We start from the raw sequence: 111,758 nt of genomic DNA on the forward strand, positions 1-111,758 counted from the left end.
TCGTCATCATCGAGAAATATGTTCATCACTCCCCCTTATCTGGTACAGGTGGCAAAGGCTTAGCAAGTATTTGCCAGTGGGTTACCATGTCACCATGTACGTCAATCGCCTCATAGAAGCTATCGAAGTCATGGTGCTCAACTGAGTTATGCCAGCCATTGAATAGCAGTGGTTCGCCATCCTCTGAATAACATCCCTTGCCATTCAAATATGTCGCGATAAAGACATACTGCTTTTGGTCGTGGGCGCGAGTGCATGCAACCCAAAAGTCATCCTCATTTCCTCGCCCGATGTTCGGCACTCCGTCTGACACGCTGATCCAGCCCGATACCGGAATTACGGCAACGGGTGGTGTGGGCGCTAAAGCCAAAGCATCACCCCACTTTATCAGCATATCCTCCCCAGCAAACGTCATAGCTGCCATCATGTCAGAGGTCGGCACCTTCTGCACCATCAGCCAACCATCGGGTACCGACATGGGATTTCCCGTATCGCCCACAGCATCAGCCACGTAAAACTGCATTAGCGGACTTAGCACTGCTATCGGTAATACCGAGGGCAGATATTGTGCGTACTTCGACGGTCCTAGCTCGCCACAACCCTCAAATGGCGCGCACATGCTTTGCTGCTGGCATACGCGCATTGTCTTGCGGCAGATTAGATCGCTCATTTCGCCTCCTGAGTAGCGAGAATTCCGTGATGCTTTTCGACAGCGGCAGTGAGTGCGCAGTCCCAATCATCGCCATCCCAGCCGTCACATGGACTGATAGACGCTCGAATTGTCATTATCTGCGCTTCACTCAATGGCACCGGACGAACTGGCTGTGCTGGCGCTGGCGGGGCATATTCGTACACATCAAATACCGCTTTAGCAAATTCTAAGGCTATGTGTGCCGCACGCTTCTGATCGTGGGTGGCTGTCTGGGATACCCATATGCCCTCTAGCTCTTCCAGCCACCACTGACCTCTCGCGTAATCGGACACCGGGTAGGGCGCTTGCGGCTGCGCTGGCGGGGAGGTGAATAGTTCGCGTACCTCACATCCTTGTTCTAGCGCCATATCGCGCTGATCAGCGTGCATGCTGCGCCATACCCCTGGCTGGTTCGGATAGCTGTACTGGTACATTACAGGCTCCCCTTGCGGCTGGCTGAGTGCTGCATGGCGTTGCCAGCCCTCCCATTGATGCTGCATCACTCCGTGTATGTAGTCTTTGTCGCCATACGACCTTTTCATATAGAAAGGATGCTCGTAACCAAGCGGCATCAGGTCTGCTTCCATCGCACTCTCAAATTCCTTGCGCTCCTGCTCGATATTCATCATGCCGATTCCTCTACTGCCTTTAATACCTCTTTATGCAACATGCTTACCAGCCCAAATGCAGCGACACTAGAAGACAACTTTGTCCAGTCGGTGGTGACAGTCCCGTCTTTTCTTAGGCATACAATTAGCGCCGCATCAATATCGTCTGACTCATTTAATGCGTTAGAGAATAGAGACTTCGGCGTTCCTCTTTGCTGAAATTTCAATAACTTAGCGCTCATGCCAGCTCCCCTGCGGCAAGTCTGCGCACCAGAATCTCGTAAGTCGGCACGCCATTCACGGAGACGATCACCGGATTTTTCTGCATGTTGACGTGCTCAATGACCGCGCCTATCGCCTCATTCGTGACGTCGGTCTTGTTTGCGCTCCACATCCTTCCGCCCTTTAAAAGGGTGCCAGCAAAAATACTTCCACTCAGTGGTGATGTTCCTATGCGAATATTCTTTGGCACGCTCATTCCCCCTTACGCCAAACAGTTTTAGCCGATGATTCGCCGGTGTTGGGGTCGTACGTATGCGCAGAAACGCTAATCGTCCCATCGTCGGAATTTCGTATGGCTAAGTGAAGACTTTCATACCCATGAGATTGTCTGAGTAGGTTGATATTGTGATACGACACGATCAGCGGTAGCGGCTCGGGGAGGGTGTGGACATCCAAATCTTTGCATGGACAAGGGCCCTCCTGCCCACCGCGAGTAAAACTTACTGGAATGTTGCGCCCTACAATCCAAGCAACGAGCGGATACATTACGTCAAGGCCCGAATCAAACAACTTAACAATTTTTTTATCTCCACTGCGTTGCCGTGAAATGTCGGCCGTAATATCGAATGTCATGATTTTCCTTTGGTTGATTCAATGCCGCGCTGAACACCGGCTGATCGAACGTCTTTTTCAAACTGGCTTGCGGCACGGCATGAACTGAAAATGATCTTTACGCTCTGATCACCGGCCCGCTTCATTTCGCATGCTTCGCGGAACACTGGCAGCTTCCTTGCCTCTGCAAGCTGCGCCTCAAGTTGCTCGATGTGGGCGATCATTGCCAGCACTGCGAGCGGATTGGTGGCGGCGATGTAGGCAGCGTTCTTTTCCTCGATCAGCACCAGCGGGGTTAAAGGGCCATTCTTTTCTGTCCCAAGTCCCACTGAGTTAGCCACAATCGGGTATTGCCGCCCCAATTGCGGGTGATACCAACTTGTGTTGATTAGCAACTCTTTGTGGAAGCCACCCAGGTAGTGCGGGTGCGCGTTGGCGCGAACTTCCCACGGTCCTGTGGTTGCCGCCTCTGCCAGCGCCTTGAGTGCGGCGATGTCCTGCTTCTGTTCGGTGGTCATGCTAGAAATTCCGCGCCAAACATAGATTCCAGCCACTCAGCAACTGTTTCTACCGGCTCGGCGTAATGCGCAGAAAGCACGCGGATAACTTCTTCGGCTGTCGGGCGGAATGGCGGTGGCGCAATCTTCTTGATGAAGTTGATGCCAGCAGTTTCCGATACCAGGGGCATGCGCTCCGGCTCCGGCACAATTACAACCTCAACCGGTACCGGTGTAGCCAACGCCGCCTTCTGCGCATCCAGATCAGCACGCTCCACACGCAGCGCCTCGGTGGCGGCATCGATTTTGGCTTGGGCATCCCGCTGCTCCTGCGCACGCTTTGCATCGACTTTCAACTGCGCATCGATCATTTGGTCGCGTTCCACCTCAACCAGATCCCGGCGCTTTTGCTCGGCGTCTGCCGCGGCGATCTGGTCGCGCTTAAATTGGGCTTGCTGTTCTGCTAGTTCTGCCTGTTGCTTCTTGAGTAGCACGGCGGCGGCATCTTTTTCTTGCTGAATACGCACCTCCTCAGCCTCTTTCGCGCCACGGTACATTCCCGTGATTGCGTCCATAGCATCGCCTACTGCGCGGGCGGCGTCAGGCTTAAACTTAGCAAAGCGCTCTTCGGTGAATTGGATCTGATCGAGCAATTCAATAGCGTCCCACATCGAACTGGACGATTTGCCTACCATGGTCAGCGTTACATTGCGGATCGCCTGAATATCAGCTTGAATCCCATCAATCCGTGCACGCTCGGCGGCGATCAGCGCATCCTTGCGGGCTTGTTCGGCAGCGTCGAACGTGTCACGCAAACCGAGAACGCGGGCTTCTTCTGGCTCTACAATGGCGACCAGACGCTTTTCTTCCGCAATTACAGCCTTACCGAACGCCGTAGCGTCGTCACGTGCCAACTTCCCGGCCTTGGTAATACCGGTACGCGCATTGCGCAGGGTCATGCCAACTCGGTGCGCCTGTTCGCGTCCATCGGCGTTCTCGACGGATACGATGTCCGCTGATTGTGCGACCAAGGCGATAAGGTCTTTTTCGTGTTCGGCGGTGCCAAGTGCTACGGCGGCGCGTTGTGGGAGGGTGAGTGCGGTTGTCATATCAATCCTTAAAATGGAATTCCATCATGCTCAACTTCGAGTATTGGCTCTGGCGCAAATGTCATGCGTCGGTGAACATCACGAGTCATCGATACGTCATCGCAGCAGTACTGAGCAACTTGGTCAATGCGGCCTGAGTTGACGTAATCCCATACCATTGAGCCATCAATATCACCCTTACCAGATAGCCCAAGCGCCTTCGCAAGGCTATCGAGTTTGATGCGATCCTTCGTGCCAGCCCATCGAGTCATCGTGTCGTAGACTGCGTTATCCCAAGGACGCGCGGCAAATGGAATATGTCGGGATGGAGTCACGCCCAAGATGACTGCGCGCTGAAAGATAAATCTAAGATCGAAGTCGATAACGTTATGACCGATGAATGTTGGGCGAACATTTGGATGCTTAGCGCATTCGTCATCGATGAGGCCAAACAACTGCGTCAACACGTAAGCCTCATTTTCAAGCCAGTGAGCGCCAGCACATAAGGCTATCGGGGTAGCATCATCAACAGCCACACCAATGACGCAGATATGTCCGCGAGAGCCATCAAACGATGTTCTGCGCCATGCATCCTCAACTGCGGCAGGCTTCTTTTCTGCGTTCCACAGGTCTATAGAATCTGACTTGGTTATGTTGCCTGGTGGCGCAATGGTGGCGGCGATAGCTTCCTTTACTGCAGGGTCTTGCGCCGGGCATGTTTCGATGTCGATTACGATTTTCATGTTATCTGCGCGGCTGGTTAGGCCGCTCTCCGTGTTAAATAGTTGTCAAATTAGAATGGAATATCGTCGCCCATGTCGGACCGCATCGGCGCTTGTCGCTGCACTGGCGGTGATGCCGGGCGCTGTGCTGGCACGGTCTGCGGCTCGCGCTGCTGCGATAATTCGCCCTTGCTGCCTAGCATCTGCATACTGTCGGCAATGATCTCGGTGGTGTACCGCTCAACGCCATCCTTGTCCTGGTACTTGCGCGTCTGCAAGCGGCCTTCTATGTAAATCTGCGAGCCTTTTTTCAGATACTGACCGGAGATTTCAGCCAACTTGCGATAGAACGTGACCCGATGCCACTCAACCTGCTCCTTCTTTTCACCGGTGCTCTTATCCTTCCAGCTTTCGGTCGTTGCCACCGCGATATTAGTGACCGCTTCGCCGTTCGGCATATAGCGCATTTCAGGATCCCGGCCGAGATTGCCGATGATGATCACTTTGTTGACTGAGGACATTAAATTACCCCTTGCGGTGTGAGTTGTTCTTTGCGCTGATCTTTTGCAGCGGTGAATTGATCGGTCATTTCCGGATTGCCGGAAGCGAAGTTATGCGCCTTGACGAATGCTGATTTCAGGCTTGCCAGCGAGTCAGCGGCATCGATTGACGCGATGTAGTCAGCGAACTTCATCGGCTCGGTACCGGTTTCCAGCCATGCCGAAAGTTCCTTGCCAGTAGCTTCGCCGATCTTGAAGAAGCGGCCATCAAACAAGCTGGTCCGGTCTTTACTGGCACTAGCGATGTGATTCATGTCAACATCGAGCATCACCGTGAATTCGTATTCCATGCCTTCGCGCTGCACTGGCGCCATGCCAACCTTTTTAGGCTGCTGCTTACCTTTGTCGTTGGTTTCCAGCACGTATTCCTGCTTGGCACGCATCGTTGCGATGATGTGGCACGGGCTTTTCAGCATCGCATCGACCAGGCTGTTATGCTCCGGTGTGATGGTGCGCCACGCAGCAAAACTGTTTGTGCCGCGATCAGCCATCTTTCCTTGCTTATCTAGCAATCCTCCGTCACCAGCCCATGCATGGGAGAGCGAATCAATGATGACGGTCGAGTAACCGGCTTCTTCGAACGCTTTGATCGCCTGGGTGTACTTCGATACCGAGTACGGCGCTTCGATTCCGATAATGTCGTACTCGCCAAGATGCGCATACAGGTCGCCACTGCCATGCTCGGTGTCAATCAGTCCAACCTTACCGCCCAGCCCGAACGCCAACAGCAATGCGCTGTACGTCTTGCCTGCACCGCTCGGTGCTGCGATTCCCAACCGCAATTTTGCTTTCTTGCGCTCTGCTTTTCTGATTTCCATTTGGTATCTCTGTAATGTTTCGATTGTCGTTGTCGATTAAAAAACCTTCGCTTCTTGCCTCTGCTTCCTGCTGCTCAAAAACGTGTCGTCCCATTCGGCTCATTTCGCCCTCTCCTTAAATTCTTTCTTGCAAGCCATTTCATACGCGGCCCGAGCATTGTCCGGCCAGCCTGTTGCATCGCAAATCCGCGCCACCTGCGTATCAGTTGACTCAGATACCGGTGCGGCATAGTCGCCAGCGTCGTCTGCCAGTGCATACCCTGCTGCCACTGCCGCGATGAGTAGAACTGGTGCAAATGCCCTGCGAGCGTGGAAAATGATGCTGTGAAGGGCGGTCATTTAGCGCGCTCCTTTAGCATTGCGTCGGCAATAACGCAGGACCTTGCAGCGATATACGACGGGCTGCTGTCTGGGTTAAATGTTGCCAACGCCTTGGCTGCAAAATAGTCCCGAATAGTCATGTCGGTGCTATGCAAAAGCATTTTCTCTACCAGAAATGCGCTACCACCAGTTGCGGCGCTCATAGCCCACCTCGCGCATATCCATGACGAACGCCGCCACACTCACATTTGAAAACGCCGCGAAGACTGATTTTCATAGTCGTACCGCGTGCATTCATAGTCCGATTGGTTATGGTCACATCGTTGACCCATACCCATTTATGCTTTTTCCCTAAGGTGCAGACTGGAGATTTCACGCTGGCACCTCAGACATCTCAATGCATTGCAACTCAGCGATCCGATCTTTGATTTTGGCAACGCCGATGTGATACTCATCAGCCATCGTGTCGAGATTCTTTTCTAGCGCAGCAATTTCCGATGCAACAGGGTTAAAGTCGGCAGGAATTTCGTACTCAAATTCATGCGGACCGATCAGTACGTAGCCACAGTTAGTCATGTCATCGTTACCAAATACGGCATGCGTTACCGTATCGGTATATTTGCAGCGCTTGTGGTGAATAAAACATTGGATTTTGATTTGGTAGGTCATTTCCATCTCCTTTAAAATTATTGTCGCGAACGAGTTAGTCCGAAGAATCGACGGTGTCAACAAGGCCGCATTTTTTGCAGGTATATTTCGTCAGGCAGTTACCGACATTTTCTTCCGTAGAATCGTGTTGGCATCCAAACTTGAAGACGCTTACTTTCCCGCCCAAGTAGTCACCAATCATTGCGAATCCACCATCTTTGGGCATGAAGAACATGCGCGCATCGCCGATAGTCGTTCTCGACCATGCCAAGGCGAGAGGGGTATAGTGGAAAAAGTTGGACTTTGCAAATTCCTCATGCGAAATCTCGGCCCAGCCAAGCGGCAGGGTATCGCAGCCGTAGCGATGCTTTGGATGTGGGATCGATTCTATTTCCCCGCCCCAGTACTTTTTAATAGCCTGATCGCTAGTGAGTTGCTTAGCTGTTCCGATGACTTCGAATAACATTTCCATCTCCTTTAAATTAGTTGTTGGCGATAGCTCCAACCGCTTTCTGATGCCAGCCGTTTGCGGCTTCCGATTGCCAAATCGGTTATATTTACTCGACCAACAGAGCACACTTCGCGGAACATCACCAACAAGAGAGCCGACTAACAGGGCGCGGTGCCGTATGTACGGCTTTGGCTCTGACCTATAATCTCGACCAAATGCAGCTAGTCGGCTCACTTCTTGGCTCTCGGACTCCCACCGAGACTGCGCAATTCCAATTCCGTGCGCTGGTAAACCGTGGCAGCCAGCCATTCGATTACACTGATTTACTACTCTTGCACTGCCAATGCCCCGACTAGCAGGGCTTGGGTGGGACTGTGGGGCGACGGAGAACCGATAACCGTCTAATCTATTTCAGCCGTGGCTGCGGTTTTTTGGTTAATTGGTATGTCGCAATCGCTGCATGATCGAGAAGCCGTTGACGATAACGTTGCGATAGCCTTGTCGCTGATGGCGCGCATGTTGTCGTGTGCTGCTGTGTGGGCGCTTAACACCTTTGCTGACTGACTTCACGATTCGGCGACCTATGATGTTCTGCATATCGCGGGTCATTGATCCGGCCACACCTGCCATAGCCGCCATGGATAATTTCAATTCCTTAATCATTTCGTTATTCCTTGTGGTGGTAAATCAATCCGGGTTATTGAGCTTGAAATCGTCGTATGCCGCATCGGCTTTGATGATGCGTTCAGCGTTAATGATTAGCGTTTGCGACTCAAGAATCTCTTGCTTGCTTGGGTCGCTTAGCATTGCCTTCATTAACTTGACTAGCTCCGGAAACATCTGCACCTTCAACATCTCATTGATGTTCCGCGTGCGCTCTAATGTGTCCTTTTCAGTCATGCTGCCGCCATAAGCTCAAGGAGCTTTTCGGCCTGAATTTTGTAGGCTTTCTGTCTTGCATCAGCAGCAGCATCAGCAGCAGCAGCATAAGCAGCAGCAGCATCAGCAGCATCAGCAGCAGCAGCATCAGCAGCAGCATCAGCAGCAGCATCAGCAGCATCAGCAGCAGCAGCATCAGCAGCAGCATCAGCAGCAGCAGCAGCAGCAACAGCATAAGCAGCATAAGCAGCAGCATAAGCAGCACAAGCAGCACCAGCATAAGCAGCAGCATAAGCATAAGTAGCAGTATCAGCAGCAGCATCAGCAGCAGCATAAGCAGCATAAGCAGCATCAGCATAAGCACGCGCCAAGCTATGCGCTTCACGGAATTGCTCGACCGTGCCGCCGATCTGGTAGAGCTCAGCTATGCGCTCAATCACTACCTTAGACTGATCAGTTTTCGCATGACGGATGACGCCACTATCAGGATCAACCAACAGCCATATTGCAAACTTAGACCAAACGGTCGATAGGTCGGAGCCCGGCTTGATCGCATTGAAGAATTTACCTGGCCATGCAGCGCGATCTCCCTTCGGCATTCCTTCGAACATACAATCTTCGAGTCGTGCCAGAACTTGCGGAATACCGAACAAGGGTTCGTAAGAGGCGTGATTATCTGTTTTATGGTTTGTTCTGTGCAAGTTGTTGTACGATCGAATTGAGCATCCAACACCACATCCAACCCAAACACCACTACCCTCCCTGCCATACGTGCCAGAGACGATCTGATCAGCCACTCGGTGCTTCTCAACCTCGATCAGCAGATTGTTTTTCAACTCTTGGCTGCCGTTGAATGCTTGCATCGCTATCTCCTGTGTGTTTGCTTGTTCGATGATGTTCTGCATCCGGTCGTGCATCTGCTTTTCGGTCATGTCAGCGGCTTAATAGGCAATAATTCAGGGCAAAAGGCAGCGTGCATCGCCGTAAGCCACTGCTCGGACCATTCCAGCGCGAGTTTTGAGAATTGATTTGTCTCCGGCGTATCACCCTCGTTAATTCCCATGAAAAAACGCTCGGCTGGCCTGTTGTAATTTCTGCTAATCGGCGCTCTCAGTGGAAGCGTCGGGTCTCTCGCGTCGTCAAGTGTTCCAACTAAGCAAGAGCAAATTCCAGTGTATGCAGAGCCATCAACACTGCCAGATTTAAGGGCTAAAATAAGCGAGGGAACCTCACTAGGCGCGCCGGACAAAACAGCCCATATGTCATCGCGGATTGGCGTCAGGTTGCTGCCACTCAGGTTGCTGCCACGCAGGTCGCTGTCACGCAGGTTGCTGCCACTCAGGTTAGCCTGCGCATTGATCGCCATTGCCAGCGTGATCTTCATCGTGTTTTCTTCGCACTCATGCGAGAACAAAACAGTGCCATTCCAGCGATGCTTAATTTCGATTTTCATTTTCTCTCCTTTGGCTATCACTTCATTCCCCTTGATTTTGGTATCGGTATTCCTCGCGCCGCTCCTGCTTGTCCTCGGCGTCTTCTTCATCGGAGGGTAAGTAGCGGTCGTGCGAGTCTTGTTGTGAGTTATCGGGAATTCCCCGCTCCGTGTTTGCTTGTTCGATGTAGCTATATTACTAAACGGTAATTTAAAAGTCAATACCGTTTGGTAATATATTCGAGTATAATTCTTCCATCGCACAAATAACTTGATGCGATACCGGAGACGCGGACCAAATCTCGCTGCGTCGTAAAGTCCAGATCAGATGGAGCCAGGTGGGAAAAACTTTTGCAGGAAGCGAGCTGACGTTATCAGCCGATCTACTCGTCGGGGACTCACCGGCAGGGGTAGATGGATAGGCGTACTGTGGGATAGGTCTGAGATACGCACAAGGGTGGCGAAGTTAGCGCCCTAGACCGAACGGCTGACGAATCACAAAACTGCGGAAGGAATGCGTTGTGAAAAGGTTCAGTCTTAGGATGGCTGAATTTTTCAGCTCCAGGAATACTCTTTAAAACCACTTCATAGGTCTTGACCTTGACCTTAAAGAACAGAACTACGGAGTTAATAATAAGGTAATTGAAGAAAGTTAATATTTCACATAATAAATATAATATCTACGAGGAAATAAATGGATATCCATACTTATCTAAATAGAAAGTACGGAATTACTGGCGCAAAAGGCCTGTTGGCATGTGAGGCAAAGATATTCGGAATTCCGTACCCGCTGAAACCTCATTGGATCGGACTCCACGGCGATACTGAGATAACGCCGGATATGGAAAGCCGCCTTCGTTTGGCGCTTCGCAGGCATGGCAAGGGATCGGCAATAAAGGGGTTAGAAGCCCTTGGCGCGGAATCGGATTCCAGTACACCCGGCGGCAAATTGGAAGACGAGGTGGCAGCATTGCGGGCCCAATTGCATATTGCGCGCAGTGTGGTGGAAAAGTTGTTTGTGGCGCTGGGTCGGGTTGAGGCGGTGATGCAGGCCAATACCTGACGCCATGTCGGCTGGCGGCTTAGTGCATGTAGTAATAAAAAACACACCAGTAATGCTTCAAGCCTCCAATGATCGTATCGGTTCGCATAAGCTCAGTGCGATCAATGCTACTTGAACTGCGTCGGTCTAATACCGAGATAGAAAATTCCCCGTCGCTCATGTTGGTTATTGACTGAAAATCTAGGAGGGATTTAGGAAGTGAGCATTTCCAATTGTCCTTATCGACAAAATCCAGTGCGCCGAATTTCTCTGGCCGCGGAATCCCACGCCACTTTGTGGAGATAAGGCAAGATCCAGAGAAGGGGTTCGTTTTCACTGTTAATTCTTGGGCTATTCCTTGCCTTATGCAGTCCATGGGAGGCTCTATCGAATTCTCTACGCACCCCAGCTCATCGCCGCTAAAATTTATTGATGGGGATCGCGGGTAAAGTACAACAGCAAGCACTATCACCGCTACCAGGACAACTCCGCCGAAATCTGAATCACTCATAGCGGCTCAATAAGAACATTTGCTCTCGCAATACTGGTGCACGTAATGCTGCCCCGGCTGGGCGCAGTTGCTAACGCAGGTGTAATCAATGCGGCGTGGAGGCGGCGAGTATTGTGGAGCACGGTTCTGCTGTTGCTCTGGCTCTGGATATGCCATGGCACACCCTTGATAACACTGACCATCGCCCGGCGTGCAGGATTGTAGGCACTGCTGCTTTTGCTGGCGCTGCTGGCCCTCTCTCATTCCTGACGCAAAAGCCCCAGCACCGCCAGCGGCATTCCCGAAATTAACCGCCTGAGAAGATTGTGTATAAATAAGCAAGATACAGGCAAGTGCAATTATCTTTTTCATTATTTCCCTTGTGAAATAAGTAACATTTTTATTTTAATTTTGCAACGAAACTCGATTACACTGTACGTATATACAGTACTCGGGATAGGGTAATTATGTCTTTGGCTTAACTTTTCTTATATTTCCGAAGCGGAATGCAAATTCCCCTGGCTCGCATCGAGACATAATATTCTCAAGTAGGTCCGCTATTGGGTACTCGGACAGCGGATCAAAACTAGATTGAAGCCGATAGGACACCTCAGAATTTAAAGACCGCATGTTCTTATCTGCGGCGGAATCAAGTCTTTCTTTGATCCCATCGGGAATGCGAATATATAAAGGATTGCTTCGCTTGATATTTTTTGTCATAACTACAAATTGTAGACATGACGACCGATGCCTTACAGTAACCAAGTGCAGAGATTGTTAGAAAATAACTACAAATTGTTAAACTTTTTCCCCGCAAACAATTTATAGTATTGACATGCAAGACTTTTCCAATGTCTTTTTCTCGAATGAAACAATAGCAAAGCAATGGAACAAGATGGCGACGCGTAAACAACACATAGAAATGCTTTTATTGGCAGTTGACGCTATGGATGACGAGGAGGTGGAATCATTTGTAATGGGCGCACAGCAAGTTGTAAGGCACCGTAAGGTTGCGACGAAAGAGGACAGAAAAAAGCCATCACTTAGACTTATTGTCGGCGGTGATCCCTTGATTATTGGAAATCTGGACGCTACCCGGAACCATGCCTCGGGCCATATTTAAAACTATTAATTTATTTTTTGGGCTTAGTTTAGAAAAACAATTAAGCAAATCAACGGCATCATCAAGATCACTGCCAATCCTTGACTCGGACGGCAATTCCATTTCCGCGCTATCAAGCCACCCATCCGGCAAGCCGCATTTCTTCTCTATTTTCCTGGCCTTCTTTTCACCGAAGGATTTCTCCTTCAAAAGTCCCGATACCTCGCTCTGGCTTTCCTCAGTCGCGGCAATAAACGCCGCCTGAGTCGCGTACTTTTCTGCTATCAGTTGGGCAAGTCGTACTCGCCGAATATTTGGATTAGTCATTTTATGATTGTCCTTGCCAATTACCGATTAGTAAATTACCAAACAGTGTTGACTATGCCATTACCATTTGGTAATATTAGTCATGGAAAAATTACTCAAGCACCTAAACAGCCTCTCTAAAGTTGGTCGAATCCAGTTTGCAACCGCATGTGGAACGACCGAAGGCTACCTCCGGAAGGCCGTCAGCATCGGCCAAAGACTCAACCCCGAGCTATGTATAAACATAGAGCGCGAAAGCCGTGGTGAGGTTCGTTGCGAATCACTTCTTCCCGATGTTGACTGGGGCTATTTACGCCGCACTTCAAAAAATCCCGCCACTCCACCAACTTGACGCACCGAAATAAATTTACGCATCACTGCCATCGCTTTGATGGTTTTATTTTAGTCAACTCAATGAATCAATGCGAATCAAATATGAATAACGACATTGCGTTAATTAAGCCGATTGAAATGCAGGAATTAGATGTTCGGGTAGTGGCCCTCCAAAAGGATTTCACCGCCGTCCTTTCATTTTGCCAGCAACTTTCGGGTCTTGAGGATAAGGAAATGTGTGGGGAGGGCCGTGTTTTTACTTGCACATCAACGTTGTCTCGGGTCAGAAACAAATCGAAGGCATGCAATTTTCCTCAAGATAATTTGCTCATGCTGATGGACATATGCGGCAACGAAGCGCCGCTTATTTGGCTCGCAGATCGCCGTGGATACAAGCTCGTTCCCAAAGAGACCAAATGGGAGCGTATCGCCAATGAGGAACGTACTCAGAGATTGGCGATAGAGAACGAATTGTGGGCGCTGCGTAAATCGATCAATGGCCGGAGAGCGTTTTGACCCGGACAGAAAAAAGCCCGACATCGCTAGAACGATTCGGGCCACGTAAATCACCTGAGGAATCAAGTATGGAACTGATTATAGCAAATCCCCGCAACCCGGTAACGAAAGATGCTTCCGGCCAGTTGGTCACCACTTCATTGGCGATTGCTGATGGCACATTGGATGACTAAATGAGCATCAACATCAACCCGTCATCACTGGCTAAATACCGTGAGAGTACGGCAAACGGTAAGCCGAATGTCTCGTTAGTTCCAAAGGTAGCGCCTTGTGGCCATCGGGCATTTGCGAAACATTTGATTCAGTACAGCATGTGCTTGAAATGTTGGGATAAGAGATGAAGAAGCATTTCGTAATTCGCCATGGCCAAAAAGGTAACCGCCTCTATATTTGCCAGCACATCATGGATGGCGCGGAAGGCGATGTCGTCAAGATCACACCGCCAACCCGCACGCTTGAGCAGAACAGCAAGCTCTGGCCCATGCTCGCCGACGTGTCGAAGCAAGTCAACTGGCACGGCAATAAGCTGACCGGCGATGAATGGAAAGACGTTTTCACTGCAGCTATTGAAAAGCAGAAAGTAGTTCCCGGTATCGATGGCGGTTTCGTTGTATGTGGCGCGAAGACAAGTCAATACAGTAAGCCCAAGTTTGCTGAAATGATTGAATTAATTTATGCATTTGGCGCTCAGCAAAGCGTTGTCTGGTCAGATCCAGCGGAACGGGCGGCATGAATGGCCTGGTCAATCAGCAACGCAATGGTGAAGGATTACGAGAGCTCGCGCTATTCGCTGGCGCCGGTGGCGGAATCCTCGGAGGCCATCTGCTTGGATGGCGAACCGTCTGCGCCGTCGAATACAACGCCTACGCCAGATCAGTATTACTGGCCCGACAAAACGACGGAACACTCTCGCCTTTCCCGGTTTGGGATGACGTGCGAACTTTTGACGGAAAGCCATGGCGCGGCCGTGTTGACGTGGTTTCTGGGGGCTTTCCCTGCCAGGACATCAGCGCTGCTGGAAAAGGCGCTGGACTCGAAGGAGAGCGTAGCGGCCTCTGGTCAGAATTTGCAAGGATCATTCGCGAGGTACAGCCACGAAGAGTCTTTGTGGAAAACAGCCCAATGCTCACTTCTCGGGGACTTGGAAAAGTTCTCGGAGACTTGGCCGAGATGGGGTTCGATGCGAAATGGGGAGTGCTGGGCCCTGGAGGCTTCGGGGCAGTTCATCGGCGCGAAAGGATATGGATACTTGCCGACGCCGAGTGGGACCAGCAATCACGGGAAGAATCATGTTTCAGGAAGATTGGACGAATGGGGTGGAAGCACGAATCCATGGCGACGTACGGAAATTGGGAAAGTTCATTGCGCGAGCTTCGAGGAATGGATGATGTCGTGGCCCGTTCTGTGGACCGCACTGACGCCATTAGAAACGGGCAAGTTCCATTTGTGGCAGCAACAGCATGGAGAGTTTTAGCATGATCAACTCCACTTTCAAGCGCAACGATTCGGGCGTATTGCGGACGGCGAAGCCAAAGCCAAGTAAGCCGACACTGGCACTCAAGCCGAAGACGCGCAAGTGCAAAGTCTGCCGGACGCCGTTCATCATTTTTAACTCGATGACCAATGTCAAATGGTGTTCGCCAGAGTGCGGACTTGCTTTATCGCAGCGGATTATCGCCAAGGGCGTATCGAAGCAAAAGGGTATCGAACGCAAGGATATTACCGTTCGCCGGAATGCCATCAAGCCTATGGCAAAGCGCCTGTCCGAGACGCAGACGGTGATTAATCGGTACGTCCGACTACGTGACCACTTCCTGCCGTGCGTGAGCTGTGACAAGCCAGCGTCATGGAATGGCCAGTGGCACGCATCACACTACAAATCGACCGGATCGAATTCTGCGCTTCGGTTCAACCTTTGGAACATCCATAAATCCTGCTCCGTTTGCAATAACTACCTGTCGGGGAATATCGGGGAGTACATCCCGGAACTTGCCTTTCGAGTAGGGAAAGATCGCCTGATCTGGCTGAATAACCACCCGCGCTCACGCACTTACACGCCCGAGTATCTGGACCGAATGAAGCGCATTTTCAGCAAAAAGTGCAGTCGCCTAATGAAGCTGATAGACGGCCTAGTAGTTGGGATGGTCGATGAACTGGACTACCAGCAGCCAATTAACCGAATCGAATACGCAGGGAAGAAATCATGACAAAAGAAATTCTAAGTTTGGATCTAGACAGTATTGCTATCGGCGGCGGCACACAAGCACGGGTTGAAATCAATCAATCGGCTGTGGCGGAATACGCTGAATTTATCCTGGCGGACGGGGAATTGCCCCCGGTGATCGTATTTGAGGATGGCGTACAAATTTGGCTTGCTGACGGATTCCATCGGTATCACGCTCACCGCAAGGCGCAGCAGACGCATATCCAGTGCGAAGTCCGATCAGGTACGCAGCGGGACGCGCAACTGTTTGCGGCGGGGGCTAATGCTTCCCACGGTCTGCGTCGTACCAATGACGATAAGCGCAAGTCTGTGATGATGCTACTCAGTGACGCAGAATGGTCGGCATGGAGCCAAGAAAAGATCGCAAAAGAGTGTGGCGTTTCGACTGGCTTCGTTTCAAAGCTGATAAATGATCCATCTCTTCACCGTGAAGAGATGGGCAAGTCGGCAACTCGAACCGTAGAGCGCAATGGAAAAACATACGAGCAGAATACAGCCAATATCGGCGCGAAACAAAAATCAACCGGCTTAAATCCAATCCCGTCAGTTTTTGATCCGGTTCCATTCCCTGTTACGCCCGCCGATGAAGCCCTAATAGGGGATTCTGACGAGCCGACCGCCAGCCTTGCCGACGCCTACGACGAAATGACTATCAAGCATGACCTGCTGGAAAAAGAGGTCATGCGGCTCAACGCGATATGTGAATCAGATGACAAGTTAGCGGCTTCGATGGCTGAACTCACCAAGCAGACAGCGCTAGTCGTCTACATGAAACAGCAAGCCGACTCCAAGCAAGGCGAGTACAAGGCCCGCGCTGATGCAGTCACGTACTGGAAAGGCCAAGCCGAAAAAGAGAAGAAGCGTGCCGACCGCGCTGAAAAAGAAGTGGCGAGGTTGACGAAATGACGCCCAATTACGCATCAGCTAAATTCCCCGAACCGCGCCCGTTTCAAGCAACCGCCCGCGAGAAGTTACGCGCAGGGTTCGTTGCTGGTCATCGCTGCCAGATGGTCATGTCGCCTACCGGATCGGGAAAGACGATCCTTGCCATGTTTCTGATTCATGAATCTTTGCTTCGTGGTAAGCGCGTTATCTTTGTGGCTGACCGCAAGACCCTGATTAACCAGACTTCGGAAGTTGCCGACTCGTTGGGCCTGATTTCGCATGGGGTCCTGATGTCCAATCACTGGCGATGCAACCCGAGTCTGCCATTCCAGATCGCCAGTGCACAGACACTTGCGCGCCGGAATTGGCCCGATGCCGACCTGATTATCATCGATGAGGCGCATACCCAGTTGAAGGCGTGGACAGAGCATATCCCGACCTGCCGCGCCGCCGTCATTGGCCTGAGTGCCACACCGTTCAGTAACGGGCTAGGCAAGCTGTTCAGCAACTTAATCAACGCCACCACCATGCACGAGTTGACCGAATCCGGCGTGCTGGTGCCAATGCGCGTCATGTCCTGCACCAAAGTGAACATGCACGGCGCGGCGACGGCGGGCGGCGAATGGACTGACAAGGCTGCAGAGGAACGCGGTATGGAAATCGTCGGCGATGTCGTGCATGAGTGGATCAAGCACGCCGAGAACCGTAAAACAATCGTGTTCGGCTCAACCATTGCGCACGTACAGGGCATGGTCGCTGAGTTCAATAACGCCGGAATCATGGCTGCGGCATTCACTGCCGATACCACGGAAGCCGAGCGGAAGGAAATACTGGCCGACTTCAAGGCGCCCGATTCCATCCTGCGTGTTCTGGTATCGGTTGAGGCACTTGCAAAAGGGTTCGATCAAAAGGACGTGAGCTGCGTAGCGGACTGCCGCCCCTTGCGCAAGTCTCTATCGACCGCAATCCAGATGTGGGGCCGCGGCCTCCGATCATCGCCTGAGACCGGCAAGACCGACCTCCTACTTTTGGACTTCTCCGGCAATATCGTCAGATTTTCCGAGGACTACGAAACTATCTACCACGACGGCCTAGACGCTCTCGACATGGGCGAAAAACTCGACAAGACGATCCGCAAGGACGAGGACGAAGAGGTCGACCACGCCGCTAACTGCCCTAAATGCCAGTACGTGCCATTTCGAAAGCGTTGCATATCGTGCGGGTTCGAGATTGTGCGCGTCAACATGGTCGAGCATGAAGCTGGCGTCATGACGGAATTTAAAGTGGGCAAAAAGACTGTTGGTGACAAGCTCTCGGTGTGGGAGCAAGCAGTGACTTTGTGCCGAGGTCAGGGCAATCAATCCAGCGCCAAGGGACGGGCCGCGCACCTCTACAAGTCCATCACCGGCGTATTTCCACGCAACTTGCCGGACTTCGACGTAACGCGAAACGTCCCGGTTAGCCGCGAGGTTTTAAACAAGGCCAAGAGCAACAGCATTGCTTATCGATCACAGGTGAAATCATGACCATGCAAAAAGCAGAATCGGCAGTCTCCTTCATTCCGCCGCATGACCGGGATGTCTGGATCAAGATCGGCATGGCGCTGAAGAATGAATTCGGCGAGGACGGATTCGAGCCTTGGAGCCAGTGGAGTCAAGGCGCTGAGTCATACAACGAGCGATCAGCCAAAGCCGTTTGGCGCAGCATCAGCGCAGCGGGCAAGATTGGTATCGGCACCCTGTTCAGGGAGGCAGCAGGCCACGGATGGCGGGATAGCGGCGAGCAACGTGGACCGCTGACAGCTGACGAGATCGCGGCCAAGCATCGGGCAAGCTTGGCGCGTGACCAGGCGACGATTGCCGAGGACGCCCGCAAGCATCGCGGCTATCAAAAAGCTGCCATCGAATCACAAAAGGTCATTGATTCCTGCCGACTGGAAACGCATTACTACCTCAATTCCAAAGGGCTGCCTGACGCAATCGGACTGGTTTTGGGTCACGATCTTATTGTGCCAATGCGCAACCCGGTAACGAATCAGCTAATGGGCATCCAAACAATCTCGTGGATACCAGAGGATCGCCGGTGGGAAAAGAAGATGGCATTCGGTATGCGCTCCAAGGGCTCGGTGCTTCGGCTTGGCCCGCCAAAGGCCGCAGAAACGTTTTTATGTGAAGGGTACGCCACAGGCTTGACCCTTGAAATGGCCCTTCGCAGGCTCCGATTAAGTGCCTCTGTGCTGATCTGTTTCAGTGATTCGAATCTTGCCCACGTCGCAACCGGCATCGAGGGCAGGGCATTTGTCAGCGCCGATAACGACATCAAAGGAGTGGGGGAGCGTGCCGCCAAGCAGACGGAGTTTCCCTATTTTATGTCACCGGTGGTCGGCAATGATGCTAACGACGATCACGCGAAATTCGGCCTGATGGCGGTATGCAAGCAAATTATGGACGTGCGCCGATGAATTTGTGTTCGTTCTGCGAGGCGAACGCAGGGCGGATCAACGCAAACCGCGAATGCTGCCAGCTCCGGGATTTAGCGCAGTCACCACGGCATACGCAGGCGGCATACGGAGCATCACTAACCGAATCAGCACGGGTCGCACTCAGGCCAAAACTGGTAGAAGAAATTAAACGTTTGAAACTTTTGAAGTTAAACCAAGGGGATGAAAAATGAGTGAATTTAAAGAAAATATTGATGTAGTCGTGGCTTACACCAAGCAGTTTATCGATGCCGCCGCGCCAATCGCAAAGCAAGGTTACGAAATCGGGTTGATGACCATCCGTATCGATGCGTTACGAGTGCTTATTCCATCTCTCGTGGTATTAGTTTTTGTATTGCTAGCTTTCCGAAAGATCAGAATTGATTATTCTGCCGCGAAAATCCTTGCCAATTTGCCCGACCAGAGAAGCCACATGCGCCACCCGTCTGATCACATGGCAGGTGATGGGATTCCTTATTTGATTGTTGGATTCGTCTCGATCGTGATTGCATTCCCCGCGGTAACAGCGATTCTGAACATTTGGATATGGGCAAAGCTATTCGCCCCGCAGCTTTGGCTAGCGCATCAAGCAATCGAAAAGTTGATCAAATAATGCCAACCAACAAACCAGACTTCTGCCCCGAAGATGTCGCTACCCACATACGCAACAATCCCGGAATCCGTTACATCGGCCACGACATCGCCAAGTCATTCCGCGTGAAATCATCCGATATGCGCATGATGCTTTCCGAGCTGGCCGAAGCGGGCAAGATTAGCGTATCCGGCCACGGCAAAAGCAGAGTGTATTTCGTGCGTAGCCCCGCCGAGATACGCGCATCCCAAGGCTTAAATGAGCGCCCATTGCTGACGGTCAAGCCGTATAACCCGAGCGGCGTAGCGTACCAAATAATGCTGGGCCGGGTTGCCGAGGCGCGCGCCATTCCATCGCTTCACTTTGAGAGAAAATAATGACGATATTCGATTTCATGCACGCGCACATGGTTGTGGGCCCAATCCTTTTTTTATTCATCTCGCTGCTTATATCCCTCGCAGTACGTAGGGCAATGCGTAATTTCGTCGTGATGATATGCGGCTGGCCGCCAGAGCATTTAGACGCTGATGGTCGGCACGGGGAGGATTACTGATGGCCGGTAACCGTAAGCCCCGCAAGGGGTATTGCCCAAAGCGCCAGCAGATGCCGATCACGATCCGGCACTCGGGCAGCGACGAAAAAGCGCTGATGTTCGATGCCCACACCGAGCTATTAAAGATGCGTGAAGGGGTGGCGACACCGGAATCGTGGCACGTCCTGACCTGTCGGCTCAATATCGGCAACACGCTGGCACACTGGAATTTCAACGATACCGCCCGCGATGTGATGGATACCGGACTAGAGGCACTAAGGCAGGTCTACGCCCGCATGGAACGCACGGACAAGTGGGGATGTAGCGCCGATGAACTCGCATCGATCAGCGCTGCACTGGTGCTAACGGATGATATTCAGATGGCCAGTACGCGACGGGAATTGCGCAACGCCATCGACCATGTTTATAAGGTGGCAGGCATTGAAAATAGCGCCGCGTGAAGTAGACCTGCTGCACTTGCACCTGCTCCGGCAGGGCAAGGAGCGCAGCAAGGTCGTTGAATCGAAAGACGTAAAAATGTTTTCATTGTATGATATGATCGGCGCACATAAAGAGAAAAATGATAGATATGAAAGATAATAGCGGCGCTGTAAAAATAATGTTGGTCTTATTTGTACCCAAGGAAATGCCGACGGAATGGGCGCACGCTGAGATGCAAAAAAATGGTTTTTCGATAACCCGACCGATTATTGCTGCGTGTGGCATCGGCGAGGACAATGCCCCGAGTAACGATATGTGGCTGATGCAGGAAATTGAATCTGGCCGTAATTAATCAGTGATTAGCAAAGGGTAAAAATGGCGCGGGAAATTACTGCTTATGTATCGGATGATGGAGCGATTCACACTAGCTTGTATGACGCGGAGTTTAGCGACTACACGAGTTTGATTTCAGGGAGCGTGAAAGAGTTTCTTTCCGACGGAGATCGCAAATCGGAAGGCGGGCAGTCAACAATTGCGATCAACACAATCTGCAAGTGGGAAGAATGGAAATTCAAACGCTACGGAATTGCTGCGAGCATGTTTGCGCCGCCATCTCGTGCGTCAGTTCCTAAAATCGCCTTACGCTTGGAAGAAAAACCCAAGGTTTTAGAACCAGAAAAGAACTTCGGTCCAGAAGTGGTACGGAAACCCGCCTACAAAAAACATATTGCAGTCATTGGGTTGCTCGGAGCTCAGTGCAATAAAGTTGAAAAAGAGTTTCTTAATGAATTTAAATTTACATTCATTGACGCGGATCACGCTTTAAAAATAGAGGGATTAAAATTAGCTCACAAAATTGTTGTGATGAAAAAATTTGTTCCTCACGCAATTACAGACAAAATTCATGCAATGAAAATGGAGCCTCTACTAATACGTGGCGGTGTAACAGAGTTAATTGACGCGCTCACAAATATTTATATTTCGACGAAGTAAGTAAATAACAAAACTTTAAAAGGAGATACTCAGATGCGATATTAATTTCCGGGAGATGCAATGTCGTTTGTCGATAAGTATGTGTCAAGTTTAAATTCTCATAATCTCATGGACGACGAGCGCCACCACGCAACTGAGGCGCTGGCAGCATCAGCATTTGCAGATAGCTCGGTTGACGGAATTGGATCACTTCTTGCTCGTGTGAAGTACGCAGACGGGACCATTAATAAACTATTTGAAGGCAATAACGGCAACTTGGCGCAGCTGCTGCGCATCTGGACCAAAATTGTTATTGAAAAAGGTCAGGCACGGCAATGGCTCAAAGCGAATACTGCTTGGGATATGCAGGCAGCATTCACTTTGTACCATCGGGTGGCGGAATCATCACTCGCAATTTGGCTCAATGGCGGCACAGGCGATCAGGCCGGTGGGCTGGAAAAGATGCGTACACTGGAAATGGTCAACGAACTTGAGGACATGATGCAGTCGCATAGTGCGCGGGCGGCTGGAATGTTGGGGTATTCGAGATGATGAAAAAATTGGATAGCCTGACATTCAGCCAAGAGGTTATTTTTGGCGCTCTGATCGTGATATTTGTTGCGGTCGTTTCCTCCCTTATCTTTCATCAGATGAATCAAAGAGCAATGGCATCAGCATATCGAGGTGAGTGTGTTCGCGTTGGGAATACAGTCGAGCTCTGCCGTGCGGCGGCAATCAAATACATGGCGGCACGATGAGCGATAAATCGATTACCGTAAAAGAAGCCCTTGCAGTGACCATCAAGGAAATGCAAGCACTGACTGCTGATGAGCTGCGCGCAGAATTGAATCTGCATCGGAATGGCTGCATTGCTGCCGCGCTCCGCGATGCCAGTTTGCGTCTGTCAGCTTATCAGGAACCGAAATGAGCGATAAAGGGGCTAGCGTGGATATTCACCAGGAGCGAGCGAAGTTTGAGGCGTGGGCGAAATCAATCAATTATGGTAATCATCTTGAGCGTTTCTTTGTGGGTGGCGGCGATTATATTCAATATCAAGTGGCGAAGTGGTGGCAGTCCTGGCAGGAAAGAGCGGTCCAGAGCGCCCGTGCCATCGAAGCCGAACACGGGATCATTGGTAAGGAGGCCGAGGGATGAGCACATGTGCATGCATGGACACTTGGGATGACTGAGGCAATTGACGCCGTTAAATATTCTCCCCGATAGTACATCTTTACTGTACAATCGCGTACATCACTACTTCTTGCACTCGTAATGATCGCTGAAATGAGCGGCACCGATAGCAAGGATTCGCGTAGGTCCAGCAGATGATGGATTGTCGCGGCAAAAAATTGAGTCAAGTAGGTCACCTAGCACCATTGTCTAGGGAGTGAACAGAATCAGCAGAAGGCCACCTACGGGTGGCTTTTTTGCGTTATGCGGTCCACGATTCAAGTTTTGCGCAGAGTGCGGCGCAGGCTAGCCCTAGCATTTTCGGTATGCGCGTGTGATCGTTGATGTAGTTCGCATACGTAGCGCGAGACACGCCCAGCGCATCCGCTGCGCTGTCGTATGTGAACTGCATAGCTGATTGCCAAGCGCGCAGATCGTCTGATGTCATTTACTCGTCCAAAGCTGCAAGGTATTCAGCTTTCTGATCTTTGTATTCTGAAAACAAAAGCGCAGAAACTTCGTCAGCATATGCGCGATCCGCGCGAAGTGCATTGAGCGGAGCGATGAAATCTTTATCATCGATCACCCTCACTTCGAGCGCTGCATCTGCAAGTTCAATCATGTCAGATGCGGACAGATCACTTTTCAGTAAAGCGCGGTCGAAAAAATCATGACCATCATCGTGTGTTGTTGTGAGTTGTGCGGCTAATTGCTGTGCTGTGATTGTCATTTTATTGCTCCGTTGGTTGATTTCCTAAACTGCTTTCGCAGTTTCGGCCCGTATCACCCGGCCTCATCAGTAGGTTAGGCGCTAACAATCCGCATGCCTTGCGCGGACCCGCCGAATTTTACGACTTTGTTGATTCTGAGTTGTGCAGCTTCTTCGGATGCAAACAGCGCTGCTTTGTCGATAGTATTGCAAAAGAACCATCCAGCATCATCGTATTCGTAATAACAGGCTTCGCTATAACAAGCATCTTCCATTGATTGAATATCAGTAGATATGATTGCAAATTTTGCGTTTGTCATTTTATTCTCCGGTGATTGTCGGTGTTTGCTAAGCCGATGAATAGATAATAGTCTAATAATTAGACTATGCATAGTTTTATTTAATTTATTTTTAAAATAAGTTTCAGTAGCTAAGCGGCGCACTGAATGTGCAAAGAATTCTCAACGTCGAAAGGAAGGTGATCCATCTACCACGACAATACTATCTCCTGCGCCGCTAACCCGGCGCTTCGCCCGACTGGGGATTCTCGGTCGGGCATTTTTATTGCAGAACCGCGACCACGTAGCCACACGATGACAATGATCTGCTGCGACTGCAAGCAAGAGTACCGGATCCCGATCATTCCCATGGTGCGACGCCAACGCTTTGACCCGTGCGACACATGCAAGTCACACCAGGCTGCGCAAGAGGCGGCAGACGTGAAGGCGGAATAGATCATGGGATACCCCACCGTCAAGTGCAAATGCCCTGTATGCGGCAAGGCTTACATGGGCGAGTACGGACGGACAGTAAAGCGCAGGCGGTCAGATAGCCGTGATCCATGTTGCTCTCTCGCATGTGAGCAGGAACGCCGCCACAAAGCATCACGCGATCTTAAGTGGGCCAAGACAGTCAGCAAATACAAGTCAATCGCCTAATATATGGCAAGCAGTCAACGGACTATAAATTTATGGACATCGCTAAGCGCCCACGCGGACTCGTTCCCGGCTCGATGGAATGGCTCAGAGAAATGGAAGGGCCAAGGCTATTGACGCGTCTAGTGGAGGAAATCCACGCATCACCAGCCGGAGAAATGACCCCGACCGCCGCACGATGCGCAGGCATGCTACTACCGATCATTTATCCGACGCTGAGTGCAGTCCACCACACAGTAGAGACCACGCTCAGCAAGGAAAGCACGGAAGACCTGCAAGCTCGCTTCGCTAAGATCATGTCAGAGCAGCGGACGCTAGAGGCAAGTCAACCCCTCACGGTGGATTTCACCGAGATACCTGTATCAGTACCAATGGAGAGAGATCATGACAACGCCGAATTATCGCCCATCAAATGTGGCCTATCCGATTGATGAAGCGACTAGAAAAATCCCCGATTGCGGCCAGCTTATCGCAATGGAAAATGAAATCAAAGTCACCTATGGTGTAGCGCGAGTATTTGACACTGAAGAGGAAATGGTAGACGCCATCATCCGCGGACTATGACTGACATGCAAAAGGTAAAGTCAAGCATGATCGAGTCAATAGGCCACGACGGATCAAAACTGACAGTGAAGTTCAAGCGCGGCGGCACGTACTCATACGACGGCGTACCAAAGGCCACATTCGATAAGCTACTGGAATCCGATTCCACAGGGGAGTATCTACATGACCACATCATCGGCAAGTACAAGCATGCCGCAGCCAAGTGAATTAATGTTCTTGCACCCATCAGCAGCAATAGACTTGATGGAGCCAACAGAAGCAGATCCAACAGACGGGCCATTATTGCAGGGCTATCTTATACGCCCCGAGGTATCAGCAGCCACTATCTGCGGCATGCTATTAAAGCACAGCCTCTACCTCCGGACCCGCCCAGAACACCGAGCAATAAGCTACCACGCCTCCTGATGGCTATCACAGCACCCAGCGCACTAAGCAGCGTACTGAGCAGAGGGATAGCGAACGACGGACCGGTAAGCAAGGGCGGTATAGGCGTTAAGCCCGTAAGCTGTAGCGTAAAGAGGCCAGCACCCGTAACGGTAGTCAGCAAGCCACCAATCACCAAGGCAGCTCAGACGCCTGTAGCCCCAAGCAGGATAGTGGCTAAGCCCATACCGGATAAGCCGGAGAGCGATATCGATAGGACGATAACGGAACAGAATCAAACAGTTACAGTGGCTACGGACAGTGGAGCGCAACGGAAGATAGGGGAAGATAGCGGAATGGTAGAGGGCGGAGTGAGGGATATGGGGGCTACGGTTGCCACCCAGCGCCTACACACTCAGCCCAAACGTCCGAAGCCGGTAACGGACAGTGGTAACGGACAAGTTGCAGTGGTAACGGACAAACTGGTAACGGACAATCGCGACGCGAACAAGCAGCGCACTTACCGTAACGTCCACGCTGACGAGATCAGAGAGCGTGACCGGCTACGGAAAGCAGCTAAGCGCGCTAAGCCTCCCGAATAGCAATGATCGATGCCCTGCTGATGTTGTACTGGCGTGCCATGGCACTGACTGTTGATCCTGATGCGAGTGATTCGCGGATGGTCTGGCGCTGTGCTGCCGTGGTTTTAAGTGGCCTGCCGAATACAACACCTTGATCTCTTGCTCGCTTAATCCCGGATTGAGTCCTCTCAATTAATAGATCGCGCTCAAACTCTGCAACGGCATTGATCACTTGCATGGTCATCTTCCCAGCTGGAGAGGTTAGATCGACGCCACCTAATGCTAAGCAGTGCACACGAATGCCGGACCTCTCCAATTGCTCAACAGTGGCGCGTACATCCATGGCGTTACGACCTAGACGGTCCAGCTTGGTAACGATCAGCACATCATCACGCTCTAGTCGCAGTAGCAGACCGGCAAAGCCTGGGCGCTCAGACGCAGTGATAGACCCACTGATGTTCTCGCAGATGGCGCGGTGAGGCTCCACAACGAATCCCGATCTGGATATTTCCTGCACTTGGTTCTCGGTAGTCTGGTCAGTGGTTGAGACGCGGCAATAAGCGAATGTGCGTGACATATGAGCCTTTGTGTAATGTAAGTGAGACTACACTTTATAACATGTTGGATTACATTGCAATACTAACTTCCTAACATCAACCCCGGTCTGTTGGCAGGGGTGCGGTTACTAACACTGTTCATACATACAGCATTGCACATGTTTATATCCGATGAGCAATGCATGCATGAATTAATTAAATGTAGGAAATATTCTTCTGTGAAACTCGGGGCCACCCCTCTCCCCGAAATTTCTCTGTACACCCTCCCATTCACCGATCTGCCAAAACGTTAATTGTTCATTGAGGCAATCCATGTACACAGAAACACTATGGCACTCCGATGACCGGCGATCCCTATTCATCACGCGCCGCTACCCCGAATTAATACGCGAGGACAGCGACCAGTTCGATTCCTACGCGAAGGCCATAGCAGCGGTCACGTTCGGCGTTCACATTCCCTATAGCTCAGAGTACTCATATCGACGCTACGAGTCACCACGGTACAAGGAGACGCGCGCATGGGTCTTTGAATGCGAGCCTAACTCGGGGACCGGGCCAGCCGAAAGCGATTAACGAATAGTCGCGCTACACGGATTTACCAAAACGCTTTACCACGCCCGCTTAGCCGGGCTTTTTTTATGGGGAATCACATGGCACTACAAGACGTAATCGCGCAAGACCAGATCGATGTGCAGTCAGCGCAAGCGACATTGGATGTTGCAAACGCAAAGCTATCGGCGGATCAGGCATTGCTTGACGCAGCGGCTCCGCATCTGTCGGTACTGGCTGAACTTGAAATCGAAGTTACCAAGTTATCGGGCGAATTGCAATCCGGTTTCTCGATCCTGATTGCCAAAGCACGGTCCCTGTTTTAACCCACCCAAAGGAAGTTTCACATGATGAAGCAAAAAGTAACACACGCGAACAAAGACATCAAAAAAGCCAAGCCGACGGTTACCCCGAAAACGATCAAGCCGACTGATGGCGTATCGAAGCGCGCTGGCGTTGGCGGTCCAAAGTTGAAAAAAGGTAAGTCGCTGTAACCAAGGAATAAACGATGACCACGGATTTACTGACCGAAGCGGCGCAGATTCTCAAAGAACTTGAGAGCCGGAAGAAGCGCAATAGCATCGATCAGTATTTTCCTGAGTCCGGTTTATTGCGGCGCGAGTTGTACAAGAAACACATGGAGTTTTTCGCAGCAGGAAAGGATCACTCCGAACGTTGCGCTTTGTGTGCCAACCGAATAGGAAAAACCACGACCATGGGCGGCTATGAAGTCGCCTTGCACATGACGGGGCAATACCCCGACTGGTGGCCGGGCCGTCGCTTTGACCGTCCTACCCAATGGTGGATCGGTGGCGATACCACAACCACTGTGCGCGACATTTTGCAATTAACACTGCTTGGTCCCGTTGGCGACTTTGGTACTGGCTTGATACGCGGCGATCTGCTGATCGATACCACGAACAAGCGCGGCTTGGCAGATGCGGTCGAGAACTTCTATGTCCGGCATAAATCGGGCGGCAAGTCGTTCGGGCAATTCAAGTCTTACGACCAGGAGCGCGTCGCTTGGCAGGGTACGGCGAAAGATGGCGTTTGGCTGGACGAAGAGCCGCCGATGCCGATCTATTCCGAAGCGAACATGCGGACGATGACGACGGGCGGAATGATGCTCAGTACCTATACCCCGGTTGAGGGCATGGGCGAGGTCACGCAATCGTTTCTTGATGTGGACAAGCCTGAAGATAAATTTCTCCTGCTGGCCGGATGGGACGACGTTCCGCATCTGACCGACGAGATGAAAAAGCGCTACATGCTTTCCGTCCCGATCCATGAGCGCGAAGCACGAACCACCGGGATCCCGACTATCGGATCCGGCAAGATTTACTCGGTCAAGACTGATGACCTCCTATGCGACCCCTTCAAGTTGCCGGAACACTGGCCGAAGGGTTACGCGATTGATGTTGGATGGAACAAGACCGCGGCATTGTGGGGCGCTCTGGACCGTGACAGCGACACCCTCTATCTGTACTCCGAACATTACATGGGCGAAGCATCGCCAGCCGCGCATTCCTCCGCAGTTAAAGGGCGCGGCGAAATGATGGGCTTTATTGACCCGGCATCGCGTGGACGCTCTCAGCACGACGGATCGCAATTACTCCAAATGTACCGCAACGAAGGACTGACGCTTTTACTGGCAGATAACGCCGTGGAAGCCGGGATATTCGACGTCTACCAGCGAATGATTTCAGGGCGTATCCGGATTTTCCGAAGCCTGATGAATCTCCAAAAAGAGCTTCCGATGTACCGCCGGGACGCCCACGGAAAGATCGTTAAACAGAATGACCATTTGCTGGACACGCTCCGCTACTTGGTGCGCGCTATCCCGCAACTCGGTTACGCCATTTCAAGCAATCAAGGAAATCATGCCACCACTTCCGGGGGCGTGACCTATCGCACATCACGACCGCAGAAAGCATACCGATAAGTGGATAAAGACGAAGACACGCCGGTTGCCAATAAGGCCGCCGATGACGTAATGAAAAATTACGCTACCGATAAATCCTTACAGGAAAAGCTCGGCAAGATTTACGAGCAGATTACCGCGGGCTTCAAAGAAGAGAAAGCCACTCAGTCAAAGAATATTGACGAGTACTGGGATATTTACAATTGCGAGTTGGGCGACCATCAGCAATACAGCGGCGACGCAACGGTATTCGAGCCGATTGTTCACGACGCAATAGAAGCCCGTAGGAAGCGCTTTACCGGTATGACCTTCCCGAATGTCGGCAGTAACATTGAAGTCGTCTCTGAGCAGGGTGATACGCCTCAGGCGACCCTCTCCATCTTGCAGCAGTACGTCAAGAAGACGAATCTACGCGCCATCGTCTCGACGCTATTCCTTAATGGTGATGTTGAGGGCCAATGGTCCATCATGCCGGATTGGAAGCGCAAAGAGCGCACCATCACGATGAAGGTAGCGAAAGATGACGGGATGGACGACTACCCCGACGTTGAAGAGCAAACGATTGTCGATGAAGGCCCGGAAGTTACCGTTATCGCCGCGCAAGATTTATGGGTATTCCCCTCTACTGTTTCCGACATTCAAGATGCTGAAATCGTTTGCGTAGCTCTACGCCTGACCGATGACGCAATTGAGGAAAAAGTCGATGAAGGCGTTTTCCTGAAATCAGCAGTCAAGAAGTTGCAAAAGGACGCGGGCGAAGATCAGGTTAAGTGGGCTGAAAAAGCCCGTAGTGGTGAGGCAGGCATCAAGATCAAAGCCGGTCAAAAGTTCGCGCTGGTCTACATGGCGTTTGCGAAACTAAAATTGAATGGCAAGAAGTGTCCGGCCATTATTTATTTCGGCGGATCAAACAACGTTCTCGGCGTCATCAAGAACCCGTACTGGTCGCAAAAAATCCCCGTTATCTCCGAATCTGTCAATAAAGTGGCTGGTTCATTCTGGGGCAAGTCAATGGTAGCGCCGGTCGCTGGCCTGCAATACCAGTTGAACGACATTTCGAACATGGGTCAGGACTCGGCCATGTACACGTTAATGCCGATCGTCCTGACGGACCCGCTCAAGAATCCGCGTTACAGTTCGATGATCATGGCAATGGCCGCGGTCTGGGAAACCAATCCGAACGATACCAAGATTCTCGAATTCCCCCCGCTTTATCAGCACGCGCTCACGCTTCGCAATTCGATCAAGTCTCAGATCATGGAGACGATGGAAGTCAATGAAACGATGCTCGGCAAGGCTCCGGCAGGTCGCAAGAATGCCGCGGCAGTCGGGCAGCAGGGTGCCGAGGCCATGGCAACCATCGGCGATCACGTCAAGCGGTTCGAGCAAGGCGTTATGAATCTCCTTTTGGAATGGTTCTACGAGCTCGACATGCAGTTCCGCGAAGACGACTTGACCATCATCGAAGAAGGCGAGCACGGCATTAAGGCCACGCTGGAAAAGATTCCGCCGCAGCAGATCGGGAAACGCTACTGGTTTAAGTGGCTTGGCGCGGACAAGGCAATCGGCGCTCAGAACGTGCAGCAGATGATCGGCTTTGCCAACGTCTTGCGCGGCATGGGTCCGCAGGTTCTCAATGGTCGCCGTCTTGATTTAGGTCCACTGGTTGACTTTGCCAGTTCGGCTATTTTCGGCCCGACGATGGCGCAAAACATCTTGATCGATGAGCGCCATAAATTGTCGGTACCGCCCGAGGTCGAAAATGAAATGCTCTTGAATAATCTTCCCGTTGAGCCGTCACCGATGGACAACGACACGGAACACATTCAAGCGCACCAGAACGCGGCGCAGCAAACAGGTGACCCGACAGGTGTATTCCGCAATCACATCGTGTCGCATACCAAAGCCATTCAAGCAAAGATGGTGCAGCAACAACCCAAAGGCAATCCGGGCATACCAGGACAAGGCGGTCAACCCGGCGTTGCCGGTATGCCGCGTCAAGGGGCGATGCCAGCAGGTCCTCGCAATGGTGCGCAACAACCTCCCGGCGCAATTTCCCAAGACAGTATGCAAGACGGTCAAGCAGGTATGCGCGGTTAAACAGTTTGGCGGTTGGGTAAGTCGGGGGTAACTTACCTCGGATTGCTTCCGTAGTCGCCGCCGATTCAAATAAAAGGAAGCAATGGATATTATTTCAAGTTCTTCATTTTCGCAGGCAAACGGAATCGCTCGTCGGTTCAAGGACATGGGGGACGGTACGTATGCCGAAGTCACCGCCATGGCGTCAAGCAACCCGTCAGCAATCCTCGCTGGTCAGCAAGTGGGAACGGCAGCGGCAGTATCTCTGCCGGCCAACCCAATAGTAAATGGCATCGTCATCACGGCGCTGCCAGCCAACACCGGAACTATTTATGTGGGTCCGGCTGGCGTAACGGCAGCTAATGGATACCCACTCGTAGCAGGCCAGTCAATCAGCTACGGCGTCACGAACGCCAGCGCAATTTTCATTATCGGCGCGGTCGGTAGCGTCGCATGGACGGGGAACTAACATGATTCCATCAATTCCACCAAGCGCGCCGGCTGTACCTTTTGCGGGCGGTACAACATGCGAAAGCCTTGGGGCATCTTCTAATGCTACCGCGTCAGTCAACTTAGCCTCTATACAGGCAGCATTGAGTCGCACCGGCGTAGTTACTTTAACTACGCCGGGCACATACTACATAAACGGGACACTCCTGGCACCAAGCGATACTGATTTCAGGCTTGGCGCGGGTGTAGTTATACGTAGAACGCAAGGTGTCAACGCATCCATGCTGCGTAATACCAATGCGAACTCTGCGCCTTTTAACATCACAAGTCTGACATCCAGTATCGATGGATCGAACGGCTACCTAGCGAGTGTCACTACCGGCACGCCACATAATATGGCCGTCGGCAGCTATACGTTCGTAGCAGGCGCGCAGCCTAATGACTATAACGGTATCTGGAAAGTATTGTCCGTTGCAGACAGCATGCATATGACGCTTGGTATGTCCTATTATAACGGCACGCCGCAAGTCTCTAACTTGACCTCGCCAGCGACGATTAATACCGGCACTAGCGGTGCGAATATTATAGGGGTAACCACTACCCTTAATAGCGGAAATATCGTGTTAGGGAGTGGTACTACATTCGGTTGGGTCTTAGGCCAAGCTTGTACCTGCACGGGCTTTGCAGGGCCGCAGACTATAACTGCTGTTGGCGCTAATGGCGCTCTTACCTTGTCAGGTAAGGCCACCGCAAACAGTACGGCAGCGGTCTTTCAAACCAATCAGTACGCCTATACCTCGATTGTTGGGATGGCGGCTGACGTTAATATCGCCGTGCAGGGGGGCACTTGGTACCAAGACTTTCAACTGGCAGATGGGTCGGGGTTCTACGCCGCTGGTGTCAATGGGCTGACCGGTAATAATACCTGCGCTATACTTCTAAACCGTGTGCGGCACTTGCTGGTCCGCGATATTTTATTTGATAACTGCTATGACGGCCTAGTTCCGATGTCGGCGTATGACGCAGTTATCTCTAATATTAATTCTGTAAATACCGGCTCTACTGTGCAGTTTATGTCAGGAGGGAGAAACATCACTTGTTACGCTATCGGCGGGCAAACACATGATGTTACCGTATCCTTCTTAGTAGGTAACTGGTACACCTGGGCTGGCACGAATTTCGAGTACCTGACGGACGTAGAGGCGCTCACTATTCGTGATGTAAATTGTCAAAACGCGTTATATGCCGTTCAGTTGTCAGGTCAAGCAGGGGTAAAGTTCAGGGAAGTAACCCTCGACGGTATCACTGGTACTGCGGCGGAAGGCTCGGGGTTAATCAACGTGTACGATGATCCTGCGATTGGCGCAGGAACCTATATCGAAGGACTAAAGATCAGCAGGGTACGAACAGACGGGGCATTCCCTTGGAGTTCTGCGATGATTTTTACAGGAAATGCCTTTTTAGGCGTTAAACCTACCATACGCGGGCTGTCTATAACTGACTGTGATCTGTTTGTACCAGATAGCGCAGTATCTAGCCTAGCCTTTGCAATAACATTTAATGGGGCTATAAATATCCCGTCAATGACGATAGCGAATACACGATTTACGGGGCGCGCCGTCGGTCTCAGTAACAGTGCTATCAACCTCGGTGTAAATCTAATAGGTACAGGTTTACGCCTCTCTAATGTTGAATTTAGCCAAGTCGCAAACTGTGTAGTCGGTGGCTTTGCTTCTACTGCTGCATCCTACCAGTACAGCAATATTCATATGTCTGGCTGCGGTGCACTTCATTACGGAATGCCAAACGGATCGGGTAATATCTATATTGGACTGAACAGCATTCATGTAGAAAACGTACAAAATAAACTTCTATATAGTTTCGGTAATACATCAAATGGCTATATCTATGTCGGTGGGGTTAATTTTGCTGCAAATATGGGCGGGGGTTGGTTAGACTCAAGTATCACTAATAACTCAAATTGGACGGCTTTCTGGTCTAACCCCCACAGAAATCCTTATAGTATTGCGGGAGCAGGCCCATCTCCAGATGTACGAAATGGTTCAGTACAAGCGCACGTCATCGCTGCCGCGACATCAATGGGCAACATACTGGGAGGCGGCTACCCCGGGTCAGGACTCTATGCTGGCGGAGGCTACTACCCAATGACGTTGATACTGACTGCTGATTCAAGCGGCACACTTGCGTGGACGTTCCAGGGAAACTATGCTCTGTCTGCTAACGTAGGACAAGTTGGACAGGTTCTCACACCGGGCGCGGCGAATGCGGGAAAAACTATGACGCTTCAGTTCATCTACCAAGGTGGAGTGAATGGGAAGTGGGCGCAGACAAACGTGGGGGCTTGGAACTAAGCTAATCAACAATCCCGCACTAGGCGGGATTTCATCAAGCCTCGCCACCACAAGTCGCGGGGCTTTTTAATGACCAAAGGATTTTCATGTCGTCTATTCAGTCTCAAATGCCGGTCAAGTATCAAGATTCGGTAACCCGCCCCGCCGACGCCGCACCCGCGACAATCGATTTATTCAACATCATCGGATTAATCGACGCGACCCTGCCGAACTTTACGTTGAGCGAACTGGGCATGGTTGCCAGCGCAAGCCAGTCGCTGGCTTTATCGGCTGATTTCCAGGTTCACGTCATCGATTCCGCCGATCCAGATGCAATTGTCAGGCTGCCTGATGCGGTTGCCGGAATCACGCACATCGTCATCAATGCCGATCCGAAGAATGAAATATCGGTCCATGGCGCTGATGGTGAGTTCATCAATGGCGCATCAGGATCAGTCGAGCAGCTGGCTGGTATCGCCGCAATTTATCACTGTCCGATGGTTGGTCATTGGTTCCGGATTCAAGGCAGTTAAAAGTTTTACGTAGCACCGCAGTATCGGGAACCTTCGGGTTCCTTTTTTTTCGCCCCCGATTAGCACACGTCAATGTGCCACATACGATCCCTGCACGTTATGCAGAACAACCGATCTGTCCACGTAATGGACTCAAGAGGAATGAAAATGGAAAACGAAGATATTGAAGCATTGAATGCAGGGCTGAATGAAAACAGCGAGCCTAATGATCCTTACGCCGATCAGAACGATGAACCAGAAGCGGACGAGCCGGAAGAAATTCCCGCAGAACCCGATGCCGGACATTCTGAGGACGAAGACGATCCTGACCCACGACCATTAACACGGGGTCAAGCGCGTATGCAAACTCTCGCCAATGAACGGGCGATTGAAAAGACGCAACGTGAAGCCGCAGAGCAGCGTGAGCGACTTTTACAAGGACAACTTGACGAACTTCGCCGGGGCCAGCAACGCCCGCCAGAAGACGACAACTTGGACCCGATGGAAAAGTGGCAGCGCGATGCAAATCTGCAAATCCAGCGTAGTCAGTTCAACAGTCAAGACATGTTGGACCAGACCAAATTCTTGCTTGCCGTATCAAAAAATCCTTCGCTATCCACCTTTGCAGACTCCGTTGAAAAACGCCTGCAAGAAGTGCGCTCAAAAGGCGGCAACCCTTCCCGCGATCAAGTCTTAACCCTTCTCATGGGCGAACAGGCAAGAGCGCGGATGGACGCCGCACCAGCAATCAAAAGCGCCGCCGCAGCGCGTGTGAAAGCAGCCACTGGCAAGCCTCTTGGCACTAAGTCGAATGTGGCACCAAGCAAACCTGACAGTTCGGAGTTTGACCGACTGAAGGGACTCAAATTATAAGCCACCAGATCGGTGGCTTTTTTATTGGAAAAATGAAAAATGGCATCAGTCAATAAGTCTGCAAGTTTCGCATCAGACATAAGTAACTACATCCAGAAGAAGACCCTTCCTCTGGCCCAGCGTCAATTAGTTGCCTTCCAGTTCGGCACCCCGTTGATGCTTCCAAAGAATCGCGGCACCACTTACACGGCCACCCGCTATTCGCGCATCAACCTTCCCGCCGCCGCTCTCTCCGAAGGCGTCCCATCGGTCGGCGAGATCATCCCGATCTCCCAAGTATCGGCGACCGCGCAGCAATGGGGCGATTCGGTCTACATCACTGATGTGGACATGCTGACCATTGAGCATGACCTGTTCAAAGAGGCCATGCGTCTGACTGCATTGCAACTGGCCGAAACGCTGGAACGCAATACACAAAACGCGCTGATGTCCGGCACAAACATCGGCTTTGCCAACGGTAAGGCCACTCGCGCCAGCCTGTTAAGCACCGACGTATTGGGCGTGACGGAAATCAACAAGGCGGTCGGTTCGTTGAACACCGTTGGCGCTCCGAAGTTTGGCGCACGCGACTTTGAAGACGACAAACTGGAACTGGATACTGTCCGTGGCGGTGGCAAGAACAAGCCGCATTACGTCGCAGTTATTCACCCGTTGGTTGAGCAAGATTTGCGCTCGAACGCAACGATGGCAACCGCCTGGTCGTATAGCGATCTGGAAGTTCTGTACAACATGGAAGTCGGTGTTTGGGGCGGCGTTCGCTTCACCTCCACCAACATGACCCCATGGTATCAGGGCGCAGCAGCCATCACCGGCACCAGCTCCGGTACCGGTACTTTCACAGCAGCCAACTATCAGTTGTTTGTGACCGAGACCGATCCAGTGTTTGGCTATGAGCGGATCATTCACCAGTCGTCCGGCAATATCGCAATGACCTTGAATCAAGGCCTGTCGGTCACGCTGCCGACCGCCACCGTTTCGGGTTACACCTACAACTGCTATCTGTCAGCAGCCGCAGGTACTACCCCGAACACGCTGGCATTGTGCGCCTCTGGTCCAACGACCGGTTCGTTCACCGGCTACGCAACCCAATTGGCAGCGGGCACAACCGTCTTGCTGACCGGTCCGGGCCCAACCGTTGCATCGCTACAAGCAAGCGCAACGCCATCACTGATTGCACCGTTGCCACCAGCAACCGGCGTGACAGTGTACCCAACGTTCTTCATCGCAAAAGGTGCTTACGGTCAGGTCACGCTTGACAGTGCGCATTTCGAGTACCTGAAGGATGCCGACAAGTCCGACGTTCACAACCAGTTGCGCGTCATTTCGTGGAAGATTTTCTACGGCACCATGATTCTGAATCAGGCGTTTTTCCTGCGCTTCGAATCTGGTTCGAACTACGCCAACGTTATCACCACTGGCGCATTCAACTAATCCTAGTTAGCTAGGCACACAAAGGAGGGTCTTAACCGACTCTCCTTTTTTCATTTCCGAGGGGAAAAGTTTGGACAACAAAACACTGTCTTTGAAAGACAAAAACCACAAGCCGGACGCGGTCGATCATGTGGTCGATCAATCTGCCGACATGGCCGAATTAGCAGCATTCCGCGAAGACAAAATTGCGCGAGAAAAAGCTGAAGTAGCACGCATCGAGGCGGAAACCAAAGCCGCCACCAGCGTCACCATGAATTTGCCTCCCGCAGCAGGCAAGGGCATCACCTTGGGCGGTCGGATGTACGTCCACGGCCACACCTACAACGTCACCAATGACATTAAGTGGGCGCTTGAAGAGCAGCAAAACCGCTGTTGGGCGCATGAGAGTTCTCTCAAAGAATCAGAGAACAAAGGTCGCAAACAACGTCGTGCTTACGTGTCTTAATTGGAGATTAGAAAAATGAATAACGAAAAAACTGTAAAACCGGGCTACATGTTTCAAACATCAATGCAAATCGGCGGTGAAATCGCGCTGACTGTCAGCGGCAACTTTGCAGCAGGCTCGACCACTGACGAAATGGTCATTGAAATGGACAAGGTTCTTGCTGCACTCGAAAAGCAGAACGTCCGTCGCATGAAGTTGCCAGCCGTCCGTCGCACCCTGCAAGATCAACGTGACGCTCTGGTCACGAACAAGTCGCAACTGGAAAAGATGCGTGCTGACGAAGCTGGCCGTAAGCTATCGACCGCTGAAAAAGTGGCGATTGAAAGCTGCATGACGCGTATCGAAACGCTGGGCGATATGGTCGCTAAAGGCGCTGCCATCATCGTTGATCTGGAAAAAGAAGCCGCGTAATGATGAATTGCGCTCAGATTATCAGTCTGGCTTGTTCGATAGCCAAAGTCCCCGGCATGACACAACAGGCGGGGCAATTTATGAATGCGCGTCTGGTGCAGATTGCACTGGAACAGGACTTGGACATCATCCGTCGCACGACCACCATTCAAATGGTGATCGGCGTATCGGCATACAACCTTCCCGTCAATTATTTACGCGCTCGGGAGGCGTTTTATAGCCAAAGCGGCCAGATTTATGTTTTGAGCGCACGCAGCATGGATGACTACGACCAGTTATTCAAAGGTCCGGGGCAATTTGAATACCCGTACCTTTTCGCAACCGATCTGGGCGCATCGCCGCCCACGATCAACCTGTATCCCACGCCGTCTATTTCCGCAACCCTGACCGTCCGGTATATGGACAACCTGGTGGAAATCGCCACGCCGGAAACATCGGTCGTCATCCCATGGTTTCAAGATCAACTTCTACTTGTCAAGATGGTGGCAGAAGACCTGATGGACATTTCGGACGACACCCGCGCCAATGATTTTGCCGTAAAGAACGACGACAAGATGCGCCGGATGTTGCAAATGGCGAACGATAAAGAAGACCGCGTTATCACGATCAAGAAAGACCCGGCCACGTTCCGCGCCGCACGCGCAGTCCGACCGACCAAACTACAGGGCGACTAATGGCTATTCGTAACTCACAACCCGGTAGCTTCATTCCTACCGGGCTGACGGATGCTATCGACCAAGATTCTTCATTTGCAGGTGCTTGCCAATCACTATCGAATCTGGTCTTTGACCGGCAGAACCGGGGCGCAGTAGTCGCGCGTCCCGGCGTGACAGCAGCAACGGCATTCCCCGGCTTCACATCCCCCGGTGTTATCTCGGTCATGATTGACGTCGGCTCGCGCATCTACGGAATGATCGCTACAGGTCGCAATGCTGCCTATGACGAGCCATTTTGCTATGACACGGTATCTGGCCTGTTCGTCACGATCAGCGACGTACTATCAACCAATGTGCCGACCACACCACCAAGCACCGGTGCATGGTTGCCGCCAACGATGGATGTTATCGGGACCAAGATCATTGTCACGCATCAGGGATTTTCTGGCGCAAACTTCTTTGGCTGGTTCGATATATCTGGCTTTACCTCTGCGCCGACCGTTACGACTACTTCGGGCAGCAAGACATTAACCGCAGTCAGTACGACTACCGGTGCATCGGCGGGCATGGCTGTCACTGGCGCAGGCATACCGGCTGGCAGTTATATCGTGTCAACCACCGCCAACACCATCACGCTCAATCAGGCGGCTACAGCAAGCGCCACGGTCGCAGCAGCGGTCACAGGCGGATCATTTGCAGCGCCTATGTGGTGCGCAGGCAATACGACCGTGAATGCCTTGCCATCGATTCCACTATGGGTCGTCCAATTCTTCGGGCGGGCTTATTTCGGCTGCAAAAATGCGATTGTTTTCACTGACACGCTGTCAGCGACCACGATCAGCAATACGAATTTCACCAGCGCATTGACGCTTGGCGACACGACTAGCACGACGGGTGCAGCAGGATTGCCATTCAACAATGGATCGTCCGGTATCCTGCAATCCCTGATCGTGTTCAAGGCGAACGCGATATATCAGGTGGTGGGCGATGTCACCGGTACCGGTACTACCGCGCTATCACTCAACACGATTTCGCAGAACGTGGGCTGCATCATGCCCCGGACCGCGCAGCCGACCATGTACGGCGTTCTGTTCATTGGCTCAGACGGACCGCGGCTCATTAACACCTCTGGCGCGCTCCAATATCTGACCAGCGAGCAATCTGGTACGCCTGACATCGTTATCCCGTTTTCGAATGCGACAACACCATCAAGGGCATGCGCCGCATACAACAATGGCGTTTATCGGGTCGCACTCGATACCGTCTATCGGAATTTGACCAATTCGTTTGCGTCGTTTCAAGCCGCGGACTTCTGGTATGACTTTCTCGTTAATCGGTGGAATGGCGCGCACTCGTTTCAGTATCACTGCGTAGTTCCGGTTGGCGCTAGCTTCTATCTGTCCTCAAATACAAGCCCGGGCATCCTGTTCATAAGCCCGGTTGTAGGCTCGCCCAATTCGGCATATTTGGACAACTCGGTGACCTATACCTGCACGCTGCTATCGGCCACCATGCCGGACGTAGCGCCAATGAGTCAAAAGGCCATCGTGGAATCGACGGTTGAATTGTCGGGCGTTTCGTCGCAGGCGTCGTATGTCATCACGGCATACAACGACCAATACAGCCAACTATCCGTCAATACCGTAGTGCTGGGCGCAGGCGTCATCAAGTGGGGCGCGGTCAAGTGGGGGCAGTCTGCATGGGCATCGTCCTATATCGGCACCCACCCGTATTCAATCCCCTGGTCGAATCCGATTGTCTTCAAAAAGCTGATTTATTCAATCACCGCACCCGCCGCGCAAAGCGTATCGATCCGGGAAACCGCATTTCGCTATCAAGTCCTTGGGTACACAAACGGATGAAATTAACAGTCACGTTTAACGGCTTCATGCGTAACAAGATAGTCCGTCTGGAAGAATCAATTCGCGGTCTTCCTCAAGTCGAATTACCTGTTACACACCACTTCTCAAAAGGGCTTTACGCCCGTGAGCTATTCATTCCAAAGGGTAGTGTTCTGGTGGGGAAGATCCACAAAGAGCAAAACCTAAACATCATTTCAAGCGGCGACATATCGGTTCTTACCGACGATGGCGTGATGCGCCTAACAGCGCCATCAACCATCGTTTCTCCGCCCGGCACAAAGCGCGTCGGATACGCCCACGAAGACACGGTATGGATCACGATCCACGCGACCGAAGAAACCGATCTGGAAAAGATTGAACGGCAAGTAATTGCGCAGACATTTCAAGAGTTTCTTGACTACACAAAATCATTAAAATTGGAAGGCTGAATATGGCATGGGTCAATGTAGCAGGCGCAGCAGTCGGCGTTATTGGCAGTTCGGTACTTGGTGGCGGGTCATCGGGTGGCAGTTCGGGCGGTAGCTCAAACGCCTATATCCCGACCAATCAAGCGGGAATGGATCAGAACTTCCAGACCAACTACAACGCTTACGGAAGCACCTTAAACAATCTGCAAGGCCAAACAGCACCGGCGGCGCAGCAAACGTTTCAAGGCCAATACAATAACCCGTATGCCGGTCAGATGATGGCAGGCGCGAATCAATCGGGTCAGGCTTACGGTCAGCAGGCACTGGCAGCGGGCCAGCAGTCAGCGCAATCTTATGGCGCGGCCAATGCAATTTATCAGCAGGCATTCGATCCACAGCAAGCGCTCTACAACCAGCAATCGCAGCAACTTAACGATAGCACCAACGCGGCACAATATGCGCGTGGAGTGAGTATGACGCCCTATGGTGCGTCGGTATCGGCGAATGCCATGGGTAACTTTCAGAACAATTGGCAGAATCAACAATTGTCGCGGGAGGCGCAGGGTATTGGTGCGATGAATAACGCCAATCAGGCGGGTGCATCGCTTGGCGCTGATTCGGCAAGCATGTACGGTCAATCTGGGCAAGTTCCTTACGGTGCGCAGAATAGCATTTTCACCGATCAAAATTCAGCTATTCAAAATCTGTACGGGAACTATCAGCCTTATATGCAGGGCAATGATCAACTTCAATCCAACGCGCTCACTTACATGAATGGCGGTTCGGCAGCACAAAATCAGGCATTCAAGCAAAACCAGATTGGGCAACAAAATCTATCCAATACCATTGCTTCGGCGGGGCAGGCCGGTATGCAGGCGATGAATGCGTGGAACGGTAGCGGCAATAGTTTCAGCAATGGATGGAATTCCAATGTCACCAATGCTACGCCATCAGGATCGACTTCTTATGGCGATGGAAGCGGGTCCGGCATGAATGCCACTGATTATGGGCTGAATAAATATAACGGATATGCCGACGGCAGCGGAGGAGGAAGGTAATGAATCTGATTAATGGATTGGGTGCTATCGGATCGTTCGCCCAAGGAACGCGTGATTACGAACTTTACGACCGGAAAAAGCAGGCTGACGCGCAAAGCTATGCGATCAATCAGATGGCCTTTCAACAGGCGCAGAAGAAGAATCAGGATCAGATCGGAATTGACGGTGGATACCTTGACATTAACTCGTCTGAATTCCAGGATTGGATTGCAAAAAATGGGATACCCAAGCCGCCTGTAAGGCCACAAGACCCAATCCCACCTTCGACGGGCGATGCATCTACCGCCGCTATTGCAACGGCCCCGCAGCCCCAGCCAGCGCAGGCGCAATTTCAGCCGCCCCAAGGCCATCAGAATAATCAATTGATGGACGGACTGAAAATGCGCGCTGACAAGTTGCAAACTATTCAAGACCCGCGTGAGCGTCAGTCTTTTATCAATTCCGTGTTCGGCAACATTAACGCCATTCCGAACCCGCAGCAGCGCAATCAAATGGGGCAGATGTGGAACAACGTCGCCATGCAATCGCAGCAAGCGCCGCAGGGTCAAGGTCAGCCGATGCAGGGTCAAGGTCAGCCCGCGCCAATCGCGCCTTATCAGTCGATGGCAAATGCAGGCCAAGCAGCAGTACCCGACCAGGCGCAAATCGCCGCGCCGCCGAAGATGAATCTTGATGAGGCAGTTAAATTCTTGAGAAGCAAAGGCAAGGATGACAGTCAAATAGTCGCTATTCTGGACAAGAATACAGCTCGGCTCTCTGCGGAGGGGCAGCAGCGGCTAGCTGTGATTAAAGAGCAAGAGTTGAGTGACTATCACAAGGGAGTAAATCGCATTAAGGAAGAAAAATTAGCCCAAGATGCGCCTCTCACTAAAGCTAAAACCGATAACTATATCGGCCTCACGGATGACCGGCCACTTAGGACGAAGGCGATACAAGATAACGTAAGCGCTAGGGCATCGGCGGGCGGCAGTAGGCTGTCAGAGGCCCAAAATGAGGCTCTGTTTGGGGTAAATGGAGCGGTAGCGCAGGGAAAGATAGACCCAAACCGCATCAACAGCAGGACAGATAGGATGTTTGCGGATGCCTTTATCAAAAACCCTAATGCTGACTTTGCCAAGATTTCAGCGGACATCAACTTAAGCAGAAATCCCGGCTTCCGTCAAAAGGCAATGACCGCCGAAGTACTGCCTGAGATCATGCAAAATATGGTTGATTCAGGCAAGAAAATAGGATTTAGCGACATAAAAACCATTGGAAAAATGCAGGCATGGGTTAAGGGAGAGACAAACGACCCTGACATGACCGAATACATGGTTCAGCGGAATGACGCGCTAATGACCATAGCGGGCGTAATGCGTGGCGCAGGAATGACCGACATGGCCCATCACGCAGAAACGGAAGTGTCATCTCCAACAATGTCACCTGCTGCGCTGGATGCTTGGATGAAGGGTCAAATGAAATCTCTTGAGCCGCGACTGAAACTAAATCGTGAAATCATTAAAAACAAGCCGTCACAAGGGGCTGATGCATCCAGCGCGCCTAAATCGACATCGGGTACTGCCTCGACAATTGTGCTTTCTAGCGCATCAGAACTTCAAGCCGCAATCAAGTCAGGCAAGTTAAAAAAAGGCGATACGTTCAATGATCCAAACGGCAATCCTCATACGGTGAACTAATGGCAGATTATGACTTCGGAAGTTTAGCTACTGCGGCGAAGAAAGATACCCCTACCAAGGGCTATGATTTTGGCGGATTGGCGTCACCAGTAAAGTCGGTTGGTGAAAATTTTCAGCCCAAAAAAACAGGTGGTCTTGCCGACCAAATCCCTACCGGCGGATACCCCAAGGCACCGGAACCAAATCAAGAAAAAGCCGGTGAGTATGATCGGATGATAGATGCCGCAAGCGCTGGCATGATGGCGGTTCCAATTGTCGGTGGAGCGGCTGGACTTGCCTTAAAGGGGATGGGTAAGGCTCCAATGATCGCCGAAGGTATCGGTAAATATACTAGACCGATACTCGAAAGCGCAATTCCACTTACGGGCCGCGCTTTAGCTGGACTTGGCATTTCTGGCGCTGCCGCTGGCGTCGGCGGGGAGTTGGCGCGGTCCTCCGCTGAAAAATCAGGGGCAAGTAAGGACGTGCAAAACCTTGCTGAAATGGGCGGCGGCATGGCGCCGGGCGCAATTGGCCTTGGTGCTCGGGAGCTGGTTAGAGGCGGAAAAAATGCCATGGCCAATAGCATGAAATCCATCTTTGACCGACCATTTGCCAGAGAGGGTGCTGAGCTATCAAAAAGCACAGGGATACGCCTGACGCCGGGGCAGGAGTCCGGACATCAAGGAATTTCTCTTGGCGAGAACTCGGCGCGGCAATCCTTTGTCACGTCCGATAAGGTGCTGAAAGCCGATCAAGAGCAGGCGCAGCAGGCCATTGCTGCCGTTAAAAAGATCGCAGATGGTATTAGCGCGCAAGATTTAAGTAAAGCGGGGATCGGTGAGCGACTGCAAACTGCCATGAATAATGCAGTAGAAAATATCGCCAAAGTCAGGAAATCAACGGGCGATAAGGACTACGCTGAGGTACGCGCCCTTGCCAATGGAAAGCCGGTTATCCCCTATAACAATGTGACCAAGGAATTACAGGCGATCATTGAGGAAAATACAGGCGTCGTATCGGCCGACGCAAGGAAAATAGTTTCGCAGGCAAAGAGTCAGCTTGCCGAAATGATGGAAACGCAAGAGCCTAGCAAAATACTAAATGCAAACGGCAAGATTCCGCCGCCGCCAAAGCCCCTCCCAAAAGTTGATGATGTTGAAACGGCGCGCCGAAACAGAAGCTCATGGAGTAAAGCCGCTCGCGGGCAAGGAGATATTTTTACCGATGTCAGCCCTGATGCAAACCGGGTCGTTGCGTCACGTCTGGCGCGCGCCATTGGAAAGGATTTCGAGGAAGCATCAAGCGCAAAAACGCCATTTGCTGATGCGCTGAAAAAAGCCAATAAGAATTATGCCGACTACTCCGACTCAATCACGTACGTCAATAATTCTTCACTCGGTAAATTATTGGGCATTGAGACTACCGACGCCGGGGTTACTGGCGCTATCAGCAATACAATCTCCGGCGAGAAGGTCGCACAACGATTCCTGGCGATGCAGCCAAGTGAGGCCAAGACCGTTGCAAACATTCTGAAACAACACGCGCCAGATGTTTTGCAGGAATCGAAGTCGTATATCGTGCGCGATGCTCTTAAAAAAGGCTTGGACGTACCGATCAGCAAAGGCGCTAATGCGATTCCGCTGAGCTATAACAAGGTCATTAAGGGGCTTCCCGACAATGAATATTTGGAGGCGGTCGGCTTCACCCATAAAGAGGTTCTGGAAATAAACAATGTATCGAAAGCCATGCAGCGCAGTGGCGACAGGTCAGGCATGAACTTTTCCGGAACTGCGCCAATGAATCACTTTATTGAAATGCTTGGGACTCTTACGGGCGGAACTAAAAAGATACTGAGTACCGCCGCTCAAGTCACCGTATTGAACAAGATCGCTTCAGCCATGACCAAAAAGGAGGGCAGAGAAGCATTAATGACGATTGCAAAATTCGACCCGAGAAAACAGGCAAGTAGGGAAATTACCAAGGCGGTCACCATCATCAACGCAGAGAATACGGATAACAAATGAATATTTTGCTTATTGATGTTGGTGGAAATTTTCTCGACTTGGCACTGAAATGCAAAAATGCCGGACATGCCGTTAAATGGTTTTTAGCTCCCGACAAGAGCGGCAAGCGCCTGCCTATCGGTGATGGGCTGGGGATTGAGCGAATCTACGACTGGAAAAAGTGGATGCGATGGGGGGAGGTCATTATTACTTCCGACAATACCCGTTACATCGCCATGCTGGAGCCGTACCGGAAATATGGGTATCCGATCTTCGGTTGCAACATGGCCGGGGCTGAAATGGAATTGGATCGCAGCGTCGGACAAAAGGTTTTCAAGGATCACGGCGTGCAGATCATGGATTACAAGACATTCCATGATTACGATTCCGCCGAAGCCTTTGTAAAAAAGACGATGAAGAGGTACGTCAGCAAGCCATCTGCTGACGTGGACAAGGCATTGAGCTATGTTTCTAAGTCGCCCGCCGATATGATCGCCATGCTGCGCAGATGGAAGAAGATAGGTCGGGCCAAGGCTCCGTTCATCTTGCAAGAATTCCGTCCAGGCATTGAGCTTGCCGTAGGTGGTTGGATCGGACCGAAGGGATTCAGCGGCGCGCTCAATATCAACATCGAAAACAAGAAGTTTTTGAACGGCGACTTGGGTTGCAATACTGGCGAGCAAGGGACCACCATCATCCCTATCAAGACGGATAAGCTCGCCAAAGAGGTTCTGTTCCCGTGCACCGAACACCTGATGAAGATCGGCTATGTCGGCTATGTTGACGTGGCGGTCATTATCGACAAGGACGGAGCTTGGCCGCTGGAGTGGACCATGCGCTATGGCTACCCGCACTCGCAAATTATTTCCACGCTGAACAAGGGCGACCCTGTTACATGGATTGCCGACCTGATGCATGGGTATGACTCGCTGGAATTGACGCAGCAGGTCGTCAGTGGCGTGGTTGTCACCATGGGAGACTTTCCCTATAACAACATACCTCGGGAGCAGTTGTGCGGCGTGCCGATCTATTGCGATACCTCGGACGAGAATTTGCACCCTTGCGAGATTATGGCGGGGACCGCGCCGACTATGGCTGGCAATAAGGTGGTGGACTTGCCTTGCTGGACATCGGCGGGTAATTATTTATTTGTCGCCACCGGTGTCGCCCCTACCATTTCTGGTTCGCTGAAGCGCGCCTACGAAACCATAGAAAAGGTGGAGGTGCCAAATTCCATTGGCTACCGCACGGATATTACCGCCAAGTTCAAAAAGCAACTTCCAGAGTTGCAGAAAATGGGCTATGCCACAGGACTGACCTACTAACCGCTCCGGCGGTTTTTTTACGCCCAAAGGAAAATAAATGACAGCAATTGTAAGTCTTCCGCTGACGAATCAACTCACGAACGGCACGACGAATGACGCTTCGCAGGTCATGGCCGACCTGAATCAGATCGCCAATAACGTCAATTCATACGCCGCGCCGCTCGACTCGCCGACGTTCATCAACACACCGCGGGCGCCAACTCAGGCATCTGGCGATAGCACTACCTTGCTGGCGACCACAGCCTTTGTCATTGGGCAAGCTGGTACAGCCTTACCAACTATGGATGGAGCGGCAGCGGTCGGATCCAGCAATCTATACGCCCATCAAGATCACGTACATCCAAGCGATACTTCGCGTCAGGCTGCGCTTGGCTATGCACCCGTTAATCGCGCGGGAGATTTAGTTAGCGGCACTCTTACCGTAGCTATAGATGGTCAAGTTGGCTATACAACTGCCGCACTAAGGGCTGTAACAGCTAGTCCATCGGCTGGAAATGCGATTGTCTCACTAACGACTTCTGGCGATGAGGGAGTTTCAATCACAAAGGTTCGTGGCGCTATCGGGCTATCAATTTTCAATGGATCAAATGCTCTTGACCCCTTATCTGTTGCGCAAGCATCTCTATCCACTCACGCGCTAACACTTGGGCAGGCTAATTCCCTTTACGTAACTCCTGCGCAAATTATCGCGTCAGGTTCCATTGGCTCATACGCTATCAGCTCAAATTACTCCGGCGCGCCCGGACTATCTGGAACGTGGCAGTCCAGAGGTTACGCATACGATTACGGCTCTGGCACCGATGGTAATCCCTATACAGAACACACACTTTTTCAGAGGATTGCCTAATGAGTGATTTCACTTACTCGGACGTTAAAAGTCCGGTGCAGATTTCAGCAGGCATTTCTTGCTGGGTCAAGTTCAATGCGTTCTCTGGCTACGTTCAATTTCTGGCGACGTCGAACGATCCTGAGTTACACGGACAGCAAATTTACAGCGAGTGTATAGCTGGGAAGTGGGGCGCTATATTACTCCCGACCGATGCGCAACTTCTAGCCGCTGCACAGTCCACGCAGATTGCTTTGCTGTCAACGGCCTGCCAAACGGCAATTACCGCTGGCTTTACCTCGTCGGCACTCGGGACCGCTTATACGTACCCGTCCAAGCCGACCGATCAGGCCAATTTGAGCGCTTCAGTGGTTTCGTCCTTGATCCCAGGGAATGCTTCTGGCTGGACGACGCCGCTTTGGTGCGTGAGCGCGGGCGCGTGGGCGATGGTCCCGCATACCGCTACGCAGACACAGGTGGTGGGGCAGGATTGTAAGGTGGTGGTGCTTGCGTTCATGGCTAAAAATCTCACGCTCGCCGGGCAGGTGATGGCCGCAACGACCGTGGCAGCAGTTAAGTCCGTCGTTTGGTAATTTTTATTTAATCAATTTACAAGGTGGAAAAATGTCTTTACTGACCGAATTAAATGATGCCGTAGCGAGCATGAGAGTCACATCTTCCGCTCAATCTGGCGTGCAATCCCTAATAGTTAATCGGTACTATGGCGCATATGCGGCAGACCCTCTTACGCGACCCGATGGCACGCCAAGGCAAGTTTCAGATCGGTATTTCAACACGACCTCTGGTGCCGAAAAAACTTTCAATGGCACGATTTGGTATATCCCCAATATTGACTCAGCTGCACTTGCAACACAGGGAGGGTCGGCTTTGGTTGGGCATATCGCTGCCGGAAATGGCGCGCAATCGCGGACGGTGATGGCCAAGCTAAGGGAGATCGTCAGTATTGCGGACTACCCGGGCGGAGTCGGTGACGGGTCTACAGATTCGTACCCCGCCTACCTACTAGCACAGGCAGCAGTAGGCACTGGCACAATAAGATTCACTGGTCAGGCTGGTACGGTGTATTTTTTTGCGTCCTATCCAAATGCAGCCGACGTGCTGAATGGACCGCTCTTAGATGTAGACCCCGGCGTAATTATCCGTATCCCGCAAGCTCAAGGATTGGATGCCACATACGGCAATGGGTCAATCCGGGTCACTCGCACAACGAGATTCCATCAGTCGATCAAGGATGTGACTTTTTATGTTTCGCCGCAAACTTCCTCCTATGTGGGAGAGAAATTGCAATGGCCTATCGCCGCCAACGCCGACCGCACGACCGTAAAGGCTGTTGACTGTACAGTAGGGGTTTCCCCTCTAAAACTGAACTGGGACGGCGGGGGCGACGCCTTCGTAACCGATACCTTCGTGGCGTCCGCCGCCGCCAGCTATTCCTGCGGCACGGCGATGGACGGTTACATACATCTCGGGATAGCTCCGCTACTACCAGGAGACGTATTAAGCGCAAGTTTTTCCGCTTTTAACAACACTAATACCACGCTGTTTGTGGTGGTTCAATGCGATGGCGGTTATTACGGTGTCTACGGGAACAACGCTACCGGGTACTTGACGCAGTTCTATAAGCTCACCGGCATAGCTCGTCCAGCCCCGGTAACGCTGACGCCAGAATCCTTGCAGCACGCTAGCTACTTCCCGCTAGCGTCGGTAATGTCGATCAAGGTGCGCGACCTACGCCACTTCTCAATCTGCCTTAATGGGGTGTCCGCAGTTGACGTGGAAACCGCCAGCAATATCGTCAGCGCAGGTTTCGGTAATTACACGACGACTGGGGCCGGGCTGACCGTGCAGGATGTGATGAAAATCCAGAATACTCCGATAGTCCAGGGGGTTACCGGGTTGACGCTCGCCGTATTCGGAGATTCAATTACCGCTGGATCCGGTGTGCAGCACATTTACGGGTCGTGGCCCGAGCAACTGAAATGCATTTTTGATGGCGCTTGCGGAGTGCGAATTAAGAACGTGCTTAATTACGCTGTATCTGGCGCGACGTCCAGCACGCAACTACCTCTCTGTACCGCTGGAAATATCGCTGGGGCGCAGTACGTAATGTTTTTAGTGGGTACAAATGACATCCAAGGGGCTGGGTCGGTAGCGACCTATCTCGCCAACATGGGGGCTATGATTGACACCTGCGTGACCGCAGGGGCGAGGGTAATTGTAGGTATCCCGCCGATGTTTTACAGCATGGCTGCGGCAAGTGGGCGCGGCAATAACACAACAAACTTCGGCATCGGGTCGCCCTACCGCTCAGGCATCATGCGTCTTTGCGCCACTAAAGGCGTGAAGATGGTAGATACCATGGGGGGGCTCGGGAATATCCTAGCGACGTACTTGGACACGACGTTCGCTCTAGACTCAATGGTGTATGACAACGTGCATCCCACGATGTTTGGGCGCTTGCTACTGGCGCAGCTATTCGGTAACGCGCTCCTAGGGGACCTCGCAAGCGTCAACCTTATTGCGGAGAACGGCACGCTTTTACCAACTGCCAGCCTAGCAGCCGGGGCGTTGTTTACCACGGACCCCGCCACTTTCAACGTTGATACGAAAACGGGGGAAATCAGTGTATTCGGGGTGGTTGACCTACCGGCATCGGTCGCGGACGGTACGACTATATACACGTTGCCTACAAAACTGAGGCCGCGTGCAACACTGCGATTCGCTTGCTTAAACAGCACCTTCGGCACGTCTTACCTTGTGATCGCGCCGACCGGGGTGGTACAGGTGTATAAGTCGCCTGCCGCCGGCGGCTACGTATCGATGCAAATGGCGTACAACAAGCAATAGGCTCAAACGTAAAGAAGTTGTCCTCTGTTTTACTCGATTTAACCCTTTCAACTTCGGCTTTTGTGGGCAACACGAAATTCATCACGACCACCTTCGGGTGGCTTTTTCATTTCCGGAGAAAAAATGCTTCCTAGGCTCAAAATGTTCTTTATCTGGCTGCTATGCCTCGTCGTCACGCCGATCATGATTATTGCCATGTTGGCGCAGACGTTATTTGGCTCGATTCTACGCGCAAAGAGCATGGCGGTATCGCTGGACGAATGCGGAAATTGCCTGTTCGGCGGCGATCCGCAAGAAACAATTAGTCGGCGCACTGGGATGGCGCTCATCGCGGGTAAGCGATGGGCCAAGATCGCCGCGCCTTTCATCGACCTTCTGTTCGGAAAAGGCCACTGCCTAGCCAATGCCGCCGCAACTCCACTTTCTAATAACCAAGGTAAATAAATGGAACAGGTGAAACATATGATGGATGGTATTTCAGTTATGGCGGTACTCACGAGCTTTTCAAACATCTTTCCGGCTGTGCTGTCGGTTCTGTCGGCTTGTTTGGCAATCGTGTGGTACTGGATTCGCATCACGGAATATCTCAAAAGCAAAAAGGTGATTTCTGATGACAAAATTCGCTGACGCCTTTACTGCTCTAATTGGAAACGAGGGCAAATATTCGAACAATCCTGCCGACCCTGGCGGCGAGACAATGTGGGGGGTCACTAAGCGGGTGGCAGTCGCCAATGGCTACACCGGCAACATGCGCGACCTGACACTTGATGTCGCTCAGACTATCGCCAAAACGCAATACTGGGACAAATACCGATGTGATGAATTCGACGCGCATATCGGCTTTCAGGTATTTGATGCAGCATATAACGGCGGCCATCCGGCGCAATGGCTGCAGCAGGCGTGCGGCGCTGTCGTGGATGGCGCAATCGGACCCGGCACCATTGCTGCGGTATGCGCTGCGGATCCGATGAAAGTTGTAATGCGCTTCGACGCGTACCGACTGCAATATTTGGCCTCGCTCAAGATGCCAACATTTGCCGATGGTTGGATGAATCGGATTGCTAATAATCTCCTGATTGGCGCGCAATGATCGGCATACCCGAACTGGTAGTCAGCACCGGCATAATCATTTTTATTATTTTCGCCGGGATGGAAATTTACACGCACACAGGTGCAAACGACAAAATAGAGGATGAAGATGAGTGACTGGCAAAGTACGTTATCGGTTATTGAGCGGCTGGCCCCGACTATTGGCACGGTCTTGGGCGGTCCATTGGTCGGCGGTGGTATATCGGCGCTTGAAGGCGTATTCGGGCTAACCCCGGCACCAGCTGCCGCAACCAGTGATCGGCAATCAGCCATTGCAGCGGCAATTAGCGGGGCCACACCCGATCAATTGCTTGCGCTCAAGACGGCAGATCAAAATTACGCGGTCGCAATGTCCGGGCTTGGATTTAAGGATAAGGAGACTTTGGCGGCTTTAGTCGTGCAAGATACGGTCAGCGCACGAACGATGCAGTCGGATACTAAGTCGTACATGCCGCCTTTGTTCACGATATTTGTGACCATCGGCTTTTTCGGCATGTTGCTGTTGCTGATGTTCGTCAATGTTCCCGAGGCAAATAAAGCGATCCTTTATGGCTTCACCGGAACGCTCGGGACCGTTTGGGGGGCGTCGGCACACTTCTGGTTTGGCGATACGCAGGCTAGCGCGCGGACCACTGAATTGTTGGCGCAATCTACGCCGCCAATTTAGAAGGGGCAGCGCAGGAATTCATCCGGGCGAATGGGATGGCGAAGTAGTTTTGCGGAGCAAGCCTGTTTTTGCGGAGCAGACAAAGAAAAAGGAGTTACAGACATTTGCCAGTAACTCCTTGATTTTACTACGTTTTCTTCTGGTGCCGAGAGCCGGAATCGAACCGGCACGCCTTACAGCGCGGGATTTTGAGTCCCGTGCGTCTACCTATTCCGCCATCTCGGCAACGCGTGCAGCATTATGGCGTATTTGATTGGTTCGATCAATAGCTTCGCGTCTAAATATGTCTTTTATTTGACAGTGCGTTGCAGAGATGTGCCGGACACGCTGATATTGCGTTAAGGCCGTTGCTCTAGCGCTCGCCTTTGGACCCGACGTAAATAAAATAGCAGGCTGAAGGCAACTAACGCAATGCTGGCGCTGTTACCCATCCAGAAACCCGATGCGCCATGTAATGAGGGTGGACTGATGCCGTATGGATTCAGCCCAAGAATGTAACCAGATACCAGCCCGACGCCCCATAACGATACTGCGTAAATAATCGTAGGGATTATCGCGACTTTGTAGGCACGTAAAACGAACGCGGTGCTGCATTGTATGGCGTCGAACAATTGGTAAAATCCGATAAATATAAAAAGCGGCATGGCCGCGGCAATGATAGTTTCATTCGGTGTGTAAGCTCTAATGATAGTCGCGCGCGACAGCCAGATTATTACGCCAAGGCTGGCCGAGCAAAGTGCTGCCAGCCGGATGCCGGAATAGCCGACCTGCTGGGCCTGATCGAGTTGCTTTGCGCCGATGGATTGCGCCACCAGAATGCCGGTGGCGATCGCGATGGACAACGGCAGCATGTACAGAACGGTAGCGAAATTGGCAGTGATTTGATGACCTGCAACAGCGGTCTCGCCAAGTCGCGCAATAAAAATCGCCATGAAGGTGAAAGCCGTTACTTCAATAAAATAACTCAGTCCGGTTGGAATGCCTAATTTTAATAAGGCACGTTGCGCCTTCCAGTGCGGTGTCACGAAACCGCTATGAAACAACGCGAACTGTTTATAAAAATTATTGTAGCGCAAAATCGTCCAGCCTATTAATAGCATAAGCCACGCAATAAGCGTGGTGGCGATGGCGCAGCCAGGACCACCCAACGCGGGTATGCCAAATCCACCGAAAATAAATAGCGCGTTCAAGGGGAATTTAAGCATCACACCGACGAGTTTGATCGCCATGACCATCTTAGGCCGCGCGACCGCGGTATTCAACGCCGAATAGACATTGAAGCCGAGCGTCGCCGGTAGCGCTAGCGCGAGAATCTGCAAATATAAAATGGCTTTGGCGCTGAGTAACGGCGACGCCTGGGCGATGGATAGAAACGGTTGTGGAAACAGCAGTACGATGCTGCCTAGCAGCGATAGAATCAGCGCCAGCCAGGTGCCTTGCTTAACTTGATAGCCGATTTCTGCCATCCGTTTGCCACCATATAATTGGCCGATAATGGGCGAAAGGGCTTGTAAGACGCCACTCAGGCCGACAAAAACGCTGACATAAATTGCGCCGCCCAACGCCAGTGCGGCGAGATCGGTGGCTGAATAACGTGAGGTCATGGCGGTGTCGATAACGCCATTTAGTACGAGTGCCAATTGCCCAACCAAAATGGGCCACGCAAGTTTAATAATGCGGACCGTATTGGATCGACTTAGGCGAGGTTTAGCTTCGTGAAGAAATGAAGGTGTAATAGTTGGCTCGGAAGTTAGTGGTTACTATGTTTGACTGCGGCATAGACGTTCGATAGGACGAAATCACAGGCTGGATTTCCGAAGCGCGCTGGACTAGTTGTCAACGCGCTGATACAGGCGGAACCGCTCATCCCGATCAGAAGGGCGGCGACCGCTCCAGAGCAATTTCCAGCGCCCACTAAATGCATGTTTAATGGCCGCGTCGTCAAATTTAAGGCTATTGTTGTCCTGAAAAAGCAAAATATTGCAACGTTCCTGGCTTAGTTGTGAAAACGGAATATTGCCGAAGTAAGCAAAGGAAGCACGTTGTGCTGGCCCGACATTGGTATCGACACATTCACTGGTCGAGGGTAAATGTGCGTTGATTTGTGCCGCGACACCAGCATAACTTTTGCCGTAATTAATCCATGGCAGCCATAGCGTCATTAATAGCAGCCAACACAATACGACACCACCCGACGATAACACGACCGCACGCCAGAGTACCGCCGGTCGCCGTGACAAGCGCCAGTTGACTAACATTATCCAGCAGGCCGAACCGAGGATCGCAATAACCACCGCGGTCAGGTTGAAGCCTGGCTTGAAGCCCGGTGCCAGCTTATAGGCGTTTTTGGCGATCTGCGCGGGCCAGCCGGTTTCTTTGGCAAGCCATCCAATCCATATGAACGCAGCACATGTGCTGAGTGTCATCACGGAAAACCAGTCAACCGCATTGATGGCGCCACGTTTCATGGTGGGCAAGCCAAAAGCGGCCAGAATGACCAGGGGCGGCAAGAGCGGTAATAGCACCCCTTCGTCTGGTCGGGGCATCAGCAGAATCATGACAGTAAGGCTGATAAAAATGGCTAAAGGCAGCGCAATGTGCAGCGTTTTGCGTTGTTGGCGCCACGCATAGACCGCCCAGCCCGCAAACGGCCACGCTGGCCATGCAAACCAAATGCCGTATTTAAAATAATAAGCAGCCGCATGTAACGAAGGCCAGCCAAATTGGCGTAGATGCTGGTTACTCCAAAAGGTGAAACTATGGCTTTCCGGTAACAGACAATAACCAGCAAGAAACCATGCGCCGCTGATAATGACGGCTGCAGGTAAAGTTACTAAAAGCAGATGTTTAACGAGCGATTTTTGCCGAAAAATGGCTAAAAAGCTCAGCCCGATGAAGACGGTGACCGGTACCCCAAATCCACGCGTGAGCGTGAGTAAACCCAGCGTCATGCCAAGTAATGCTGCGCTGCGGACGCTATCCGTGGTCGGCGCAGGGGCGCTGGTTCCTTGTGCGATGGTGCGAGAATCAAACAAGCGTATGGCGAGATAGATGGCATAAGCCACCAGTGACATCTGCAAGCTTTTCGCGGTCGTTTCATGGCTATGCAGCAGCAAGCCAAGGCAGCCGAGATAGATCAGAAAAGCGCCGTCTGCAAGCGTTCGCCCAAAATCTTTTGGCTCCGGTTGACCACCAAACGCCAACCGCAACGGTTGGGCTTCGGTGCGGCGGCCCAGTAGGTACGTTGCGTACCACACCGAAAGTGAGCCAATTAAAAAGAAAATGATTGTCGATAGTCTTGCCGCCAGCGGATCGCCTAATAGCCAGCCGAATACCTTGATGCAGATCGCGCCGATCCAGAAGGTCAGTGGGCTTTCGCCCGGCAGGGGTAACCCTGCTATTTGGGGTGCTAGCCAGGTGTCGAGTCCGCCGTGCGCCATAGTCCACATGATGCCGAAACTGGATGCGTCATCATTTTTCCACGGATCGCGCCCGATCAGGCCGGGCAAAATGTAGAGTAGGCCAAGCGCCCACAGTCCCCAGCGCGGTAATGCGCTGGTAGCGGAAGCGGGAAGGCGGACTGGCTTCATCACGATGTGCTTTTATGAAAAATTGAAGTGGGAGGTATTGTGCCGCAAAAATCGCGCATGGCACAGAATAATAGATTCGGAACAGCGGTAATCATAGCGGCTGGTCTGAAGCGTGGTTACTGGCTAAAGGGGTAGGGATTGACTACGGATTGATTTCAAATACCTCCGCAGGTAGCACCGAGGCCCAAACTGGTGCCTAAACTCAGAGGCAAAATGAAATACAAAGCGCGTCAAACGCCATTAAGTCTTCTAAACCCGTGCAGAGTGCGCTGATGCCATCGTAGAGGAATAAGTTGACTTCAGGCTTCCTGACGATGAAAAAATGTCAGCTTACTTCAGGGCCAGGCAATTATTATAGACAATTAAAAAAAGGCAGCCATGGCTGCCTTTCTTGGAAACATCGACTGGACTGATAAATTAGCCTGCAGCGACTGATGTTTTCGATCCAACAGTACCAAATTTCTTACGGAATTTGTCAACGCGACCAGCTGTATCAACGATTTTATGTTGACCAGTATAGAACGGGTGCGATTCCGACGAAACTTCAATCTTTACCAAAGGATAGTCTTTACCTTCGAAGTTTGCCATTTCGCGCGTCTGGATAGTCGAACGTGTGACGAATTTGAAATCGCAAGACATGTCCTGGAACAAAACTTCGCGGTAATTTGGGTGAATGCTGTCTTTCATAATTGCCTCTGAAAATTAGGTAGCCAATCGTCACTTCGTCGGTCGCCATGCTTCTTGACCCGATTGTCGATCACTTGCCAAGGTGGAAAACACGCGATTATACAGTAATAGCCGAATAAAACGCCGATTTTGTGATGCCCGTCAATGAACGGGCTGAATGACAAACAACAGTAGCCGCACCCTTATGCAACGGACGAAGAACGGAACCCGCCATCCCAGTCGACGATTTGTTCTGGTGCGCGCCAAACTAGCAAACCGTAGCCAAGGGCAGCAGCAACGATAATGGTGACTGACTGGCTGGTAGACGGCGAGTTGACATAAATCCTTTGTGACCGAAGGTAGAACATCCGTCTCAGCGCTTATTTATCAACTTTGGACCTATGCATCCCATCGGGAGGCTATCGTTACACGCTTTCCGTAAGGGATGTGGGTACCGACCGTAAATTGCTTTGTTTCCAGTACAAGCAGTCACTTCATCTCCTGTCACACTGCGGTGATGGCTGGAAAGTATAAAGGTCTGCGATGCTGAGGCATGGCAGACCTTTTTGATGCGACGCTATGAGAGGAGTCGCAATAGATGCGTTGCGTTAGTTGCCGCGACGCATCATGTCAAAAAATTCAAGATTGGTTTTAGTTGATTTGATCTTGTCCAGAATGAACTCCATCGCTTCGATTTCATCCATGCTGTATAGCAACTTACGCAAGACCCAAATTTTTTGCAGTTGATCGGGTTTGATCAGCAGTTCTTCTCTACGCGTGCCGGATTTGTTCAGATTGATCGCAGGATAGACGCGCTTTTCTGCCAGACGACGTTCCAGATGGACCTCCATATTACCGGTACCCTTGAACTCTTCGTAAATCACGTCATCCATGCGGCTACCAGTTTCGATCAACGCGGTGGCGATGATCGTCAGCGAACCACCTTCTTCAATATTACGTGCAGCGCCGAAGAAACGTTTTGGACGTTGCAGCGCATTGGCATCCACACCACCGGTCAGAACCTTGCCAGAAGCAGGGATCACGGTATTGTAGGCACGCGCCAGACGGGTGATAGAATCCAGCAGAATCACCACGTCTTTTTTCATTTCCACCAGACGTTTGGCCTTTTCCAGTACCATTTCAGCAACCTGAACGTGGCGTGTAGCAGGCTCGTCGAACGTTGAGGCCACGACTTCACCGCGCACTGAGCGCTGCATTTCGGTGACTTCTTCAGGGCGCTCGTCAATCAGCAAGACGATCATCACTGTGTCGGGATGGTTGGTCGTAATCGCATGCGCAATGTGTTGCAACATGACCGATTTACCGGATTTAGGCGACGCCACCAGCAAACCGCGTTGACCTTTACCGATCGGCGCGATCATATCGATGATGCGGCCGGTAATGTTCTCTTCACCGCGCATGTCGCGCTCTAGCGGAAGTGGTTTGTTAGGATGCAGTGGTGTCAGGTTTTCAAACAGAATGCGGTGTTTCGATGCTTCTGGTGATTCGCCGTTGACCTTGTCAACCTTGACCAGTGCAAAATAGCGTTCGCCATCTTTTGGCGTGCGTACTTCGCCTTCGATTGAATCCCCGGTGTGTAGATTAAAGCGGCGGATTTGTGACGGCGAAATGTAAATGTCGTCGGTGGACGCCATGTAACTGGCATCGGGCGAGCGCAGGAAGCCAAAGCCGTCAGGCAGGACTTCAAGGGCGCCATCGCCGAAAATTTGTTCTCCTGATTTCGCGCGTTTTTTCAGAATGGCGAACATCAGTTCTTGTTTGCGCAAGCGCGCGGCGTTATCGATGTCTAAGCCGATTGCCATTTCGAGCAGTGCTGAGACGTGTAGCGCCTTTAATTCGGATAAATGCATAGTATATGAGTATCCCGGGGTGGGAATTGTCTGGTGGGGGAGGGGACTTCGTGGTGTGAGTAGTATCTTACTTGTACCGTGTCTCTGAATTTATAAGCGGCGATGCAGGCGCACCACCGCTTCCTGTCAACAGTTTACATCAAATATTGCTATCGATGAAGGATGTTAGCTGACCTTTTGTTAAAGCACCGACTTTTTGGGCTGCAGAAACGCCGTTTTTGAACAAAATCAACGTCGGAATGCCGCGTATGCCAAACTTGGCAGGAACCGCCTGGTTTGCATCCACATCCATTTTAGCGATCAGAATTTTGCCATCGTATTCTTTGGCGACTTCTTCAAGAATTGGTGCAATCATCTTGCATGGACCACACCACTCTGCCCAAAAGTCGACCAAAACGGGTTTGTCTGATTTAAGTACATCTGCTTCAAAGGATGCGTCGGTAATATGTTTAATGTTTTCGCTCATGGTTTCCTCAAGAAGAGGGAAAAAAGAATTAATGTGCCAAGACAACTTATCCGCTCACCTGGGTGGCTGTCCGCGTCGGTCCCCTATACTAATGAATAAGTGGGGACGGCGTGCGAGATTTCAAGTTTTGCGGGTGTGATAAGAGGTATTGCGGCGGGATGTTCATCAAATAATAACCCATTTTGATAAAAAGAGGACAGTGTGATTTTTGTTTTTGCTTATTATTTGCCTATTTCCCGCACATTATTTACTTTTGCGGGTCGCTGGTTGGCATAAACTGCATTCCAGTTGTTGTCAAAAGCGCTTTGCTGCGGATTAATTGCAGTGGCTGGCTTTATCCAATCCTTTATTTTGTGAGTTTCATGCTGCATACGTCTCTTTTGCAAACTTCATTCCACGCGTCATCGTTGCAGTCGTTGACCATCCGGCCTTCACCCGCGTTTTGGCCGGAGGTAGCGCAAGCTTTGTCGAGCGCCTGCATTGAAGGCGGCGCTGACAGCCGCACTTACAGCGGTCGCGATCTATCACGTTGGCGCGTGCTGGTGCCAGCATTTGGACATGCGCGTTTGCTAAAAACAGCGCTGGGCGCTATGTTGCCGGGCGCGTTCATACCGCCGCGCATTAATACTTTGGCGGCGTTACTGCAAACCTTGCCGCCAGCGCTAAATGCGCCTGCTGTAAGTTCTGCCAGTGAACGATTGATGCGATTGTATGCAGAGTTGCGCCAGCATGCATGGCTGAAAAAAATATTTAGTGCTCGCCGGAATACCGACTTGCTGCCATTGGCACAGACGCTGTTAGCGCTGTCGGACGAATTAACGCAGGCGTTGCTGCCGTCCATTCGGGAGATGGCGCTTCAGGAACCGTCGCTTCGGGAGGCAGGCGATATTGCGCAGCGCTGGCAAGCAGCGCTGGAGCAATTGACACCGAGTTCGCGCCAGTTGCTCTCGGACGAGACCCAACTGGTATGGTCCATCTGGAAAAGCCAACTGGATGGCGACGATGGCTTGGCCATGCGTTTCGATCAAATGCTGCAATTTGCCGAACAGGCCGATTCACCACTGGCCTGGATAAGTTCGGTAGAACCTGAGCCAATGGAGCGTGCTTTTCTGGCGGCCTACGCCCGACGTCAGCCGGTGCTGCAGATTAGCCTGGACTGGGGCGCTGATGCCGTCGCGTCGGCATATGCGACCGCGTGGCCAGAGTTGATCGCGGCGTGTAACGACCTCGCTGAGAGTAAAGCGCCGGTCCACTTTGACGACTTATTTGCGTCAGCAGAATTCAACGTACGTTTGCCAGCCGGTATCGCCCTTTGTGCAGCGCAAAGCATAGAGGACGAAGCAGTCCAAGGCGCGCAGACGATACTCGACTGGTTGCATGCCGGTAAAAATCAGTTGGCGATTGTGGCGCAGGATCGTGTCGTGGCGCGTCGGATCAGGGCATTGCTGGAGCGCGCGCAGGTGCACGTCTCGGACGAGACCGGCTGGAAGTTGTCGACCACACGTGCAGCGTCTGCCATCGCGGCCTGGTTTGATGTAGTGACGCAGCGCGGCGAAACGACGGCGTTGCTGGATTTTTTGAAATCGCCTTTCGTACTGGCCGATTTACCGGATAAATCAGCGCACGTCATGGCTATTGAAATCGCCTTGCGACGTGCCAACGTGCTGGGTGAATGGAACAGCGTTATTTACGCATTGGCGGATAACCCGCCAGCCCAACAAATCGTCTCATTACTCGCGCAACAAGCCGCCATTTATGCCGGTCGTAAAACGCTGCGAGGTTGGATTAACGCCGCGACCGCATTGCAAGCGCTCGGCATGGAGCATGCATTAAACGCCGATCCAGCAGGTGAGCAGGTTTTGCAGATGCTGCAAAATATTGCGAGCGAACCGAGCGAGCAAGTGGAAGGCATTGCGCAGAGCAGCAGCGCCGACGTACTGTTTTCGTTTCCAGAATGGCGCGCGCTGGTTAATCTGCAAATGGACGAGACCAGCTTTATCAGCGCTGCCCCCGACCGGCGGGTAGTCATGCTGCCACTCAATGGCGCACGTTTGCGTCATTTTGATGCGGTATTGTTGGTGGGTGCCGACAGCAGTCATTTGCCATCGCAACCGCAAGAAACGCTATTCTTCGCCAATACCGTGCGCCGTGAGCTGGATCTGGCCACGCGTGAGAGTCGCCAGCGTCAGCAGATGCGGGACCTGGCCGAATTACTGGCGATGAGTCCGACGGTGGTGTTGTCATGGCAGGCGCATCAGGACGGCGAACCAAACCCGGTTAGTCCGTGGATCGAGCGGCTTGAATTGACGCTTGCGCGTTCCGGTGCAGCGGCATTGCCGCGCCATCGTGCGCTGATTACCGAGCGTAGTTTGCAGCCCATGCCGTCCGCGATGCCGGCGCCGATAGCCAGCACGTTGCGGCCCGATCGTCTTTCCGCCAGCGGTTATAACAGCTTTGTGGCATGTCCCTACCAATTTTTCGCTACCCGTATGTTGCGGCTCACGACGCTGGATGAGTTATCGGATTTGCCCGAAAAGCGCGATTACGGTGGCTGGTTGCATCAGATACTGGAAACCTATCACAACACGGTACGAGATCAGGCGGTCCGTAATGATCCGGTTGAACGGGTCGCGTTACTGGCCGACATCTCAAAACAGTTATTCGACAAGGTTATCGCCAAAAATGCAGCCGCGCTTGGCTATTATGCACGCTGGCAAAAGGTCATCTCGGCCTATGTGACGTGGGCCTGCGAACGTGAAGTCAACGGTTGGAATTTTGTATTGGGTGAGCAGGCTTATGAGAAAATTCTGCCGTTGAATACCGGAGTGATTACGCTACATGGCAGGGTGGACAGAATAGATGAAAACGCAGCCGGTGAACGTGCCGTGCTGGATTACAAATCCAATAGCGTAGCGGTGCTTAACAAAAAATTGAAAGACCATGAAGATCATCAATTGGCTTTTTATGGCTTGCTATCGGATGTTTCTGTAGACGCCGCGCTTTACGTGGCGCTGGAAACTACCAAAGAAAAAATCGGCGATGTAGCGGCTCAGGATTATGCGCAGGCGCAAGAAAAACTCGAAGCGCATATTAAAGGCACCATGCAAGCCATTTCCGATAGTGCGCCGTTGCCCGCCAACGGCATTGAGTCGATATGCCAATATTGTGACGTGCGCGGTTTGTGTCGTAAGGGAGCATGGTAATGCGTGTAAAAGATCACCTGCACTCGGCAGATCAAACGGTGCCTATAAACATCGCGGGCGAGACAACGCCCCATCCGTATCGGATGAACGGTGCGCCAGTTGCGTCGCAAGCCTTCATCAACGCTGCTTGCGATCCGCAGCATTCTGTGGTGGTGGAAGCGTGCGCTGGCAGCGGTAAAACCTGGCTGTTGGTCGGGCGGATGCTGCGTCTCCTGTTAGCTGGCGCTGCGCCTTCAGAGTTGCTGGCCATCACGTTCACCCGCAAGGCCGCGCAGGAAATGCGCGAGCGCCTGCTTGAACTTCTCCGTGATCTCGCATTGCGACCGGACGACGAGGTACGCGTGTTGTTGCTGGAGCGCGGAATATTGCCGCAAGATATCAGACGCATCATGCCTGCCGCACGTAGTTTATACGAACGTGTTTTGTCGAGCGCGCAGAGTCTGTCTATCGATACTTTCCACAGCTGGTTCGCACGTTTGCTACAAATTGCACCGCTGAACTCCGGCGTGCCGCACGGGTACGCGTTGACCGAAAAAACTGGAGAGTTACTTGCAGATGCCTACCGGCGACTCATGCAATCGTTAAATGACAAAAGCAATGTTGACACGCGGCAAGCGTTGCTGGCCTTATATGCATTGGTCGGCGACGCCAGTGCGCGCAAACTGCTGAACGCCTTCGTTAGTAAGCGTGCCGAATGGTGGGCCAGCACTATGGCACCGCATGATCTCGCTACGCCGCTCGTGTGGCTGACGGACTTGTGCGGTCACGACGTCGAGTTGGATGCTCGCTTATCTTTGTGGGACGACCCAAAACTCTCCGATAGAATAAAAAATATTGCCTGGCTGTTGGGGCAGGGAACACCAACTAATCAAAACCGTGCCACGGCGATAGAGATCGCCTTGACCGAAGGTCCCGGATTGGCTAATTTTGACGCTCTGTGCCACCAATTTTTTGACGATAACGGCAAACCACGCGGTAATGCGAAGACAAAAAATCTCAAAAAAGCGCTTGAAGATAACTTTGGCGCCGACGGTATCAGTGCCTTTGACGATGAATTTTTTAGCATCGGAGAAGCCCTCAAATTATTGCGACGCCGCAGCGGCGAGCGTGATGTACTCGCGCTCAATACTGCACTGTTCATAGTCGGCAATGCATTTGTAGACATCTATCAGGCGATCAAGGCTGAACAACGGGTCTTCGATTTTGCCGATCTGGAATGGCAAGCTTATCGATTGCTCACCAACCCCGAAAGTGCGGCGTATATACAAAGTCGGCTTGATACTCGCTACAAGCACATCTTGCTGGATGAGTTTCAGGACACTAATCCGCTGCAATGGAGCATCGTCCGCGCCTGGTTAAGTGCGTATGGCGAGGACGCAGGTCAGCCCAGCGTATTTATTGTCGGGGACCCCAAACAATCGATTTATCGCTTTCGCCGCGCCGAGCCACGCGTGTTCGTTGCCGCCCGCGATCTGCTGCAACAACAAGGCGCCACCATTTTGCAAGCAAACCAGACGCGCCGGAATGCCACCGCAATTATCGCCGTCCTGAACACAAGTTTTCATGCAAACCCGCTATTTTCGGCACAAACGACCTTGGGAGAAGAGGGCGGTGCGGTGTGGCGTTTGCCGTTAGTGCAGCAACGCATTCAACCCACTGCTGAACAAAATACTTTACCAGCGAACGGAGACACTCTGGAGGATGCGTCCGAGCCAGCCGATTCGTCCATGCCACAAGGCTTGCGCAACCCGTTGACCACACCGAGGGAAGAATCAGAGGACGCGCGGCGTCGCCATGAGGGCGCAAGTGTGGCGCAGGCATTGATCGCGGCGCGGCATCAGCTCCAAATTAAAACCAGTGGCGGTAACCGTGCTGTGCGATGGTCGGATGTCATGCTACTGGTAAAAAAGCGCACGCATTTAGGGGCTTACGAAAACGCACTGCGTAACGCTGGGATTCCTTATATGTCCGATCGTCGTGGTGGTTTGCTGGAGTCACTGGAAATTTCCGATTTGATCGCTTTGCTCACGTTTTTAATCACCCCAGACGACAATCGCGCATTGGCACACATATTGAAGTCACCAATTTTTTCTGCGACGGATGATGACCTGATCGTTCTTGCGCAGCGGCCCGAAAAAGGCTGGTGGTTGCGCTTGTTAACGACCGCTCAGGACGACGCTGCGATCCCGGCTTCTGAGGCATTACAACGTGCTGCGGGTTTGCTGATGCATTGGCTTGCGGTGTCACCGGGATTACCGGTGCATGATTTGCTGGACGTCATTTTGCATCAGGGCCAACTGGTCGAACGTTACGCGCAGGCCGCGCCAGCCCTAACGCGTAGCCAGGCGATAGGCAATATCGAGGCTTTTATCGCGCTGGCGTTAAACATGGACGCAGGACGCTACCCAAGTTTACCGAAGTTTATTGACGCGTTACGGGTATTGCAAAATACTGCCGAAAGCGACGCACCGGATGAAGCCAGTATTGATGCCTCGATTGACGCCGTACGGATATTGACGGTACACAGCGCAAAGGGTTTAGAGGCACCGATCGTGGTTCTGCTAGACGCAAATCATAGCGATCCTGCGCGCGATGATATTGGCGTGCTGTGTGACTGGCCACAAGATGCCGATGCACCGGTTCATTTCTCAGCATTCGGGCGCGTTGCAGACCGGGGCGCGGCACGCGATCAGCTATTCAATGCCGAAGAAGGATACAAGGCGCAGGAAGACTGGAACCTGCTTTACGTCGCCACGACCCGCGCCAAACAGCTGTTGATCATTAGCGGCGTTGCGGGCGCACGCAGCGCATCGACTGGCGTGACGGAAGGTAGTTGGTACGCCCGGTTGGAATCGGTGCCGGAAATGTCGGTTGAGGCCATCATAGCTTCGACCGGGAGCGACGCCAGCGCGACCATCAATGCTGAGCGCGATGCAAAGTTTGTTTTGCCGGTATTTGATCCAGATGTTTTACCGCTGCCCCAGCAGGGAGTATCGGCCGCCTTCAACGATGAAGAAATCGGCCCGTTGTCATCGCTGCCCTTATTTATCGACGTCGGGAATGCCATAAATCCCGACGCGAGCAATGACGTCGATAGTCTGGACAGTAATGAAGCAGTCAAAGAAGGCATCGCCCTCCACGTATTGCTGGAAAGGCTGACGCAGCATGGACACTGGCCGATTAAGATACCGGACGTTGCCGTGATTGCCCGCTGGTTGCCATGCCCATTGACGATGGCATCGATCGTGCATCAACAAGCCAGCACGATCCTGGCTCAGCCTTCACTCGCCCATTTTTTCGATCCGGCATTGCATCAGTCGGCGCGTAACGAAATGGAAATCATGACCGATGTAGCGTTGCGCTTTGACCGGGTCGTGATATTTGAAGATGAAGTGTGGATACTCGATTACAAGCGACAATTACTAGACAACGAACGCACCGCCTATCAAGCGCAACTAGCCAGTTATCGCGCGGCGGCAGCCAAAGTTTTCATCGGCAAGACACTCAAAACCGCGGTCATTACGGCTGATGGGCAATTATGGGAACTTGGATGAGGTGTTGCTGTTGAGTTGGTAGTCGATCTATCCCGACATAGGCGTTGCTGGTTATTTCGGCTGTCAGTCGGGAATTGTCGGAATATGTGTTGGAGATTTTATGGGTTTATTGCAAGCCATTTGTCTACTTCATGTTCGGCGATGCGGTGAATGTTAAATTTAAGGATGTGAATGGAGCGGCGACGACGTTGACCCGTTTTAGTTGGTTTGGTTGATCGATAGCTAAAATGGTTCGGTTGATCGATAGCTAAAATGGTTAGTGCTCCGTGGATGCTGATCGGGGGTGGCCCGATAGCCAGTTACTTTTTTTTGCTTCGCCAAAAATAAGTAACCAAAAAAAAGGCGACCGCAGAGGTGCTGCCCTCCCTTTGGTCGGGTCCCCAATTATTTCGGCTATCAGTCGGGTCGAAATACCAACTCGCTGCGCTCAAACATGTATTCCGACAATTCCCGACTGACAGCCGAAATAACCGGCATCACCTATGACGGGGCAGGTCAACCGCAACCGCAACCGCAACCGCAACCGCAACCGCAACCGCAACCGCAACCGCAACCGCAACCGCAACCGCCGCAGCCTTGTTGATTGGATGGCTGATTATTTTGGTTGCGGTCCTTGACGTTGCGGTTGCCGTTGCTGTTGCTGTTGCCGTTGAAGTGGCCTTTGAACTACCCCGTCATTGGCGCTGCCAAGTGTTTTAGTCATCAGGCGGGAATTGTCGGAATACATGTTTGAGCGCCAGCGAGTTGGTATTTCGACCCGACTGATGGCTAAAACGCTTGGGGACCCGAAGGGCAGCGTCGTTGCGGTCGCCTTTTTTTTGGTTACTTTATTTGCGGGGGGCGCCTAGCCAAGCAAAAAAAAGTAACTGGCTGTCGGGCCACCCCCGATCAGCATCCACGGAGCACTAACCGTCTCAATAACTAACCAACTAAACCATATCCGCTTCATGTAACCGCTGTGTATCCGCTGTGTCACCCGATTTAGGAAATGGTCTTCCGGGTTTCGCTCCCTGCCGACTACTACCCCATTTTGCAAATAAAATTTGCGCTTCCTCAAAATCTCCGCTACCGTCTGGTTGTCCCTCAGAAAAAAGGGAACGGGTTTTGCAGCTCGAAATGTACAAGGCGCACAAACGGCGTAATGCCGTTCCCCACTGTGTCTGCTTTTGCTGCCCTTTTGGGCGGCGATAACCGTACAAGGAAGCCTCAATGCCGAACATCAGCACGCCCACCCAATCCCTCTTACAAATAATCCAACGCCCGACACGTCAATCGACAGACATAGCAGCGATGCTATCCGCGTTCGATATGCAGACCTCCAACAACCAACGCAACGCTCTGGCACGTTGCCATGCGCTTACGACGGATGTTTTCGTCGACCTTTCGGCATTGATCGGGGGTGCCAAATGACCAAGCCCACTACGCCAAAGCAAGCGCCGGTTATACCAAAAACTAATCCCCATTTCCGCAGCGTTGACCGCGCACCATATGAGATGGGCTTTCTGCTCAAAGCTATCGATGACGATGTTTCATCCTATGCGCCAATCACCGACGATCAGGCACTGAAAGCCGAAGCCATCGCCAAGCACGCAGACAACGCGCAAGAAGTTATTTCTCGCGGACTGGAAGCGATTGGTGAGGTCCTGTCCATTGCCGGATGTAATGCCGACGCCACGGTGAACGGCAGCACCGTTTCCGCGATAGGAGAAATTATCCGGCACCTGACGGTCGAAGCCCAGCTAATGCGCGACATGGGCGACTTGATGACAGACACGGTAGCGGCCCACCAAAAAAGGCGCGCGCAATGACTGAGGCCACCACCGCCGCAGTCTAAACCATAACCGGGCTGCTCACGGCCCTCACTCCAACGCACTGGCCAAACCCTAATCAATCAATCAATCAGTGCCTCCCCGGCGCCGCATACCTCCGCTCCAACCGCGACACCAAACTAGCCAAACACATTGTCATGGCAAAGTACACTACAGAGATCGTGATATAAGGCTCCCAGTAGCGCGAGTAAGCACCTGCTACCGTACGCGCCGCATAGGCCAGCTCGGCCAGTCCGATCGCTGACACCAGCGATGAATCCTTCAGCAACGTGATCGCTTCATTACCCAGCGGTGGCAACATCCGCCGAAATGCCTGCGGCAATACCACATAGCGCATGGTCGTCCGGTAACCCATGCCCAGGCTTGACGCCGCATAAGTCTGGCCGCGATCAATCGACTGAATGCCAGCCCGAAAAATTTCAGAAATGTAAGCACCCGCATTCAGCGAAAGCGCCATTACGCCTGAGATATAAGCGCCGTAGTTTTGTTTGATGGTGCGTGCCAGCTCACCGGAAATTAACAGGCCGTTATCCTGATGGATAAGCACCGGCATGACAGCAAAGTGAATCAGCAGAATCTGTACGAATAACGGCGTACCACGAAAAAATGCCACGTAGAAACTAGCCAGACCTTTCACGAGTCGGAACGGCCATTTCCACGGACCGTGCGTAACGTCGGCAACCCGCAGCATCCCGAGAAAAAGGCCCAGTATGGTGCCTAAAATAATACTGATGACGGCGACCTGCAACGTCATGAAAAAACCTTGTACGAACAGTGGCGCGTAGCCCTGGATGATGCTCCAGCGAAAATCCATATTTTTGTAGAGAGAGATCGGTGCGGCAGGAATGAATAAAAACGCGAAACCATGTTGACTTGTCACGCCTTTAAGATGCGACTACAACGGACACTTTACCTTATCGATGGTCACAGACGGGCTTGCTCTGCGTATCGGCGCATAAATGCAAATTGAAATTTAGCTTAAAGTCAGCTTCCACTGTAGTGATAACTTACGTGGCAACCTTCGGTCTCACAGGTTGGACAGGCCGCTCTGGTAACGCATTTTAGCGCGTAAAAATTAGGCAAAAATTATACCTTATTAGTACGACAAATCCCAGATTGATGCGTGGCTTTGTTAGTAGTTCACCAATAATTAGGCGTCAATTTTACGATTTAGCCAGCTAATCGGCGAAATATTTTGCATAAATTTTGTCGGCGGTGCCGTCCGCCTTGATGTCAGCCAAGCCTTTATTCAACTTTGCCAGCAACGCGGTGTTGCCCTTTTTAACCGCAATCCCGTAATACTCTTTAGGGAACGCGGGATCGGTAATAACCTTAAAATTCTTTCCGTTATTATTTTTTACATAATTGACCACGACGCCATTATCTCCAACCACCGCATCTACGCCACCGCCGTCCAGTTCTTGAAATGCCAGTGGCATGGATTCAAAGCGTTTGACGTTTGGGTTGTTTTTGCCCACTAGTCTTTGCGATGCTTCATCACCGGTAGTCGCACTCTGGACGCCAATTTTAAGTGTTTTAAGATCGGCAAATTGCTTCACACCAGATATGATGGGGACGACAATTAGCTGGTTTGCTTCGAAGTAAGGATTGGTGAAATCAACCGTTTGTTTGCGCAGATCCGTAATCGTGATGCTCGAGATCAGAATATCGCGATCTCCTTGGGCCAAGGCGTTAAATATTCCATCAAACGGCGTGTTGACCACTTTGATATGGATCCCTGCACGTTCGGCGATGGCCTTGATAGTATCTATTTCAAATCCGACTGCTTCTTTTTGTGCATTCATGGAAGAGAAGGGCGCGTATGCTGCATCGGTACCGACGACATATTCCACAGTCGCGAGATTTGCGGCATCCGCAGGCGACGCAGAAGTTTTAGGCGCGCTTTTACCGCAAGCCGCCAAGGCTGCGCAGACGCAGGTTAGCGCTAACAGGGGCAGAATGTTTCTTTTCATGGTTAGTCCTCTGGCGTGTTGTTCATGCATTGTTCAGGCGTAAAGCGCAAGCGTGTACTTGATTGTGATACTTGATAGTGATAGTTGATAATGATAGTTGATAATGACACTTGAGCGTGATAACGAGACGTGATGCCAAGTCGTAAAACCAACGCGTATTACGCAATGCCGTACTCCGGTTTGGGCGCATGTTTTATTTCGCGTGTTACCTGGCCTCGTCAGCGAAATACTTTTTAAATATTTTGTCGTAAGTGCCGTCCGCCTTGACCGCCGCCAGTCCATGATTGACTTTCGTCAGTAGCGCGATATTGCCTTTTTTGACGGCGATACCGTAATATTCTTTAGGGAATTCTGGATCGGAGATAAAGCGAAAGCCTAGCGTCGGATTATTTTTAACGTAGTTTTTTACCGGACCGGTATCCAGTACGACGGCGTCCACTCCGCCGCCTTCCAGCTCCTTCAGGGCTAGCGTAGCTGACTCGAGACGTTTAATTTTAGGATTGCTTTTGCCTAGTAATTTTTGCACTACTTCATCGCCTGTGGTTGCGCTTTGCACGCCCACAGTTAATTTTTCCAAATCTCTGAATTTGGTAACGGTGGAGTTTTTGGGTACGACGATTAGCTGGGTTGACTGGTAATACGGATCAGAAAAGTCTACCGTTAGTTTGCGCTCATCGGTAATCGTAATCGCTGACGCCAGCATATCGCGATCGCCTTGCGCGAGGAAATTAAAAATTCCTTCGAAAGGCGTATTGACAAATTTAACCTTGAAGCCAGCTTTGTCTGCTATCGCGTTCATTAGGTCTACATCGAAACCGACGATTTCTTTTTGTTCGTTTTGCGACTCGAATGGGGCAAAAGTAGCTTCTGCGCCGACGGTATAAATTGGGGTACGCGCAGGGGCCACCTGGGCTTCTTTACTTTCCTTTTTGCCGCAGGCGGTTAACAAAAACACGCTTGACGCTACGCAAATAAAAGCCTTCGACAGTTTTTTCATCAATTTTCTCCGTTGAGTCCGCACACTTTGCGGCTATACCGCATTTTAATGTGTCGAACAATGAAACCGTCAAATTACGGGGAATAATCTACCGAAAGGGCCATTTTTAGGGCTTTTACTTAGTTTTCTGCATTGCCAAACTTAAATAAAATTTGCATTAACGCAAGTAAGAAAATGCATCCGGGAGCGAAAAGATTTCTCCGGTCGCGCTGCCGTCATAGCCAGCCAGTTGATTGACGACCTCCCGAAAAGTGTCCGTTTGCATTGTCGTGATCACTTGCTGCATTAATGGGTCTTGCATCGCCGCTATCGGCAACGCAAAGAAATAGCGCTCGCGCACCAGCGGGATAAATTCCAGGCCAAAGCGCTCTGCCGCAGTTTGTACGCCAAAGCCTACATCTGCCATGCCACTGGCGATAAATGCCGCAACCGCTGAGTGGGTGAATTCGGTGCTTTCAAATCCTTCGATCGCCGATGATGCGACGCCCGACTTTTCTAGCAGCATCTCCAGCAAAACACGCGTGCCGGAACCTGCTTGCCGATTAACAAACAAGACGCCATCATCGCTCAGATTGGTCAGTTCACGAATATTTTTAGGGTTGCCGGGAGCGACCATCAATCCCTGATTACGTACTGCGAGATGTATCAGGCAATGGGCCTTCTTGTTAAGCCAGCGTGCGTAAAGCGCAATGACTGCATCCTCAAACTCACCATACGGAACGTGGAATCCCGCCAGATCGCATTCGCCTCGCGAAAGTGCGGCGACCGCATCCGTGCTGCTGCGATAGCGCAAGTCGATAGGTAAATGCACCGCATTTAACCGGTTTAGCAAGGCGGCAACCGCAAAACCATGACTTGCGTTCAGTCGGATTGCTTTGCTGGTGCCTATGACCGCCTTGCTGAGTTCACCCTCCAGTTCAGAGGCCAGACTTTCTAAGGTGGGGGACAAGCGCGCTGCAATACGGCGGTCAGCCCAGATCAACTTTTCTGCGAGCGGTGTCAGTACACTTCCTCGCCCACGCTCGGTAATCACCAGCGGATGATCAAATAATTGTTCTGCTGCACGTAGCAATCCCCACACATGGCGGTACGATTGCAGGGTTTCTTTGGCAGCGTTAGAAATTGATCCCGTTTCCCTGATCGCGGTCAGGATAGTGAGTAATCCGGCGGTATCCAGCGAGTCATCGGAATTTTGTCCGATTTCCCAATGTGGTTTGATGTTTACTTTGTACATATACAACTTTCCTTGCGGTTTTTTACGGACTTACGTAAAACCGCGCCCGAAGTGTAAGTACCTTCTAGTGTCTCTCCGCATTCCACGCGTGGGGTCAGGAGAGGCCCTTGCAAGGCGTCTTTTTATAGGCTTACCTCCCGCGCGCCCCTATTATCAACAGAGGATCAAACAAAAGCATACAATCAAAACTTGAGGTTATCGGGATAATATATGCAAAATGATTCATATTGAAACATAAGCTTTTAAATGGTATTTTTACAGCAGACTATGGAAACACTATGTATATCATAGTTAAATAAAATTAATCTCACTTAAAAACATATGTAACTACAAACATATAATGTGGGTCTTAAAAGAGGCGGGGGACATATGGGTTTATTATCAAAAGAGCGCACTATTGCCGGAGTAGGATTTAACCGATGGCTGGTCCCACCGGCAGCTTTGGCCATCCATCTTTGTATCGGTATGGCGTACGGTTTCTCCGTTTTCTGGCTGCCCTTATCAAAGGCCATCGGGATCAAAGAATCCGTAGCCTGCGGCAGTAATATAGGATTTTTTGCTGAGATATTCGCTAGTAATTGCGACTGGAAAATCTCAATGCTGGGCTGGATTTTCACCATGTTCTTCGTGATTCTCGGTACCTCCGCTGCGATTTGGGGTAGCTGGTTAGAGCACGTGGGGCCGCGTAAGGCGGGGTTCGTTGCGGCACTATGCTGGTGCGGTGGCTTACTGATCTCTGCGCTCGGTGTCTACCTCCACCAAATCTGGCTGATGTGGCTGGGGTCTGGTGTGATTGGTGGTATCGGTCTGGGATTGGGTTATATCTCGCCGGTGTCGACTTTGATCAAGTGGTTTCCAGATCGGCGCGGAATGGCGACCGGTATGGCGATCATGGGATTTGGCGGCGGTGCGCTAATTGGTAGTCCGCTGGCGTTCAAATTGATGCAGCATTTCGCCAGCGATACCGGCGTCGGGGTCTGGCAGACTTTTGTAGTGCTGGCGATAGGTTATTTTGTGTTCATGACGGCTGGTGCATTTGGATATCGCATTCCGCCGTCGGGCTGGAAACCCGTAGGATGGTTGCCGCCTGCAGCGACCAGCAACACCATGATTACGCAGAAGCATGTGCATGTCAGCAAGATTTGGGGTATCCCACAATTTTGGTTGGTGTGGCTGGTGCTTTGCCTTAACGTCTCCGCAGGTATTGGCGTAATTGGTATGGCGTCGCCGATGTTGCAAGAAGTGTTTGGTGGTCGCTTATTAGGCGTCGCCACAAAGTTTTCTGAGCTTACTGTAGAGCAAAAAACAGCGATTGCTGCAATTGCCGCGGGCTTCACCGGTCTTATCAGCCTGTTTAATATTGGTGGTCGTTTCGTGTGGGCATCCTGCTCTGACTTTTTGGGACGCAAGAAGACGTACATGGCATTTTTTGTACTAGGTTTTATTTTGTTTGCCAGTCTGCCATGGTCGGGTGCTGCGGGTAGTATGGCGTTATTCGTATCGGCGGTATGTCTGATTGTGTCCATGTACGGTGGTGGTTTTGCAACCGCACCGGCGTATCTGGCGGATCTGTTCGGCACTCAGATGGTTGGGGCGATCCATGGTCGTTTGTTGACTGCATGGGCAACAGCGGGAATTTTAGGACCTGTAGTCGTTAACTATATGCGCGAGTATCAATTGTCATTGGGGATCCCGCGCGAGGCCGTCTACAACACGACGATGTATATCCTTGCAGGGATGCTGGTAGTCGGTCTGCTGTGCAATTTGATGATTCGGCCGGTTGCGGCGAAGTACTTCATGACACCGGAAGAACTGGAACAAGAAAAGCACCTTGCGCACGAGAAAGTAGTAACAAATGGCACGCGTACGGCGGTCGTTGTCGATATGGCGCGCATAGGCAGCGGCGGAAATCCAGCGCTGTTGCTGTTTTCGTGGGCTGCCGTAGCTATTCCGCTTATTTGGGGAATTGCGACGACTTTGCAAAAGGCGGCTGTGCTGTTCAAATAAAGTATCAGGCAAGTCAAAGTAAAGCGGGATAACGTAAAAAAATCAGGAGTGGTCCTCAACGATATCGTTCCTGATTCTCTCGTTCCTGATTCCCGCAATACAGACAGTTCAATAGCATCGTTATGTTGATTCGTTCGGTTAATTGTTTTGGTTGATCGGCTGGTTTGATGGTTAGAGCATTAACATCTGAAAAATACTCAGGTGAACAAATTCATGGCGAGGGCGACAGATAGTTAGCGCCCGGCGCGCCGTTCGATGGTTTGGTAGGAGATTGGCTGTGAGCATCCAAAGTATGACAGAAAAGACGTTTCCGTTGCATCTGGTAAATGCCAGAACTGGCGCTAAAGTTGACCTGAAGCCCTCTATTTCAGGGGAGTCAAAAGCGCAGATTTCTGCAATCATTTCGGAGCTAAAAGTAATGCCCGGCGCGATGCTGCCGATCCTGCATGCGATCCAGGACGCGCTCGGTTATGTCCCATCGGAAGCGGTGCCACTGATCGCCGACCAGCTCAATGTATCGCGTGCTGAAGTGCATGGCGTGATTAGCTACTACCACCACTTCCGCCAGCATGCCCCCGGCCAACACGTCGTGCAGATCTGTCGTGCCGAGGCCTGTCAGTCGCGTGGCTCAGAGCAACTGGAAGCGCATGCGAAGCAAGCCCTGGGTTGCGATTATCACGGTACCACGGCGGACAAGGAATTTTCGCTGGAGGCGGTATATTGTCTCGGCCTGTGTGCTTCCGGTCCGAACATCATGATCGGAGACGACGTGTATGCCCGCGTTTCCCCCGATAAATTCAACCGTTTGCTGCAAGCTCGGCGAGGCGCGTAATGTCTACTTTAGAGTCCAATATGAATGCCCCCGCTGACGTTATTAGCAGTCTCCCGGCGAGTCCGATTGCCGCTATCGAAGCAATCACCATCTATGTGCCGCGTGATTCGACCGCGATTGCGCTAGGTGCGAATGAGGTTGCCAGTGCGATTGTGGCCGAGGCTGAAGAGCGCGGTATACCGATCAAATTAATTCGTAATGGTTCGCGTGGCATGTTCTGGCTTGAGCCGCTGGTGGAAGTTGCCACTGCCGCCGGTCGGATCGGTTACGGCCCGGTAGAACTGGAAGATATCGCAGGCTTGTTTGAGGCTAATTTTATTAACGGCGGCGATCACGCGCTGGCGTTGGGACTGGTTGATCAAATTCCCTATTTACAGAAGCAGGAACGGCTGACTTTTGCTCGCGTGGGGATTACCGATCCGGTCTCGCTAGACGATTATCTGGCGCATGAAGGCTATGCCGGATTGCAAAAAGCGCTATCGATCACGCCAGAGGCGATTGTGCAGGAGGTCTTAGATTCCGGCTTGCGCGGACGCGGCGGTGCGGCTTTCCCGACCGGTATCAAATGGAAGACGGTCGCAAACGCGCAGGCTGGCCAAAAGTACATTGTCTGCAATGCGGACGAAGGCGACTCCGGTACGTTCTCGGACCGCATGGTGATGGAAGACGATCCCTTTGTGTTGATTGAAGGCATGACGATTGCCGCATTAGCGGTAGGCGCAACGCAAGGTTATATTTACGTCCGCTCCGAATATCCGCACGCGATCGCGGCATTGAATGAGGCCATTGCAGTTGCCAATGCGCGTCATTATCTTGGCGCAAATATTTGCGCCTCCGGCAAGACTTTTTTCCTTGAAGTCCGCAAGGGCGCCGGGTCCTATGTTTGCGGTGAAGAAACCGCGCTACTGGAAAGCCTGGAAGGCAAACGCGGTATGGTGCGCGCCAAACCACCGCTGCCCGCCCTGGAAGGCTTGTTCGGCAAACCAACGGTCATCAACAATGTGATTTCGCTGGCCTCGGTGCCGATTATCCTCGCGCGCGGCGGCGCATTCTATAAGAACTACGGCATCGGACGCTCACTGGGCACGTTACCAATGCAGTTGGCTGGAAATATCAAATTCGGCGGTTTGGTGGAGAAAGCGTTTGGCGTTACGCTGCGCGAACTATTGTTTGATTTTGGCGGTGGCACTGCTAGCGGACGTCCTATACGCGCAGTGCAGGTCGGTGGACCGTTGGGGCCATATTTGCCCGAATCGCTATTCGACACCAAGATCGATTATGAAAGTTTTAGTGCCGTCGGCGGCACGGTCGGGCACGGCGGTATCGTTGTGTTTGATGAAACTGTCGACATGGCCAAACAGGCGCGTTATGCGATGGAGTTCTGTGCGGTTGAGTCATGCGGAAAATGCACACCATGCCGCATCGGGTCGACGCGCGGCGTGGAAGTCATTGACAAAATCGTGGCCGGGTCGGCGGCGGGTTACGACCAGCCGAAGCAAGTGGATCTATTGCGCGATTTATGCGACACCATGATCAACGGATCATTGTGTGCAATGGGAAATATGACGCCGCTGCCAGTGTTGTCGGCGTTGAATAATTTTCCTGAAGATTTTGGTATCGAAGCAGTGCCGGCAGTTGCTGAACATTAAAAGTATGCAAGCAGGGATAAGTTGGGGAAACTGTTACCCGAGCCGTCCTGAAAGTTTGCAACCGGTAGCTACATAAGTTGTTTTTTGCGTGTTTTTTCGAGCGTTATTTCGACTCTATTTCGAGTGTTAACTACAGTGACCATCAGTCACTCCACCTTTCCGGGTGTTAAAGGAATCAGCCATGAACCAGATGAATGAACTTGACTACGGTACGCCAGCCAAAGTTTCTGAGCAGTTAGTATCGCTCGAAATCGACGGCGTGACCGTGGAAGTCGCTGCCGGTACTTCCGTGATGCGCGCCGCTGTCGAAGCCGGTGTCAACGTGCCTAAACTTTGTGCCACCGACAGCTTGGAGCCATTCGGTTCCTGTCGTCTGTGTTTGGTAGAGATCGACGGTAAACGCGGCTATCCGGCATCTTGTACCACCCCATGCGAACCCGGCATGAAAGTCAGAACCCAGACGCCAAAGCTGGCCGATATTCGCCGCGGCGTGATGGAGTTGTACATCTCGGACCATCCTCTCGACTGCCTGACTTGCCCGACCAATGGCAATTGCGAGTTGCAGGATATGGCTGGCGTGGTTGGTCTGCGCGATGTCCGCTACGGTTACGAAGGTTCTAATCATCTGAAAATGGAAAAAGATGAATCGAACCCGTATTTCACTTACGATCCATCCAAGTGTATCGTCTGCAATCGCTGCGTGCGCGCGTGCGAAGAGACGCAAGGCACCTTTGCCCTGACCATTGACGGACGTGGTTTTGAGTCACGCGTGTCTGCCGGTCAGATGGACAGCTTCATGGAGTCCGAATGCGTGTCCTGTGGCGCTTGCGTACAAGCCTGCCCGACCGCAACCCTGACGGAAAAAACCGTCATCACGATGGGCCAGGCCGAGCATAGCAAGATCACCACTTGCGCCTATTGTGGCGTCGGTTGCTCGTTTAAGGCCGAGATGAAGGGCAATGAAGTTGTCCGTATGGTGCCGCATAAAGACGGTAAAGCTAACCACGGTCACTCTTGCGTCAAAGGACGTTTTGCATGGGGTTATGCAACGCATAAAGACCGCATGACCAAGCCAATGATTCGTAGCAAAATTACCGATCCGTGGCGCGAAGTGTCATGGGAAGAAGCGTTGGGTTATGCCGCCAGCGAATTCCGCCGGATCCAGGCCAAACACGGTAAGGATTCAATCGGTGGCATTACATCATCACGTTGCACTAACGAAGAAACTTACCTGGTTCAGAAGTTGGTACGTGCTGCCTTCGGTAACAATAACGTAGACACTTGTGCTCGTGTCTGTCATTCGCCAACCGGTTACGGACTTAAGCAAACCTTAGGCGAAGCCGCAGGAACCCAGACCTTTGATTCGGTCATGAAGTCTGATGTCATCATGATTATCGGTGCCAATCCTGCCGCTGCACATCCGGTTTTTGCCTCACAAATGAAGCGTCGTTTGCGTCAGGGTGCCAAGCTGATTGTGGTCGATCCGCGCACGACCGAAATGGTTAAATCGCCGCACGTCGCTGCCGATTATCATTTAAAGTTGCGACCCGGTACCAACGTTGCATTGATTTCAGCAATGGCGCACGTTATCGTCTCAGAAGGCTTGGAAGACGCAGCGTTTGTTGCCGAACGTTGTGACACCAAGTCGTATGCAGATTGGAGAGAATTTGTATTGCGTCCCGAGAATTCGCCCGAAGCCATGGCCGATATCACAGGCGTTCCTGCAGCTGAATTGCGCGGCGCGGCGCGTCTGTTTGCGACCAATGGCAATGGCGCGATTTATTACGGTTTGGGCGTGACCGAACATGCACAAGGTTCGACCATGGTGATCGGTATCGCCAACCTTGCGATGGCGACCGGTAACGTTGGCCGTGAAGGTGTGGGAGTAAACCCATTGCGCGGTCAAAACAACGTCCAGGGATCTTGTGACATGGGCTCGTTCCCGCATGAGTTGCCGGGTTATCGCCATGTGTCCGATACCACAGTGCGGACGGAATTTGAGGACGCCTGGGGTGTTCCCTTAAGTCCAGAACCGGGCTTGCGGATTCCTAACATGTTTGACGCAGCGCTCGACGGCAGCTTCCTCGGCCTGTATTGCGAAGGCGAGGACATCGTCCAGTCTGACCCTGATACCCAGCACGTCATTGCAGCAATGATGGCGATGGAATGTATCGTCGTGCAAGACCTGTTTTTAAATGAGACAGCAAAATACGCACACGTATTTTTACCGGGCTCATCATTCCTTGAAAAAGACGGCACCTTTACCAACGCAGAACGTCGGATTTCACGCGTGCGCAAAGTGATGCCCGCCAAAGCTGGCAAGTCCGACTGGGAAGTAACTGTCGCCCTGTCGAACGCGTTAGGCTATCCAATGCATTACAACCATCCGTCCGAGATCATGGACGAGATCGCCGCGTTGACGCCGACCTTCAAAGGCGTTAGTTATGCCAAGCTGGATGAGGTCGGTAGTCTGCAATGGCCTTGTAATGATGCGGCTCCGGAAGGCACGCCGATCATGCATATCGGTGAATTTGTACGCGGCAAGGGTAAGTTTATCAATACCCAGTATTTTGCGACGGACGAGAAAGTAACCCTGAATTTCCCGCTGATTCTGACTACCGGCCGGATCTTGTCTCACTACAACGTCGGCGCTCAAACGCGCCGTACTGAGAACGTTGCCTGGCATAGCGAAGACCGGCTTGAAATCCATCCGCATGATGCTGAGGACCGTAACATCAAGCAGGATGACTGGGTGGGAATTGAGTCCCGCGCAGGCCAGACCGTATTACGCGCAACGGTGACGGAGAACGTGCAACCTGGCGTTGTCTACACTACGTTCCATCATCCGGAGTCCGGTGCAAACGTGATTACCACCGATAATTCCGACTGGGCCACCAATTGCCCTGAATACAAGGTCACGGCTGTACAAGTGATGCCGGTTACGCAACCGTCTGACTGGCAGAAGAATTTCAGTCAGGTTACCGAGCAGCAGTTACGCTTGTTGCAAGGCGAGTCCGCTGAACCAGTGTTTGCTAAATAAACGGGAGTCTGGCGTTGATGCAAAATTTACCAATGGATGCGCTCTGCGCCGAGTACCCCACCACCGCCGAAGTTGATATTCAAAAATGGCTGAATGGTGAGGTAACGGCGAGGCGTGACGTGGTCGCTGAAGAGGTGCCGATTGCGTTGGAGTACAACGGCATTTCGCACGTTGTCATGATGGCATCGCCTGCCGATCTAGCGGATTTTGCGTTGGGTTTTTCGCTCACTGAAGGTATTTTGGCTGACCCGAGCGAGTTATTCGATTGCGAGATCGTGGTGGGCGCTGATGGCATACAGGTACAGCTGGAGATCGCCGCGCAACGCTTCATGGCGCTCAAAGAAAAGCGCCGCAACCTGACGGGTCGCACCGGGTGCGGATTGTGCGGTGCAGAAACGTTAGCGCAAGCGATACGCAAGGTGCCTCCGGTGCAGTCAAGCGCCTGCTTTTCGGCCCCAACCTTGCATACGGCGATCGAGCGTATGCAACAGCAACAGCAACTTCAGCAGACAACCGGCGCGACCCATGCAGCCGCATGGGTACAAAAAAACGGCGATATTCTGGCAGTGCGTGAAGATGTCGGACGCCATAATGCACTCGATAAATTGATCGGTATGTTAGCCGCCGCCAGGCAGGATTTTTCGACCGGGGCGGTGCTTATTACGAGCAGGGCTAGTTATGAGATGGTGCAAAAGTCGGCCGTCATGGGGATCGGCCTGATTGCCGCAATTTCGGCACCGACCGCGCTGGCGATCAAACTGGCGCGTGAGGCCGAGGTCACGTTAGTGGGCTTCATGCGGCAACATTCGCATGCTGTGTATGCCAACGGACACCGACTGTCGACGAAATAAGTATCCAAGCTTGGTTGCTTATTAAACATAATGCCAAAAATAATCTATAAAAATAACGCGTAAGCTGCCCGGGTTCACTTCCGGTTGGCGCATTGGTAAAAGGAAAAAACCATGAACCTGCATCATCTAATTAAAATGGCCAATCAGATTGGATCATTTTTTGAAACCATGCCTAATCGTCCGCAGGCCATGACCGACTTTGCCAGCCATATCAAACGTCAGTGGGAACCTCGAATGCGAACGGCCCTACTTCAATATGCGGCAAACGCGCCGGATGACAATGAATTGCACAGCATCGTGCGCGAAACGATTAAGGTACATGTAGAGGCTATGCGGTAGTGTAGATAGTCACCACGCCCACGGCGCGCAATAGGTCCTCATTATGAAGGCCTTGTGAGTCCGTGGAAGCAGTAGCTCAGTGCTCCAGCGAGCGTTCTTTTGAACAGACCATCATTCTCTTAAATAGAAATGATGGTCTTTTAACATGTATAAGTTAGTAACGGGGATTTGTCAGATTCTTCATTTAAGTGGATTTTTTCTGCTTTCAGTGCGGTGCAATGCTAGTCTTCGTCTGCGGCGGGTCATCCTCCTGCCTTTATCTTAAGCGAACGCATGCAATGGAATTACAATTCATTAGCCCTAGAAAAAATGCCTTTCTATATTTGATCAAGATACTTACCGGTTCGTTGATCTCATGGTACGGCTTGCGCGCTGTCGGCATTGCCGAACCTTATTGGGCAATGATTTCTTTGATTGTCGTGACCGAGCCGGATATTGCTCTAGCCAAATTGAACTTTAAGGCGCGTGTCATCAACACCATCAATGGCGCAGTTGTGGCCTGCCTGACGCTGGTACTGATCGGTGCAAGTTTTTTTTCCATGCTGATCGCATTGTCGATATCCATTCTCGTTGCGATGTTGCTACATAACTATCCTGCCAACTGGCGTCTCGGTCCGGCTACGGTGGTGATTTTGATGTCTGCAGCGGTGGAGGGCACCGGCCTCAATCAAGAGTTGAGTCTCGCGTTATTACGTGTGGGAGAAGTGCTGGCAGGCAGCAGTGTCGCGCTGCTGCAAACGCTGGCGTATGGCTATATCATAAAACGTGCCACGAACGAAGAAAAGGAATTGCCTTAATGCAGGTTCATTGCTAAATTTTGCACTATTAATTTACCTTGCATTTTGTTACCTTAGGGCGGCGATGGACCTGTCGCTTAAATTCATTGATCGAATCTATTGACGTGGATTGATCGGCAACACTATAGTGACGACATGATTTCAGAATTTCACCAACTATCCGAAAAAATTCAGCAACTTGCTGAATTAACCCAAACCTTGCGACACGAAAACGCAGCCCTTCGCAAAAAAGCGGTGGTACTAAGCAGCGAAAATGCCGACTTAACGCGGCGGATGAGCGAGGCCCATCGACGGGTCGCGGCATTGCTCGATAAAATTCCTGTGGTGCCACAAGATGAGTCTGAAGTTCAGGAGAATGCATGACACAGTTAAGCGTCCAAATTATGGGGCAGCCCTATGTATTATCATGCAAAGAGGGCGAAGAGGCGACGTTGAAACAAGCCGTAGCTTACCTGGATGGCAAGATGAGCATCATTCGCGATGCTGGAAAAATCCGGGGCAATGACCGCATTGCGGTGATCGCTGCACTCGGTCTGGCGGCCGAGCTGTTATCAGCCAGGGCGCCCGATGGGCCTCTATCGGACTTGACGATGGTAGAAATAAAACAGGAAATCGCGGCTATGCATACCGCCCTTGATGATGCTTTAGGATCGCAAGAAGTACTGTTTTAATTTTTTATCAAAATGTTTGACATGAAGGTCGTTTAGAGTAGACTTAGGACTCCTGCCGTGTTCGCCATTGCCATAATTCCTTGAACCATTTTTACGCAGCGGTTACGGAATATCGTTTGATGGGCGTGATCGTCGCTAGTCCGATGAACCCGAAATTGAACTAACTGTAGCCAACTTGAACCTTCTTGGTTCAGGATGCCGGTAAAGCGGCACGCGCGGGAATCAAATTTGAAAGCAGTTGCATGCAGATGCAACTGCTTTTTTCGTTTTTTGGTAATTTTGATTGGTCACGCGTATATTCTGAGGCTGCCCTTTCGGCGTACTCTATTGTGTCGTTAGCCTGTCCCTCGGCTGCTCAAGCGGTTCCGTGGAGGTCTCTCGTCCGTCCGACGGCATGGCATCAAGCGTACTCTTGGATGCGCTGCCGGAATTTTACTGCATTTAATGTTGAGCTCGGTGATCGCAAAATGCAATATTGGTTAATGAAATCCGAACCGTCAGATGCAAGCATTGATGACGTGTTGGCGTCGCCAAATCAGACGATTCCCTGGTATGGCGTGAGAAATTATCAGGCGCGTAATTTTATGCGGGACTTGATGCGGATTGGGGATGGCGTGCTGTTTTATCATTCCAGTTGCGCGGAGCCGGGGATTGCCGGGATCGCTGAGGTGGCTAGCGTTGCTTTCCCTGACTCTACACAATTTGATCGTGGTGGTAAATATTACGACCCTAAGGCGACGCCTGAAAATCCGCGCTGGATGATGGTGGATGTGCGTGCGGTAAAAAAGACGCAGTTGATGAGTTTGGCTTTTTTACGGGAAGAGCCTGAGTTGGCGGAGATGCAGATTTTGCGGCGGGGGAATCGGTTGTCTATTACGCGGGTTGAGGTGGGGGAGTGGCGGTGGTTGATTCGGCATTTGAAGGATGCTTCTTAGGGAGACGTTTTAAGTTATCTAGTTAAGATTCGGTTTTTGGTTCATAGGTCTATAGGTCGATAGCATCCACGGAGCACTAACCATTTTAGCTATCGATCAACCGAACTAACCAAATGGCTAGCAATAAACCATAGAATCTCAAACATGTATTCCGACAATTCCTGACTGACAGTCGAAATAACCGGCATCAGCTATGACGGGGTAGGTCAACTGCCGATCCAACTTGAACTTGAACTTGAACTTGAACTTCAACTTCAACTTCAACTGCCTTGGCGGACAACTGCGAGTAGGGGGCCGGGGCTTCAGTATTAATCGCCCCGGTTATTATCTTCCTTCGCTAATTCGCCAACTTGTTCTTAATCCCTGCATAGTGCGGATTGCGATACGCCATCACTAATAAAATGATCCCGAGTATGACCATTGGTATCGACAGCATTTGGCCTGCAGAAATCGTAATGCCTTCAAATGTGACGTTGTAATCGGGGATCCGAAAATATTCGGTGAAGAAACGTGCGCAGCCGTAAAGCAGACTGAACATACCGGCGACGGCCATTCTTGGGCGCGGTTTGCGGGAAAATATCCAGAGAATAATGAATAGCAAAATGCCGTCTACCAGCATTTGATAAATAGGCGACGGATGACGCGGCAGGTTATCGACGTTGGGCCAAATCATGGCCCACGGCAGCGATGCATCGGCTACGCGGCCTGGGAGTTCTGCGTTGATAAAATTGCCGAGACGGCCTGCGGCATAACCAAGTGGCACCATCGGCGCGATGAAATCCATGATATCCATTAATTTCCGGCCTTTTTTTCTGCCCCACCAGGCCATCGCCAGTAGCACGCCTAAGAATCCTCCATGGAATGACATGCCGCCATTCCAGACGGCCATGATCTGGGAAGGATTATGAAAGTAAAAGACAGGATCATAAAAGAAGACCTGCCCCAGTCTTCCCCCAATGACGACCCCTAGTACGCCATAAAACAGCATATCATCCAGATCTTCTTTTTTCCAACCGTCGGCTGCGATGTGCGGTTGTTTAATTCTGATTCTTCCGACCCAAATAAATTGGATAAAAGCTAGCAAGTACATCAGGCCGTACCACCGGACGTGAAGCGGTCCGAGAGAGAAGGCAATTGGATCAGGCATTGGATGTATCAGCATTTATTGTTTCTTTCTGAGTAAATCTAAAAAGGCTTGTAACACGGGTGACGTGTTATCTTTCCGCCACGCGAGGCCGGTTTCTACTAACGAGGTTGCATCCTCCAAATCACGGTAATCCACCCCCGGACGCTTTAAATTTGACACCGATTGTGGCACAAGCGCACAACCCATGCCGGCCGAGACCAAACCGACGATGGTTTGCATCTGTATCGCCTCTTGTCCGATATGCGGTGTTTGACCGGCATTGCGAAAGCAGGCGAGGATGGTGTCGTGAAACCCGGGCGAAATCCGGCGTGGAAAAATGATCAAGGGCAAATCGTTCACGGCGTGCAAACTGATTTTGCCTTTCGTCCGCAACGCTTTGTGACCGGATGGCGCAGCCAGTATAAGCGGTTCCGACAAGAGGGATAAATAGTCGAGCCCCCGCTTGTCCTGATCAGGTAGTGGCGGAATTAATAGCCCGGCATCGATCTGGCCTTGCGCTAATTGCTCTAGTTGAAGATCGCTGGTTGCTTCTCTCAAATCGATTTTGACATGTGGGTAGGCTTCGCGGAACTCTCTTAGCAAGGGCGGCAAAATGCTGTAATCTGCCGTCGACACAAATGCCAGCGTTAATAGTCCTGATTCTCCGGTAGCAGCGCGTCGTACCAAATCCGGCAAAGCGCCAGCTTGCAATAAAATCCGGCGCGCCTCTGGTAGCAACGCAAGACCGGCGGGCGTCAGCGCGACACTGCGTTTGGTGCGGGCGAACAGCATCGTGCCGATGTCAATTTCTAACGCCAGAATCGCTTGCGACAACGGTGGTTGCGTCATATGCAAACGGATTGCGGCGCGGCCAAAGTGTTTTTCTTCTGCAACTGCGACGAAATAACGCAATTGCCGCATTTCTATAACCATATGCCATCTCTATTTGTGCCGGGACAATCATAGCCGCATTGCCTCATCACTGCAGAGAGGGGCAATTTCAGTGAGAAAAAACTACTCGTTGGCGATTTTAAGGCGGCGGAGTCGGTTATTTGCGCCTTGGGCGTTGGTTCGCCTCAAGGCTTTTCTTAATCCGGTCCTGCTTGATTTTGTCCATTTTGGCGTGTGCGCGCAGCTTGTCCAGCCCCATTGCACGCTCTACAAATTCAAACCATATAAAGGCGACACCCATCAACCCAGCTATCCACCACCATGAAAAGTCACCGAACGGACCTATTGTGAAAAACTTTAACGTGGCAAGAACAACGATGAGAAGAATGAGCGGCATGGTGTTTCCCACATACAAAGGACGGTTGGTAGCGGCTTAGCATAGGTTGAATTGCTGTAGCGGTCAATGCGGGCACTATCGGCCTGAAAGAAAATGTACGTGAGAACGTAATCGTTTGGGGTTCTTGGCCGTTTTTATGGCCTATCGGCTTCTATCTGTATTTTAGTTCGCTATTTATTCACTTATTTATTCTTCTATTTTTTCTCATTCATTTTCCTGCCACATGCGCGGCATGCCTGGCTCTGATAGCTGTATTTGCTGTCAACTGAGTATAACGGACAGTTTAAAGCGGTTGCATATTACTTTTGGTTCTTACGGTTTAACCAGAATTCTGATAATGTTTCCTGATTGAAATTAAATAGTAAAAGAAGAAAGAAATTCCTCACCGCTTTTAGTTCGATCTTCAGGTCGTGCTGAGCGGTAAAATTTTATCGAAAGGATTTTCATATGTTCATGTTTTTGCCGTTTTTAATCGCCGTGCTGGCCGCATTGAGCGTCTTCTACGATAAAAGAAAAATTGGATTCGCCCTGTGGTGCGCTTTAATCATCGTCACTCTCGCCTCGTTCAATTATCACGCGAGCAGTCCTTTGAATCTCTCCTTTTAAAGTGAGTGCTAATCCGATGAGTCAACGTTCTGCAGAGACGAAGTCCTCTACCGAAAAATTCCCCGGGGTCAGCGATGGGCTAAATATTCTTGCGCTTTATAGCATCAGTCTAGCGCTCGGAATTGCCTTTTACTACCAATTGGTACTACATGAACTGCCATGTCCACTATGCTTGCTTCAGCGCGTAGGGTTAATCGCGATTGGGATCGGTTTTATGATGAACGTGCGGGCAGGCGTGCGCAGCACACATTACGGCGTCGCAATGATCGGTGCTTTGCTGGCCGGGATCATCGGCATACGTCAGGTATTTTTGCATATTGTCCCGGGGCGCACCAATGGCTACGGCTCCGAGATATGGGGAGTACATTTTTATACGTTAACGGTACTTTCCGCGATCGCCGCAGTGCTTTTTATCGCCGTTATGTTAATGCTCAAAACATGGGAGCGCCCAAACAAAGGCAAGCATATAGTGCATTTTTTGGGGAAGTACGCGATGCTGATCTTTACGGCGCTGATAATCGCCAATTTGTTCTCGACCATATTAGAATGCGCCGCCGGTCAATGTGAAGGCAACCCGACCTACTATTTGCTACTGGGTCGATAAATGGTAAAGGGGGATCGGACAATGGTGAGCCGATCCCCTCGTTGAATAAGCCCTTTTGCTGTGCCGGAGTAATAAATGGCGTGACTAAATGGCGTGACTGCGCCACTAGGCCACTAGGCCACTATGTCACTATGCCACTTTGCGACTTTGCGACTTAGTGATTAAGCGCTTGCTCCCAGAAACTGTTGCAGTTCGGTGGTCTTTGGATGCGCAAAAATATCTTCCGGCACACCGATTTCATGGACTTTTCCATCATGCATAAACACTACGCGGTCGCAGACTTCTCGTGCAAAACGCATTTCGTGCGTGACCATTAGCAACGTCATACCCTCATCAGCCAATCCACGCATCACGCTTAATACCTCGTTCACCAGTTCCGGATCTAATGACGAGGTAATCTCATCGCAGAGCAGCGCTTGCGGCTGCATGGTCAGGGCGCGTGCAATGGCGACCCGCTGTTGCTGGCCGCCCGATAGCTGATCTGGGTAGGCGTCGAATTTTTCGGCGAGGCCGACGCGGGCAAGGTTGTCTTCAGCAGATTTACGCGCAGCGCTTTCCGTTGTGCCTTTGACGATCATGGGCGACAGCATCACGTTGCGACCAACTGTTAAATGCGGGAATAAGTTGAATTGCTGAAAAATCATGCCGACCTTCAGACGCAATGCACGGAGTTCAATCTCAGTATTGCCCAGATGCGATCCGGCGACACTGATGTTGCCTTCATCGATCGATTCAAGGCCGTTGATACAGCGCAGCAGGGTACTTTTTCCAGAACCACTTTTACCAATAATCGCGATGACTTCACCGGGCTCGACATTAAGGCTGATCCCCTTCAGGACCTGATTGGTACCAAAGTTTTTTTTAACGTTATCAATCGCGATGAGTGGCATTGAATTTTCTTTCGAGAGATTGACTGTATTTGGACAGCGGCCAGCACAACGCAAAATACATCAACGCTACCAGTGCATACACAGTGAACGGCTGAAAAGTGGCATTGGTGATCATAGTTCCGGCTTTTGATAGTTCAACAAATCCGATGATAGAAGTGACCGCGGTACCTTTAACGATTTGTACGCTAAAGCCGACCGTAGGCGGTATCCCCATACGGAAGGCCTGCGGCAAGATGACGTGGCGCATTTGTTGGAAATAACTCATTGCCAGGCAAGATGACGCTTCCCACTGACCGCGTGGAATCGCCTCGACGCAGCCGCGCCATATTTCTGCCAGATAGGCACTGCTCCAGCAGGTCAATGCGATCACGGCGGCAAGCCAGGCTGGCACTTCGAGGCCGAATAATGCCAGGCCGAAAAAGATAAGAAACAATTGCATGAGCAATGGTGTGCCTTGAAATAGTTCGATGTACAGTCTGGTCACCCGTCGTAACCAGACGGATTTTGAGGTTCGCAGAAATAAAACGATCAGACCCAGTATGCCGCCCAAAGCAAAGGAAGTCAGCGACAGCAAAACGGTCCAGCGTAGCGCGAGTAAAAGATTGCGGACGATATCCCATAATGAAAATGAGATCATGTAGCGCTCCCTGTTGCACGGCGACCAAATAACCAGTGTCCTATCAGGCGCAGCAATTGGCGTAAGCCAATGGCCAGTACCAGATAAATTACCGTCGATAACAGATAAGCTTCGAACGAGCGGAAGTTACGGCCTTGTATGAAGTTGGCGGCATACGCCAGTTCTTCCACCGCTATCTGGGAACAAACAGCCGAGCCGAGCATCACAATGACCATTTGGCTGGACAATGCCGGCCAGATTTTTTGTAATGCGGGCGGCAAAATAATGTGACGAAAAATTTGCATTCGCGTCATCGCCAAACTCTGCCCGGCTTCAATCTGACCGGGTGCAATTGCAGCGATGCCGGCACGAATAATTTCGCTACTATAAGCGCCCAGATTGATGACCATCGCCAGGATCGCGGCTTCCATTTCGGTGATGTGAAGGCCGATTCCCGGCAGTCCAAAAAAAATAAAAAATAGCTGGATCAGAAATGGCGTGTTACGGATGAGTTCTACATACGCGCTGATCGGAGGGCGCAACCAGCGCGGCCCTTGCGTCCTCGCCCATGCGCAAAAAATGCCGACGGCGATACCCAGAACACCGCCAATAACGATCAACTCTATCGTCACCAGTACGCCTTTGACGATAACGCTAGTGTAGTCAAATGGGGATAAGAAATCGAAGTGATAACGCATATGTTTGCCTTTAAGCGGTGAGGGCCTGTCCCCGCCAGAAGCCGGGTCTGCAAACTTCTGGTGCGGTAATCCAGCTACGATGATAAATGACTATTTTACGTATTGGGGTAATGTCCCAGCCAATTGACGCTAATTGCATAGAGTTCGCCGTCTTTTCTGGTCTCGGCGAGGATCGCATTTACTTTATCCCGCAGATAACGCGCACCGGGCGAGTTTTGCGCCAGCATTGCATCGGTAATTCGCTCGGCGATGTGTGCGGATAATATAAGGGAGAATTCAGCTGCCATGCCACTGTATATGCAAGTCGTATGCCAGTAAGTGCGCTCTGGTACATCAATCTGAATTACAAGTCTGGTGCATCAGATTGAGGTACCAGATTCACCAACTTGGAGAATGTCTGTGTTGCTGATCGCTAAAAAAGGTGATTGACGCCCTAACTTGGTGTTGCCCTTGTCGGTGAGGACGCCTAAGTCAGTGCGCAAACCCGCGGGGTGGCAGCCCATAAAGTTAACGAATAATGGCGCGTTCGCGGGCGATGGCAATCGCTTCGGTGCGCGTATGCGCATCAAGCTTGATATTGATATTGCGTAAATGGGCGCGCACTGTCGTCACAGAGACAAATAATTTCTCAGCGATCAATTGGTTGCCGTGTCCTTTTGCGAGCAAATGCAGAACGTCACGTTCACGCTCGGTAATATCGCTAATTTTGGCGTTGCGCAAGAGACTACTGTCGTCCGATGACATGGGGACGATGACGGAAGTGCCTTTGGTCACGGGATGATCGCCATCACTTTGGGCGGCTAAATGGTTAGCTGAATGCGTAGCTAACAGTTTTTCTGCAAATATAACGAGCGCCATGTGGTGGCGCTTATCACAGGATTCGCCGGGCACTTTGCTTGTGGGGCGCTGAAGTTCATCTAGAAAAGCTTCGATCAGCGCTAATAACGCAGGGCCTTCGTCAAGAAAGATACGGACAAAATTTTCTGGAAGTGCTTCTTGCAATGCTTCCCTGATTGTGGCGAAAGCGAGGAGCGTTTGTCCGGCATTGGCAAGCGCCAGCGCATAAACTACTTTGATGCGAAGCGCAAAGTGCATGCGACCGCGCCGGTAGGCATCGTCCAGATGTGTTTTTAAAACCGGTACCGCGGCGATGGCCTTGGCGCTGTGCACGTCGAGCCGCATTAACGCCAAAGCTGGATTATCAATGTCATGTGCGATAGGCTGAAAATCGGGATGAACGCTGGCAGACCTGGTCTTGATTAACGCCAGCATATCTCTTGCTGTAACCAGATCGCCGTCCATAATTGCACCTCGGGCGCGCTCAATTCGGGCCATGTCGACCAGTCGCGGCAGACCGCGTTGCAGTCCGAGATGCTCCATATCGAACAGTGTCTGTAACGCGTCGTTTATGTTGCCCTCGGCGCGCAAAATGCGCGCATAAATCAAATGGCTGGTGATCAAGTGGTCTGGCGTACCGGCTTCTTTTACGAGCGGAAGATACAGCTTCAGCAGACGTTTTGCTTTATCTAGCAAACCGGTTTCGTAGTAGATTTGGGCCAGATAAATACTGGAAAATCCGCTATCTGCACCATATCTGGCGCCTCCCGGTGGTGGTTGCTCGCCGATGAGCAGATGCAGTCGAGCGCCAGCAGAACGAAAATTTCCTTGTAACATATCAAGCATGCTGTTCATGTAGCCCGCCACGGCGCTACCGAAAAGAGAGCGTTTGTTTGCATCGCGCTGAATGACTCGATCCAGTGCCTGGCGGGCCTCCTGATAGCGGCCGATGGTGGCATAATAATACGCACAGCCGATCATCAACATAGTCTGTAAAAACGGTTCGTAGGTGTCATTATCGAGCAACTGCGCGCCCTCCCATAGCGGTGCCGTTTCTTCGATCCGGTCCAGCATGACTAAACTAAAAGTGCGTAACGCCATCGCCGCTGGATAAGAAATTAGCATGTCCGAGTCGGGCCTAAGATAGGCCGCGTCATCGCTATGGCCCAGCGCTTCCTGCAACGCTAAGGCTTCGCCGCTGCGGTTGGTATGGATTAATACCCAGGCATACACAAAGATTAATTTTGAATTGCTTTCGAGACTTTGTTGATTAAGCGTATCAAACCAGCGCGCCAGCAACCGGACGCGACCTTGCAGGAGCAACGCCTCTGCTTTTTGCTCAAGCAGTTCCAGTAGTAGTTGCTTATCGTCGGCGGCAACAGCATGATCGATGGCGAATATTGCCTGATCCTGATCGAGGTGCCAACGGGATGCGCGACGGTGCAAATCCCGGGCTACACCGGGATGTCGCTGCGCCAGCTGCGATTGTAAAAACGTCGCAAAAAGCGGATGGTAACTGAACCATTTGCGCTGATCATCGAGCGGCGTAATAAACATGTTGGAGCCTTCTATTTCCTCCAGTAATTGTTTGCTGTCCGGATGACCGGTCACAGCGATACAGCTCTCGATACAGAATTGCGGCAAGATACTGGTTTGTAAAATAAATTCTTGTAAATACTGTGGCTTCTGTGACAGTACATCTTCTGCCAGATAAGCGGCGACGCTACTGTTGGAGCCAGTAAATGTTTTGATGAATTGGCGCGGATCCGGATTGTTTTCCAGCGCTAATGAAGATAGCCATAATGCCGCTGGCCACCCATCAGTGATCTCATGGAGCTTTTGCAGGTCCGAATCATTGAGTTTCAGATGACGTTTTTCGCGCAAAAATTCCGTCGTTTCCTTGAGTCTGAATCGCATGTGGGTGGCATTACATTCCAGTAACTGCTGGCGGGCACGTAGTCGGGCGAGGTTTATAAGCGGTTTGCCGCGGCACCCGATGATAATTTGCTGGCCCGCTCCTAATGCCTCTACGGTCTGCTGAATCAGGGAAAGGACAGCGGGGTGACGCACAATCTCAAATTCATCAAGTATCAGCACAAAAGGTATGCCGGTCGCGACGACTGCGTCGAACATTCGGGGACGATATTGATCCAGGTGAGCAAAAGCTTCGGTTTCAAACCCATGAGAAAAAAGGGGGACCGGCAAACGCATTTTTTGTAGTGCTTGCGCCAGATTGAAGGTTAGCTGATCGAGGTCGTTATCACCCGCATCAAGTGTTAGCCAGGCAACCGCCTTTTTGTCTGCCGTCAGTAAGTCATGCAGCGAACGCAACAACGTTGTCTTGCCAAATCCGGCTGGTGCGTCCAATACCATTAGCTTTGCATTCTCAGCATTGAGCATCCGCGCGAGCACTTTATGGCGTGTGATCAGCGGCAAAGAATTGGGTGGAGGACTAAACTTGGAGGGCGGAAAATGGCGGGCAACTGGCGGCTTTTTGTTCAACTCCGCGCTGTTGCTTAAGTAATTTTCGGTACCGTCTTCAAGGGCCTGGGGACTGGCTTTAATGCTGGTTTTAAACTTATTTCTGGGACGACTAAATGCGTTGATGGCTTTAAATGCCAGTTTTTCAGCCTGCTGTGCGAACGGGCAACCATCATCTGTCCTCACCATAGCGCCCCTAGCGGCGTTATCTGGAGGCTTAAACCCATCCATTTGCGGAATTTCAGGATTTTCTGTGAGAAACATTTTTTTCATTGCCGCTTCTCATTTTTAACATTATGCCATGACAGTCATGTATTGAATGCGTTGCGAAAAAAACGCGTAATTTGAATCTGCGCCCAAAATATTGGGACGTAAGTTTCCAATGGGAAACACATTGAATTCCCGTGGATCTAAGTTGATTCTATCGCAAAATTTCCCTGCTGAAACGAGGGCAAATACTATTTAAGTATTTATTGAATGTGTTCAAATCGTGCAATTAACCGCAGATATTGAAAAGAAGGCGTAGAGAGTCGAGATCCGAAGGGATGTTTCAGGGGCAATTCATGGAGTCGAATTACACCGCTCCAACCTGAAGCAGATGACTATAGGAGGGCTTTTCGATGCCAGAGTGCGTATCTTTCGGCACTTCCGAAACAATGGAGTGTTGTTTTCTGGAACGATTAAAAAGGCAGAACCAGCAGACATGACCGCTTTATCCGTCAGACAGCAAGTGACACGTGTGCTACAGCTTCTGGCGCAAGTTATGCGGGAGATAGGAACCGGTTCCTGGACTATGTCACGATCTGATTCGCGGACGTAATTTGCCGCTTATGGTGGGTAAAAAACCTTTTGGTATCAACCATTCGGGTTTCTCCGCACCGTAAGCATCAGGTAACGCCCGCGCGTTGCAGATCGCAAACGGGTCCTTAGAACTTGTAACCCAGCGTAAAGTTAGTCGCGATCGCAGGAATATCCAGATGGGCGACGCTGGTAAGAACGGTATTGCCGTTCTTGTCTTTTACCGTAATGATCGAGTCGGTTTTGAGCGGCAGATATGACACGCCGAGATTGCCGGACCAGTTGTCGGTGAAGTTAATACTTAGACCAGCATTCAACACAGGCCTGAAAGAGGCCGTCGCTTTAGCTTGTACGGTCGTCGCATTACTGCCGGTAGACGCGAACGCAAGGTAGCCTCCGGTGTTCTTCAAATCCTGATTGAAGTTGTCGTTCAGCTTGACGTGTGTGAAGAAGTTATAGCTGACACCAGCGCCAAGATAGGGACGAAAAGTGGCGTTTGGATCCCGGAAATAGTATTGAAACAGCAAAGTCGGACTCCACTGCATGACACTTGCTACGGGATTGTTACTCGGTTTATCCAATACCACAGGCGGTACACCGGCGCCGAGGGGCCCCGGTGTATTGACCGTTCCCTTGCCATAAATTTTAAAAGTTGGCGGTAGGCCGACGACGTTGGTAACCGCAATATGATCGGTAACAAAGCGGGTGACGGTAAGCAGTGCTGTGGTTGTATTTCCCACTTTCAGGCCAGTACCCGGCGAATCAAAATGTTGCGGCAGCAACGTCGATTGCGTCAGCAATGACACCCCGAGATCGGTGTGAAGTGGCGTACTGCTACTTTTATTATTATTAATGTAAAGCCCACCAACGCTGACCACGGTATCACCAGCTTTTTGCGCTGCTGCGATGCTCGAAACAAGTCCCAATGATAGTGCAGCAAGGCAATGACTTATTTTCATTTTTCGTCTCCAATTATTATTTACGCAAAAGTGTTGCCAGGCGCACTCTGGCTTCGCGCCAACCAGCTTTAGTGGGCGCGGGATGACATACAACGTTAACCTGAATCGTTTAGTGCGTCTTTGCACCCAGCGTGCCGAGCAGTCCTGTAACCGGTGTTATTGGGCTGGAGGTGCCAACAGAGCTGGAAGCCGAACCTCCGGCGTTGGTCAATCCACTGATGACAGGGGTCAGCGGATTGCTGGTCGAAGCAGAACCGGTAGCAGTGGTCAAGGCGCTGGTAATTGGGGCAAGAGGATTGCTCCCAGACCCGGATGCGTTGGTCAATGCGCCAGTGATCGGTGCAAGCGGACTCGTGCTGCCACCGGTGCCGGGCGAAGTCAATGGGCTTAACGGATTAGATGAGGCGGCACCAGAAGTCAATAGTCCGGAGATGCTCGACACCGTGCCGCCAGCGCTGGTAACGATGGCACCCGTATCCGTCGCCAGTACGTTGCTGGAGCCGCCCGCGATTTGTGTACCAACGTTACCAATGCCCGCGCCCACGGTATTGAGCCCGCCAGCTAAAGGCTGACCCAGACCGGTCGTTTGGCCGACAGTTTGTGTCGTAGAGACCAGAGTTGTCGTGAGGGGAATGATGGCGGTACTTGCCGATTGTGTGATTTGTTGTACCGGACCCGTTCCCACGGACAGCGCAGCGAGCTGACCGGCGCTATCAATAGCGACACCCGCATTGCTGACGCCCGAGCCTGCTGGTCCTGTGACGGGGTTAAAGGGGGCCAGCGGACTGCCGGGCGCACCAGTATCGGTCACCAACTGACCTGCATTGTTGATCGTAATCCCCGTTTTGCTCACTACGGTGCCTAGACCTGCAACCGTAGTGCCTACCGGATTTGGATTGCTGCCCATTTGCCCCAAGCCAATGCTGACGCTAGCGCCCAGGGCCGAGAGTATCTGACCGCTGCTGGCGACAGTATTGCCCAAGTCTTTCTGAGGTGTAGCAGCGCCAGGAACCGGCACTGGCGTATTGCTGATAATCCCGCCCGTATCCGATACCGCGGTGCCTGTATGGCTGACCGTACCGCCGGTCTGATTAGCGGGCGCAGCGGCCGACGATGCGGTGGTTGCGGTCGGTGTTGCAGTACCTTGATTTGCGCCTACAGAACCGTTGCTACCGCAACCGGAGAGCGCTAACGTGGCGATAATGCACGTTAGCATGATGGATTTTTTATGAAGCAGTTGCATTTGGTGTCCCCTATTTATGATTATTTTAACGTCGTACAGTTCCGTATAGTCAGTTGCGACAGCTGCGTTGTAATACTGATGTTCAAGGCAGTCGATAATTTTTTAATTCCAAATCCTGTCGCAGCAAAATATCGCATTTAGCAAGTTGGACCAATGGACGTCAGCTCAAACGCGCCGATGACATGGACCGGTGCTTACCAACCCGATTTTCTTGCAGATAAGTTTTTGGAGTTTCGGTCAATGTACCGAGGTTCGTTGGTGGCGCGTATCGTCCAATTGGACTATTTTGCGAACCGGCTGAAAATGCGAGGAGCCATGCAGTATCAGATTAAGGAAAATAGTTACCAATAGACAATAAATAAATGTGCACGGAAAGCTTGATTTTTTCGGAAAGTCATATGATGATATGTTCACTTTAAAAAATTAAATTAATTTAAAAGAGACCATGTTTCAAAAATTAGCGGCCAACCGCGCTTCACTTAGCGATACGGTTGCGCAAGAGTTACTTCAAAAAATCCAAAGCGGAGAATACGGACCGGGGGCCAAACTGCCCACGGAGCCGGTGCTATCTGAAGCGTACGGCGTCAGTCGCACGGTCGTGCGCGAGGCAATTTCTCGTTTAAAAAATGAGGGGGCGGTCGAGCCGCGACAGGGCAGCGGTGTGTATGTCAGTGAGCAAGGGCATCTGCGCCCGTTGCGTATTCAGTTTGACGAGGCATCATCCGCCGATGCAGTGTTGCAAATAGTCGAGTTGCGGCGAGCGATCGACGCCGAGGTGGCTGCGTTGGCGGCAACCCGTCGCACGCCACGTCAGTTAAAAGCGATTGAAACTGCATTACGCGGAATTGAGGCGGACGTCATTGCGGGCGGTGACGGTGTCAAGGCAGATGTGCTGTTTCATCGTCGCATCGCCGAAGCCACTGGTAACCCTTTTTTATTGCAAACGCTGGCTTTCCTGAATCAATATCTGGAAGCTGCCACTAAAATTACCCGCACTAATGAAGCCCGACGTGACGATTTCATGCGTCAGGTGTACGAGGAACACGCGGCTATCGCCACAGCAATCTCTGCTGGTGACGCGCTGAGTGCTCGGAATGCGGCGCAAACGCACATGTTTAATGCAGCGCGACGGTTGTCGCAGGGCGCGCCAGCTGGGCCGGTGATTAAGAAAGTCAGCATCAAGAATCCGGCAGGCGTCAGGGCGAAAAAAATCGCGCAAGCTTTATAGCAGGCTACAAAACGTATCAGTTCAACTTCCCATAAAAAACTTCGCTCAATGTTGTGCGACAAGTTTAACTTCAGAAAAATTAAATTATTCAGACGGGATTAATCATGACCATAAACGTAGGTGTAATCGGCCTTGGTGCCATGGGGCTGGGCGTTGCCCGTTCATTATTGCGCGCAGGTTTGCGCGCGCATGCGTGCGACCTTCGTCCTGCCGTGCTTGCGCAGTTTGCCAGTGAAGGCGGGATCGCTTGCCACACGCCAGCCGAGCTGGGCGCGCAGTGTGACGTTGTTATCACGGTGGTAGTCAATGCCGCGCAAACTGAACAAGTATTATTCGGTGAAAACGGTGCTGCCGCAGTCATGAAGCCGGGCAGCCTGGTCATCGCCAGCGCGACGGTTGCGCCGGATTTTGCGATCGCCTTAGGACAGCGTTTAGCCACACTGCAATTGTTAATGCTGGACGGTCCGTTATCGGGCGGTGCCGCGCGCGCCAATGCAGGTGAAATGACGATGATGACCTCCGGACCATCGGAGGCTTATGCCAAAGCTGAGGCGGTGCTGGCAGCCATTGCGGGAAAAGTTTATCGCCTGGGGGACGTGCATGGCGTTGGCTCCAAAGTTAAAGTTATCAATCAATTGCTGGCTGGTGTGCATATCGCCGCCGCCGCCGAAGCGATGGCACTGGGGATGCGTGAAGGGGTTGATCCCGATGCACTTTATGAGGTTATCACCAACAGTGCGGGCAGTTCCTGGATGTTTGAGAACCGGGTTCCACATATTCTGAAGGCGGATTACACCCCCCTATCCGCTGTCGATATATTTGTTAAAGATCTGGGTCTGGTGCTGGATACCGCGCGGGCCAGTAAATTTCCTTTGCCATTGTCTGCTGCGGCACATCAAATGTTCATGATGGCGTCAACCGCAGGGTACGGCGGCGAGGACGATTCCGCAGTGATCAAAATTTTCCCCGGTATCAATTTGCCGGTCGCGAAGGAATAAAAATGTCGCACTCCTCTAAGTCACCTAACGCTTCAGGTCCGCTTCTGGGTTGCATCGCGGACGATTTTACCGGTGCCACCGATCTCGCCAACATGCTGGTGCGTGAAGGTATGCGTACCGTGCAAACCATCGGCCTACCAGAGGTTGCGCCAACCGGAGTCGACGCGATTGTTGTTGCCTTGAAGTCTCGCACCGTGCCAGCGGCTCAGGCCGTCGCAGAATCACTGGCGGCTTTGGCATGGTTGCAGCAACAAGGCTGTCGCCAGTTTTTCTTTAAATATTGCTCTACGTTTGATTCCACCGCAGCAGGCAATATCGGACAGGTCACTGACGCCTTACTGGATGCACTGGGTGCGGACTTTACGATTGCCTGTCCGGTTTTCCCGGAGACCGGGCGTACCCTATATCGCGGTCATCTGTTTATCAACAATCAGTTGCTCAACGAGTCCGGCATGCAAAACCATCCGTTGACGCCCATGACAGATGCCAATCTGGTGCGCGTGCTGCAACAGCAAACGGCAGGCAAGGTCGGTCTTATCGCCTACCCAATCGTAGCGCAAGGCGCGCAAGCAATCCGGGCGGAAACGGCTGTCCTGCGCCAACAAGGTGCGCGCATGGCGATCGTGGATGCATTAACCAATGCCGACTTATATGCCATCGGAGCGGCGTGCGCCGATTTGCCGCTGGTCACAGGCGGGTCAGGTATCGCGCTCGGCTTACCCGCCAATTTCATTCGCGCCGGATTGTTAAATACGTCGCAAGATAGCCAGGCAAGCGCGCTACCAGCAATCGACGGATGGTCCGCAGTGCTGGCCGGAAGCGCATCGCTGGCCACCAACGCGCAGGTTGCGCACTGGAATCAAAAACGACCGTCCTTCTGCATTGATGCATTGGCCGTCGCCAGAGGTGAGCCGGTCGTTGCAAACGCACTCGCATTTGCGCACCAGCATCTGGCTGTGCAGGCACCGCTGATATACGCCACCACATCATCGGAACAGGTCAAACAAGTGCAGGCCGCATTAGGTGTAGAGCGTGCGGGTGCGTTGGTTGAAGATACGCTCGCAGAGATCGCTCGCGGCTTGTTCAAACTAGGGGTCCGTCGCTTTGTGGTCGCAGGCGGCGAGACCTCCGGGGCAGTCGTGAAAGCACTTCACGTCACCGCGCTACGTATCGGCAAACAGATCGATCCCGGCGTTCCGGCGACCGCATCTATCGGCGACGTACCGCTGGCGCTAGCGCTCAAATCCGGGAATTTCGGTGCCGTTGATTTTTTCGAAAAGGCCTTAGGACAACTTGGCGATCAGCGCATTGAAATGTCTGATGGAACTATTGGACTATGACCACGCCATCGTTAAATGAACAATCCTTGCGCGAGGAAATCTGTCGGGTGGGCGCGAGTCTTTACCAGCGCAATTACACCGTCGGCTCATCCGGTAATATCAGCGCCCGATTGGACGATGGCTGGCTCATTACACCGACTGACGCATGTCTCGGGCTACTGGATCCTGCGCTGATTGCCAAAGTTGATACGACCGGACATTGGGTCAGCGGTGATAAGCCATCCAAAACATTGACGTTGCATCGCGCAGTCTACGATAACAATCCGGCAGCACAATCCGTCATCCATACGCACTCCACCAATCTGGTTGCACTGACGCTGGCTGGTACATGGAGCAAGGATGCAGTATTGCCGCCGATCACACCTTATCAGGTGATGAAAGTAGGGCGGATTCCATTGATTCCCTATTGTCGCCCGGGTCACCCAAAAGTCGCTGAACAAATAAGCATAGTCGCGAACGCAGTGCGTGGCGTGCTACTAGAGCGGTTGGGGCCGGTGGTATGGCACACCAGTATTTCGCAAGCTGCGGCTGCGTTGGAGGAGCTGGAAGAAACGGCACGTTTGTGGATGATGTTGCCGCAGAAACCGACAGCGCTTGATGCGGCCGAGATCGACGATCTTTGCCAGACGTTTGGGGTGCGGTGGTAACGGTGAAAAGTAGGTATTGAAACGCAGGCGCTGAATAGTTAGTGCTTAGCAGGTGCTTAATAAGTGCTGACGAAGAGCGTTGAAAAATAAGCGCTAAATTCGGTAATACATTTTAAATAAATTTTTTAAAAAATAGACGGAGACTAGGATGTCATCAATAATTAATCCCGGAAATACGGCGAAGAAGCCATCCGGTTCCAGCAATGCAGGCGAACCCAAGAAATCCGTAATCGACGCTGACGGGTTATACAAAAAAGTATTCTGGCGTTTTGTACCATTTATCATGCTGTGTTACGTCATCGCTTATCTTGATCGGGTTAACATCGGTTTTGCCAAGCTCCAGATGTCGTCTGATCTTGGATTTAGCGAAACCGTATTCGGCCTTGGCGCGGGTATTTTCTTTTTGGGGTATTTTCTGTTCGAGTTGCCAAGCAACCTGATCATGCATAAAGTCGGTGCCAAGCTATGGATCGCCCGCATCATGATTACGTGGGGTTTACTGTCCGCATGCTTTGTTTTTGTGCAGACGCCGACGCAGTTTTATGTTCTGCGTTTTCTACTCGGTCTGGCTGAAGCCGGCTTCTATCCCGGCATCATCCTGTATCTGACGTATTGGTTTCCATCGCATCGGCGGGCCAAAGTTGTCGCGACGTTTATGGCCGCGATTCCGCTATCCGGCATCTTTGGCAATCCGTTGTCCGGCTGGATCATGCAATCCTTTCACGGTTCAAGCGGATGGCATGGCTGGCAGTGGATGTTTCTGATTGAAGCCATCCCCGCGATTCTGATTGGTGTCGCTGTTTTTTTTGTGATGGACAACAGCATTCGCAAGGCAAAATGGTTATCCGAAGATGAAAAAGACTTTCTGGAAGCCGAGATTGTTGCTGACCAGAAAGGCAAAGTCAGCCCTAAATCGACAGCCGGAGTTTTTAAGGACGTACGTATCTGGCATATGTGCCTGATCTATTTTTGTATCGTCATGGGCCAATACGGATTGACGTTCTGGTTACCAACACTGGTGAAGGCTTCCGGTGTAGAAGGCGCCCTGAATATCGGCTTGATCAGTGCAATTCCATTTCTGTGCGCAGTCGTGGCAATGATTCTGATCGGGCGACGTTCTGACCGTATGCGTGAGCGTCGCTGGCATTTGATGATTCCGGCATTGCTCGGCGCGGTCGGATTTGTTATCTCTGCGCTGGCCGCCGATAATACCGTGATTGCGATCACCTTTTTGTCGCTCGCTGCGATGGGTGTATTGACCTGTTCGCCGTTGTTCTGGTCGTTACCGACCGCGTTTTTATCAGGAACAGGCGCCGCGGCCGGTATCGCAGTAATTAACTCGGTCGGTAATCTGGCGGGCTTTGTCAGTCCATTTTTGGTCGGCTGGTTGAAGGACACTACGCACAGCAATCAAACCGGCATGTTTATGCTGGCCGGAATGTTAGTTGTCGGCACCATTTCGATTTATCTTACTTCGCCTAAAATGGTGAACAAGTAGTTTCACTGAAATAGCGAAAATTCGCTAACTAATACCCAACTAATACCCAACTAATACCCAACTAATGCTTTCAACGAAAGTCATTAAGCCTCGGCAGCACCATTGTGCTGCCGACGTCAATATTTAAGGAGTTAAGTGATGCCACGTTTTGCCGCAAATTTAACGATGATGTACACCGAACATGCTTTTGCCGAGCGCTTTCAGGCGGCTGCCAAAGATGGTTTCAAAGCGGTAGAATTCTTGTTTCCCTACGACTACACCGCGACCGATTTATCATCTCGCTTGCAGGATAGTGGTTTAACGCAAGCGCTGTTTAATGCGCCACCGGGCGATTGGGCCAGCGGTGAGCGCGGCATCGCTTCACTGCCCGGAAGAGAAGATGAATTTAAACGTAGCATAGATACGGCACTGGAATATGCCCTGGTGTTAGGCAACGATAAGCTTCACGTGATGGCCGGTTTAATTGGTCCGGATCAGGATCGAGCGCATCATCGTGCCGTGTACCTAAAAAACCTCGCCTATGCGGCGCGGCAGTTGGCGCCACACGGTATCACGCTGGTGATTGAGCCCATCAATACCCGCGACATTCCGGGATTCTTTTTAAATCGTCAGGATGACGCACAGGCGATTTGCGCTGAGGTCGGACTGGATAATCTGCGGGTGCAGTTTGATTTGTATCACTGTCAGATTGTAGAAGGCGATCTTGCTGTCAAGTTAAAGCGCGACATGGCGCGACCGCATGGCGGTATCGGTCACATACAGATTGCAGGTGTTCCAGACCGGCATGAGCCGGATGGTGGGGAAATCAATTATCCCTACTTATTTAATTTGATTGACGCGTTGGGTTATGACGGCTGGATCGGTTGTGAGTATCGACCCAAAGCGGGCACCTCCGCAGGATTAAGCTGGCTCAAGCCCTGGTTATAACGTGATCGTTGCGATCCGTGTCATCGCGTTGCAAGATAATTTTAGGTAATTCTCTCATTTCAGAAGGTATCCCATGCAAGTAGTCATTACCGGCGGAGCCGGATTTTTAGGGCAGCGTTTAGCGCGTCAGCTATTGGCGCAAGGTAGTCTGCCGGACAGCACCGGTCAACTTCAGACCATTAGCAAAATCGTGTTGGTAGACATTGTGGCGGCCACCGGTTTCGACGATGCGCGGATAGAGCAAATTACCGGCGATATCGCCGATAGCGCATTATTAGAGCGGGCAATTACGACCGAGTCTTCCGCCATTTTTCATCTGGCGGCCATCGTCAGCGGACAAGCAGAGTCGGATTTTGAACTCGGTATGCGCATCAATCTGGAAGCCTCACGTTTGCTGCTAGAGCGGTGCCGCATTTGCGGTCATCAACCGCGTGTGATATTCACGAGTTCAGTAGCAGTATTTGGTGGCGAATTGCCAGCGGTGGTGCAGGACAATACGGCGTTGAATCCGCAGTCGTCGTACGGTGCGCAAAAAGCGATCGCTGAATTGCTGCTTAACGATTACAGTCGTAAAGGGTTCGTTGATGGTCGTGTGCTGCGCTTGCCGACCATCAGCGTGCGCCCTGGCAAGCCAAACAAGGCCGCCTCTTCGTTTGCCAGCGGCATCATTCGGGAGCCGCTTAATGGTGAGTCAACCGTTTGTCCGGTCGGCCCGGAAGTGCGCCTCTGGCTACTCTCGCCGCGCAAGGTCATCGCGTGCCTGATTCACGGCTACACGTTATCTACAGAAGCGCTAGGCGCACGCCGTACTGTCAATCTGCCAGGCGTGTCGGTTACGGTTGGCGAAATGGTTGCAGCGTTAGAACGTGTCGCTGGCGCGGACGTTGCGGGTCGCGTTGAATGGAAACATGACCCTGCCATTGATCGTATTATTTCCAGTTGGCCCGGTGCCTGGGACGCAACCCGTGCAACATCGCTCGGCTTTACATGCGACGCGAGTTTTGACGATATTGTGCGCGCTTATATCGCGGATGATTTGTCTGTAGCGTAAGGTATTGGTAGTACGATCCATACTAAAATCCACTCATCATAAGGGTGGATTTTTTTTATTATATTTTTTTAGTCGCACTCGTATAGCGTGCACGGCTTAAATGCGGATGAATTTTAAAATTCAGCGCTGCAGGCAATGATGTTTTGTTTTCAAAAATGGCCTTGATCCAGCCTCGCTAAATTTCGCCAGGAATAACAATACCGGCATCGATTTCTCGAGAGAATGGGACGGTATTCATCGAGCGTTCTTTCCTTATTTTGTTCTCCATTTTTTCCATATCCCGTTCTAAACACCTGACAAAAATAATTCCGTTAGCAATTTGCAATCTAGCGGAAAAACCTTAACTTTGCCTTATTTTGCCCAAACTAAGAATCTTCCTAGAGCTTTTTCGGCGCAAGGCGTTTAGAATTCCCTCATTGTTTTCTGCCGCCGCGATGTCCACCACATCGTTCCCCCCGTAGTGTCCACGCTTAATTTTTACGTGTAATTTCCACGCTCCTTAGCGGGAGGTTTGTCCATGTCCAGCAGTCGCACACTTTGCGCGTATGCCAACACGCTCGACAAACATCTGATCGAAACATGCCCAAAGCGCAATTTCCAGAATCTGTACAACGAAACGGATTTCACGTTCTTCAGTCCAGCGGACTGTTTTTGAAATGATTAAATCACATGCACCTATATCTATGAAAAAATCTAAAAAATTTCTATTCGCAATAATCACCATGTTCTGTATCGCTCAATCAGGGTTGAGTAGTGATCAGCCAACCGCTAAGCCTTTGGAATTGCAGTACCTGACCACTTCGGTTGGCCCTTCAGGCGATATAGAAGCGCGAGCGATTAGCGCGAATGGCAAGGTTGTAGTTGGTAGTGCGGATTTTAAGGCAGGGGGATGTGGTTGTGATGCTGATGCTTTCGCATGGTCAAGCACGACCGGCATGATTGATATTAATAACGGCGCAGTCCCTTGGTCATGGGCGTCTGCCGTCAATGCTGATGGGACCGTTATTGCCGGAATATTGCAATATACGATGGAAGAACATACGCGTCCGTTTAGATGGACCGCCGAAACCGGTCTCGTTGATTTGATAAAGGCCAATCCGCAATTAGAAAATTTTTATCCTGTTGCGCTGAGTGCCAATGGCACAATTATGGCTGGTCGAGTACATCTATCAGACCAAGGCGCTCGCACACGAGGCGCGATAGTGTCGAATGGAGCTCTCATCTATTTAGCATCACAGCAAGATAAGAAGGAAAACTCCAATGTTACTGCGATGACACCGAATGGTGAAATTGTCGTCGGCAACATAGACGTAGATGGTACGGGTAATCGGGCTTTTCTATGGAAAAAAAATGAAGGAATGAAAGATATCACTACGATAAAAGGTCGTTTTTTATCAAGTTATGCAACTGGTGTAAGCGCGGATGGTTCTGTCGTTGTCGGGTCGGTATTTGTTGATGGGATTAGGCATGCTTTTCGATGGACAGAAAAGAATGGCATGAAAGACTTGGGTGCGCTTACTAAAGATGAAGACGAATCATTGGAAGCTTTATCTGTCAGTGAAAACGGCGCGGTTGTTTTTGGAATTTCTTCGAGACGTAGAGCCAAAGAATATCGCTTATTTCAATGGAGCGTGGACAAAGGTATGGTGGATTTAGGGCCGGCACCTGGCAATATTGACAAGTCAAATATCGAAGGTGCGTCATCTGACGGCAATATCTTGACTGGATCGGTTTTTCGCAGCGGCTTAAAAAATGCTTTTGTGCTTGAGTTGAGAAATACTGGCAAGCCGCAACAGTGACGATATTTATCGTCACAATCGTATCAAATCTTGTCATCAGCAGTTATGCCCGTTAGCTATGAAGAGTAAAGACTATGTGGGAGGGCGTTAGTGTCACGGAGTTACGCAGCGCACTCATTTCTTCGCATACCAACAAGCGGCGTGAGGGCAGCGGCTATTTGCGGCAACGGCATGAGTTTGAATAAGCAGCAGTGACGGAGCGCAGAACGAACCGTCTACTTGCCTATAAAGAGGGACGAGAATAATCGGGGGATGTGGTGACACTGCACTATATATAATAACAAAATATCGTTCTGTTCGCCAAATTCAACACGCTGACCGCATGCGTTTTCTAGGTCTTTTTAACCTCAACACTTTTTTGTCCAGCAACCTTCTCACCGGGTTTAATCACCACGGTGCAGGTCATTCCCGCAGCTAACGTGATGCCGTTCGGGACCGTGTCAATATGAATCCGTACCGGTACGCGTTGTGCCAGTCTGACCCAGTTGAAGCTAGGGTTTACGTTTGCCAAGCCATTACTGCTTGGGGCGTTGTCGCGGTCTGTGATGCCGCGGGCGATACTGTCAATGTGGCCAGCAAGTAGCATATCGCTGCCTAACAGGCGGATTTCGGCTTTATCGCCGACCTGCATTAGCGGTATTTTATTTTCTTCGAAATAGCCGTAGATCCAGAATGAATTGGCATCGACTACGGTCATTTTTGGCACACCGATTTGTGCAAAATCGCCGGCATGCACATTGAGGTTAGCAACCCAGCCGTCTGCTGGTGCGAGCACGCTGGTGCGATCCAGATTGAGTTTCGCCATGTCGCGGGCCGCCAATGCCGCCCTATATACTGCCTCTGCGGAGGAAGCATCTGAACTGGAATTTTCCCGGCTTTCATTGGAAATGACATCGCCGTCGAGTAATGCACGGCGTGCGGCGTCGCGCTGTTTTGTGGTGAGCGCAACCCGGCTTTGCGCGACCATTGCTTCCGCCTGCACCAATGCCAACGTGTAGTGCGCGGGGTCAATTTTCATTAAAACGTCGCCCTTATGCACATAGGCGTTGTCGCGTATAGGGACTTCCATCACCCGCCCGGCGACATCGGCAGCGACACTAATGACATCGGCGCGGACTCTGCCATCGCGCGTCCAGGGCGAATTCATGTAGTGATCCCACAGCGAGCGGGTCAACAGGAAGGCGATGGTGACGACGATCAGGGTGATCGCTATTTTTAAAACGTTCTTAATAATTGTCAATGATTTCATAAAATTCTCAAGCTACGTGCAGTAAGAGGCCGAAGCCGCCAAAAATACAAAAGAACAAGGCGATCCGGAACAGGCTGGGATGCCAGACATAGCGATACAACCGCAAGCGCGTGAGCAGCCAGTCAACCGCGAATTGCAAGATGACGCAGCCGAGAAATACGATTAGTAAGGTTGGTACGAGGGCATCAAAGATGGCGATTTCACGCGGCATTATTAATTCCTGATGATGTGTTGAAGGGCGGCGCAGGAGCAGGATCAAAAGCAGAGGCGGCGGCTGTTGGTACAGCGTGTTCTAGTAGCGAGGTGCGGATAAGATGCAGATTGGCCAGCACCGCTTGATAGTTCGGCAATGCTTGTACTTCTACCGTTGACACCACCCGGCACGCTTCAATCGCTGCCAAAACAGAGGCTAGTGCGAGGTCCAGTTTGCGCGTATCGGGAGCAGAAAAAAAGTCTGCAACGGTCTTGATGCTAAGGCGAATCGCTGTATAGGCGTAATCTGACGATTGTTGTGACTGATCGTTGGCTGCAATAATATTATTTCCGGATCGAGTTTTAGGAGCAATATCTTCACGCAAATGGATAATGGCGCGCCCGATTTCAAAGACGGAGAGTAGCCATCCCATCACTCCACGATCATCTTCATTGGGTACAGTGTGTCCCATCGCAAAGCGACCAACGAGTTCGCGCGTGCCACTTTCGAAACGGGCAAGTAAGCCCGGTATGGCGTTATTGCAGCCATCGACTACCTGATGTCGCAACGCTCGAATCAAGCGCGTCTTTTCCCAATGACTGTCGACCGGATCAATGATCATATACATGGCCGCGGCGATGGCACAGCCTATCAGACCACCGGCCATGCCATTTAAGAATCCCACATAGTCAAATTCATAAACATTGCCTACAGCAGCATAAGAAAAGAAAAAAACCAGCATTCCCATCCCCATTCCTGCATATTGGGGTTTAGTCGTCAGCCACGCAAAAACTAAGATAAAAGGTGTCAGCGAGAGGCATAGCATAAAGAAATTTTGTGCGCCTGGCTGGATGAAATAGGCGCAGATAAATCCGCACGCACCACCGATAAATGCGCCTTGCATAAAGCCGATGACCGTTTTGGTGGGAGACGGGAATGCCGCGAATAGCGCACTGACTACCGTCGCAAAAATTGCTGCATCCAACCCGGAAGGCCAGCCACTTTGCCACCAAAAGAGCATCGACACAACGAACCCGACCATCGCCCGCAATGAAGACATCGCAACCATGACAGGGTCGGTGCGATTCACATAATGTGCGGTGATGCTAATGTCATCCGGTAACCGATTGTCGCGGTTTATTACGGCGTTGTGAATCCGCGTAGAGATACGTAGCTCATCGGTAAAGCGTTGTAATAGCGCTGCAGCTGCATCGAAGTCTAGCAAGGCATCGTTAACGTAAGTCGTGTCGAGATTGAGCATTTCAGCAAAACTTAAAATCAATCCCCGTCTTAACGCGGCCAGGCGCTCGGTCAACTGTTGGCGACAATGCTGTAACTTCGCCGGAATCTCGGCTTTATCCTCTTTCATAATACTGACGATGGCGTCATATTCCATCATCACGGCATTGAAAGTGTTGATCTTGCCAGTGTTGCGCAAGCGCAGTAAGAGTTGATCAAGAGAATGAAATGTCGTCGATACTGTCATGAAGGCGGTATTTAATTGACGCAAATGGTCGCCTTTGACGTGGCCGGTAGCGCTTTCAAACGTTGAAGAAGTCCGTAGATTTTCAAGCGCAATGACTTCGCCGATAAGGCGCAACATCATGCTGTCGCGATCCAGTTGCGAACGCGCGGAGTGCGCCTGGCCCTGATCGCATTGCACAAACTGGGCGAAGTGGGCGAAGCGCTTGTTGACGGTTGTGAGCACCATGTCCGATAACCGTATTGGAAACAGCACGTCACTGACGACGCCAGCGCACAGCAGGCCAAGCGTGACTTCGCTGAGACGGGTGGTGGCAATATCGAAAGCGTTAGCCGGGTCTAATGCAGCGGGCAAACCTACGATCATCAGGGTGTAGCCAGCCAGAACAAAAGCATAGGACTGAAAGTTGCGAAAGGTTATCGCGCCTGCGGTGCAAAGGCCTATCCAGCAAGCCCCTGCAAACAGAAATAACATCGGTTGTTGGGAAAAACATGCCGCCAGAACCAGCGACGCTGCGACGCCGACGAAGGTGCCGACAAAGCGATAGAAGCCTTTTGCCATCACCAGTCCACTGCCCGGCTGGGTAACGATAATGACCGTGATCATCGCGGTGCCTGGCTTGGATAAATTGAAGAGCATCGACAAACCCATTGCCAGAAAAATCGCGAGCAGCATTTTTATCATGTGCAACAGGGCCGGTGCCTGAACGAGTATCCACTTGCCGCCGCTAATTCTCAGGCGAGAAAATAGGCGGTAGAAGTTATCTGGGCTAGCTGAATTTTGGACGAGTTCACTCATGTTTGCAGGGTCTGGTATTGCGCTTATTGCGTTTTTTGCGCGGAAGAGGGCGAAGAGGCAGAGGACGCAGACGTCGCGGTTCCGTCTACCGTCGGAAGCGGTAAATCATCGCCTAGTCCGCCGCCCAGCGCTTGCATCAGCTGCGCCCATGCGTCTAAATATGCGGCGCGAGACTGTGCCACCTGTTGTTGCTCTTGTAGCATCGCCATTTGGGTCTGGATGACATTCAAATAAGAAGTCAGACCGGCTTTAAATCCTCGCTGAGCGATACTTGCTGACTTGGTCGCCAGCGTCATCGCGCTTTCGGATTGATTGCGCTGCAACGCTATCGACTTTAACTTGACGATTTGATCGGCGACGCTTTGCAGCGATTGCAGTAACGTATTGTTGTAAGTTTCAATCGCAGCATCAAGCGTCGCGGTTTGTGCGCCGAGATTAGCGCGTAAACGGCCGCCGTCAAAAATAGGCAATGAAATAGCGGGTGCGAATCCTCGCACGTTAGAATCGGTGGTCAAAAAGTGACTTAGTCCGATTGACTCTAATCCGATAAAAGCAGAAATATTGATATTGGGATAAAAAGCTGCTTTGGCAACCGCAATATTTTTAATCATCGATTCAACGCGCCACCGTTGGGCAATGACATCCGGGCGACGCCCGATCAGATTGGCAGGGACATTATCCGGCAAACTAATGGGTAATTCTGCGTAAGGTTCGACGTAAGGTTCGTCATTTTTTGCCAGTTGGCTCTTCGCCATCGTATCTGCCAGTGTGGGACGCTGGATAGCATCGCCCGCAGATGGTCCCTGGCCCGTCAACGCCGCCAATTGATTACGTGAAAGTGCGATCGCCTCATTGATCTTTTCGATCGCTGCGCGTGTGGTCGGTAAACTGGTTTCCGCCTGATTGACTTCAAGTCCGGTGCCGATGCCCGCATGCAGCCGACGCTGGGCAATATGCACAATACTTTGACGCTGCGCCAACGACGCTTCAGCAATATCCTTTAACACATATTGGGTGGCCAGTTGCAGATAGCTGCGAACGATAATGCTTTCAAGATTCAGTTGGGCGGCGCGTGCCTCTGCCGCGCTGACGCGTACGTTGTCGAGCGCCGCCTCTAACGTATTGCGATCTTTATCCCACAGATCAAGGTCGTAACTCGCTTTGATCCGCGCATCATTGCTCCAGTCCCAGCCGCCGCCTAATGGCGCGGGGTAGAGGCCGTCGCTGGTAAATAACTCCCGCGTTATAGACGCGGCGGCACCGACTTTGGGTAGGGTCGCGGCTTGCGCCACGCCAGCCAGGGCAGTTGCCTGGCGAATGCGTGCTTGTGCGACCTTGATCGATGGGCTGTCAGTAATTGCTTGGTTGACTAAACGATCGAGTTGGGGATCGCGGTAGGCTTGCCACCAGTGTTCTGTGGGCCACAACGCATTTATTTGGGTGGCGTTCATAGCGGCGCTACCGTCCAGCTTGCGGCCGTCCATTGTGTAACCGTCACTCATGGTCGCTAGCGGCTTGATACCCGAAAAACTGGCACATCCACTTAAGAGTAGCGCCAAAGCACTAACAGCGACGAATCCAGTAGTGGATTTTCGGCGCCCTGTAGCCATCGAACGCAGATATGTTACCAACCGTGTCGGGGAAAAAAGGCAAAGACGCAAAGACGAAGGAAGCAATGTGGAATCTAGGAACCGCATGAAAAACCCGATGTGTGATAAATATTACCAATCCGAATATTGCCAAGCCGAATATTGCTTAACCAGCTGCGCAAATCCTTGATCTGACGCGTTATATTTTATTAAAAGCAAGGTGTTGATTGGGTCGATAAACACCAAAACGCCACTTGCGGTGGCGTTTTTTTAGCAGCGACAGTATTGCGTACTTGACATACGTACTATCGCATACCTGGTGCTACCGGCGATTAGTTGCCTGTGTTTACCGATGTATCCGATTTCTCAGAGACTTGTTGCTGTACTTGCGCACGTGTCAACGGATTTTTTTCTGATGGCAGAACTGGATAGCTGGCGTGGCTTTCCTGCATCAAGCCGTTGGCTTCAGCCGAAACGAGTTCTGCTGTGACATCAGCGCGGGTTTTGGTCGAGACGAAATGGTCTTCTGCAGGGTAAGGCTTTACAGCAAAGGCGCTACCGGCAGCAACTAATACAACTAAACCAGCGATCAATTGTTTGGTGTTCATATATTTCTCCATAAAGTTGGCTTCAACACAGGGCTTGGCGGGACAAGCTTCTTGCCTGTCGGGTCCCGCCTCGGCGAACGTGCTGACTACATATCTCCGGCCTGTGTCGCTTTTCTGGCTAACCGGAGTATGTCGTTTCATCGATAAGGTTTATTGTAGATAATCCTATCTCTGCAATAAACAACGAAATTCGGAATGCACTATTTCTGTATTAGAAATAATAGATAGGTGCCGTCGCAATTCTGATTGCCGAACGGACGCGGACTTATCGATTCTGAAGTATGAGACCCGGGTCACGACACCCTGATAGTGCTGGGTGCAACGAAGTGCCGCAGAGGCGCAAAGCGAAAGAGGGGAAGACGGACTGGGTCAAGGGGCTATGAGTTTGGGAGCGTAGTAGTAAAGCCCCACTGGCTCAGCTATTTACTGTATTTTTGAAGGCGTATCGACTTCCTGGTGGCGGCGAACCAGCAATTCTTTCGGAACGTGGGCATCATGCTCTGACGCGTTCGCGCCAGAACATAATGTTGAGCGAGGACTCACTTCAGCGCAGACGTTTCTATGGGCTTACCTACGAGACTCACTTACAGTTACTTGCAGTGGTAGAAGACATAATAATGCCACCTCCCAGGCAAACGTCACCGTCGTACAGTACCGCGGATTGCCCTGGAGTAACTGCCCATTGTGCAGCGTCAAAGTCCAACGTAAAGATTTCTGGCACATCGGCTACCACCATCTGATCACCGGCGAAGTTGCACGCCATATCGGCCTGACGATAGCGCGTTTTAGCTGACAGTCGCGCTTGCTTTGGCGCTTCACCTGCGACCCAGCTCACCTGTCCTGCCTGTAAAGTGGAGGAGAGCAACCACGGATGGTCATGGCCTTGCACAATGTGTAAGGTATTGCTTTCTATGTCTTTTTTGGCAACATACCATGGATCGCTATCGCCAGCCGCGTTTTTGTGGGATTGCATGCCGCCGATGCCGATGCCCTTGCGCTGACCGAGCGTATAAAAGCTGAGTCCTACATGCTCGCCAACGGTATCGCCAGCGTCCGTTTTCATTGGCCCATGTTGATACGACAGATAGCGGTTGAGAAACTCTCTGAATGGACGTTCGCCAATGAAACAAATACCGGTTGAATCCTTTTTGGTCGCGTTGGGTAATTTAATTTGTTCGGCAATTTTCCGTACTTCGGTTTTGTGTATTTCTCCCAGAGGAAATAAAGTCTTCGATAACTGCGCTTGATTCAGACGATGCAGGAAGTAACTTTGATCCTTGCTGGCATCAAGTGCTTTTAATAGCTCAAAATTACCTGCTGGCGCTTGCCGCACACGGGCGTAATGGCCGGTCGCAATCATATCAGCACCCAGCTTCATGGCATGATCAAGGAATGCTTTAAATTTGATTTCGGCATTGCAGAGAACGTCGGGATTGGGTGTGCGTCCGGCCTGATATTCGCGCAGGAATTCGGCAAACACGCGGTCCTTGTATTCGGCAGCAAAATTGACCGCTTCAATATCCACACCAATGACGTCGGCGACGCTGACAGCATCAATCCAGTCTTCGCGGGTCGAGCAATATTCCGAGTCATCATCGTCTTCCCAGTTTTTCATGTAGAGACCGATGACTTCATACCCTTGCTGCTTTAACATCCAGGCGGCGACCGATGAATCAACGCCGCCCGACATACCGATGACAACACGTTTTTTTGCATTACTCAACTTGTTACTCATCTTTGACTCCATCGATTCCATTGATTTCGCTATTACTCCGCAGTGCTGCGGGATCGGTGTGTAAGGTCGACAATGGGACCCGGTCACCGCGTAAGTAATCGTCGATACATTGCAAAACCTGGGGACTGCGGTGGCGCTCCGGGCAGGCCGCTATTTCTTCTCGCGACATCCACAGCACCCGT

125 protein-coding genes, 1 tRNA gene and 1 other RNA gene (2 of these 127 running past the window's edge) are annotated in these 111,758 nt (G+C 51.5%); 74 read left to right on the plus strand and 53 right to left on the minus strand.

Features of this window, described 5'->3' with window-relative positions:
- The 19 genes from HAV38_RS12495 to HAV38_RS12585 all read right to left on the minus strand — a co-directional run.
- Nucleotides 1-26, minus strand: the 5' end (the start) of a protein-coding gene (locus tag HAV38_RS12495) for a DUF4224 domain-containing protein (RefSeq protein ID WP_168055722.1). 184 nt of this gene lie to the left of the window's left edge; 26 of the gene's 210 nt are visible here — the first part of the coding sequence; its start codon is at nt 24-26; the stop codon falls past the left edge of the window.
- A complete protein-coding gene (locus tag HAV38_RS12500; protein ID WP_168055723.1) occupies nt 26-670 on the minus strand; it encodes a DUF551 domain-containing protein in 645 nt (214 codons plus the stop codon). The genes HAV38_RS12495 and HAV38_RS12500 overlap by 1 nt, the downstream gene beginning before the upstream one ends.
- Nucleotides 667-1,320, minus strand: coding sequence for a hypothetical protein (locus HAV38_RS12505; RefSeq protein WP_168055724.1), 654 nt, complete (start codon nt 1,318-1,320; stop codon nt 667-669). The genes HAV38_RS12500 and HAV38_RS12505 overlap by 4 nt, the downstream gene beginning before the upstream one ends.
- The gene (locus HAV38_RS12510) at nt 1,317-1,541 is read right to left on the minus strand and encodes a hypothetical protein (RefSeq protein WP_168055725.1); all 225 of its coding nucleotides are present in this window, start codon (nt 1,539-1,541) and stop codon (nt 1,317-1,319) included. Before HAV38_RS12510 ends, HAV38_RS12505 begins: the two co-directional genes overlap by 4 nt.
- Nucleotides 1,538-1,777, minus strand: coding sequence for a DUF7446 family protein (locus HAV38_RS12515; RefSeq protein ID WP_168055726.1), 240 nt, complete (start codon nt 1,775-1,777; stop codon nt 1,538-1,540). The genes HAV38_RS12510 and HAV38_RS12515 overlap by 4 nt, the downstream gene beginning before the upstream one ends.
- Nucleotides 1,774-2,154 (minus strand): hypothetical protein, encoded by a 381-nt coding sequence (locus HAV38_RS12520; protein ID WP_168055727.1) that lies wholly within the window; start codon nt 2,152-2,154, stop codon nt 1,774-1,776. Before HAV38_RS12520 ends, HAV38_RS12515 begins: the two co-directional genes overlap by 4 nt.
- Complete coding sequence (locus HAV38_RS12525) at nt 2,151-2,651, minus strand: hypothetical protein (RefSeq protein ID WP_168055728.1); 501 nt, start codon at nt 2,649-2,651, stop codon at nt 2,151-2,153. Before HAV38_RS12525 ends, HAV38_RS12520 begins: the two co-directional genes overlap by 4 nt.
- Entirely contained in the window at nt 2,648-3,739 is a 1,092-nt protein-coding gene (locus HAV38_RS12530; protein ID WP_168055729.1) for a flotillin family protein, read from the minus strand. Before HAV38_RS12530 ends, HAV38_RS12525 begins: the two co-directional genes overlap by 4 nt.
- An 8-nt stretch (nt 3,740-3,747) precedes the next feature.
- Nucleotides 3,748-4,461: a ribonuclease H-like domain-containing protein gene (locus tag HAV38_RS12535; RefSeq protein WP_168055730.1), complete on the minus strand. Its 714-nt coding sequence runs from the start codon at nt 4,459-4,461 to the stop codon at nt 3,748-3,750.
- Between the two features lie 50 nt (nt 4,462-4,511).
- Entirely contained in the window at nt 4,512-4,961 is a 450-nt protein-coding gene (ssb, locus tag HAV38_RS12540) for a single-stranded DNA-binding protein (RefSeq protein ID WP_168055731.1), read from the minus strand.
- Nucleotides 4,961-5,818: an ATP-binding protein gene (locus tag HAV38_RS12545; protein WP_168055732.1), complete on the minus strand. Its 858-nt coding sequence runs from the start codon at nt 5,816-5,818 to the stop codon at nt 4,961-4,963. The genes ssb and HAV38_RS12545 overlap by 1 nt, the downstream gene beginning before the upstream one ends.
- Nucleotides 5,819-5,917: 99 nt before the next feature.
- Nucleotides 5,918-6,157 carry a hypothetical protein gene (locus HAV38_RS12550; protein WP_168055733.1) on the minus strand — a complete coding sequence of 80 codons (240 nt, stop codon included), beginning with the start codon at nt 6,155-6,157 and terminating at the stop codon, nt 5,918-5,920.
- The gene (locus HAV38_RS12555) at nt 6,154-6,342 is read right to left on the minus strand and encodes a hypothetical protein (protein WP_168055578.1); all 189 of its coding nucleotides are present in this window, start codon (nt 6,340-6,342) and stop codon (nt 6,154-6,156) included. Before HAV38_RS12555 ends, HAV38_RS12550 begins: the two co-directional genes overlap by 4 nt.
- A 169-nt stretch (nt 6,343-6,511) precedes the next feature.
- Entirely contained in the window at nt 6,512-6,808 is a 297-nt protein-coding gene (locus tag HAV38_RS12560) for a hypothetical protein (protein WP_168055734.1), read from the minus strand.
- 34 nt (nt 6,809-6,842) lie between these two features.
- Nucleotides 6,843-7,253 (minus strand): hypothetical protein, encoded by a 411-nt coding sequence (locus HAV38_RS12565; protein WP_168055735.1) that lies wholly within the window; start codon nt 7,251-7,253, stop codon nt 6,843-6,845.
- A 420-nt stretch (nt 7,254-7,673) separates the two neighbouring features.
- Complete coding sequence (locus HAV38_RS12570; RefSeq protein WP_168055736.1) at nt 7,674-7,901, minus strand: hypothetical protein; 228 nt, start codon at nt 7,899-7,901, stop codon at nt 7,674-7,676.
- Between the two features lie 24 nt (nt 7,902-7,925).
- The gene (locus HAV38_RS12575; RefSeq protein ID WP_168055737.1) at nt 7,926-8,138 is read right to left on the minus strand and encodes a hypothetical protein; all 213 of its coding nucleotides are present in this window, start codon (nt 8,136-8,138) and stop codon (nt 7,926-7,928) included.
- On the minus strand, nt 8,135-9,049 hold the full coding sequence (locus HAV38_RS12580) for a hypothetical protein (protein ID WP_168055738.1): 915 nt from the start codon (nt 9,047-9,049) through the stop codon (nt 8,135-8,137). Before HAV38_RS12580 ends, HAV38_RS12575 begins: the two co-directional genes overlap by 4 nt.
- Complete coding sequence (locus tag HAV38_RS12585; RefSeq protein WP_168055739.1) at nt 9,046-9,570, minus strand: pentapeptide repeat-containing protein; 525 nt, start codon at nt 9,568-9,570, stop codon at nt 9,046-9,048. The genes HAV38_RS12580 and HAV38_RS12585 overlap by 4 nt, the downstream gene beginning before the upstream one ends.
- Nucleotides 9,571-10,243: 673 nt before the next feature.
- Here HAV38_RS12585 and HAV38_RS12590 point away from each other — a divergent pair.
- Nucleotides 10,244-10,612, plus strand: a complete 369-nt coding sequence (locus HAV38_RS12590; protein WP_168055740.1) for a hypothetical protein — start codon at nt 10,244-10,246, stop codon at nt 10,610-10,612.
- 934 nt (nt 10,613-11,546) lie between these two features.
- Here the strand turns inward: HAV38_RS12590 and HAV38_RS22290 are convergent.
- Complete coding sequence (locus tag HAV38_RS22290; RefSeq protein WP_168055741.1) at nt 11,547-11,801, minus strand: Arc family DNA-binding protein; 255 nt, start codon at nt 11,799-11,801, stop codon at nt 11,547-11,549.
- A gap of 319 nt (nt 11,802-12,120) precedes the next feature.
- The gene (locus tag HAV38_RS12600) at nt 12,121-12,510 is read right to left on the minus strand and encodes a hypothetical protein (RefSeq protein WP_168055579.1); all 390 of its coding nucleotides are present in this window, start codon (nt 12,508-12,510) and stop codon (nt 12,121-12,123) included.
- 82 nt (nt 12,511-12,592) lie between these two features.
- On the opposite strand from HAV38_RS12600, the gene HAV38_RS12605 reads away from it, so the two are divergent.
- The 17 genes from HAV38_RS12605 to HAV38_RS12685 all read left to right on the plus strand — a co-directional run bounded on the left by HAV38_RS12605 (nt 12,593) and on the right by HAV38_RS12685 (nt 22,618).
- Nucleotides 12,593-12,841: a transcriptional regulator gene (locus HAV38_RS12605; RefSeq protein ID WP_168055742.1), complete on the plus strand. Its 249-nt coding sequence runs from the start codon at nt 12,593-12,595 to the stop codon at nt 12,839-12,841.
- 83 nt (nt 12,842-12,924) lie between these two features.
- Nucleotides 12,925-13,338, plus strand: coding sequence for a hypothetical protein (locus tag HAV38_RS12610; RefSeq protein WP_168055743.1), 414 nt, complete (start codon nt 12,925-12,927; stop codon nt 13,336-13,338).
- A gap of 337 nt (nt 13,339-13,675) precedes the next feature.
- Nucleotides 13,676-14,071 carry a recombination protein NinB gene (locus HAV38_RS12615; protein ID WP_168055744.1) on the plus strand — a complete coding sequence of 132 codons (396 nt, stop codon included), beginning with the start codon at nt 13,676-13,678 and terminating at the stop codon, nt 14,069-14,071.
- Nucleotides 14,068-14,817, plus strand: coding sequence for a DNA cytosine methyltransferase (locus tag HAV38_RS12620; RefSeq protein ID WP_168055745.1), 750 nt, complete (start codon nt 14,068-14,070; stop codon nt 14,815-14,817). The genes HAV38_RS12615 and HAV38_RS12620 overlap by 4 nt, the downstream gene beginning before the upstream one ends.
- Nucleotides 14,814-15,545, plus strand: coding sequence for a recombination protein NinG (locus HAV38_RS12625; RefSeq protein WP_168055746.1), 732 nt, complete (start codon nt 14,814-14,816; stop codon nt 15,543-15,545). Before HAV38_RS12620 ends, HAV38_RS12625 begins: the two co-directional genes overlap by 4 nt.
- Nucleotides 15,542-16,468 (plus strand): ParB/RepB/Spo0J family partition protein, encoded by a 927-nt coding sequence (locus HAV38_RS12630; RefSeq protein ID WP_168055747.1) that lies wholly within the window; start codon nt 15,542-15,544, stop codon nt 16,466-16,468. The genes HAV38_RS12625 and HAV38_RS12630 overlap by 4 nt, the downstream gene beginning before the upstream one ends.
- Nucleotides 16,465-17,973 carry a DEAD/DEAH box helicase gene (locus HAV38_RS12635; protein ID WP_168055748.1) on the plus strand — a complete coding sequence of 503 codons (1,509 nt, stop codon included), beginning with the start codon at nt 16,465-16,467 and terminating at the stop codon, nt 17,971-17,973. Before HAV38_RS12630 ends, HAV38_RS12635 begins: the two co-directional genes overlap by 4 nt.
- Nucleotides 17,970-18,908, plus strand: coding sequence for a PriCT-2 domain-containing protein (locus HAV38_RS12640; protein WP_168055749.1), 939 nt, complete (start codon nt 17,970-17,972; stop codon nt 18,906-18,908). Before HAV38_RS12635 ends, HAV38_RS12640 begins: the two co-directional genes overlap by 4 nt.
- A gap of 208 nt (nt 18,909-19,116) precedes the next feature.
- Nucleotides 19,117-19,539: a hypothetical protein gene (locus tag HAV38_RS12645; RefSeq protein ID WP_168055750.1), complete on the plus strand. Its 423-nt coding sequence runs from the start codon at nt 19,117-19,119 to the stop codon at nt 19,537-19,539.
- Complete coding sequence (locus tag HAV38_RS12650; protein ID WP_168055751.1) at nt 19,539-19,895, plus strand: hypothetical protein; 357 nt, start codon at nt 19,539-19,541, stop codon at nt 19,893-19,895. Before HAV38_RS12645 ends, HAV38_RS12650 begins: the two co-directional genes overlap by 1 nt.
- A 175-nt stretch (nt 19,896-20,070) precedes the next feature.
- Nucleotides 20,071-20,511, plus strand: coding sequence for a hypothetical protein (locus tag HAV38_RS12655; protein ID WP_168055752.1), 441 nt, complete (start codon nt 20,071-20,073; stop codon nt 20,509-20,511).
- 119 nt (nt 20,512-20,630) lie between these two features.
- Complete coding sequence (locus HAV38_RS12660; protein ID WP_168055753.1) at nt 20,631-20,843, plus strand: hypothetical protein; 213 nt, start codon at nt 20,631-20,633, stop codon at nt 20,841-20,843.
- A gap of 23 nt (nt 20,844-20,866) precedes the next feature.
- Complete coding sequence (locus HAV38_RS12665) at nt 20,867-21,484, plus strand: hypothetical protein (protein WP_168055754.1); 618 nt, start codon at nt 20,867-20,869, stop codon at nt 21,482-21,484.
- A gap of 60 nt (nt 21,485-21,544) precedes the next feature.
- Entirely contained in the window at nt 21,545-22,015 is a 471-nt protein-coding gene (locus HAV38_RS12670) for a hypothetical protein (protein WP_168055755.1), read from the plus strand.
- Nucleotides 22,012-22,221 (plus strand): hypothetical protein, encoded by a 210-nt coding sequence (locus tag HAV38_RS12675; protein WP_168055756.1) that lies wholly within the window; start codon nt 22,012-22,014, stop codon nt 22,219-22,221. The genes HAV38_RS12670 and HAV38_RS12675 overlap by 4 nt, the downstream gene beginning before the upstream one ends.
- A complete protein-coding gene (locus HAV38_RS12680) occupies nt 22,218-22,391 on the plus strand; it encodes a hypothetical protein (RefSeq protein ID WP_168055757.1) in 174 nt (57 codons plus the stop codon). The genes HAV38_RS12675 and HAV38_RS12680 overlap by 4 nt, the downstream gene beginning before the upstream one ends.
- Entirely contained in the window at nt 22,388-22,618 is a 231-nt protein-coding gene (locus tag HAV38_RS12685; protein WP_168055758.1) for a hypothetical protein, read from the plus strand. The genes HAV38_RS12680 and HAV38_RS12685 overlap by 4 nt, the downstream gene beginning before the upstream one ends.
- A gap of 277 nt (nt 22,619-22,895) precedes the next feature.
- Here the strand turns inward: HAV38_RS12685 and HAV38_RS12690 are convergent, their stop codons facing one another.
- The 3 genes from HAV38_RS12690 to HAV38_RS12700 form a co-directional block, all read right to left on the minus strand.
- Entirely contained in the window at nt 22,896-23,081 is a 186-nt protein-coding gene (locus HAV38_RS12690) for a helix-turn-helix domain-containing protein (protein ID WP_168055759.1), read from the minus strand.
- The gene (locus tag HAV38_RS12695; protein ID WP_168055760.1) at nt 23,082-23,363 is read right to left on the minus strand and encodes a hypothetical protein; all 282 of its coding nucleotides are present in this window, start codon (nt 23,361-23,363) and stop codon (nt 23,082-23,084) included.
- A gap of 74 nt (nt 23,364-23,437) precedes the next feature.
- Nucleotides 23,438-23,662, minus strand: a complete 225-nt coding sequence (locus HAV38_RS12700) for a hypothetical protein (RefSeq protein WP_168055761.1) — start codon at nt 23,660-23,662, stop codon at nt 23,438-23,440.
- 650 nt (nt 23,663-24,312) lie between these two features.
- On the opposite strand from HAV38_RS12700, the gene HAV38_RS12705 reads away from it, so the two are divergent.
- The 4 genes from HAV38_RS12705 (at nt 24,313) to HAV38_RS12720 (ending at nt 25,806) form a co-directional block, all read left to right on the plus strand.
- Complete coding sequence (locus tag HAV38_RS12705) at nt 24,313-24,708, plus strand: hypothetical protein (RefSeq protein WP_168055762.1); 396 nt, start codon at nt 24,313-24,315, stop codon at nt 24,706-24,708.
- Entirely contained in the window at nt 24,662-24,841 is a 180-nt protein-coding gene (locus HAV38_RS12710) for a dihydroxy-acid dehydratase (RefSeq protein ID WP_168055763.1), read from the plus strand. The genes HAV38_RS12705 and HAV38_RS12710 overlap by 47 nt, the downstream gene beginning before the upstream one ends.
- A gap of 26 nt (nt 24,842-24,867) precedes the next feature.
- Nucleotides 24,868-25,047, plus strand: a complete 180-nt coding sequence (locus HAV38_RS12715) for a KTSC domain-containing protein (RefSeq protein ID WP_209216733.1) — start codon at nt 24,868-24,870, stop codon at nt 25,045-25,047.
- Nucleotides 25,048-25,437: 390 nt separating this feature from the next.
- Entirely contained in the window at nt 25,438-25,806 is a 369-nt protein-coding gene (locus HAV38_RS12720; protein ID WP_209216735.1) for a hypothetical protein, read from the plus strand.
- Here the strand turns inward: HAV38_RS12720 and HAV38_RS12725 are convergent.
- Nucleotides 25,790-26,362 carry a recombinase family protein gene (locus HAV38_RS12725; protein ID WP_168055765.1) on the minus strand — a complete coding sequence of 191 codons (573 nt, stop codon included), beginning with the start codon at nt 26,360-26,362 and terminating at the stop codon, nt 25,790-25,792. The two genes, HAV38_RS12720 and HAV38_RS12725, sit on opposite strands and share 17 nt — an antisense overlap.
- A gap of 292 nt (nt 26,363-26,654) precedes the next feature.
- On the opposite strand from HAV38_RS12725, the gene HAV38_RS12730 reads away from it, so the two are divergent.
- The 26 genes from HAV38_RS12730 to HAV38_RS12855 all read left to right on the plus strand — a co-directional run bounded on the left by HAV38_RS12730 (nt 26,655) and on the right by HAV38_RS12855 (nt 51,783).
- Complete coding sequence (locus HAV38_RS12730) at nt 26,655-26,915, plus strand: hypothetical protein (protein ID WP_168055766.1); 261 nt, start codon at nt 26,655-26,657, stop codon at nt 26,913-26,915.
- A gap of 77 nt (nt 26,916-26,992) precedes the next feature.
- Nucleotides 26,993-27,217 carry a hypothetical protein gene (locus HAV38_RS12735; protein WP_168055767.1) on the plus strand — a complete coding sequence of 75 codons (225 nt, stop codon included), beginning with the start codon at nt 26,993-26,995 and terminating at the stop codon, nt 27,215-27,217.
- 21 nt (nt 27,218-27,238) lie between these two features.
- Entirely contained in the window at nt 27,239-27,385 is a 147-nt protein-coding gene (locus HAV38_RS12740) for a hypothetical protein (protein WP_168055768.1), read from the plus strand.
- 14 nt (nt 27,386-27,399) lie between these two features.
- Nucleotides 27,400-28,833 carry a terminase large subunit domain-containing protein gene (locus HAV38_RS12745; protein WP_168055769.1) on the plus strand — a complete coding sequence of 478 codons (1,434 nt, stop codon included), beginning with the start codon at nt 27,400-27,402 and terminating at the stop codon, nt 28,831-28,833.
- Nucleotides 28,834-30,912: a hypothetical protein gene (locus HAV38_RS12750; protein ID WP_168055770.1), complete on the plus strand. Its 2,079-nt coding sequence runs from the start codon at nt 28,834-28,836 to the stop codon at nt 30,910-30,912. It abuts the gene before it with no gap.
- Nucleotides 30,913-30,994: 82 nt separating this feature from the next.
- A complete protein-coding gene (locus tag HAV38_RS12755; protein WP_168055771.1) occupies nt 30,995-31,360 on the plus strand; it encodes a hypothetical protein in 366 nt (121 codons plus the stop codon).
- 1 nt (nt 31,361) lies between these two features.
- Nucleotides 31,362-33,713 carry a hypothetical protein gene (locus HAV38_RS12760; RefSeq protein WP_168055772.1) on the plus strand — a complete coding sequence of 784 codons (2,352 nt, stop codon included), beginning with the start codon at nt 31,362-31,364 and terminating at the stop codon, nt 33,711-33,713.
- An 86-nt stretch (nt 33,714-33,799) separates the two neighbouring features.
- Nucleotides 33,800-34,225: a hypothetical protein gene (locus tag HAV38_RS12765; RefSeq protein ID WP_168055773.1), complete on the plus strand. Its 426-nt coding sequence runs from the start codon at nt 33,800-33,802 to the stop codon at nt 34,223-34,225.
- Between the two features lie 147 nt (nt 34,226-34,372).
- The gene (locus tag HAV38_RS12770; RefSeq protein WP_168055774.1) at nt 34,373-35,077 is read left to right on the plus strand and encodes a hypothetical protein; all 705 of its coding nucleotides are present in this window, start codon (nt 34,373-34,375) and stop codon (nt 35,075-35,077) included.
- A gap of 39 nt (nt 35,078-35,116) precedes the next feature.
- Entirely contained in the window at nt 35,117-36,508 is a 1,392-nt protein-coding gene (locus tag HAV38_RS12775) for a N4-gp56 family major capsid protein (protein ID WP_168055775.1), read from the plus strand.
- A gap of 70 nt (nt 36,509-36,578) precedes the next feature.
- Nucleotides 36,579-36,953, plus strand: coding sequence for a hypothetical protein (locus HAV38_RS12780; protein ID WP_168055776.1), 375 nt, complete (start codon nt 36,579-36,581; stop codon nt 36,951-36,953).
- A 15-nt stretch (nt 36,954-36,968) separates the two neighbouring features.
- The gene (locus HAV38_RS12785) at nt 36,969-37,364 is read left to right on the plus strand and encodes a hypothetical protein (RefSeq protein ID WP_168055777.1); all 396 of its coding nucleotides are present in this window, start codon (nt 36,969-36,971) and stop codon (nt 37,362-37,364) included.
- A complete protein-coding gene (locus tag HAV38_RS12790) occupies nt 37,364-38,038 on the plus strand; it encodes a phage adaptor protein (RefSeq protein WP_168055778.1) in 675 nt (224 codons plus the stop codon). The genes HAV38_RS12785 and HAV38_RS12790 overlap by 1 nt, the downstream gene beginning before the upstream one ends.
- Complete coding sequence (locus HAV38_RS12795) at nt 38,038-39,882, plus strand: hypothetical protein (protein WP_168055779.1); 1,845 nt, start codon at nt 38,038-38,040, stop codon at nt 39,880-39,882. Before HAV38_RS12790 ends, HAV38_RS12795 begins: the two co-directional genes overlap by 1 nt.
- On the plus strand, nt 39,879-40,310 hold the full coding sequence (locus HAV38_RS12800) for a hypothetical protein (protein WP_168055780.1): 432 nt from the start codon (nt 39,879-39,881) through the stop codon (nt 40,308-40,310). Before HAV38_RS12795 ends, HAV38_RS12800 begins: the two co-directional genes overlap by 4 nt.
- A 2-nt stretch (nt 40,311-40,312) precedes the next feature.
- Nucleotides 40,313-41,347, plus strand: coding sequence for a hypothetical protein (locus HAV38_RS12805; RefSeq protein WP_168055781.1), 1,035 nt, complete (start codon nt 40,313-40,315; stop codon nt 41,345-41,347).
- Nucleotides 41,347-43,023 carry a hypothetical protein gene (locus HAV38_RS12810; protein ID WP_168055782.1) on the plus strand — a complete coding sequence of 559 codons (1,677 nt, stop codon included), beginning with the start codon at nt 41,347-41,349 and terminating at the stop codon, nt 43,021-43,023. The genes HAV38_RS12805 and HAV38_RS12810 overlap by 1 nt, the downstream gene beginning before the upstream one ends.
- Before the next feature lie 422 nt (nt 43,024-43,445).
- Complete coding sequence (locus HAV38_RS12815) at nt 43,446-45,029, plus strand: hypothetical protein (protein ID WP_168055783.1); 1,584 nt, start codon at nt 43,446-43,448, stop codon at nt 45,027-45,029.
- Nucleotides 45,026-46,333, plus strand: coding sequence for a hypothetical protein (locus HAV38_RS12820; RefSeq protein ID WP_168055784.1), 1,308 nt, complete (start codon nt 45,026-45,028; stop codon nt 46,331-46,333). The genes HAV38_RS12815 and HAV38_RS12820 overlap by 4 nt, the downstream gene beginning before the upstream one ends.
- Nucleotides 46,334-46,370: 37 nt before the next feature.
- A complete protein-coding gene (locus HAV38_RS12825) occupies nt 46,371-47,180 on the plus strand; it encodes a hypothetical protein (protein ID WP_168055580.1) in 810 nt (269 codons plus the stop codon).
- A complete protein-coding gene (locus HAV38_RS12830) occupies nt 47,180-47,752 on the plus strand; it encodes a DUF4376 domain-containing protein (RefSeq protein ID WP_168055785.1) in 573 nt (190 codons plus the stop codon). The genes HAV38_RS12825 and HAV38_RS12830 overlap by 1 nt, the downstream gene beginning before the upstream one ends.
- Before the next feature lie 31 nt (nt 47,753-47,783).
- Nucleotides 47,784-50,027 carry an SGNH/GDSL hydrolase family protein gene (locus HAV38_RS12835; RefSeq protein ID WP_168055786.1) on the plus strand — a complete coding sequence of 748 codons (2,244 nt, stop codon included), beginning with the start codon at nt 47,784-47,786 and terminating at the stop codon, nt 50,025-50,027.
- 123 nt (nt 50,028-50,150) lie between these two features.
- The gene (locus tag HAV38_RS12840; RefSeq protein WP_168055787.1) at nt 50,151-50,471 is read left to right on the plus strand and encodes a hypothetical protein; all 321 of its coding nucleotides are present in this window, start codon (nt 50,151-50,153) and stop codon (nt 50,469-50,471) included.
- Nucleotides 50,472-50,654 carry a hypothetical protein gene (locus tag HAV38_RS12845; RefSeq protein WP_168055788.1) on the plus strand — a complete coding sequence of 61 codons (183 nt, stop codon included), beginning with the start codon at nt 50,472-50,474 and terminating at the stop codon, nt 50,652-50,654.
- Nucleotides 50,638-51,117: a glycoside hydrolase family 108 protein gene (locus HAV38_RS12850; RefSeq protein WP_168055789.1), complete on the plus strand. Its 480-nt coding sequence runs from the start codon at nt 50,638-50,640 to the stop codon at nt 51,115-51,117. The genes HAV38_RS12845 and HAV38_RS12850 overlap by 17 nt, the downstream gene beginning before the upstream one ends.
- Before the next feature lie 108 nt (nt 51,118-51,225).
- Nucleotides 51,226-51,783 carry a hypothetical protein gene (locus HAV38_RS12855; protein WP_168055790.1) on the plus strand — a complete coding sequence of 186 codons (558 nt, stop codon included), beginning with the start codon at nt 51,226-51,228 and terminating at the stop codon, nt 51,781-51,783.
- 140 nt (nt 51,784-51,923) lie between these two features.
- Here HAV38_RS12855 and HAV38_RS12860 read toward each other — a convergent pair.
- The 7 genes from HAV38_RS12860 to HAV38_RS12890 form a co-directional block, all read right to left on the minus strand.
- Nucleotides 51,924-52,008 (minus strand) — tRNA-Leu (locus tag HAV38_RS12860).
- Nucleotides 52,009-52,121: 113 nt separating this feature from the next.
- Nucleotides 52,122-53,519, minus strand: coding sequence for an MATE family efflux transporter (locus HAV38_RS12865; protein ID WP_168055991.1), 1,398 nt, complete (start codon nt 53,517-53,519; stop codon nt 52,122-52,124).
- Nucleotides 53,520-53,612: 93 nt separating this feature from the next.
- The gene (locus HAV38_RS12870) at nt 53,613-55,373 is read right to left on the minus strand and encodes an ArnT family glycosyltransferase (RefSeq protein ID WP_168055791.1); all 1,761 of its coding nucleotides are present in this window, start codon (nt 55,371-55,373) and stop codon (nt 53,613-53,615) included.
- A gap of 417 nt (nt 55,374-55,790) precedes the next feature.
- Nucleotides 55,791-56,060 carry a type B 50S ribosomal protein L31 gene (locus tag HAV38_RS12875; protein ID WP_168055792.1) on the minus strand — a complete coding sequence of 90 codons (270 nt, stop codon included), beginning with the start codon at nt 56,058-56,060 and terminating at the stop codon, nt 55,791-55,793.
- Nucleotides 56,061-56,647: 587 nt separating this feature from the next.
- Nucleotides 56,648-57,910, minus strand: coding sequence for a transcription termination factor Rho (gene rho / locus HAV38_RS12880; RefSeq protein WP_108440853.1), 1,263 nt, complete (start codon nt 57,908-57,910; stop codon nt 56,648-56,650).
- A gap of 139 nt (nt 57,911-58,049) precedes the next feature.
- Nucleotides 58,050-58,376 (minus strand): thioredoxin TrxA, encoded by a 327-nt coding sequence (gene trxA, locus HAV38_RS12885; protein WP_168055793.1) that lies wholly within the window; start codon nt 58,374-58,376, stop codon nt 58,050-58,052.
- A 221-nt stretch (nt 58,377-58,597) separates the two neighbouring features.
- Nucleotides 58,598-58,747, minus strand: a complete 150-nt coding sequence (locus tag HAV38_RS12890; protein ID WP_168055794.1) for a hypothetical protein — start codon at nt 58,745-58,747, stop codon at nt 58,598-58,600.
- Here HAV38_RS12890 and HAV38_RS12895 point away from each other — a divergent pair.
- The 5 genes from HAV38_RS12895 (at nt 58,739) to HAV38_RS12910 (ending at nt 66,941) form a co-directional block, all read left to right on the plus strand.
- The gene (locus HAV38_RS12895) at nt 58,739-61,579 is read left to right on the plus strand and encodes a PD-(D/E)XK nuclease family protein (protein ID WP_168055795.1); all 2,841 of its coding nucleotides are present in this window, start codon (nt 58,739-58,741) and stop codon (nt 61,577-61,579) included. The two genes, HAV38_RS12890 and HAV38_RS12895, sit on opposite strands and share 9 nt — an antisense overlap.
- An 83-nt stretch (nt 61,580-61,662) precedes the next feature.
- Nucleotides 61,663-65,133: a UvrD-helicase domain-containing protein gene (locus tag HAV38_RS12900; protein WP_184013429.1), complete on the plus strand. Its 3,471-nt coding sequence runs from the start codon at nt 61,663-61,665 to the stop codon at nt 65,131-65,133.
- 482 nt (nt 65,134-65,615) lie between these two features.
- A complete protein-coding gene (locus HAV38_RS22110; protein ID WP_260326423.1) occupies nt 65,616-65,750 on the plus strand; it encodes a hypothetical protein in 135 nt (44 codons plus the stop codon).
- Between the two features lie 592 nt (nt 65,751-66,342).
- On the plus strand, nt 66,343-66,543 hold the full coding sequence (locus tag HAV38_RS12905) for a hypothetical protein (protein WP_168055797.1): 201 nt from the start codon (nt 66,343-66,345) through the stop codon (nt 66,541-66,543).
- On the plus strand, nt 66,540-66,941 hold the full coding sequence (locus HAV38_RS12910) for a hypothetical protein (protein ID WP_168055798.1): 402 nt from the start codon (nt 66,540-66,542) through the stop codon (nt 66,939-66,941). Before HAV38_RS12905 ends, HAV38_RS12910 begins: the two co-directional genes overlap by 4 nt.
- Nucleotides 66,942-67,032: 91 nt before the next feature.
- On the opposite strand, the gene HAV38_RS12915 is transcribed toward HAV38_RS12910, so the two are convergent.
- The 4 genes from HAV38_RS12915 to HAV38_RS12930 all read right to left on the minus strand — a co-directional run bounded on the left by HAV38_RS12915 (nt 67,033) and on the right by HAV38_RS12930 (nt 71,166).
- On the minus strand, nt 67,033-67,776 hold the full coding sequence (locus tag HAV38_RS12915) for an amino acid ABC transporter permease (protein ID WP_168055992.1): 744 nt from the start codon (nt 67,774-67,776) through the stop codon (nt 67,033-67,035).
- 364 nt (nt 67,777-68,140) lie between these two features.
- Entirely contained in the window at nt 68,141-68,935 is a 795-nt protein-coding gene (locus HAV38_RS12920) for a basic amino acid ABC transporter substrate-binding protein (RefSeq protein WP_168055799.1), read from the minus strand.
- Nucleotides 68,936-69,140: 205 nt separating this feature from the next.
- Nucleotides 69,141-69,932, minus strand: coding sequence for a basic amino acid ABC transporter substrate-binding protein (locus tag HAV38_RS12925; RefSeq protein ID WP_168055800.1), 792 nt, complete (start codon nt 69,930-69,932; stop codon nt 69,141-69,143).
- A 157-nt stretch (nt 69,933-70,089) separates the two neighbouring features.
- Nucleotides 70,090-71,166 (minus strand): substrate-binding domain-containing protein, encoded by a 1,077-nt coding sequence (locus HAV38_RS12930; RefSeq protein ID WP_168055801.1) that lies wholly within the window; start codon nt 71,164-71,166, stop codon nt 70,090-70,092.
- Nucleotides 71,167-71,535: 369 nt separating this feature from the next.
- Here HAV38_RS12930 and HAV38_RS12935 point away from each other — a divergent pair, with 369 nt between their 5' ends.
- The 11 genes from HAV38_RS12935 to HAV38_RS12985 all read left to right on the plus strand — a co-directional run bounded on the left by HAV38_RS12935 (nt 71,536) and on the right by HAV38_RS12985 (nt 82,287).
- Nucleotides 71,536-73,173: an OFA family MFS transporter gene (locus HAV38_RS12935; protein ID WP_168055802.1), complete on the plus strand. Its 1,638-nt coding sequence runs from the start codon at nt 71,536-71,538 to the stop codon at nt 73,171-73,173.
- 283 nt (nt 73,174-73,456) lie between these two features.
- Nucleotides 73,457-74,005, plus strand: coding sequence for a formate dehydrogenase subunit gamma (locus tag HAV38_RS12940; protein WP_375791683.1), 549 nt, complete (start codon nt 73,457-73,459; stop codon nt 74,003-74,005).
- A gap of 20 nt (nt 74,006-74,025) precedes the next feature.
- Nucleotides 74,026-75,654 (plus strand): formate dehydrogenase beta subunit, encoded by a 1,629-nt coding sequence (locus tag HAV38_RS12945; RefSeq protein WP_221313832.1) that lies wholly within the window; start codon nt 74,026-74,028, stop codon nt 75,652-75,654.
- A 181-nt stretch (nt 75,655-75,835) separates the two neighbouring features.
- Nucleotides 75,836-78,694 (plus strand): formate dehydrogenase subunit alpha, encoded by a 2,859-nt coding sequence (gene fdhF, locus HAV38_RS12950; protein WP_168055803.1) that lies wholly within the window; start codon nt 75,836-75,838, stop codon nt 78,692-78,694.
- Between the two features lie 17 nt (nt 78,695-78,711).
- Complete coding sequence (fdhD, locus tag HAV38_RS12955; protein WP_168055804.1) at nt 78,712-79,545, plus strand: formate dehydrogenase accessory sulfurtransferase FdhD; 834 nt, start codon at nt 78,712-78,714, stop codon at nt 79,543-79,545.
- 111 nt (nt 79,546-79,656) lie between these two features.
- Nucleotides 79,657-79,884, plus strand: a complete 228-nt coding sequence (locus HAV38_RS12960) for a formate dehydrogenase subunit delta (protein WP_168055805.1) — start codon at nt 79,657-79,659, stop codon at nt 79,882-79,884.
- Between the two features lie 278 nt (nt 79,885-80,162).
- Nucleotides 80,163-80,681: an FUSC family protein gene (locus HAV38_RS12965; protein WP_168055806.1), complete on the plus strand. Its 519-nt coding sequence runs from the start codon at nt 80,163-80,165 to the stop codon at nt 80,679-80,681.
- Between the two features lie 135 nt (nt 80,682-80,816).
- Entirely contained in the window at nt 80,817-81,044 is a 228-nt protein-coding gene (locus HAV38_RS12970) for a DUF904 domain-containing protein (protein WP_168055807.1), read from the plus strand.
- Nucleotides 81,041-81,352, plus strand: a complete 312-nt coding sequence (locus HAV38_RS12975) for a cell division protein ZapA (RefSeq protein WP_168055808.1) — start codon at nt 81,041-81,043, stop codon at nt 81,350-81,352. The genes HAV38_RS12970 and HAV38_RS12975 overlap by 4 nt, the downstream gene beginning before the upstream one ends.
- A 46-nt stretch (nt 81,353-81,398) precedes the next feature.
- Nucleotides 81,399-81,578, plus strand: a non-coding RNA gene (gene ssrS, locus HAV38_RS12980) — 6S RNA.
- Between the two features lie 241 nt (nt 81,579-81,819).
- On the plus strand, nt 81,820-82,287 hold the full coding sequence (locus HAV38_RS12985; protein ID WP_168055809.1) for an EVE domain-containing protein: 468 nt from the start codon (nt 81,820-81,822) through the stop codon (nt 82,285-82,287).
- 337 nt (nt 82,288-82,624) lie between these two features.
- On the opposite strand, the gene lgt is transcribed toward HAV38_RS12985, so the two are convergent.
- The 3 genes from lgt to HAV38_RS13000 all read right to left on the minus strand — a co-directional run bounded on the left by lgt (nt 82,625) and on the right by HAV38_RS13000 (nt 84,701).
- Nucleotides 82,625-83,449, minus strand: coding sequence for a prolipoprotein diacylglyceryl transferase (lgt, locus tag HAV38_RS12990; protein ID WP_168055810.1), 825 nt, complete (start codon nt 83,447-83,449; stop codon nt 82,625-82,627).
- Nucleotides 83,450-84,346, minus strand: coding sequence for a LysR family transcriptional regulator (locus tag HAV38_RS12995; protein ID WP_168055811.1), 897 nt, complete (start codon nt 84,344-84,346; stop codon nt 83,450-83,452).
- A gap of 115 nt (nt 84,347-84,461) precedes the next feature.
- The gene (locus HAV38_RS13000; protein WP_168055812.1) at nt 84,462-84,701 is read right to left on the minus strand and encodes a TIGR04438 family Trp-rich protein; all 240 of its coding nucleotides are present in this window, start codon (nt 84,699-84,701) and stop codon (nt 84,462-84,464) included.
- Nucleotides 84,702-85,148: 447 nt separating this feature from the next.
- Between HAV38_RS13000 and HAV38_RS13005 the strand changes: the two genes are divergently transcribed.
- On the plus strand, nt 85,149-85,307 hold the full coding sequence (locus tag HAV38_RS13005; protein ID WP_168055581.1) for a DUF5993 family protein: 159 nt from the start codon (nt 85,149-85,151) through the stop codon (nt 85,305-85,307).
- A 16-nt stretch (nt 85,308-85,323) separates the two neighbouring features.
- Nucleotides 85,324-85,911: a disulfide bond formation protein B gene (locus tag HAV38_RS13010; RefSeq protein ID WP_168055813.1), complete on the plus strand. Its 588-nt coding sequence runs from the start codon at nt 85,324-85,326 to the stop codon at nt 85,909-85,911.
- 161 nt (nt 85,912-86,072) lie between these two features.
- Here the strand turns inward: HAV38_RS13010 and HAV38_RS13015 are convergent, their stop codons facing one another.
- From HAV38_RS13015 to HAV38_RS13045, 7 genes are all read right to left on the minus strand, one after another.
- Nucleotides 86,073-86,801 (minus strand): amino acid ABC transporter ATP-binding protein, encoded by a 729-nt coding sequence (locus HAV38_RS13015; protein WP_168055814.1) that lies wholly within the window; start codon nt 86,799-86,801, stop codon nt 86,073-86,075.
- Nucleotides 86,782-87,438 (minus strand): amino acid ABC transporter permease, encoded by a 657-nt coding sequence (locus tag HAV38_RS13020; protein WP_168055815.1) that lies wholly within the window; start codon nt 87,436-87,438, stop codon nt 86,782-86,784. The genes HAV38_RS13015 and HAV38_RS13020 overlap by 20 nt, the downstream gene beginning before the upstream one ends.
- Nucleotides 87,435-88,115, minus strand: coding sequence for an amino acid ABC transporter permease (locus tag HAV38_RS13025; RefSeq protein ID WP_168055816.1), 681 nt, complete (start codon nt 88,113-88,115; stop codon nt 87,435-87,437). Before HAV38_RS13025 ends, HAV38_RS13020 begins: the two co-directional genes overlap by 4 nt.
- Nucleotides 88,116-88,210: 95 nt before the next feature.
- On the minus strand, nt 88,211-88,402 hold the full coding sequence (locus HAV38_RS13030) for a hypothetical protein (protein ID WP_168055582.1): 192 nt from the start codon (nt 88,400-88,402) through the stop codon (nt 88,211-88,213).
- A 220-nt stretch (nt 88,403-88,622) separates the two neighbouring features.
- On the minus strand, nt 88,623-91,706 hold the full coding sequence (locus tag HAV38_RS13035) for a winged helix-turn-helix domain-containing protein (RefSeq protein WP_168055817.1): 3,084 nt from the start codon (nt 91,704-91,706) through the stop codon (nt 88,623-88,625).
- Nucleotides 91,707-92,359: 653 nt separating this feature from the next.
- Nucleotides 92,360-93,190, minus strand: a complete 831-nt coding sequence (locus HAV38_RS13040) for an OmpW/AlkL family protein (RefSeq protein WP_168055818.1) — start codon at nt 93,188-93,190, stop codon at nt 92,360-92,362.
- A 109-nt stretch (nt 93,191-93,299) separates the two neighbouring features.
- Nucleotides 93,300-94,433, minus strand: coding sequence for a collagen-like triple helix repeat-containing protein (locus HAV38_RS13045; RefSeq protein WP_168055819.1), 1,134 nt, complete (start codon nt 94,431-94,433; stop codon nt 93,300-93,302).
- A 445-nt stretch (nt 94,434-94,878) separates the two neighbouring features.
- On the opposite strand from HAV38_RS13045, the gene HAV38_RS13050 reads away from it, so the two are divergent.
- The 8 genes from HAV38_RS13050 (at nt 94,879) to HAV38_RS13085 (ending at nt 103,921) form a co-directional block, all read left to right on the plus strand.
- Entirely contained in the window at nt 94,879-95,661 is a 783-nt protein-coding gene (locus HAV38_RS13050) for a FadR/GntR family transcriptional regulator (protein WP_168055820.1), read from the plus strand.
- A 104-nt stretch (nt 95,662-95,765) separates the two neighbouring features.
- The gene (gene ltnD, locus HAV38_RS13055) at nt 95,766-96,659 is read left to right on the plus strand and encodes an L-threonate dehydrogenase (protein WP_168055821.1); all 894 of its coding nucleotides are present in this window, start codon (nt 95,766-95,768) and stop codon (nt 96,657-96,659) included.
- 2 nt (nt 96,660-96,661) lie between these two features.
- On the plus strand, nt 96,662-97,999 hold the full coding sequence (otnK, locus tag HAV38_RS13060; protein ID WP_168055822.1) for a 3-oxo-tetronate kinase: 1,338 nt from the start codon (nt 96,662-96,664) through the stop codon (nt 97,997-97,999).
- On the plus strand, nt 97,996-98,646 hold the full coding sequence (otnC, locus tag HAV38_RS13065; RefSeq protein WP_168055823.1) for a 3-oxo-tetronate 4-phosphate decarboxylase: 651 nt from the start codon (nt 97,996-97,998) through the stop codon (nt 98,644-98,646). Before otnK ends, otnC begins: the two co-directional genes overlap by 4 nt.
- A gap of 148 nt (nt 98,647-98,794) precedes the next feature.
- Entirely contained in the window at nt 98,795-100,144 is a 1,350-nt protein-coding gene (locus HAV38_RS13070; protein WP_221313822.1) for an MFS transporter, read from the plus strand.
- A 138-nt stretch (nt 100,145-100,282) separates the two neighbouring features.
- Nucleotides 100,283-101,071 carry a 2-oxo-tetronate isomerase gene (gene otnI, locus HAV38_RS13075; protein WP_168055824.1) on the plus strand — a complete coding sequence of 263 codons (789 nt, stop codon included), beginning with the start codon at nt 100,283-100,285 and terminating at the stop codon, nt 101,069-101,071.
- Between the two features lie 73 nt (nt 101,072-101,144).
- Nucleotides 101,145-102,122, plus strand: a complete 978-nt coding sequence (gene denD / locus HAV38_RS13080; protein ID WP_168055825.1) for a D-erythronate dehydrogenase — start codon at nt 101,145-101,147, stop codon at nt 102,120-102,122.
- 683 nt (nt 102,123-102,805) lie between these two features.
- Nucleotides 102,806-103,921, plus strand: a complete 1,116-nt coding sequence (locus HAV38_RS13085) for a hypothetical protein (protein WP_168055826.1) — start codon at nt 102,806-102,808, stop codon at nt 103,919-103,921.
- 331 nt (nt 103,922-104,252) lie between these two features.
- Here the strand turns inward: HAV38_RS13085 and HAV38_RS13090 are convergent, their stop codons facing one another.
- From HAV38_RS13090 to HAV38_RS13120, 7 genes are all read right to left on the minus strand, one after another.
- Complete coding sequence (locus tag HAV38_RS13090; protein ID WP_168055827.1) at nt 104,253-105,170, minus strand: HlyD family secretion protein; 918 nt, start codon at nt 105,168-105,170, stop codon at nt 104,253-104,255.
- Nucleotides 105,171-105,177: 7 nt separating this feature from the next.
- On the minus strand, nt 105,178-105,381 hold the full coding sequence (locus HAV38_RS13095) for a DUF1656 domain-containing protein (protein ID WP_168055828.1): 204 nt from the start codon (nt 105,379-105,381) through the stop codon (nt 105,178-105,180).
- A complete protein-coding gene (locus tag HAV38_RS13100) occupies nt 105,371-107,644 on the minus strand; it encodes an FUSC family protein (protein ID WP_168055829.1) in 2,274 nt (757 codons plus the stop codon). The genes HAV38_RS13095 and HAV38_RS13100 overlap by 11 nt, the downstream gene beginning before the upstream one ends.
- Nucleotides 107,645-107,667: 23 nt before the next feature.
- Nucleotides 107,668-109,254, minus strand: coding sequence for an efflux transporter outer membrane subunit (locus HAV38_RS13105; protein WP_168055830.1), 1,587 nt, complete (start codon nt 109,252-109,254; stop codon nt 107,668-107,670).
- Nucleotides 109,255-109,565: 311 nt separating this feature from the next.
- Nucleotides 109,566-109,841, minus strand: coding sequence for a DUF4148 domain-containing protein (locus HAV38_RS13110; protein ID WP_168055831.1), 276 nt, complete (start codon nt 109,839-109,841; stop codon nt 109,566-109,568).
- A 580-nt stretch (nt 109,842-110,421) separates the two neighbouring features.
- The gene (gene mnmA / locus HAV38_RS13115; RefSeq protein ID WP_168055832.1) at nt 110,422-111,576 is read right to left on the minus strand and encodes a tRNA 2-thiouridine(34) synthase MnmA; all 1,155 of its coding nucleotides are present in this window, start codon (nt 111,574-111,576) and stop codon (nt 110,422-110,424) included.
- On the minus strand, nt 111,569-111,758 hold the 3' portion of the coding sequence (locus tag HAV38_RS13120; protein ID WP_168055833.1) for an NUDIX hydrolase. 326 nt of this gene lie beyond the right edge of the window; only the last 190 of its 516 coding nucleotides appear in the window; its start codon lies beyond the right edge, outside the window; its stop codon occupies nt 111,569-111,571. Before HAV38_RS13120 ends, mnmA begins: the two co-directional genes overlap by 8 nt.

This window comes from Glaciimonas immobilis (assembly GCF_011947285.1).
GTDB classification, from domain to species: Bacteria; Pseudomonadota; Gammaproteobacteria; order Burkholderiales; family Burkholderiaceae_D; genus Glaciimonas; species Glaciimonas immobilis.

Excerpts from the sequence above, each read along its gene's own strand:
- HAV38_RS12745 (WP_168055769.1), top strand. The coding sequence starts at position 27,400 with ATGACCACGGATTTACTGACCGAAGCGGCGCAGATTCTCAAAGAACTT.
- HAV38_RS13105 (WP_168055830.1), bottom strand. The coding sequence starts at position 109,254 with ATGGCTACAGGGCGCCGAAAATCCACTACTGGATTCGTCGCTGTTAGT.
- HAV38_RS12835 (WP_168055786.1), top strand. The coding sequence starts at position 47,784 with ATGTCTTTACTGACCGAATTAAATGATGCCGTAGCGAGCATGAGAGTC.
- trxA (WP_168055793.1), bottom strand. The coding sequence starts at position 58,376 with ATGAGCGAAAACATTAAACATATTACCGACGCATCCTTTGAAGCAGAT.
- HAV38_RS12560 (WP_168055734.1), bottom strand. The coding sequence starts at position 6,808 with ATGACCTACCAAATCAAAATCCAATGTTTTATTCACCACAAGCGCTGC.
- HAV38_RS12635 (WP_168055748.1), top strand. The coding sequence starts at position 16,465 with ATGACGCCCAATTACGCATCAGCTAAATTCCCCGAACCGCGCCCGTTT.
- HAV38_RS12870 (WP_168055791.1), bottom strand. The coding sequence starts at position 55,373 with ATGAAGCCAGTCCGCCTTCCCGCTTCCGCTACCAGCGCATTACCGCGC.
- HAV38_RS12925 (WP_168055800.1), bottom strand. The coding sequence starts at position 69,932 with ATGAAAAAACTGTCGAAGGCTTTTATTTGCGTAGCGTCAAGCGTGTTT.
- HAV38_RS22290 (WP_168055741.1), bottom strand. The coding sequence starts at position 11,801 with ATGACAAAAAATATCAAGCGAAGCAATCCTTTATATATTCGCATTCCC.
- HAV38_RS12625 (WP_168055746.1), top strand. The coding sequence starts at position 14,814 with ATGATCAACTCCACTTTCAAGCGCAACGATTCGGGCGTATTGCGGACG.
- HAV38_RS12830 (WP_168055785.1), top strand. The coding sequence starts at position 47,180 with ATGAGTGATTTCACTTACTCGGACGTTAAAAGTCCGGTGCAGATTTCA.
- HAV38_RS12690 (WP_168055759.1), bottom strand. The coding sequence starts at position 23,081 with ATGACATCAGACGATCTGCGCGCTTGGCAATCAGCTATGCAGTTCACA.
- HAV38_RS12735 (WP_168055767.1), top strand. The coding sequence starts at position 26,993 with ATGGCACTACAAGACGTAATCGCGCAAGACCAGATCGATGTGCAGTCA.
- HAV38_RS12590 (WP_168055740.1), top strand. The coding sequence starts at position 10,244 with ATGGATATCCATACTTATCTAAATAGAAAGTACGGAATTACTGGCGCA.
- HAV38_RS12900 (WP_184013429.1), top strand. The coding sequence starts at position 61,663 with ATGAACGGTGCGCCAGTTGCGTCGCAAGCCTTCATCAACGCTGCTTGC.
- HAV38_RS12660 (WP_168055753.1), top strand. The coding sequence starts at position 20,631 with ATGATAGATATGAAAGATAATAGCGGCGCTGTAAAAATAATGTTGGTC.
- ltnD (WP_168055821.1), top strand. The coding sequence starts at position 95,766 with ATGACCATAAACGTAGGTGTAATCGGCCTTGGTGCCATGGGGCTGGGC.
- otnC (WP_168055823.1), top strand. The coding sequence starts at position 97,996 with ATGACCACGCCATCGTTAAATGAACAATCCTTGCGCGAGGAAATCTGT.
- HAV38_RS12575 (WP_168055737.1), bottom strand. The coding sequence starts at position 8,138 with ATGACTGAAAAGGACACATTAGAGCGCACGCGGAACATCAATGAGATG.
- HAV38_RS12930 (WP_168055801.1), bottom strand. The coding sequence starts at position 71,166 with ATGTACAAAGTAAACATCAAACCACATTGGGAAATCGGACAAAATTCC.
- HAV38_RS12605 (WP_168055742.1), top strand. The coding sequence starts at position 12,593 with ATGGAAAAATTACTCAAGCACCTAAACAGCCTCTCTAAAGTTGGTCGA.
- HAV38_RS12740 (WP_168055768.1), top strand. The coding sequence starts at position 27,239 with ATGATGAAGCAAAAAGTAACACACGCGAACAAAGACATCAAAAAAGCC.
- HAV38_RS12515 (WP_168055726.1), bottom strand. The coding sequence starts at position 1,777 with ATGAGCGTGCCAAAGAATATTCGCATAGGAACATCACCACTGAGTGGA.
- HAV38_RS12670 (WP_168055755.1), top strand. The coding sequence starts at position 21,545 with ATGTCGTTTGTCGATAAGTATGTGTCAAGTTTAAATTCTCATAATCTC.
- HAV38_RS12850 (WP_168055789.1), top strand. The coding sequence starts at position 50,638 with ATGACAAAATTCGCTGACGCCTTTACTGCTCTAATTGGAAACGAGGGC.
- HAV38_RS12785 (WP_168055777.1), top strand. The coding sequence starts at position 36,969 with ATGAATAACGAAAAAACTGTAAAACCGGGCTACATGTTTCAAACATCA.
- HAV38_RS12565 (WP_168055735.1), bottom strand. The coding sequence starts at position 7,253 with ATGTTATTCGAAGTCATCGGAACAGCTAAGCAACTCACTAGCGATCAG.
- HAV38_RS12790 (WP_168055778.1), top strand. The coding sequence starts at position 37,364 with ATGATGAATTGCGCTCAGATTATCAGTCTGGCTTGTTCGATAGCCAAA.
- HAV38_RS12580 (WP_168055738.1), bottom strand. The coding sequence starts at position 9,049 with ATGACCGAAAAGCAGATGCACGACCGGATGCAGAACATCATCGAACAA.
- HAV38_RS13050 (WP_168055820.1), top strand. The coding sequence starts at position 94,879 with ATGTTTCAAAAATTAGCGGCCAACCGCGCTTCACTTAGCGATACGGTT.
- mnmA (WP_168055832.1), bottom strand. The coding sequence starts at position 111,576 with ATGAGTAACAAGTTGAGTAATGCAAAAAAACGTGTTGTCATCGGTATG.
- HAV38_RS12535 (WP_168055730.1), bottom strand. The coding sequence starts at position 4,461 with ATGAAAATCGTAATCGACATCGAAACATGCCCGGCGCAAGACCCTGCA.
- HAV38_RS13085 (WP_168055826.1), top strand. The coding sequence starts at position 102,806 with ATGAAAAAATCTAAAAAATTTCTATTCGCAATAATCACCATGTTCTGT.
- HAV38_RS12700 (WP_168055761.1), bottom strand. The coding sequence starts at position 23,662 with ATGACAAACGCAAAATTTGCAATCATATCTACTGATATTCAATCAATG.
- HAV38_RS12965 (WP_168055806.1), top strand. The coding sequence starts at position 80,163 with ATGGAATTACAATTCATTAGCCCTAGAAAAAATGCCTTTCTATATTTG.
- HAV38_RS12915 (WP_168055992.1), bottom strand. The coding sequence starts at position 67,776 with ATGGATTTTCGCTGGAGCATCATCCAGGGCTACGCGCCACTGTTCGTA.
- HAV38_RS12890 (WP_168055794.1), bottom strand. The coding sequence starts at position 58,747 with ATGCAGCATGAAACTCACAAAATAAAGGATTGGATAAAGCCAGCCACT.
- HAV38_RS12985 (WP_168055809.1), top strand. The coding sequence starts at position 81,820 with ATGCAATATTGGTTAATGAAATCCGAACCGTCAGATGCAAGCATTGAT.
- HAV38_RS12820 (WP_168055784.1), top strand. The coding sequence starts at position 45,026 with ATGAATATTTTGCTTATTGATGTTGGTGGAAATTTTCTCGACTTGGCA.
- HAV38_RS12585 (WP_168055739.1), bottom strand. The coding sequence starts at position 9,570 with ATGAAAATCGAAATTAAGCATCGCTGGAATGGCACTGTTTTGTTCTCG.
- HAV38_RS12975 (WP_168055808.1), top strand. The coding sequence starts at position 81,041 with ATGACACAGTTAAGCGTCCAAATTATGGGGCAGCCCTATGTATTATCA.
- HAV38_RS12650 (WP_168055751.1), top strand. The coding sequence starts at position 19,539 with ATGCCAACCAACAAACCAGACTTCTGCCCCGAAGATGTCGCTACCCAC.
- HAV38_RS12775 (WP_168055775.1), top strand. The coding sequence starts at position 35,117 with ATGGCATCAGTCAATAAGTCTGCAAGTTTCGCATCAGACATAAGTAAC.
- HAV38_RS12705 (WP_168055762.1), top strand. The coding sequence starts at position 24,313 with ATGGACATCGCTAAGCGCCCACGCGGACTCGTTCCCGGCTCGATGGAA.
- HAV38_RS13095 (WP_168055828.1), bottom strand. The coding sequence starts at position 105,381 with ATGCCGCGTGAAATCGCCATCTTTGATGCCCTCGTACCAACCTTACTA.
- HAV38_RS12935 (WP_168055802.1), top strand. The coding sequence starts at position 71,536 with ATGGGTTTATTATCAAAAGAGCGCACTATTGCCGGAGTAGGATTTAAC.
- HAV38_RS13000 (WP_168055812.1), bottom strand. The coding sequence starts at position 84,701 with ATGCCGCTCATTCTTCTCATCGTTGTTCTTGCCACGTTAAAGTTTTTC.
- HAV38_RS12945 (WP_221313832.1), top strand. The coding sequence starts at position 74,026 with ATGAATGCCCCCGCTGACGTTATTAGCAGTCTCCCGGCGAGTCCGATT.
- HAV38_RS12855 (WP_168055790.1), top strand. The coding sequence starts at position 51,226 with ATGAGTGACTGGCAAAGTACGTTATCGGTTATTGAGCGGCTGGCCCCG.
- denD (WP_168055825.1), top strand. The coding sequence starts at position 101,145 with ATGCAAGTAGTCATTACCGGCGGAGCCGGATTTTTAGGGCAGCGTTTA.
- HAV38_RS12505 (WP_168055724.1), bottom strand. The coding sequence starts at position 1,320 with ATGATGAATATCGAGCAGGAGCGCAAGGAATTTGAGAGTGCGATGGAA.
- HAV38_RS12655 (WP_168055752.1), top strand. The coding sequence starts at position 20,071 with ATGGCCGGTAACCGTAAGCCCCGCAAGGGGTATTGCCCAAAGCGCCAG.
- HAV38_RS12600 (WP_168055579.1), bottom strand. The coding sequence starts at position 12,510 with ATGACTAATCCAAATATTCGGCGAGTACGACTTGCCCAACTGATAGCA.
- rho (WP_108440853.1), bottom strand. The coding sequence starts at position 57,910 with ATGCATTTATCCGAATTAAAGGCGCTACACGTCTCAGCACTGCTCGAA.
- HAV38_RS12665 (WP_168055754.1), top strand. The coding sequence starts at position 20,867 with ATGGCGCGGGAAATTACTGCTTATGTATCGGATGATGGAGCGATTCAC.
- HAV38_RS12710 (WP_168055763.1), top strand. The coding sequence starts at position 24,662 with ATGACAACGCCGAATTATCGCCCATCAAATGTGGCCTATCCGATTGAT.
- HAV38_RS13035 (WP_168055817.1), bottom strand. The coding sequence starts at position 91,706 with ATGAAAAAAATGTTTCTCACAGAAAATCCTGAAATTCCGCAAATGGAT.
- HAV38_RS12810 (WP_168055782.1), top strand. The coding sequence starts at position 41,347 with ATGAATCTGATTAATGGATTGGGTGCTATCGGATCGTTCGCCCAAGGA.
- HAV38_RS12615 (WP_168055744.1), top strand. The coding sequence starts at position 13,676 with ATGAAGAAGCATTTCGTAATTCGCCATGGCCAAAAAGGTAACCGCCTC.
- fdhF (WP_168055803.1), top strand. The coding sequence starts at position 75,836 with ATGAACCAGATGAATGAACTTGACTACGGTACGCCAGCCAAAGTTTCT.
- HAV38_RS12620 (WP_168055745.1), top strand. The coding sequence starts at position 14,068 with ATGAATGGCCTGGTCAATCAGCAACGCAATGGTGAAGGATTACGAGAG.
- HAV38_RS12970 (WP_168055807.1), top strand. The coding sequence starts at position 80,817 with ATGATTTCAGAATTTCACCAACTATCCGAAAAAATTCAGCAACTTGCT.
- otnI (WP_168055824.1), top strand. The coding sequence starts at position 100,283 with ATGCCACGTTTTGCCGCAAATTTAACGATGATGTACACCGAACATGCT.
- HAV38_RS12995 (WP_168055811.1), bottom strand. The coding sequence starts at position 84,346 with ATGGTTATAGAAATGCGGCAATTGCGTTATTTCGTCGCAGTTGCAGAA.
- HAV38_RS12770 (WP_168055774.1), top strand. The coding sequence starts at position 34,373 with ATGGAAAACGAAGATATTGAAGCATTGAATGCAGGGCTGAATGAAAAC.
- HAV38_RS12520 (WP_168055727.1), bottom strand. The coding sequence starts at position 2,154 with ATGACATTCGATATTACGGCCGACATTTCACGGCAACGCAGTGGAGAT.
- lgt (WP_168055810.1), bottom strand. The coding sequence starts at position 83,449 with ATGCTGATACATCCAATGCCTGATCCAATTGCCTTCTCTCTCGGACCG.
- HAV38_RS12610 (WP_168055743.1), top strand. The coding sequence starts at position 12,925 with ATGAATAACGACATTGCGTTAATTAAGCCGATTGAAATGCAGGAATTA.
- HAV38_RS12920 (WP_168055799.1), bottom strand. The coding sequence starts at position 68,935 with ATGAAAAGAAACATTCTGCCCCTGTTAGCGCTAACCTGCGTCTGCGCA.
- HAV38_RS12840 (WP_168055787.1), top strand. The coding sequence starts at position 50,151 with ATGCTTCCTAGGCTCAAAATGTTCTTTATCTGGCTGCTATGCCTCGTC.
- HAV38_RS12905 (WP_168055797.1), top strand. The coding sequence starts at position 66,343 with ATGCCGAACATCAGCACGCCCACCCAATCCCTCTTACAAATAATCCAA.
- HAV38_RS12525 (WP_168055728.1), bottom strand. The coding sequence starts at position 2,651 with ATGACCACCGAACAGAAGCAGGACATCGCCGCACTCAAGGCGCTGGCA.
- HAV38_RS12530 (WP_168055729.1), bottom strand. The coding sequence starts at position 3,739 with ATGACAACCGCACTCACCCTCCCACAACGCGCCGCCGTAGCACTTGGC.
- otnK (WP_168055822.1), top strand. The coding sequence starts at position 96,662 with ATGTCGCACTCCTCTAAGTCACCTAACGCTTCAGGTCCGCTTCTGGGT.
- HAV38_RS12715 (WP_209216733.1), top strand. The coding sequence starts at position 24,868 with ATGATCGAGTCAATAGGCCACGACGGATCAAAACTGACAGTGAAGTTC.
- HAV38_RS12755 (WP_168055771.1), top strand. The coding sequence starts at position 30,995 with ATGGATATTATTTCAAGTTCTTCATTTTCGCAGGCAAACGGAATCGCT.
- HAV38_RS12910 (WP_168055798.1), top strand. The coding sequence starts at position 66,540 with ATGACCAAGCCCACTACGCCAAAGCAAGCGCCGGTTATACCAAAAACT.
- ssb (WP_168055731.1), bottom strand. The coding sequence starts at position 4,961 with ATGTCCTCAGTCAACAAAGTGATCATCATCGGCAATCTCGGCCGGGAT.
- HAV38_RS13005 (WP_168055581.1), top strand. The coding sequence starts at position 85,149 with ATGTTCATGTTTTTGCCGTTTTTAATCGCCGTGCTGGCCGCATTGAGC.
- HAV38_RS13025 (WP_168055816.1), bottom strand. The coding sequence starts at position 88,115 with ATGCGTTATCACTTCGATTTCTTATCCCCATTTGACTACACTAGCGTT.
- HAV38_RS12825 (WP_168055580.1), top strand. The coding sequence starts at position 46,371 with ATGACAGCAATTGTAAGTCTTCCGCTGACGAATCAACTCACGAACGGC.
- HAV38_RS12685 (WP_168055758.1), top strand. The coding sequence starts at position 22,388 with ATGAGCGATAAAGGGGCTAGCGTGGATATTCACCAGGAGCGAGCGAAG.
- HAV38_RS13015 (WP_168055814.1), bottom strand. The coding sequence starts at position 86,801 with ATGCCACTCATCGCGATTGATAACGTTAAAAAAAACTTTGGTACCAAT.
- HAV38_RS12760 (WP_168055772.1), top strand. The coding sequence starts at position 31,362 with ATGATTCCATCAATTCCACCAAGCGCGCCGGCTGTACCTTTTGCGGGC.
- HAV38_RS12645 (WP_168055750.1), top strand. The coding sequence starts at position 19,117 with ATGAGTGAATTTAAAGAAAATATTGATGTAGTCGTGGCTTACACCAAG.
- HAV38_RS12640 (WP_168055749.1), top strand. The coding sequence starts at position 17,970 with ATGACCATGCAAAAAGCAGAATCGGCAGTCTCCTTCATTCCGCCGCAT.
- HAV38_RS13030 (WP_168055582.1), bottom strand. The coding sequence starts at position 88,402 with ATGGCAGCTGAATTCTCCCTTATATTATCCGCACACATCGCCGAGCGA.
- HAV38_RS13100 (WP_168055829.1), bottom strand. The coding sequence starts at position 107,644 with ATGAGTGAACTCGTCCAAAATTCAGCTAGCCCAGATAACTTCTACCGC.
- HAV38_RS12675 (WP_168055756.1), top strand. The coding sequence starts at position 22,012 with ATGATGAAAAAATTGGATAGCCTGACATTCAGCCAAGAGGTTATTTTT.
- HAV38_RS12800 (WP_168055780.1), top strand. The coding sequence starts at position 39,879 with ATGAAATTAACAGTCACGTTTAACGGCTTCATGCGTAACAAGATAGTC.
- HAV38_RS12725 (WP_168055765.1), bottom strand. The coding sequence starts at position 26,362 with ATGTCACGCACATTCGCTTATTGCCGCGTCTCAACCACTGACCAGACT.
- HAV38_RS22110 (WP_260326423.1), top strand. The coding sequence starts at position 65,616 with ATGACGGGGCAGGTCAACCGCAACCGCAACCGCAACCGCAACCGCAAC.
- HAV38_RS12765 (WP_168055773.1), top strand. The coding sequence starts at position 33,800 with ATGTCGTCTATTCAGTCTCAAATGCCGGTCAAGTATCAAGATTCGGTA.
- HAV38_RS13090 (WP_168055827.1), bottom strand. The coding sequence starts at position 105,170 with ATGAAATCATTGACAATTATTAAGAACGTTTTAAAAATAGCGATCACC.
- HAV38_RS13040 (WP_168055818.1), bottom strand. The coding sequence starts at position 93,190 with ATGAAAATAAGTCATTGCCTTGCTGCACTATCATTGGGACTTGTTTCG.
- HAV38_RS12555 (WP_168055578.1), bottom strand. The coding sequence starts at position 6,342 with ATGAGCGCCGCAACTGGTGGTAGCGCATTTCTGGTAGAGAAAATGCTT.
- HAV38_RS12545 (WP_168055732.1), bottom strand. The coding sequence starts at position 5,818 with ATGGAAATCAGAAAAGCAGAGCGCAAGAAAGCAAAATTGCGGTTGGGA.
- HAV38_RS12730 (WP_168055766.1), top strand. The coding sequence starts at position 26,655 with ATGTACACAGAAACACTATGGCACTCCGATGACCGGCGATCCCTATTC.
- HAV38_RS12875 (WP_168055792.1), bottom strand. The coding sequence starts at position 56,060 with ATGAAAGACAGCATTCACCCAAATTACCGCGAAGTTTTGTTCCAGGAC.
- HAV38_RS12805 (WP_168055781.1), top strand. The coding sequence starts at position 40,313 with ATGGCATGGGTCAATGTAGCAGGCGCAGCAGTCGGCGTTATTGGCAGT.
- HAV38_RS13045 (WP_168055819.1), bottom strand. The coding sequence starts at position 94,433 with ATGCAACTGCTTCATAAAAAATCCATCATGCTAACGTGCATTATCGCC.
- HAV38_RS13070 (WP_221313822.1), top strand. The coding sequence starts at position 98,795 with ATGTCATCAATAATTAATCCCGGAAATACGGCGAAGAAGCCATCCGGT.
- HAV38_RS13010 (WP_168055813.1), top strand. The coding sequence starts at position 85,324 with ATGAGTCAACGTTCTGCAGAGACGAAGTCCTCTACCGAAAAATTCCCC.
- HAV38_RS12680 (WP_168055757.1), top strand. The coding sequence starts at position 22,218 with ATGAGCGATAAATCGATTACCGTAAAAGAAGCCCTTGCAGTGACCATC.
- HAV38_RS12695 (WP_168055760.1), bottom strand. The coding sequence starts at position 23,363 with ATGACAATCACAGCACAGCAATTAGCCGCACAACTCACAACAACACAC.
- HAV38_RS12550 (WP_168055733.1), bottom strand. The coding sequence starts at position 6,157 with ATGACCGCCCTTCACAGCATCATTTTCCACGCTCGCAGGGCATTTGCA.
- HAV38_RS12845 (WP_168055788.1), top strand. The coding sequence starts at position 50,472 with ATGGAACAGGTGAAACATATGATGGATGGTATTTCAGTTATGGCGGTA.
- HAV38_RS12500 (WP_168055723.1), bottom strand. The coding sequence starts at position 670 with ATGAGCGATCTAATCTGCCGCAAGACAATGCGCGTATGCCAGCAGCAA.
- HAV38_RS12570 (WP_168055736.1), bottom strand. The coding sequence starts at position 7,901 with ATGATTAAGGAATTGAAATTATCCATGGCGGCTATGGCAGGTGTGGCC.
- HAV38_RS12630 (WP_168055747.1), top strand. The coding sequence starts at position 15,542 with ATGACAAAAGAAATTCTAAGTTTGGATCTAGACAGTATTGCTATCGGC.
- HAV38_RS12510 (WP_168055725.1), bottom strand. The coding sequence starts at position 1,541 with ATGAGCGCTAAGTTATTGAAATTTCAGCAAAGAGGAACGCCGAAGTCT.
- HAV38_RS13020 (WP_168055815.1), bottom strand. The coding sequence starts at position 87,438 with ATGATCTCATTTTCATTATGGGATATCGTCCGCAATCTTTTACTCGCG.
- fdhD (WP_168055804.1), top strand. The coding sequence starts at position 78,712 with ATGCAAAATTTACCAATGGATGCGCTCTGCGCCGAGTACCCCACCACC.
- HAV38_RS12960 (WP_168055805.1), top strand. The coding sequence starts at position 79,657 with ATGAACCTGCATCATCTAATTAAAATGGCCAATCAGATTGGATCATTT.
- HAV38_RS12795 (WP_168055779.1), top strand. The coding sequence starts at position 38,038 with ATGGCTATTCGTAACTCACAACCCGGTAGCTTCATTCCTACCGGGCTG.
- HAV38_RS13110 (WP_168055831.1), bottom strand. The coding sequence starts at position 109,841 with ATGAACACCAAACAATTGATCGCTGGTTTAGTTGTATTAGTTGCTGCC.
- HAV38_RS12895 (WP_168055795.1), top strand. The coding sequence starts at position 58,739 with ATGCTGCATACGTCTCTTTTGCAAACTTCATTCCACGCGTCATCGTTG.